The sequence below is a fragment of the Pseudomonas sp. WP18 genome, from assembly GCF_036689585.1.
Taxonomy (GTDB): domain Bacteria; phylum Pseudomonadota; class Gammaproteobacteria; order Pseudomonadales; family Pseudomonadaceae; genus Aquipseudomonas; species Aquipseudomonas chlororaphis_E.
On record NZ_CP144758.1, the window covers coordinates 1020687 to 1133846 of the forward strand.

At 62.0% G+C, this 113160-nt stretch carries 108 protein-coding genes, 1 other RNA gene and 1 pseudogene (2 of these 110 running past the window's edge); 73 read left to right on the top strand and 37 right to left on the bottom strand.

Annotation, left to right across the window (positions count from 1 at the left end; genetic code table 11):
• The 8 genes from mlaD to hisC all read left to right on the top strand — a co-directional run.
• Positions 1-370, top strand: partial view of an outer membrane lipid asymmetry maintenance protein MlaD gene (gene mlaD / locus V5F23_RS04350; RefSeq protein ID WP_042729876.1) — the 3' portion only. Its footprint begins 98 nt before the window's first position; only the last 370 of its 468 coding nucleotides appear in the window; its start codon lies off the left edge, out of view; the stop codon is at positions 368-370.
• A gap of 11 nt (positions 371-381) precedes the next feature.
• Positions 382-1035, top strand: coding sequence for an ABC transporter substrate-binding protein (locus V5F23_RS04355; RefSeq protein WP_042729875.1), 654 nt, complete (start codon positions 382-384; stop codon positions 1033-1035).
• 8 nt (positions 1036-1043) lie between these two features.
• Positions 1044-1349, top strand: coding sequence for an STAS domain-containing protein (locus V5F23_RS04360; protein WP_042729893.1), 306 nt, complete (start codon positions 1044-1046; stop codon positions 1347-1349).
• A 113-nt stretch (positions 1350-1462) separates the two neighbouring features.
• Entirely contained in the window at positions 1463-1702 is a 240-nt protein-coding gene (locus tag V5F23_RS04365; RefSeq protein ID WP_042729874.1) for a BolA family protein, read from the top strand.
• A 22-nt stretch (positions 1703-1724) separates the two neighbouring features.
• Positions 1725-2990, top strand: a complete 1266-nt coding sequence (gene murA, locus V5F23_RS04370) for a UDP-N-acetylglucosamine 1-carboxyvinyltransferase (RefSeq protein WP_042729873.1) — start codon at positions 1725-1727, stop codon at positions 2988-2990.
• 146 nt (positions 2991-3136) lie between these two features.
• Positions 3137-3772 (top strand): ATP phosphoribosyltransferase, encoded by a 636-nt coding sequence (gene hisG / locus V5F23_RS04375; protein WP_042729872.1) that lies wholly within the window; start codon positions 3137-3139, stop codon positions 3770-3772.
• Positions 3773-3894: 122 nt separating this feature from the next.
• Positions 3895-5238, top strand: a complete 1344-nt coding sequence (gene hisD, locus V5F23_RS04380) for a histidinol dehydrogenase (protein WP_042729871.1) — start codon at positions 3895-3897, stop codon at positions 5236-5238.
• Positions 5235-6287 carry a histidinol-phosphate transaminase gene (hisC, locus tag V5F23_RS04385; RefSeq protein WP_212803417.1) on the top strand — a complete coding sequence of 351 codons (1053 nt, stop codon included), beginning with the start codon at positions 5235-5237 and terminating at the stop codon, positions 6285-6287. The genes hisD and hisC overlap by 4 nt, the downstream gene beginning before the upstream one ends.
• Before the next feature lie 59 nt (positions 6288-6346).
• Here hisC and V5F23_RS04390 read toward each other — a convergent pair whose 3' ends face one another.
• The 3 genes from V5F23_RS04390 to algW all read right to left on the bottom strand — a co-directional run bounded on the left by V5F23_RS04390 (position 6347) and on the right by algW (position 10599).
• Entirely contained in the window at positions 6347-7066 is a 720-nt protein-coding gene (locus V5F23_RS04390) for a DUF4198 domain-containing protein (protein WP_042732521.1), read from the bottom strand.
• Between the two features lie 12 nt (positions 7067-7078).
• Positions 7079-9184, bottom strand: coding sequence for a TonB-dependent siderophore receptor (locus V5F23_RS04395; protein ID WP_042732520.1), 2106 nt, complete (start codon positions 9182-9184; stop codon positions 7079-7081).
• 254 nt (positions 9185-9438) lie between these two features.
• Positions 9439-10599, bottom strand: coding sequence for a Do family serine endopeptidase AlgW (algW, locus tag V5F23_RS04400; protein WP_042732519.1), 1161 nt, complete (start codon positions 10597-10599; stop codon positions 9439-9441).
• Between the two features lie 104 nt (positions 10600-10703).
• On the opposite strand from algW, the gene V5F23_RS04405 reads away from it, so the two are divergent.
• The 4 genes from V5F23_RS04405 (at position 10704) to cysN (ending at position 15045) form a co-directional block, all read left to right on the top strand.
• Positions 10704-11462, top strand: a complete 759-nt coding sequence (locus V5F23_RS04405; RefSeq protein WP_042732518.1) for a Nif3-like dinuclear metal center hexameric protein — start codon at positions 10704-10706, stop codon at positions 11460-11462.
• 267 nt (positions 11463-11729) lie between these two features.
• Positions 11730-12647: a sulfate adenylyltransferase subunit CysD gene (cysD, locus tag V5F23_RS04410; RefSeq protein WP_338497667.1), complete on the top strand. Its 918-nt coding sequence runs from the start codon at positions 11730-11732 to the stop codon at positions 12645-12647.
• 104 nt (positions 12648-12751) lie between these two features.
• A complete protein-coding gene (locus V5F23_RS04415) occupies positions 12752-13093 on the top strand; it encodes a four helix bundle protein (RefSeq protein ID WP_042732315.1) in 342 nt (113 codons plus the stop codon).
• Positions 13094-13146: 53 nt separating this feature from the next.
• On the top strand, positions 13147-15045 hold the full coding sequence (gene cysN / locus V5F23_RS04420; protein ID WP_123578219.1) for a sulfate adenylyltransferase subunit CysN: 1899 nt from the start codon (positions 13147-13149) through the stop codon (positions 15043-15045).
• A 182-nt stretch (positions 15046-15227) separates the two neighbouring features.
• Here the strand turns inward: cysN and V5F23_RS04425 are convergent, their stop codons facing one another.
• The 3 genes from V5F23_RS04425 to V5F23_RS04435 all read right to left on the bottom strand — a co-directional run bounded on the left by V5F23_RS04425 (position 15228) and on the right by V5F23_RS04435 (position 18636).
• Positions 15228-16136 carry an acyltransferase gene (locus V5F23_RS04425; RefSeq protein WP_338497671.1) on the bottom strand — a complete coding sequence of 303 codons (909 nt, stop codon included), beginning with the start codon at positions 16134-16136 and terminating at the stop codon, positions 15228-15230.
• Positions 16137-18236: a phosphate acetyltransferase gene (gene pta / locus V5F23_RS04430; protein ID WP_047738280.1), complete on the bottom strand. Its 2100-nt coding sequence runs from the start codon at positions 18234-18236 to the stop codon at positions 16137-16139.
• 61 nt (positions 18237-18297) lie between these two features.
• Positions 18298-18636, bottom strand: a complete 339-nt coding sequence (locus V5F23_RS04435) for a DUF3565 domain-containing protein (protein WP_080964411.1) — start codon at positions 18634-18636, stop codon at positions 18298-18300.
• Between V5F23_RS04435 and V5F23_RS04440 the strand changes: the two genes are divergently transcribed.
• From V5F23_RS04440 to V5F23_RS04450, 3 genes are all read left to right on the top strand, one after another.
• Entirely contained in the window at positions 18605-19090 is a 486-nt protein-coding gene (locus V5F23_RS04440; protein WP_047738276.1) for a peptidylprolyl isomerase, read from the top strand. The two genes, V5F23_RS04435 and V5F23_RS04440, sit on opposite strands and share 32 nt — an antisense overlap.
• Positions 19091-19205: 115 nt before the next feature.
• Entirely contained in the window at positions 19206-19688 is a 483-nt protein-coding gene (locus V5F23_RS04445; protein ID WP_047738275.1) for a glutathione peroxidase, read from the top strand.
• 241 nt (positions 19689-19929) lie between these two features.
• On the top strand, positions 19930-21033 hold the full coding sequence (locus V5F23_RS04450) for an NADH:flavin oxidoreductase (protein WP_042729394.1): 1104 nt from the start codon (positions 19930-19932) through the stop codon (positions 21031-21033).
• 131 nt (positions 21034-21164) lie between these two features.
• Here V5F23_RS04450 and V5F23_RS04455 read toward each other — a convergent pair whose 3' ends face one another.
• Positions 21165-22364 carry a glycosyltransferase family 1 protein gene (locus V5F23_RS04455; protein ID WP_042729393.1) on the bottom strand — a complete coding sequence of 400 codons (1200 nt, stop codon included), beginning with the start codon at positions 22362-22364 and terminating at the stop codon, positions 21165-21167.
• 37 nt (positions 22365-22401) lie between these two features.
• Positions 22402-23160: a sulfate transporter CysZ gene (cysZ, locus tag V5F23_RS04460; protein WP_042729392.1), complete on the bottom strand. Its 759-nt coding sequence runs from the start codon at positions 23158-23160 to the stop codon at positions 22402-22404.
• A 309-nt stretch (positions 23161-23469) separates the two neighbouring features.
• Here cysZ and trxB point away from each other — a divergent pair, with 309 nt between their 5' ends.
• Entirely contained in the window at positions 23470-24432 is a 963-nt protein-coding gene (gene trxB / locus V5F23_RS04465; protein WP_003205459.1) for a thioredoxin-disulfide reductase, read from the top strand.
• Positions 24433-24611: 179 nt separating this feature from the next.
• Here trxB and V5F23_RS04470 read toward each other — a convergent pair whose 3' ends face one another.
• The 5 genes from V5F23_RS04470 to folM all read right to left on the bottom strand — a co-directional run bounded on the left by V5F23_RS04470 (position 24612) and on the right by folM (position 27925).
• A complete protein-coding gene (locus V5F23_RS04470; protein ID WP_042729391.1) occupies positions 24612-25862 on the bottom strand; it encodes an aspartate aminotransferase family protein in 1251 nt (416 codons plus the stop codon).
• Positions 25863-26066: 204 nt separating this feature from the next.
• Positions 26067-26405, bottom strand: a complete 339-nt coding sequence (locus V5F23_RS04475) for a HopJ type III effector protein (protein ID WP_042729390.1) — start codon at positions 26403-26405, stop codon at positions 26067-26069.
• Complete coding sequence (locus tag V5F23_RS04480) at positions 26398-26694, bottom strand: DUF1244 domain-containing protein (protein ID WP_042729389.1); 297 nt, start codon at positions 26692-26694, stop codon at positions 26398-26400. The genes V5F23_RS04475 and V5F23_RS04480 overlap by 8 nt, the downstream gene beginning before the upstream one ends.
• Positions 26695-26783: 89 nt before the next feature.
• Complete coding sequence (gene folX / locus V5F23_RS04485) at positions 26784-27164, bottom strand: dihydroneopterin triphosphate 2'-epimerase (RefSeq protein ID WP_042729388.1); 381 nt, start codon at positions 27162-27164, stop codon at positions 26784-26786.
• A 50-nt stretch (positions 27165-27214) separates the two neighbouring features.
• The gene (folM, locus tag V5F23_RS04490; RefSeq protein WP_042729387.1) at positions 27215-27925 is read right to left on the bottom strand and encodes a dihydromonapterin reductase; all 711 of its coding nucleotides are present in this window, start codon (positions 27923-27925) and stop codon (positions 27215-27217) included.
• A 190-nt stretch (positions 27926-28115) separates the two neighbouring features.
• On the opposite strand from folM, the gene V5F23_RS04495 reads away from it, so the two are divergent.
• Entirely contained in the window at positions 28116-29075 is a 960-nt protein-coding gene (locus V5F23_RS04495) for a MerR family transcriptional regulator (protein ID WP_042729386.1), read from the top strand.
• Here the strand turns inward: V5F23_RS04495 and V5F23_RS04500 are convergent, their stop codons facing one another.
• Both V5F23_RS04500 and V5F23_RS04505 read right to left on the bottom strand, forming a co-directional pair.
• Entirely contained in the window at positions 29076-29681 is a 606-nt protein-coding gene (locus V5F23_RS04500; RefSeq protein ID WP_042729385.1) for a hypothetical protein, read from the bottom strand.
• Between the two features lie 54 nt (positions 29682-29735).
• Positions 29736-30212, bottom strand: a complete 477-nt coding sequence (locus tag V5F23_RS04505) for a PAS domain-containing protein (RefSeq protein WP_042729384.1) — start codon at positions 30210-30212, stop codon at positions 29736-29738.
• Positions 30213-30372: 160 nt separating this feature from the next.
• Here V5F23_RS04505 and V5F23_RS04510 point away from each other — a divergent pair, with 160 nt between their 5' ends.
• The 8 genes from V5F23_RS04510 to V5F23_RS04545 all read left to right on the top strand — a co-directional run bounded on the left by V5F23_RS04510 (position 30373) and on the right by V5F23_RS04545 (position 41199).
• Positions 30373-30828 (top strand): flavodoxin, encoded by a 456-nt coding sequence (locus V5F23_RS04510; protein WP_042729383.1) that lies wholly within the window; start codon positions 30373-30375, stop codon positions 30826-30828.
• Positions 30829-30971: 143 nt separating this feature from the next.
• A complete protein-coding gene (locus V5F23_RS04515; protein WP_042729382.1) occupies positions 30972-31754 on the top strand; it encodes a class II aldolase/adducin family protein in 783 nt (260 codons plus the stop codon).
• A complete protein-coding gene (locus tag V5F23_RS04520) occupies positions 31754-32656 on the top strand; it encodes an alpha/beta hydrolase (protein ID WP_042729381.1) in 903 nt (300 codons plus the stop codon). Before V5F23_RS04515 ends, V5F23_RS04520 begins: the two co-directional genes overlap by 1 nt.
• A 372-nt stretch (positions 32657-33028) precedes the next feature.
• Positions 33029-33940 (top strand): SDR family oxidoreductase, encoded by a 912-nt coding sequence (locus tag V5F23_RS04525; protein WP_042729380.1) that lies wholly within the window; start codon positions 33029-33031, stop codon positions 33938-33940.
• 517 nt (positions 33941-34457) lie between these two features.
• The gene (locus tag V5F23_RS04530) at positions 34458-36251 is read left to right on the top strand and encodes a DUF1302 domain-containing protein (protein ID WP_042729379.1); all 1794 of its coding nucleotides are present in this window, start codon (positions 34458-34460) and stop codon (positions 36249-36251) included.
• 22 nt (positions 36252-36273) lie between these two features.
• Positions 36274-37641 (top strand): DUF1329 domain-containing protein, encoded by a 1368-nt coding sequence (locus V5F23_RS04535; protein WP_042729378.1) that lies wholly within the window; start codon positions 36274-36276, stop codon positions 37639-37641.
• 185 nt (positions 37642-37826) lie between these two features.
• Complete coding sequence (locus V5F23_RS04540; protein WP_338497681.1) at positions 37827-40376, top strand: LuxR C-terminal-related transcriptional regulator; 2550 nt, start codon at positions 37827-37829, stop codon at positions 40374-40376.
• 121 nt (positions 40377-40497) lie between these two features.
• On the top strand, positions 40498-41199 hold the full coding sequence (locus V5F23_RS04545; RefSeq protein WP_338497683.1) for a hypothetical protein: 702 nt from the start codon (positions 40498-40500) through the stop codon (positions 41197-41199).
• Here V5F23_RS04545 and V5F23_RS04550 read toward each other — a convergent pair.
• Positions 41164-41985, bottom strand: coding sequence for an IclR family transcriptional regulator (locus V5F23_RS04550; protein WP_042729376.1), 822 nt, complete (start codon positions 41983-41985; stop codon positions 41164-41166). The genes V5F23_RS04545 and V5F23_RS04550 overlap by 36 nt on opposite strands.
• Before the next feature lie 152 nt (positions 41986-42137).
• On the opposite strand from V5F23_RS04550, the gene hmgA reads away from it, so the two are divergent.
• Genes hmgA through maiA form a run of 3 tightly spaced genes read left to right on the top strand, consistent with a single transcriptional unit; the run spans position 42138 to position 45401 of the window.
• A complete protein-coding gene (gene hmgA, locus V5F23_RS04555) occupies positions 42138-43442 on the top strand; it encodes a homogentisate 1,2-dioxygenase (RefSeq protein ID WP_338497685.1) in 1305 nt (434 codons plus the stop codon).
• A 3-nt stretch (positions 43443-43445) separates the two neighbouring features.
• Positions 43446-44750 (top strand): fumarylacetoacetase, encoded by a 1305-nt coding sequence (fahA, locus tag V5F23_RS04560; protein ID WP_042729374.1) that lies wholly within the window; start codon positions 43446-43448, stop codon positions 44748-44750.
• A gap of 9 nt (positions 44751-44759) precedes the next feature.
• Positions 44760-45401: a maleylacetoacetate isomerase gene (gene maiA, locus V5F23_RS04565; RefSeq protein WP_047738255.1), complete on the top strand. Its 642-nt coding sequence runs from the start codon at positions 44760-44762 to the stop codon at positions 45399-45401.
• A gap of 34 nt (positions 45402-45435) precedes the next feature.
• On the opposite strand, the gene V5F23_RS04570 is transcribed toward maiA, so the two are convergent.
• A complete protein-coding gene (locus V5F23_RS04570; protein ID WP_042728237.1) occupies positions 45436-46239 on the bottom strand; it encodes a tetratricopeptide repeat protein in 804 nt (267 codons plus the stop codon).
• A 185-nt stretch (positions 46240-46424) separates the two neighbouring features.
• Between V5F23_RS04570 and V5F23_RS04575 the strand changes: the two genes are divergently transcribed.
• The 3 genes from V5F23_RS04575 to V5F23_RS04585 all read left to right on the top strand — a co-directional run bounded on the left by V5F23_RS04575 (position 46425) and on the right by V5F23_RS04585 (position 50588).
• Positions 46425-47444 (top strand): Glu/Leu/Phe/Val dehydrogenase dimerization domain-containing protein, encoded by a 1020-nt coding sequence (locus tag V5F23_RS04575; RefSeq protein ID WP_042728238.1) that lies wholly within the window; start codon positions 46425-46427, stop codon positions 47442-47444.
• 475 nt (positions 47445-47919) lie between these two features.
• The gene (locus V5F23_RS04580; RefSeq protein WP_123578210.1) at positions 47920-48795 is read left to right on the top strand and encodes an AraC family transcriptional regulator; all 876 of its coding nucleotides are present in this window, start codon (positions 47920-47922) and stop codon (positions 48793-48795) included.
• A gap of 161 nt (positions 48796-48956) precedes the next feature.
• On the top strand, positions 48957-50588 hold the full coding sequence (locus V5F23_RS04585; protein ID WP_338497688.1) for a methyl-accepting chemotaxis protein: 1632 nt from the start codon (positions 48957-48959) through the stop codon (positions 50586-50588).
• A 351-nt stretch (positions 50589-50939) separates the two neighbouring features.
• Here the strand turns inward: V5F23_RS04585 and V5F23_RS04590 are convergent, their stop codons facing one another.
• Positions 50940-51206, bottom strand: coding sequence for a YebG family protein (locus V5F23_RS04590; RefSeq protein WP_123578208.1), 267 nt, complete (start codon positions 51204-51206; stop codon positions 50940-50942).
• 450 nt (positions 51207-51656) lie between these two features.
• On the opposite strand from V5F23_RS04590, the gene V5F23_RS04595 reads away from it, so the two are divergent.
• Positions 51657-52157 (top strand): phosphate-starvation-inducible PsiE family protein, encoded by a 501-nt coding sequence (locus V5F23_RS04595; protein WP_042728243.1) that lies wholly within the window; start codon positions 51657-51659, stop codon positions 52155-52157.
• Here V5F23_RS04595 and V5F23_RS04600 read toward each other — a convergent pair.
• Positions 52154-52471, bottom strand: coding sequence for a DUF3509 domain-containing protein (locus tag V5F23_RS04600; protein WP_042728244.1), 318 nt, complete (start codon positions 52469-52471; stop codon positions 52154-52156). The genes V5F23_RS04595 and V5F23_RS04600 overlap by 4 nt on opposite strands.
• 495 nt (positions 52472-52966) lie before the next feature.
• Between V5F23_RS04600 and V5F23_RS04605 the strand changes: the two genes are divergently transcribed.
• Positions 52967-53377, top strand: coding sequence for an HPF/RaiA family ribosome-associated protein (locus V5F23_RS04605; RefSeq protein WP_212803423.1), 411 nt, complete (start codon positions 52967-52969; stop codon positions 53375-53377).
• Positions 53378-53454: 77 nt separating this feature from the next.
• On the opposite strand, the gene V5F23_RS04610 is transcribed toward V5F23_RS04605, so the two are convergent.
• Positions 53455-54333: an AraC family transcriptional regulator gene (locus V5F23_RS04610; RefSeq protein WP_212803424.1), complete on the bottom strand. Its 879-nt coding sequence runs from the start codon at positions 54331-54333 to the stop codon at positions 53455-53457.
• Between the two features lie 139 nt (positions 54334-54472).
• On the opposite strand from V5F23_RS04610, the gene V5F23_RS04615 reads away from it, so the two are divergent.
• Entirely contained in the window at positions 54473-55375 is a 903-nt protein-coding gene (locus tag V5F23_RS04615) for a DMT family transporter (RefSeq protein WP_338474261.1), read from the top strand.
• 89 nt (positions 55376-55464) lie between these two features.
• Here the strand turns inward: V5F23_RS04615 and V5F23_RS04620 are convergent, their stop codons facing one another.
• From V5F23_RS04620 to norR, 5 genes are all read right to left on the bottom strand, one after another.
• Positions 55465-56436 (bottom strand): D-glycerate dehydrogenase, encoded by a 972-nt coding sequence (locus V5F23_RS04620; protein WP_042728248.1) that lies wholly within the window; start codon positions 56434-56436, stop codon positions 55465-55467.
• A gap of 195 nt (positions 56437-56631) precedes the next feature.
• Positions 56632-57381 carry a YkgJ family cysteine cluster protein gene (locus V5F23_RS04625; protein ID WP_042728249.1) on the bottom strand — a complete coding sequence of 250 codons (750 nt, stop codon included), beginning with the start codon at positions 57379-57381 and terminating at the stop codon, positions 56632-56634.
• 80 nt (positions 57382-57461) lie between these two features.
• On the bottom strand, positions 57462-57788 hold the full coding sequence (locus V5F23_RS04630) for a hypothetical protein (RefSeq protein ID WP_047738248.1): 327 nt from the start codon (positions 57786-57788) through the stop codon (positions 57462-57464).
• A 105-nt stretch (positions 57789-57893) separates the two neighbouring features.
• Positions 57894-58796, bottom strand: coding sequence for a chemotaxis protein (locus tag V5F23_RS04635; protein ID WP_042728251.1), 903 nt, complete (start codon positions 58794-58796; stop codon positions 57894-57896).
• Positions 58797-58943: 147 nt separating this feature from the next.
• Complete coding sequence (gene norR / locus V5F23_RS04640) at positions 58944-60500, bottom strand: nitric oxide reductase transcriptional regulator NorR (protein ID WP_212803426.1); 1557 nt, start codon at positions 60498-60500, stop codon at positions 58944-58946.
• Positions 60501-60644: 144 nt separating this feature from the next.
• On the opposite strand from norR, the gene hmpA reads away from it, so the two are divergent.
• The 7 genes from hmpA (at position 60645) to cyoE (ending at position 68256) form a co-directional block, all read left to right on the top strand.
• On the top strand, positions 60645-61826 hold the full coding sequence (gene hmpA, locus V5F23_RS04645) for an NO-inducible flavohemoprotein (protein WP_042728253.1): 1182 nt from the start codon (positions 60645-60647) through the stop codon (positions 61824-61826).
• A gap of 296 nt (positions 61827-62122) precedes the next feature.
• Complete coding sequence (locus V5F23_RS04650) at positions 62123-62632, top strand: disulfide bond formation protein B (RefSeq protein WP_042728254.1); 510 nt, start codon at positions 62123-62125, stop codon at positions 62630-62632.
• 777 nt (positions 62633-63409) lie between these two features.
• A complete protein-coding gene (gene cyoA, locus V5F23_RS04655) occupies positions 63410-64357 on the top strand; it encodes a ubiquinol oxidase subunit II (protein WP_042728255.1) in 948 nt (315 codons plus the stop codon).
• 3 nt (positions 64358-64360) lie between these two features.
• A complete protein-coding gene (gene cyoB, locus V5F23_RS04660) occupies positions 64361-66391 on the top strand; it encodes a cytochrome o ubiquinol oxidase subunit I (protein WP_042728256.1) in 2031 nt (676 codons plus the stop codon).
• Between the two features lie 3 nt (positions 66392-66394).
• Entirely contained in the window at positions 66395-67021 is a 627-nt protein-coding gene (locus tag V5F23_RS04665; RefSeq protein WP_042728257.1) for a cytochrome o ubiquinol oxidase subunit III, read from the top strand.
• Positions 67022-67357: a cytochrome o ubiquinol oxidase subunit IV gene (gene cyoD, locus V5F23_RS04670; RefSeq protein WP_025211927.1), complete on the top strand. Its 336-nt coding sequence runs from the start codon at positions 67022-67024 to the stop codon at positions 67355-67357.
• An 11-nt stretch (positions 67358-67368) separates the two neighbouring features.
• On the top strand, positions 67369-68256 hold the full coding sequence (gene cyoE, locus V5F23_RS04675) for a heme o synthase (RefSeq protein WP_025211928.1): 888 nt from the start codon (positions 67369-67371) through the stop codon (positions 68254-68256).
• Positions 68257-68459: 203 nt separating this feature from the next.
• Here the strand turns inward: cyoE and V5F23_RS04680 are convergent, their stop codons facing one another.
• The 4 genes from V5F23_RS04680 to V5F23_RS04695 all read right to left on the bottom strand — a co-directional run bounded on the left by V5F23_RS04680 (position 68460) and on the right by V5F23_RS04695 (position 72158).
• Entirely contained in the window at positions 68460-69164 is a 705-nt protein-coding gene (locus V5F23_RS04680) for a hypothetical protein (protein WP_042728260.1), read from the bottom strand.
• 138 nt (positions 69165-69302) lie between these two features.
• On the bottom strand, positions 69303-70046 hold the full coding sequence (locus V5F23_RS04685; RefSeq protein WP_338497695.1) for a DUF72 domain-containing protein: 744 nt from the start codon (positions 70044-70046) through the stop codon (positions 69303-69305).
• Positions 70047-70112: 66 nt separating this feature from the next.
• Positions 70113-71126 (bottom strand): sensor domain-containing diguanylate cyclase, encoded by a 1014-nt coding sequence (locus V5F23_RS04690; protein ID WP_042728271.1) that lies wholly within the window; start codon positions 71124-71126, stop codon positions 70113-70115.
• 114 nt (positions 71127-71240) lie between these two features.
• The gene (locus V5F23_RS04695) at positions 71241-72158 is read right to left on the bottom strand and encodes a LysR family transcriptional regulator (protein WP_212803427.1); all 918 of its coding nucleotides are present in this window, start codon (positions 72156-72158) and stop codon (positions 71241-71243) included.
• Between the two features lie 98 nt (positions 72159-72256).
• Here V5F23_RS04695 and V5F23_RS04700 point away from each other — a divergent pair, with 98 nt between their 5' ends.
• Positions 72257-73432 (top strand): aspartate aminotransferase family protein, encoded by a 1176-nt coding sequence (locus tag V5F23_RS04700; protein ID WP_042728263.1) that lies wholly within the window; start codon positions 72257-72259, stop codon positions 73430-73432.
• 241 nt (positions 73433-73673) lie between these two features.
• Positions 73674-74408 (top strand): OmpA family lipoprotein, encoded by a 735-nt coding sequence (locus V5F23_RS04705; RefSeq protein WP_018604257.1) that lies wholly within the window; start codon positions 73674-73676, stop codon positions 74406-74408.
• Between the two features lie 228 nt (positions 74409-74636).
• On the opposite strand, the gene V5F23_RS04710 is transcribed toward V5F23_RS04705, so the two are convergent.
• Positions 74637-75074 (bottom strand): DUF1043 family protein, encoded by a 438-nt coding sequence (locus V5F23_RS04710; protein ID WP_042728264.1) that lies wholly within the window; start codon positions 75072-75074, stop codon positions 74637-74639.
• Positions 75075-75221: 147 nt separating this feature from the next.
• Here V5F23_RS04710 and V5F23_RS04715 point away from each other — a divergent pair, with 147 nt between their 5' ends.
• The 3 genes from V5F23_RS04715 (at position 75222) to zapE (ending at position 78427) form a co-directional block, all read left to right on the top strand.
• Entirely contained in the window at positions 75222-75851 is a 630-nt protein-coding gene (locus tag V5F23_RS04715; protein WP_042728265.1) for an alpha/beta fold hydrolase, read from the top strand.
• Between the two features lie 24 nt (positions 75852-75875).
• Positions 75876-77231, top strand: a complete 1356-nt coding sequence (locus V5F23_RS04720; RefSeq protein ID WP_042728266.1) for a tryptophan--tRNA ligase — start codon at positions 75876-75878, stop codon at positions 77229-77231.
• Positions 77232-77332: 101 nt separating this feature from the next.
• Positions 77333-78427, top strand: coding sequence for a cell division protein ZapE (gene zapE, locus V5F23_RS04725; protein WP_042728267.1), 1095 nt, complete (start codon positions 77333-77335; stop codon positions 78425-78427).
• Between the two features lie 190 nt (positions 78428-78617).
• Here zapE and V5F23_RS04730 read toward each other — a convergent pair whose 3' ends face one another.
• Positions 78618-79514, bottom strand: a complete 897-nt coding sequence (locus V5F23_RS04730; RefSeq protein WP_172679749.1) for a GlxA family transcriptional regulator — start codon at positions 79512-79514, stop codon at positions 78618-78620.
• A 244-nt stretch (positions 79515-79758) separates the two neighbouring features.
• Between V5F23_RS04730 and V5F23_RS04735 the strand changes: the two genes are divergently transcribed.
• Positions 79759-80895 (top strand): acyl-CoA dehydrogenase family protein, encoded by a 1137-nt coding sequence (locus V5F23_RS04735; protein ID WP_047738234.1) that lies wholly within the window; start codon positions 79759-79761, stop codon positions 80893-80895.
• 131 nt (positions 80896-81026) lie between these two features.
• On the opposite strand, the gene V5F23_RS04740 is transcribed toward V5F23_RS04735, so the two are convergent.
• A complete protein-coding gene (locus V5F23_RS04740) occupies positions 81027-82067 on the bottom strand; it encodes an NADP(H)-dependent aldo-keto reductase (protein WP_338497697.1) in 1041 nt (346 codons plus the stop codon).
• A gap of 245 nt (positions 82068-82312) precedes the next feature.
• On the opposite strand from V5F23_RS04740, the gene rplM reads away from it, so the two are divergent.
• The 8 genes from rplM (at position 82313) to V5F23_RS04780 (ending at position 88019) form a co-directional block, all read left to right on the top strand.
• Positions 82313-82741, top strand: coding sequence for a 50S ribosomal protein L13 (gene rplM / locus V5F23_RS04745; protein ID WP_003205365.1), 429 nt, complete (start codon positions 82313-82315; stop codon positions 82739-82741).
• 14 nt (positions 82742-82755) lie between these two features.
• Positions 82756-83148, top strand: a complete 393-nt coding sequence (rpsI, locus tag V5F23_RS04750; RefSeq protein WP_003228056.1) for a 30S ribosomal protein S9 — start codon at positions 82756-82758, stop codon at positions 83146-83148.
• A 256-nt stretch (positions 83149-83404) separates the two neighbouring features.
• The gene (gene petA, locus V5F23_RS04755) at positions 83405-83998 is read left to right on the top strand and encodes a ubiquinol-cytochrome c reductase iron-sulfur subunit (RefSeq protein ID WP_003205363.1); all 594 of its coding nucleotides are present in this window, start codon (positions 83405-83407) and stop codon (positions 83996-83998) included.
• Positions 83998-85209: a cytochrome bc complex cytochrome b subunit gene (locus tag V5F23_RS04760; protein WP_042732149.1), complete on the top strand. Its 1212-nt coding sequence runs from the start codon at positions 83998-84000 to the stop codon at positions 85207-85209. The genes petA and V5F23_RS04760 overlap by 1 nt, the downstream gene beginning before the upstream one ends.
• Entirely contained in the window at positions 85209-85991 is a 783-nt protein-coding gene (locus tag V5F23_RS04765; protein ID WP_042732148.1) for a cytochrome c1, read from the top strand. Before V5F23_RS04760 ends, V5F23_RS04765 begins: the two co-directional genes overlap by 1 nt.
• Positions 85992-86149: 158 nt before the next feature.
• Positions 86150-86767 carry a glutathione S-transferase N-terminal domain-containing protein gene (locus V5F23_RS04770; RefSeq protein WP_042732147.1) on the top strand — a complete coding sequence of 206 codons (618 nt, stop codon included), beginning with the start codon at positions 86150-86152 and terminating at the stop codon, positions 86765-86767.
• 16 nt (positions 86768-86783) lie between these two features.
• Entirely contained in the window at positions 86784-87194 is a 411-nt protein-coding gene (locus tag V5F23_RS04775) for a ClpXP protease specificity-enhancing factor (protein ID WP_042732146.1), read from the top strand.
• A gap of 474 nt (positions 87195-87668) precedes the next feature.
• Positions 87669-88019: a hypothetical protein gene (locus V5F23_RS04780; protein ID WP_338497698.1), complete on the top strand. Its 351-nt coding sequence runs from the start codon at positions 87669-87671 to the stop codon at positions 88017-88019.
• A 598-nt stretch (positions 88020-88617) separates the two neighbouring features.
• Here V5F23_RS04780 and V5F23_RS04785 read toward each other — a convergent pair.
• The 4 genes from V5F23_RS04785 to V5F23_RS04800 form a co-directional block, all read right to left on the bottom strand.
• Positions 88618-89196, bottom strand: a complete 579-nt coding sequence (locus tag V5F23_RS04785; RefSeq protein WP_042729546.1) for a BON domain-containing protein — start codon at positions 89194-89196, stop codon at positions 88618-88620.
• Positions 89193-89786, bottom strand: coding sequence for a phosphoheptose isomerase (locus tag V5F23_RS04790; RefSeq protein WP_042729547.1), 594 nt, complete (start codon positions 89784-89786; stop codon positions 89193-89195). Before V5F23_RS04790 ends, V5F23_RS04785 begins: the two co-directional genes overlap by 4 nt.
• Positions 89787-89899: 113 nt before the next feature.
• Complete coding sequence (locus V5F23_RS04795) at positions 89900-90262, bottom strand: YraN family protein (protein ID WP_042729548.1); 363 nt, start codon at positions 90260-90262, stop codon at positions 89900-89902.
• Positions 90262-92073, bottom strand: a complete 1812-nt coding sequence (locus V5F23_RS04800; protein ID WP_212803428.1) for a penicillin-binding protein activator — start codon at positions 92071-92073, stop codon at positions 90262-90264. The genes V5F23_RS04795 and V5F23_RS04800 overlap by 1 nt, the downstream gene beginning before the upstream one ends.
• Positions 92074-92281: 208 nt before the next feature.
• On the opposite strand from V5F23_RS04800, the gene rsmI reads away from it, so the two are divergent.
• From rsmI to lpxC, 18 genes are all read left to right on the top strand, one after another.
• On the top strand, positions 92282-93187 hold the full coding sequence (rsmI, locus tag V5F23_RS04805) for a 16S rRNA (cytidine(1402)-2'-O)-methyltransferase (RefSeq protein WP_042729550.1): 906 nt from the start codon (positions 92282-92284) through the stop codon (positions 93185-93187).
• A 74-nt stretch (positions 93188-93261) separates the two neighbouring features.
• Positions 93262-93615: RNase P RNA component class A (rnpB, locus tag V5F23_RS04810), an RNA gene on the top strand.
• Positions 93616-93923: 308 nt separating this feature from the next.
• Entirely contained in the window at positions 93924-94379 is a 456-nt protein-coding gene (gene mraZ, locus V5F23_RS04815; protein WP_003205355.1) for a division/cell wall cluster transcriptional repressor MraZ, read from the top strand.
• Positions 94376-95323 (top strand): 16S rRNA (cytosine(1402)-N(4))-methyltransferase RsmH, encoded by a 948-nt coding sequence (gene rsmH, locus V5F23_RS04820; RefSeq protein WP_047738223.1) that lies wholly within the window; start codon positions 94376-94378, stop codon positions 95321-95323. Before mraZ ends, rsmH begins: the two co-directional genes overlap by 4 nt.
• A complete protein-coding gene (ftsL, locus tag V5F23_RS04825) occupies positions 95320-95613 on the top strand; it encodes a cell division protein FtsL (RefSeq protein WP_018930128.1) in 294 nt (97 codons plus the stop codon). Before rsmH ends, ftsL begins: the two co-directional genes overlap by 4 nt.
• Complete coding sequence (locus tag V5F23_RS04830; RefSeq protein ID WP_172679750.1) at positions 95613-97352, top strand: penicillin-binding protein 2; 1740 nt, start codon at positions 95613-95615, stop codon at positions 97350-97352. The genes ftsL and V5F23_RS04830 overlap by 1 nt, the downstream gene beginning before the upstream one ends.
• The gene (locus V5F23_RS04835; RefSeq protein ID WP_047738220.1) at positions 97352-98815 is read left to right on the top strand and encodes a UDP-N-acetylmuramoyl-L-alanyl-D-glutamate--2,6-diaminopimelate ligase; all 1464 of its coding nucleotides are present in this window, start codon (positions 97352-97354) and stop codon (positions 98813-98815) included. The genes V5F23_RS04830 and V5F23_RS04835 overlap by 1 nt, the downstream gene beginning before the upstream one ends.
• The gene (gene murF, locus V5F23_RS04840; protein WP_338497702.1) at positions 98808-100175 is read left to right on the top strand and encodes a UDP-N-acetylmuramoyl-tripeptide--D-alanyl-D-alanine ligase; all 1368 of its coding nucleotides are present in this window, start codon (positions 98808-98810) and stop codon (positions 100173-100175) included. The genes V5F23_RS04835 and murF overlap by 8 nt, the downstream gene beginning before the upstream one ends.
• Positions 100175-101257 (top strand): phospho-N-acetylmuramoyl-pentapeptide-transferase, encoded by a 1083-nt coding sequence (gene mraY / locus V5F23_RS04845; protein ID WP_042729555.1) that lies wholly within the window; start codon positions 100175-100177, stop codon positions 101255-101257. Before murF ends, mraY begins: the two co-directional genes overlap by 1 nt.
• A 5-nt stretch (positions 101258-101262) precedes the next feature.
• Complete coding sequence (gene murD / locus V5F23_RS04850; RefSeq protein WP_042729556.1) at positions 101263-102609, top strand: UDP-N-acetylmuramoyl-L-alanine--D-glutamate ligase; 1347 nt, start codon at positions 101263-101265, stop codon at positions 102607-102609.
• 2 nt (positions 102610-102611) lie between these two features.
• The gene (gene ftsW, locus V5F23_RS04855) at positions 102612-103823 is read left to right on the top strand and encodes a putative lipid II flippase FtsW (protein WP_172679751.1); all 1212 of its coding nucleotides are present in this window, start codon (positions 102612-102614) and stop codon (positions 103821-103823) included.
• Positions 103813-104883, top strand: a complete 1071-nt coding sequence (gene murG / locus V5F23_RS04860; RefSeq protein WP_042729558.1) for an undecaprenyldiphospho-muramoylpentapeptide beta-N-acetylglucosaminyltransferase — start codon at positions 103813-103815, stop codon at positions 104881-104883. The genes ftsW and murG overlap by 11 nt, the downstream gene beginning before the upstream one ends.
• Positions 104876-106336, top strand: a complete 1461-nt coding sequence (gene murC, locus V5F23_RS04865; protein WP_042729559.1) for a UDP-N-acetylmuramate--L-alanine ligase — start codon at positions 104876-104878, stop codon at positions 106334-106336. The genes murG and murC overlap by 8 nt, the downstream gene beginning before the upstream one ends.
• Positions 106333-107298, top strand: a complete 966-nt coding sequence (locus V5F23_RS04870; RefSeq protein ID WP_042729560.1) for a D-alanine--D-alanine ligase — start codon at positions 106333-106335, stop codon at positions 107296-107298. The genes murC and V5F23_RS04870 overlap by 4 nt, the downstream gene beginning before the upstream one ends.
• Before the next feature lie 3 nt (positions 107299-107301).
• Positions 107302-108168, top strand: a complete 867-nt coding sequence (locus tag V5F23_RS04875; protein ID WP_042729561.1) for a cell division protein FtsQ/DivIB — start codon at positions 107302-107304, stop codon at positions 108166-108168.
• Positions 108169-108183: 15 nt separating this feature from the next.
• The gene (gene ftsA / locus V5F23_RS04880) at positions 108184-109443 is read left to right on the top strand and encodes a cell division protein FtsA (protein ID WP_042729562.1); all 1260 of its coding nucleotides are present in this window, start codon (positions 108184-108186) and stop codon (positions 109441-109443) included.
• Positions 109444-109543: 100 nt separating this feature from the next.
• Complete coding sequence (ftsZ, locus tag V5F23_RS04885; protein ID WP_042729563.1) at positions 109544-110737, top strand: cell division protein FtsZ; 1194 nt, start codon at positions 109544-109546, stop codon at positions 110735-110737.
• A 112-nt stretch (positions 110738-110849) separates the two neighbouring features.
• On the top strand, positions 110850-111761 hold the full coding sequence (gene lpxC, locus V5F23_RS04890; protein ID WP_030139673.1) for a UDP-3-O-acyl-N-acetylglucosamine deacetylase: 912 nt from the start codon (positions 110850-110852) through the stop codon (positions 111759-111761).
• 647 nt (positions 111762-112408) lie between these two features.
• On the opposite strand, the pseudogene V5F23_RS04895 reads toward lpxC, so the two are convergent.
• A pseudogene (locus V5F23_RS04895) lies at positions 112409-113160 on the bottom strand (sensor domain-containing diguanylate cyclase) (it continues 731 nt past the right edge of the window).

Consider the following 113160-nt stretch of genomic DNA (forward strand, 5'->3'; position numbering starts at 1 on the left):
GACGGCAAGCACCGACACTTATAAACTTTATGCTTATTTCGACAATATCGCCGGTTTGACTGTCAGAGCCAAGGTGACCATGGCCGGTGTGACCATCGGCAAGGTCACGGCAATCGATCTGAACCGAGAGGATTTCACCGGTCGGGTGACGCTGCAGCTGGAAAAGCGCGTGGACAACCTGCCGACTGACACCACGGCATCTATCCTCACGGCTGGGCTGCTGGGCGAGAAGTACATTGGCCTCAGCGTAGGCGGGGAAGAAACCGTGCTCAAGGACGGCGGAACCATCCACGATACGCAGTCGTCCCTGGTGCTCGAAGACCTGATCGGTAAATTCCTGCTCAATACCGTTAGCAAAGACGCCAAATGAGGAGCTTTTGAATGATCTCTATCTTGCGACGTGGCCTGTTGGTGTTGCTCGCGGCGCTGCCGCTGATGGGCAACGCCGTGGCCGCGCCTTCGGCTCACGACATCATCCAGGACACCACCACCCGGTTGCTGGCAGACCTTGCCGCCAACAAAGAGAAATACAAGCAAGACCCGAGCGCGTTCTATGACGCGCTCAACGGTATCGTCGGCCCGGTCGTGGACGCCGACGGCATTTCCAAGAGCATCATGACCGTCAAGTACTCGCGCAAGGCTTCCCCTGCGCAGATGGCCCGCTTCCAGGAAAACTTCAAGCGCAGCCTGATGCAGTTCTACGGCAACGCGTTGCTCGAGTACAACAACCAGGGCATCACCGTCTCGCCGGCGAAGGATGAGAGCGGCACCCGCACCAGCGTCGACATGCAGGTCAAGGGCAACAACGGCGCGGTCTACCCGGTTTCCTACACGCTCGAGAAGATCAACGACGAGTGGAAAGTGCGCAACGTGATCATCAACGGCATCAACATTGGCAAACTGTTCCGTGACCAGTTCGCCGACGCGATGCAGCGCAATGGCAACAACCTGGACAAGACCATCGACGGTTGGGCTGGCGAAGTCGCCAAGGCCAAGGAAGTGACCGAAGAAGCCAAAGAGAAGCAGGAACAATGATCGAGCCGGTGAGTGAGTCGGCCGTTCGTCCGGGCCAGGCCGGCGAGCTGATGCTCAGTGGTGTGCTGGACTATCGCACCGGCCCGGCCTTGCGCAAGCAGGGCCAGGCGCTGATTAAGTCCTCCGGTGCCGCCGAAGTGGTCATTGACTGCTCGGCGGTGCAGAAGTCCAGCAGTGTCGGCTTGTCGCTGCTGCTGTGCTTCATCCGGGACGCCAAGGCGGCCGGCAAGACGTGGAGCATCCGCGCGATGCCCGAAGACATGCGCGAAATAGCCCAGGTCAGCGAATTGACCGAGCTGTTGGCGCACCCCTGACCCACATCCGCGAGAAGCCCCCTGTCAGAGTCCTGCTATGCGGGGTTCGCAGGCGCGGGGCTTTTTTGTATGATGTGCGACCCGCGCGCACTGGGCGCCGATTGAGGTTGAGCATGCAGGCTGTAGAAGTTAAGAGCTTCCTTGAAGCAAAACTGCCAGGTACGCAGGTGGAAGTTGAAGGCGAAGGCTGCAACTTTCAGTTGAACGTGATCAGCGATGAACTGGCGGCATTGAGCCCGGTGAAGCGTCAGCAGCAGGTCTATGCCCATTTGAACCCATGGATCACCGATGGCAGCATCCACGCGGTCACTATGAAATTTTTCAGCAGCGCGGCCTGGGCCGAGCGCACCTGAGCCCAAGGGCGTCGAGATTCTTATGGATAAACTGATTATTACCGGCGGCGTTCGTCTTGATGGCGAAATCCGTATTTCCGGGGCAAAGAACTCCGCTCTGCCGATTCTGGCCGCGACCCTGCTGTGCGATGGCCCGGTGACCGTGGCCAACCTGCCGCACCTGCACGACATCACCACGATGATCGAGCTGTTCGGCCGCATGGGCATCGAGCCGGTGATCGACGAGAAACTCGCCGTCGAGATCGACCCGCGCACCATCAAGACCCTGGTCGCACCGTATGAACTGGTCAAGACCATGCGTGCGTCGATCCTGGTCCTGGGCCCGATGGTCGCCCGCTTCGGCGAAGCCGAAGTCGCCTTGCCTGGCGGTTGCGCCATCGGTTCGCGTCCGGTGGACCTGCACATCCGCGGCCTGGAAGCCATGGGCGCGGTGATCGACGTCGAAGGCGGCTACATCAAGGCCAAGGCACCTGAAGGCGGCCTGCGTGGCGCGCATTTCTTCTTCGATACCGTCAGCGTGACCGGGACCGAGAACATCATGATGGCCGCGGCGTTGGCCAAGGGCCGCAGCGTGTTGCAGAACGCCGCGCGCGAGCCTGAAGTGGTGGACCTGGCGAACTTCCTGATCGCCATGGGTGCCAAGATCAGCGGTGCCGGCACCGACACCATCACCATCGACGGCGTCGAGCGCTTGCATTCGGCCACCTACAAGGTGATGCCGGACCGGATCGAAACCGGCACCTACCTGGTGGCTGCTGCCGTCACCGGTGGCCGCGTCAAGGTCAAGGACACCGATCCGACCATCCTCGAAGCGGTTTTGGAAAAACTCAAGGAAGCCGGCGCCGAAGTCACCTGTGGCGAAGACTGGATCGAAGTGAACATGCACGGCAAGCGGCCAAAGGCCGTTAACGTGCGGACCGCTCCGTACCCGGCGTTCCCGACCGACATGCAAGCCCAGTTCATCTCCCTCAACGCGATTGCCGAAGGCACGGGCGCGGTGATCGAGACGATCTTCGAAAACCGTTTCATGCACGTGTACGAGCTGCATCGCATGGGCGCCAAGATCCAGGTCGAAGGCAACACCGCCATCGTCACCGGCAACGAGAAGCTCAAGGGCGCGCCAGTGATGGCCACCGACCTGCGGGCCTCGGCCAGCCTGGTGATCTCGGCCCTGATTGCCGAAGGCGACACCCTGATCGACCGCATCTACCACATAGACCGTGGCTACGAGTGCATCGAAGAGAAACTGCAGATGCTCGGCGCCAAGATCCGCCGCGTACCGGGCTAGTTGGAAAGGCGCTGCTCAGGCACTTTCCGTGGGCGCAAGGACGCGTCCTTTGATTCGTTTCAAATCGAGGGTGTTTGCACCCTCGATGTGTGTCCGGCGCCGTTTGCGTCCGGGCACGAGTACCTTGATAAGGACTGACGCTTTCCATGTTGACCATCGCACTGTCCAAGGGCCGTATCCTTGACGACACCCTGCCGCTTCTGGCTGAAGCGGGCATTGTGCCGACCGAGAATCCGGACAAGAGCCGCAAGCTGATCATCCCCACGACTCAGGCCGACGTGCGCTTGCTGATCGTGCGTGCCACTGATGTGCCAACCTACGTTGAACATGGCGCGGCCGACCTGGGCGTTGCCGGCAAGGACGTGCTGATGGAATACGGCGGCCAGGGCCTGTACGAGCCCCTGGACCTGCAAATCGCCCGTTGCAAGCTGATGACCGCCGGTAAAGTCGGCGCGCCGCAGCCCAAGGGGCGTCTGCGGGTGGCGACCAAATTCGTCAACATTGCCAAACGCTATTACGCCGAGCAAGGGCGCCAGGTCGATATCATCAAGCTGTACGGTTCAATGGAACTGGCGCCGCTGATCGGCCTTGCGGACAAGATCATCGACGTGGTCGACACCGGTAATACCCTGCGGGCCAACGGCCTGGAGCCCCAGGATTTCATCGCGGACATCAGCTCCCGGCTGATCGTCAACAAGGCTTCGATGAAAATGCAGCACGCCCGTATCCAGGCTTTGATCGATACCCTGCGCAAGGCAGTGGAATCGCGACACCGCGGCTGATACACCTGCGCGACTTCGGTCGCGCCCGTCTATCCGTGTCATAGCCAATTTTCTCAGGTGCCCACGCGAATGGACTGGTAGCTTAGGGCGCCTGAGCATTTGCCATTAATGAGGCCCTCGCTATGACCGCTCCCACTTCGATTCGCCGACTCAACGCTGCCGATCCGGATTTCGCACATCATCTGGATCATCTGCTGAGCTGGGAAAGTGTGTCAGACGACTCGGTCAACCAGCGGGTGCTGGACATCATCAAGGCGGTGCGCGAGCGTGGCGATGCCGCGTTGGTGGAGTTCACCCAGAAGTTCGACGGCCTGCAAGCGGCGTCCATGGCTGACCTGATCCTGCCGCGCGAGCGCCTGGAGCTGGCCCTGACCCGGATCACCGTGGCCCAGCGCGAAGCCCTGGAAAAAGCCGCCTCCCGGGTACGCGACTATCACGAACGGCAAAAGCAGGACTCCTGGACCTACACCGAGGCCGATGGCACGGTGCTGGGCCAGAAGGTCACGCCGCTGGACCGTGCCGGCCTGTACGTACCGGGTGGCAAGGCGTCCTATCCATCGTCGGTGCTGATGAACGCCATCCCGGCCAAGGTCGCGGGCGTGGCCGAAGTGGTGATGGTGGTGCCGACCCCGCGCGGTGAACTCAACGAGCTGGTGTTGGCGGCTGCTTGCATCGCCGGGGTGGACCGGGTGTTCACCATCGGCGGCGCCCAGGCCGTGGCTGCGTTGGCCTATGGCACCGAAAGCGTGCCGCGGGTCGACAAGGTGGTCGGGCCGGGCAACATCTATGTCGCCACTGCCAAGCGCCACGTGTTCGGCCAGGTGGGCATCGACATGATCGCCGGTCCTTCGGAGATCCTCGTGGTGTGCGACGGCCAGACCGACCCGGACTGGATCGCCATGGACCTGTTCTCCCAGGCCGAGCACGACGAAGACGCCCAGGCGATCCTGGTCAGCCCCGACGCCGGGTTCCTCGACAAGGTCGCCGCCAGCATCGACAAGCTGCTGCCGACCATGGACCGCGCCGAGATCATCAACACCTCGATCAACGGCCGTGGCGCGCTGATCAAGGTCGATGACATGGAGCAGGCCATCGAGGTCGCCAACCGCATCGCTCCGGAACACCTGGAGTTGTCGGTCGCTGATCCGCAGGCCTGGTTGCCGAAGATCCGTCACGCCGGCGCGATCTTCATGGGCCGCCACACCAGCGAAGCCTTGGGCGACTACTGCGCAGGGCCCAACCACGTACTGCCGACGTCCGGTACCGCACGCTTCTCGTCGCCGCTGGGGGTGTATGACTTCCAGAAGCGTTCGTCGATCATTTTCTGCTCCGAGCAGGGTGCGTCCGAGCTGGGCAAGACGGCTTCCGTGCTGGCCCGTGGCGAATCGCTGAGCGCCCACGCCCGCAGCGCCGAGTACCGCATTGTCGATGAGCTTTCCAGTGAAGGGCAGGGGAAACTGAAATGAGCAAATTCTGGAGCCCGTTCGTCAAGGACCTGGTGCCCTACGTGCCGGGCGAGCAACCGAAGCTGACCCGACTGGTCAAGCTCAACACCAACGAGAACCCGTTCGGGCCGTCGCCCAAGGCACTCGCGGCGATGCAGGCCGAGTTGAACGACAACCTGCGCTTGTACCCCGACCCCAACAGTGACCAGTTGAAGAGTGCCGTGGCCCGCTACTACGGGGTACAGGGGAACCAGGTGTTCCTTGGCAACGGTTCGGACGAAGTGTTGGCGCACATCTTTCACGGCTTGCTGCAGCACGACCAGCCGATCCTGTTCCCGGACATCAGCTACAGCTTCTATCCGGTGTACTGCGGGCTGTACGGCATTTCGTTCGACGCGGTGCCGCTGGACGCGCAGTTCCGGATCGACCCGGCGGACTATGCCAAGCCGAACGGCGGGATCATCTTCCCAAACCCGAACGCCCCGACTGGCTGCCTGCTGGCACTGGACGCGGTGGAGCAGATCCTCAAGGCCAACCCGGCGTCGGTGGTGGTGGTCGATGAGGCCTACATCGACTTCGGTGGCGAAACGGCCATCCGCCTGGTGGACCGTTACCCGAACCTGCTGGTCACCCAGACCCTGTCCAAGTCCCGCTCGTTGGCGGGGTTGCGGGTGGGCCTGGCGGTGGGCCATCCGGACCTGATCGAAGCGTTGGAGCGGATCAAGAACAGCTTCAACTCCTACCCGCTGGATCGGCTGGCGAATGTCGGCGGCGCAGCGGCGTTCGACGACCGCGAGTATTTCGAGCAGACCTGCCGCCTGGTCATCGAGCACCGCGAATGGGTGGTGGCGCAGCTGCAGGCCAAGGGTTTTGAAGTGCTGCCGTCGGCGGCCAACTTCATCTTCGCTCGCCACCCTCGGCATGATGCGGCGGGTCTGGCGGCCAAACTGCGGGAGCAGGGCGTCATCGTGCGGCACTTCAAGCAGGAGCGGATCGCCCAGTTCCTGCGGATCAGCATCGGTACCCCGGAGCAGAACCAGGCGCTGATCGACGGCTTGGGCGAACTCTAAAGCCCCAGGTCGGCCTTGTGGGAGCAGGCTTGCTCCCACAGGTTGGGTACATCAAGGCCTCATTCGTGATGGGGCTCGCCGAGAAAGGTCAGTGAGGTGAAAACACCACGGGTGGCAGCGTCCTGGTCGTCCGTGAGCGGGACCTCCATCTGGGCGGCGATGACATTCAACCCTTCGTTACGCACCAGTACCGTAGCCCGGCCGTCGGCGTCTGTTTCGGTGGATACGGTGTTCGGCGCGTTGCGGTAATCGCCCACCAGCTTCACCCCGGCCGCCGGTTTCCCATCCAGCCACACCTGCACCGGTAGCGACTGGCCGGGGCCGACCGTCAGCGGATCGACTTGGGGCCGGATCAGGAACTTGATCGACTCCAGCTTCGGCAGCTTTGCCCCCGGTTGGTAGATGGCCAGGCTGTACTTGAAGGTGTGGGTCGACGCGATTGCCCCCGGTACTTTGCTGCGTCCTTCATTGACCCAGCGCTGGTCGGCCGTCTGCGACCACGGGCCGTTGTCCAGTGCCACCGCCAGCACCGCCGGCGGCTTGAGCGGTTGCAGGCGGGCGTGGTCGGGTAGGCGTTGCACCGTGACGGGGATCATTTTGCCGGCGAGGTCATAAGCCCAGGCACCGCTGATTTTCTGGGCCTTGAACGTGTTGTCCTCGGCGCCATGGCCGTAGACCACTTCGATGTTGCCGCGCCGTTGTTCGGTCCACAAACCATGGGCCGAAGCCTGTGTTGCCAGGAGCAGGCCGAGTAGGGCGATTGTCTTGGGGTGTTTCATGCGGGGGTTCCTTTACAGGTCGAGGGTGAGGCTGACGGTGAAGTTGCGCGGCTCGCCGGGGTTGACCCAATAGTTGCTGTAGGCGCGTTCGTAGTATTTTTCGTCGAAGACGTTGTTCAGGTTCAGACCCACGGTGACGGTCTCGCTGGCCTTGTAATGCGCCAGCAGGTCCACGGTGTGGTAGGCCGGCAATTGGAAGTCGCCGCCGGCTTCGCCTGAGCGATCGCCGACGTAGGTGAACGCCGCACCGACGTCCGAGCCCCGCAGTCGCCCATCCTGGAATTCATACACCCCCAGCAGGCTGCCGCTGCGCTTGGCAACGCCGAGGATCCGGCTGCCGGTGGGAATGGTTTCGTCACCTCGGGTCACTTCGGCATCGATGTAGGCGAAGGCGCCGATCACCCGGATGGCGTCGGTCAACTGCCCGGTAACTTGCAGATCGATGCCCTGACTGCGGGCCTTGCCCATGGCACGGCTGGTGTCGGTGCCCGGGTCGAGGGCCAGGACGTTTTCCTTTTCGATATGGAACGCCGCCAGGGTGGTGCTCAGGCGACCTTCGAACAACTCGCTCTTGAGCCCGACTTCATAGCCGGTGCCTTCCTCGGGGTTGAAAGATTTTCCCTGGGCATCCAGGCCGTTGTTGGGCTTGAACGAAGTGGATGCATTGGCGAACAACCCGACTTCAGGTGTCAGTTGGTACAACAGGCCGGCCCGTTGCGTCAGGGCGTCGTGGCGTTGGCGCCGGGTGACGCGCGTGGTGTGATCGTCGATGTGCTGTTCGAAGTGTTCGTAGCGCATGCCGATCATGCCCCGCAACCGGTCGGTGAAGACGATCTGGTCCTGGAGGCTCAGCGCGCGGCTTTGCACGCGTTCGAAGAAGTCCGTGCCGGTGCGCAGCCCGTTGGGTTTTGGCTGACCGTAGACGGGGTGGTAGAGGTCGATGGGGTAAGCGCCCCCGTTGACGGTGGTGACGCGTTCGTTCTTGCGATAATCCTCGTACTCGCCGCCGATCAGCAGTTCATGCTGCCAGGGCCCGAGGTCGAACAGGCCGCGCAGTTCCAACTGGGTGATGCTGTCATGCCAGTCGTTGTCCCGCTCGCGGTAGCGGCGATTGACGGTGTGGCCGTCGGCATTCAGCGGGCGTGCTTCGGAGGCAAAGCCCCAGAGTTCGCCTTGCTTGTAATGACTGGCCAGGCGCACTTGCCACGCGTCGTTGAGCTGATGTTCGAGGGCGGCCTGGAGCATGTTGTTGTGGTTGTCGATGTCACCGTCGTTGGGTTCGCCCAGGAAAGTCGAGCGCGAAACGCCACTCCAGCGATTGTCCGGGGCGACGATGCCGCGGTCGAAGGTCGAACGGTGGCGCACGATTTCACTTTCCAGCAGCAAGCGGGTGTCGGGGTTCAGTTGCCAACTGAGCGTGGGGGCGACGAACACCCGCTGGCCGTCGACGTGGTCGCGAAAGCTGTGGTTGTCCTCGATCGCCAGATTGACCCGCGACAACAGGTTGCCCTCGGCATCCAGCGGTTTGTTGACGTCCAGCGCGGTGCGGTAGCGATCCCAACTGCCGGCGCTGGCTTGCAGGGTGGTGAAGGCGTCTGGCTGGGGCTTTTTGGTGACGATGTTCACCGTGCCGCCGGGATCGCCGCGTCCATACAGGCTCGCCGCCGGGCCTTTGAGCACTTCGATGCGTTCGATGTTGGCCGTGTCTGGTGTGCTTGGGTAACCCCGGTTGGCGCTGAAGCCGTCCTTGTAGAACTCCGAGGTGGTGAAGCCGCGCACGCTGTATTCGTAGAGCGTCAGGCCACCGAAGTTGTTCTGTTTCGACACGCCCCCCGCATATTCCAACGCCCGCTCCACCTGGGTGCTGCCCAGGTCCTTGAGCACGCTGGCGGGAATCACACTGATCGATTGGGGGATGTCGCGCAGGGCCGTGTCGGTTTTGGTGGCGCTGGCCGAGCGAGTGGCACGATAGCCCTTGACGGGGCCGGAGGGCGATTCGTAATCGGACGTGACGGTGATGGCGTCCAGTTCCAGGGGCTGGGGTTCTTCAGCGAGGGCTGGATCGCCCAACAGGCCGAAGGCCAGGCTGACGAAAGAAATCCGTTTTAAAGATGACATGTTATGTTGTTCCAATTTCCTTAATTGAAACAATATAACACTACTAATGAGAATTTATGCTATCCATGATTTAACACGAAATCGCAAGCTGCCAGGTTCTTCGTGGCGAGGGAGCTTGCTCCCGTTGGGCTGCGAAGCAGCCCGGGAGGCCATACGATCAGTTTGAGGGTTCAAGGGGGCTGCTGCGCAGCCCAACGGGGATGAATCCCCTCGCCACAGATAAATCCCCTCGCCACAAAGGGGATTTGAGCGGGCTACTGCTCTTCTTTGACGGCCACTGGCGCGGGCGGTGGGCGCAGGCCGATTTCGGCGGTGAGCTTGAGCTCCTTGCCGTTGCGCATCACCTGGATGGTGACTTTGTCGGTGGGCTTGATCCGCGCCACCTGGTTCATCGAGCGGCGGCCGTCGCCGGCTGGTTCGCCGTCGATGCTCAGGATCACGTCACCCAGTTGCAAGCCGGCCTTCTGCGCCGGGCCGTCGCGGAAAATCCCCGCGACCACGATGCCTGGCCGTCCCGACAAGCCGAAGGACTCCGCCAATTCCTGGGTCAGTGGCTGGACTTCGATGCCCAGCCAGCCGCGAATCACCTGGCCGTGTTCGATGATGGACTTCATCACTTCCATCGCCAGTTTCACCGGGATCGCGAAGCCAATGCCCTGGCTGCCGCCGGACTTGGAGAAGATCGCCGTGTTGATCCCCGTGAGGTTGCCGTTGGCGTCCACCAGCGCGCCGCCGGAGTTGCCGGGGTTGATGGCGGCGTCGGTCTGGATGAAGTCTTCGTAGTTGTTCAGGCCCAGCTGGTTGCGGCCGGTGGCGCTGATGATGCCCATGGTCACGGTCTGGCCGACCCCGAACGGGTTGCCGATGGCCAGGGCGACGTCGCCGATGCGGATGCTGTCGGAACGGCCGATGGTGATGGCCGGCAGGTTCTTCAGGTCGATCTTCAGCACCGCGAGATCGGTTTCCGGGTCGCTGCCGATCACGCGGGCCAGGGTTTCGCGGCCATCCTTGAGGGCGACCACGATCTGGTCGGCGCCGCTGGTCACGTGGTTGTTGGTCAGCAGGTAGCCTTCGGGGCTCATGATCACGCCCGAGCCCAGGCTCGACTCCATGCGCTTCTGCTTGGGCGAGTTATCACCGAAGAAGCGCCGGAACTGCGGGTCCTCGAACAGCGGGTGGCTGGGCTTGTTGATGACCTTGGTGGTGTACAGGTTGACCACCGCCGGCGCCGCGGTGGTGACGGCGTCTGCATAGGACACCGGGCCCTGCAACAGGGTCTTGGGTTGCGGCGCCTGCTGCAGGTTGACATCGAGGCTCGGCAGGCCGACCCATTCCGGGTAGCGCTGGATAATCAATAGAGCGACAAGCACGCCGGCCAACAGCGGCCAGCCGGAAAAACGCAGCGCCTTGAGCATTAAGCATGTCCTACAAAGGTTGCAGGCGGTATGGGACCGCCCATAATGTCGCGCATTATACGAGGCCGCGCGCGCCTCTGAACGGGATATTTAGGAGTCTTTTCATGGCCGTCGCCCTGAGCACCCTGGTCGAAGAAGCGGACCGCTACCTGGCAAGCAACAGGATTGCCGATTATTGCCCCAACGGCCTGCAGGTTGAAGGCGCGCCCCAGGTGATGCGCATTGTCAGCGGTGTCACGGCCAGCCAGGCGTTGCTCGAGGCGGCCGTGGAAGCCAGCGCCGACCTGGTGCTGGTGCACCACGGTTACTTCTGGAAGGGCGAGAACCCCTGCGTCACGGGCATGAAGCAGCGTCGCTTGAAAACCCTGCTCAAGCACGACATCAGCCTGCTGGCCTATCACTTGCCCCTGGACCTGCACCCGGAGGTCGGCAACAACGTGCAACTGGCTCGCCAACTGGATATCACGGTCGAGGGGCCGCTGGACCCGGACAACCCCAAGGTCGTCGGCCTGGTGGGCTCCCTGGCCGAGCCCATGACCGCCCGGGATTTCGCCCGCAAGGTCCAGGAGGCCATGGGCCGCGAACCCCTGCTGATCGAAGGTGAGTCGATGATCCGGCGAGTCGGCTGGTGCACCGGTGGTGGCCAGGGCTATATCGATCAGGCGGTGCTGGCCGGGGTTGACCTGTACCTCAGCGGCGAAGCCTCGGAGCAGACCTTCCACAGCGCCCGGGAAAACGGCATCAGCTTCATCGCCGCCGGCCATCATGCGACCGAGCGCTACGGCGTCCAGGCCTTGGGCGACTACCTGGCGCGCCGGTTTGCCCTGGAGCACATCTTCGTAGATTGCCCGAATCCGATCTGACAGTTTGTAACCCCTGTTGAAGCGCGCTTGTGTGGGAGCGGGCTTGCTCGCGAAGTCGCTATACCAGTCAACACTTCAGGCAACTGATCCACCGCCTTCGCGAGCAAGCCCGCTCCCACAAAGGTTCATGCAACACCCGAACAGCCAGGCATATCCATATGCTGTTTCGATCTAGTTGGCGCCCTGATTAGAAGAGGTCGCTGTGCTAGGATTCCCCGCTCGAACACGGCCCGCTGGCCGTTCATAAGATAGTTTTCGTGAGTAGCCATGGTCGACAAACTGACGCACCTGAAACAGCTGGAGGCGGAAAGCATCCACATCATCCGCGAGGTGGCCGCCGAGTTCGATAACCCGGTGATGCTGTACTCCATCGGCAAAGACTCCGCCGTAATGCTGCACCTGGCACGCAAGGCGTTTTTCCCTGGCAAGCTGCCGTTTCCGGTGATGCACGTCGATACCCGCTGGAAATTCCAGGAGATGTACAAGTTCCGCGATCGCATGGTCGAGGAAATGGGCCTGGACCTGATCACCCATGTGAACCCCGAGGGCGTGGCACAGGGCATCAACCCATTTACCCACGGCAGCGCCAAGCACACCGACATCATGAAGACCCAGGGCCTCAAGCAGGCGCTGGACAAGCATGGTTTCGACGCCGCGTTCGGCGGTGCCCGTCGCGACGAAGAGAAATCCCGCGCCAAGGAGCGCGTCTACTCGTTCCGTGACAGCAAGCACCGCTGGGACCCGAAGAACCAGCGCCCGGAGCTGTGGAACGTCTACAACAGCAAGGTCAACAAAGGCGAGTCGATCCGCGTGTTCCCGCTGTCGAACTGGACCGAGCTGGACATCTGGCAGTACATCTACCTCGAAGGCATCCCGATCGTGCCGCTGTACTTCGCCGCCGAGCGTGAAGTGATCGAGAAGAACGGCACCCTGATCATGATCGACGACGAGCGCATCCTCGAGCACCTTTCCGACGAGGACAAAGCCCGTATCGTCAAGAAGAAAGTGCGTTTCCGTACCCTTGGCTGCTACCCGTTGACGGGCGCGGTGGAGTCCGAGGCCGAAAGCCTGACGGACATCATTCAGGAAATGCTCCTGACGCGAACTTCCGAGCGCCAGGGCCGGGTCATCGACCACGATGGCGCAGGCTCGATGGAAGATAAGAAACGTCAGGGGTACTTTTAAGCTTCGAGTTACAAGCGGCAAGCTGCAAGTTAGAGGCGGTATGCGTAACTTCGCAGCTTGGTGCTTGCAGCCGGTTGTTGCGAGCCGCGATTGGGTGACTCGTAATGGATTTCGAGAAGTTGATTGTCTGGCAGCGAAGCAAATGTTTGGCGGTGGGGATTTATCGAGAGTTTGCGCGATGCGGGGATTTTGGATTCAAGGACCAAATCACCCGTTCTGCACTTTCAGTGCCTTCCAATGTTGCTGAAGGCATGGAGCGTCGGAGTTCCAAGGAAAAGATCCACTTTCTCTGGATGGCGAAGGCTTCTTGTGGAGAGTTGCGCACCCAGATCCTGATAGCCCGAGATATTGCTTATATTGCAGAACCACTGGCTGAAAATTGGATTAAAGAAACCCGTGAGCTCTCTAGGATGCTAGGCGGGTTGATCAATAAAATTTCTGACTAGCTGTACGCCGACAAGCTTGCCGCTTGAAGCTTACAGCTCGGAGCTTGAATGCAATGAGCCATCAATCTGATTTGATCAGCGAGGACATCCTCGCCTACCTGGGCCAGCACGAGCGCAAGGAATTGCTGCGCTTTCTGACCTGCGGCAACGTCGACGACGGCAAGAGCACCCTGATCGGGCGTCTGCTGCACGACTCCAAGATGATCTACGAAGATCACCTGGAAGCCATTACCCGCGATTCGAAGAAAGTCGGCACCACCGGCGACGACATCGACCTGGCGTTGCTGGTCGACGGCTTGCAGGCCGAGCGTGAGCAAGGCATCACCATCGACGTCGCGTACCGTTATTTCTCCACCGCCAAGCGTAAGTTCATCATCGCCGACACCCCCGGCCATGAGCAGTACACCCGCAACATGGCCACCGGTGCGTCCACCTGTGACCTGGCGATCATCCTGGTGGACGCGCGCTACGGCGTGCAGACCCAGACCCGTCGCCACAGCTTCATCGCCTCGTTGCTGGGCATCAAGCATATCGTCGTGGCCATCAACAAGATGGACCTCAAGGACTTCGACCAGGGCGTGTTCGAGTCGATCAAGGCCGACTACCTGCAGTTCGCCGAAGGCTTGAAGATGAAGCCCTCGAGCATGCATTTCGTACCGATGTCGGCCCTCAAGGGCGACAACGTGGTGAACAAGTCCGAGCGCTCGCCGTGGTACACCGGCCAGTCGCTGATGGAAATCCTCGAGACCGTGGAAGTGGCGGGCGACCGTAACTTCACCGACCTGCGCTTCCCGGTGCAATACGTCAACCGTCCGAACCTGAACTTCCGCGGTTTCGCCGGCACCCTGGCCAGCGGCATCGTGCACAAGGGCGACGAAGTGGTGGTGTTGCCTTCGGGCAAGAGCAGCCGGGTCAAGTCCATCGTCACCTTCGAAGGTGAGCTGGAGCAGGCCGGCCCAGGCCAGGCGGTGACGCTGACCATGGAAGACGAGATCGACATCTCCCGCGGCGACCTGCTGGTGCATGCCGACAATGTGCCGCCAGTCACCGACAGCTTCGAAGCGATGCTGGTGTGGATGGCTGAAGAACCGATGTTGCCGGGCAAGAAATACGACATCAAGCGGGCCACCAGCTACGTGCCGGGCTCGATTGCCAGCATCGTCAACAAGGTGGACGTGAACACCCTGGAAGAGGGGCCGGCCAGCGCGTTGCAGCTCAACGAAATCGGCAAGGTGAAGATCGCCCTGGATGCACCGATCGCCCTGGACGGCTACGAGAGCAACCGCACCACCGGCGCGTTCATCGTCATTGATCGCCTGACCAACGGCACCGTCGGTGCCGGCATGATCGTGGCCCAGCCATTGGCCCACGGCAGCAGCACCCATCACGGCAAGCTGGCCCACGTGTCGGTGGAAGAGCGCGCCCAGCGTTTCGGCCAGAAGCCGGCCACCGTCCTGTTCAGTGGCCTGTCGGGCGCTGGCAAGAGCACGCTGGCCTATGCCGTGGAGCGCAAGCTGTTCGACTCGGGACGCGCGGTGTTCGTGCTCGACGGCCAGAACCTGCGTCACGACCTGAACAAGGGCCTGCCGCAAGACCGCGCCGGACGCACCGAGAATTGGCGTCGTGCGGCCCACGTCGCCCGTCAGTTCAACGAAGCCGGCCTGTTGACCCTGGCGGCGTTCGTGGCGCCGAGTGCCGAAGGGCGTGAGCAGGCCAAGGACCTGATCGGCAAGGAGCGTCTGCTGACGGTCTACGTCCAGGCCTCGCCGAGCGTGTGTGCCCAGCGCGACCCGCAAGGGCTGTATGCCGCCGCCGGCGACAACATCCCGGGCGAGTCCTTCCCGTATGACGTGCCGCTGGATGCCGACCTAGTGATCGACACCCAGGCACTGACCCTGGAAGAGAGCGTCAAGCAAGTGCTGGACCTGCTGCGCAGCCGCGGCGCGATCTAAGCGTCAGCGGCAAACGAAAAGCCCGCCGATGAGCGATCATCGGCGGGCTTTTTTTGTTGTCTGGAGGGGTGCTATCGCGAGCAAGCTCGCTCCCACAGGGGATTGTCAGTGAATATAGAGTCGGCGTTCACACCGATCCCTGTGGGAGCGAGCTTGCTCGCGATGAGGCCAGTGCAGCCACCTCAAGACTTGGCGGGATGTTCCCGATGCATCTGTTCCAGCAACGCATCCTTGTCCTGCCACAACTGGTTGATCCAGCCTTGGAACTCCAGGCGATACACGCCGTCCAGGTCGTAGCTCTTGCCGATGAACTGGGGTGGTATCTTCAGTTCCTGTAAGTGCACGACCACCTCGGCAACGTTGCCGCACAGCAGGTCCCAATACCCCGGGCGACCGCCGGGGTAGTGGATGGTCACGTTGATGATCGACTCCAGTTGCTCACCCATGGCATCCAGCACGAACGCGATGCCGCCGGCCTTGGGCTTGAGCAGGTAGCGAAACGGTGACTGCTGCTGGGCATGCTTGCCTTCGGTGAAACGCGTGCCTTCGACAAAATTGAAAATACCCACCGGATTGTCGCGAAACTTCGCGCAGGTCTTGCGGGTGGTTTCCAGGTCCTTGCCTTTCTTTTCCGGGTACTTCTCCAGATAAGCCTTGGAGTAGCGCTTCATGAACGGAAACCCCAGCGCCCACCAGGCCAGACCGATCACTGGCACCCAGATCAGCTCCTGCTTGAGGAAGAACTTCAACGGACGCACACGACGGTTCAGCACGTACTGCAAGACCATGATGTCGACCCAGCTCTGGTGGTTGCTGGTGATCAGGTACGAGTGCTGGTAGTCCAAGCCCTCCAGGCCACTGAGGTGCCAGCGGGTGCGGCGCAGCAGGTTCATCCAGGCCTTGTTGTTGCTGATCCAGGCTTCATGGATATGGCTCATCAACCAGTCGGTGAAGCGCTGGGCGGCGGGGAAGGGCAGCAGCAACTTGAAGATCGCCACGATGAACAGCGGTGTGCAGCAGACAATGGTATTGAGGGCCAGCAGCAGCGAGGCGATGACGCCGCGTACCGGGGCAGGCAGGAAATCCAGCATTTAAATGTCCATGGGTCGGTTGGCGGCTTGGATCGCGGTCAGAGCGATGGTGTACACGATGTCGTCGACCTGGGCACCGCGCGGCAAGTCGTTCACCGGCTTGCGCAGGCCTTGCAGCATCGGGCCGAGGCTGACGCAGTCGGCGCTGCGCTGTACGGCCTTGTGGGTGGTGTTGCCGGTGTTCAAGTCCGGGAAGATGAACACCGTCGCCCGGCCGGCCACCTGGCTATTGGGCGCCAGTTGCCGCGCCACGGTTTCGTTGGCGGCGGCGTCGTACTGCAGCGGGCCGTCGATCAGCAGGCCATGTTGCGCCTCGTGGGCCAACAGCGTGGCTTCGCGGACTTTCTCGACTTCCTCGCCACTGGCCGATTCGCCGCTGGAGTAACTGAGCATCGCCACCCGTGGCGTGATGCCGAACGCGGCGGCCGAGTCGGCGCTCTGCAGGGCGATCTCCGCCAGTTCCGCGGCACTGGGGTGCGGGTTCATCACGCAGTCGCCATAGACCAGCACTTCCTCGGGAAACAGCATGAAGAACACCGAGGACACCAGGGAGCAACCCGGCGCGGTCTTGATCAATTGCAGCGCCGGGCGGATGGTGTTGGCGGTGGAGTGGATGACGCCGGACACCAGCCCGTCCACTTCATCGAGCGCCAGCATCATGGTGCCGATCACCACGGTGTCTTCCAGTTGCTGCTCGGCCATTGGCGCGTTCAGGCTCTTGCTCTTGCGCAGTCGCACCATGGGCTCGACATAGCGCTCGCGGATCGAGTCCGGGTCGAGAATCTCCAGCCCCGGCGGCAGTTCGATGCCTTGGGCACGGGCCACGGCCTCGACGTCGGCCGGCTTGGCCAGTAGCACGCAGCGGGCGATGCCCCGGGCCTGGCAAATGGCGGCGGCCTGGACGGTCAGCGGCTCGCTGCCTTCGGGCAGGACGATGCGCTTGTTGGCGGCCTGGGCGCGCTGGATCAATTGGTAGCGGAACACGGCAGGCGACAGGCGCATCTCCCGTGGCGTGCCGCAGCGCTGGTGCAGCCAGTTGGCGTCCAGGTGGCTGGCGACGAAGTCGGTGATGATCTCGGCGCGCTCGCGGTCGTCGATCGGGATTTCCTTGTTCAGGCCGTTGAGCAGGTTGGCGGTGTCGTAGGAGCCGGTGCTCACCGACAGCACCGGCAGGCCGGCCTGCAAGGCGCCGCGACACAAGTCCATGATGCGTGGGTCGGGCAGGGTGTCGCTGGTCAGCAACAGGCCGGCCAGCGGCACGCCGTTGATGGCGGCCAGGCTCACCGCCAGGATGATGTCGTCGCGATCGCCGGGGGTGACCACCAGCACGCCGGGCTTGAGCAGTTCCACGGTGTTGCGCATGGTCCGGGCGCAAATGATGATGTTGCTCATGCGCCGGCTTTCGTAGTCGCCGGCATTGAGCACCTGCGCGCCCATCAGGTCGGCCACGTCGCGGGTACGCGGCGCATTGAGTTCCGGACGAAACGGGATGCAGCCCAGCAGGCGGAAATCGCCGCTGCGCAGCAGGGGAGAGTGTTCCTTGAGGCGGGCGGAGAAGGCGTCCATGCTTTCCTCGGTGCGGACCTTGTTCAGGATCACGCCGAGCACTTTCGGGTCTTTCGGCCCGCCGAACAATTGCGCCTGCAACTCAACCCGGCCGGACAGCTCGGTCAGCACTTCGTTTTCCGGCGCCGATACCAGGATGACTTCGGCGTCCAGGCTCTTGGCCAGGTGCAGGTTGACCCGGGCGGCGTAGCTGGCGTTGCGGGTCGGGACCATGCCTTCGACCACCAGCACGTCCTTGCCGATGGCGGCCTGCTGGTACAGGGTGATGATTTCTTCCAGCAGCTCATCGAGCTGGCCGTCGCCAAGCATGCGTTCGACGTGGGCCAGGCCCAGGGGTTGTGGCGGTTTCAGACCATGGGTGCGCGCCACCAGTTCGGTCGAGCGCTCCGGCCCGGTGTCGCCGGGGTGCGGCTGGGCAATGGGTTTGAAAAAGCCGACTTTCAACCCGGCCCGTTCGAGGGTACGCACCAGCCCGAGGCTGATGGAGGTCAGACCCACGCCAAAATCGGTGGGCGCGATAAAAAAAGTTTGCATGCGGGTTCTCTAAGGGTGCATGGCAAGGGCGAGGCCTATGTCTGGCCGTCTGCCGTGAAATTCAGTCGCCAAGGTTATCGCTAACGGGGGCCTGCGCGCACCAGCCGCAATCAAAGGGCTGGCCTATTTTTTCAATACGTTGCGCCGGGTCCAGGACCCAGGCCCGGGATTGCCAGGGCGGCTGGTGGCGCAGATGCTGGGTATGCCCGCAGGACAGCTCGGCCACCCAGTGCCCGTCCTCGTCCTGGTGGAAACCGCTGACCGTCGGTCTGGCCGCGCAGGTCCGTTTGTCCGGGTTCCGTTCGCTTTCGGGCAAATCCTTGTTTAGACTTGTCCGTTCTTCATTCTTATGCAAAAGGTCTCGCCCCATGCTGATCGCCGCCAATAAGGCTGTCTCCATCGACTATACCCTGACCAACGACGCTGGTGAGGTCATCGACAGCTCTGCCGGCGGCGCACCGCTGGTCTACCTGCACGGTGCAGGCAACATCATCCAGGGCCTGGAAAAAGCCCTGGAAGGTAAAACCACCGGTGACGAGCTGAACGTGACCGTCGAGCCGGAAGATGCCTATGGCGAGTACTCCGCCGAACTGGTCAGCACCCTGAGCCGCAGCATGTTCGAAGGCGTCGACGAGCTGGAAGTGGGCATGCAGTTCCACGCATCGGCCCCCGATGGCCAGATGCAGATCGTCACCATTCGCGATCTGGAAGGCGACGACGTGACTGTCGACGGCAACCACCCGCTGGCCGGCCAGCGCCTGAACTTCAAGGTCAAGGTCGTCGACATCCGTGACGCCAGCCAGGAAGAAGTGGCCCATGGTCACGTCCATGGCGAAGGTGGTCATCACCACTGATTTTCTGCGCTACGCTCAGAGAACTGAAAAGGCGCCGTGAGGCGCCTTTTTTGGTCGGTTGCTGTTAGCATCGACCGTGGCTGTTTCGAAAAGACCTGCAAACCTGGAGTTCGTCATGAGTGCTTTCCACGACCTTAAACTGAAAGCTCTGGATGGTCAGGAGCTTCCTCTGGCGCCGTTCAAGGGGCAAGTCGTGCTGGTGGTCAACGTCGCCTCCAAATGTGGCCTGACGCCTCAGTACGCCGCGTTGGAAAACCTCCACCAGCAATTCAAGGACCGGGGCTTCAGCGTACTGGGGCTGCCCTGCAACCAGTTCGCCGGGCAAGAACCCGGGACCGAGCAGGAGATCCAGGACTTCTGCAGCCTTAACTATGGCGTCACATTCCCGTTGTCCAGCAAGCTGGAAGTGAACGGTCATGACCGCCATCAGTTGTATCGCCTGCTGGCGGGCGAGGGTGCCGAGTTTCCCGGCGACATCACCTGGAACTTCGAGAAATTCCTGCTGGGTAAGGACGGCCGCGTGCTGGCCCGCTTCTCGCCGCGCACGGCGCCGGATGACCCCGCGGTGATCCAGGCCATCGAAAAAGCATTGGGTTGAAGCCCGGCCCCTGTGGCGAGGGAGCTTGCTCCCGCTCGGTTGCGCGGCAACCGCCAAAAAACGGGCGGCTACGCAGCCCAGCGGGAGCAAGCTCCCTCACCACGGGGTTCATGATTGAGTAAACCTCAGTGCTCCCTTCTGATCCTTAATCACTCCAATCAATAGTGCTACCCAGCCAGCGCCACGCTGCATATTATCCCCGTCATATTGACCTGCGACCTTGTCCCCGTGGAGTGCCCCCATGCCTGTAAAAGCCCTGTTCAAACCTTTCCACCTCGGCGCATTGGAGCTGCCGACCCGGGTCGTGATGGCGCCGATGACCCGTTCCTTCTCGCCGGGCGGGGTGCCGAATGCCAAGGTGGTCGAGTACTACCGCCGCCGCGCAGCCGCCGGCGTCGGCCTGATCATCACCGAGGGCACCACGGTCGGGCACAAGGCTTCCAACGGTTATCCCCACGTGCCGCATTTCTACGGTGACGCCGCGCTGGCCGGTTGGAAGCAGGTGGTCGACGCGGTACATGCCGAAGGTGGCAAGATCGTTCCGCAACTGTGGCATGTGGGCAGTGTGCGCCGCATCGGGACCGAGCCGGATGCCAGCGTGCCGGGCTACGGGCCGACCGAAAAACTCAAGGACGGCCAGGTGGTGGTCCATGGCATGACCCAGGCGGACATCGACGAGGTCGTTGCCGCATTCGCTCAGGCCGCGAAGGATGCCCAGGCCATCGGCATGGACGGTGTGGAGATCCACGGAGCCCATGGCTACCTGGTGGACCAGTTCTTCTGGGAGGGCAGCAACCAGCGTACCGACGGTTACGGTGGCAGCCTGGCCAACCGTTCGCGCTTCGCGATCGAGCTGATCCGTGCCGTGCGCGCGGCGGTGGGCGAGGGCTTCCCGATCATCTTCCGTTTTTCCCAATGGAAACAGCAGGACTACACCGCCCGCCTGGTGCAGACGCCGCAGGCGTTGGGCGAATTCCTCAAGCCGTTGTCCGACGCCGGCGTGGACATTTTCCACTGCTCGACGCGGCGTTTCTGGGAACCGGAATTCGAAGGCTCCGAGCTGAACCTGGCCGGCTGGACCCGCAAGCTCACCGGCAAGCCGACCATTACCGTGGGCAGCGTCGGCCTGGATGGCGAGTTCCTGCAGTTCATGGTCAACACCGACAAGGTCGCCCAGCCCGCCAGCCTGGAGAAGTTGCTGGAGCGCCTGAACAACGATGAGTTCGACCTGGTGGCGGTGGGGCGTGCGTTGCTGGTGGATCCGGACTGGGCGCAAAAAGTTCGCGACGGCCGCGAGCAGGAGATCCTGCCGTTCAGCCGCGACGCGTTGATGACCTTGGTTTAAGTACTGACTGAACTGACGCTATCGCGAGCAAGCTCGCTCCCACACTGATCTCTGGCGGACACCTACCTTGTCCGCGACCAGGATCCCTTGTGGGAGCGAGCTCGCGATGGCGATCTGCACGGCACCTGGGACTAACGCATTGTCGAGGCGGCAGGTATCGCCTGCTCAGTCATGCAAGCCCCGCGCAATTGCGCCTCGAACTGCTCGATCACGGCCGTCCAACCCTGGCGGCTGGCATGCTGGCGTGCATTGAGCCTCACGCAACGCAAGTTCTCGCGGGCCTCCAGCAGCCAACAGGCGGCGTCGCAGAACGCCTCTTCATCCCCTGGCATCGCCAGCACGCCGTTATAGCCGTGACGAATGTGCTGGGCCGCCGCGGCCTGGTCATAGGCCACCACGCCCAACCCGGACGCCAGCGCTTCGAGCACCACGTTGCCGAAGGTTTCGGTCAGGCTCGGGAAGACAAACAGGTCTCCCGAGGCATAGTGGCTGGCCAGCGTTTCGCCACGTTGCGAACCGCAGAAAATCGCCTCGGGCAGTGCCTGTTCCAGTTCGGCGCGTTGCGGGCCATCGCCGATCACCACCAGCTTCATCCGCCGCTCCGGGAATGTACTGCGCAGCCTGTCGAAACTGCGCTTGAGCAAGCCGAGGTTCTTCTCCGGCGCCAGGCGTCCGACATGAATCACTGCCATGTCGTCATCGCCCAGGCCCCAGGCCTCGCGCAGGCTGGCCGAGCGCTTTATCGGGTGAAACAGCTGGCTGTCCACACCCCGCGACAACAATGCCACGCGTTCGAAGTGCCGCCGTTCCAGCTCCAGGCGCTGGCTGAGGCTGGGGACGAGGGTCAGGTGGGAGCGATTATGAAACCAGCGCAGGTAATGCGTGAGTACGCGGCTCAACAGCCCGAGCCCGTATTGCTGGGTGTACTGCTGGAAATTGGTGTGGAAACCACTGACCACCGCGATCCCCAGGCGCCGCGCCGCCCGCAACGCGGCTAGCCCAAGCGGGCCTTCGGTGGCGATGTACAGCACGTCGGGACGGTGACGTTTCCAGCGCCGCAGCAGCTTGTGCATCGACGCCTGGCCCCACTGCAGGCCCGGATAACCCGGCAACGGCCAGCCCCGGCACAACAGCAATTGCTCGTCACTGGCCTGGCGCTGGTCGTCGCCCTGGCGGGGACGGATCAGCTCGACCCGGTGCCCTCGGGCGCACAAACCGTCGTACAGACGGCCCAGGGTATTGGCCACACCATTGATTTCCGGCGGGAAGGTTTCAGTGATGAGGGTGATGTGCAGGTGTGTGGTCATGACCCCAGTGTCGACCGGGGCCATGTCGTCATTGTGACGTCAGGATGATGGATTTGTGACCTTAAGGGACCTGCCGCGCCAACGCGGTTTCGGCCCCTTGCTCGCGCACCCAGAACAAGGTCGCCCCGGCCACGGCCGCCGGCATCATCAGGATGTTGACCACGGGGATCAGCAGCGCCAGGTAAACGCTGCCGCCAAAGCCCAGGCTCTGCCAGCGCTTCTGCCGCAGCCAGGCGAGCATTTCGTTCCAGCCCAGCTTGTGGTTGTCCGCCGGGTAGTCGATGTACTGGATCGCCATCATCCACACCCCGAACAGCAGCCACAGCGGGGCGGCTACCAGGTTGACCACCGGAATGAACGACAGCACGAACAGCCCCAGGGCGCGGGGCAGGAAATAGCCGAGCTTGCGCGCCTCCCGGGCGAAGGTGCGAGGAACCATTGCGATCAGCTCACCCCAGCTGAATGCCGGGAAGTCGTCGGTGCCACGGATGACCACCTCGACCTTTTCCGCGAGAAAACCGTTGAACGGCGCGGCGATGATGTTGGCGAGCAGGGTGAAGGTGAAGAACACCATCAGCACCACCAGTACCACGAACAACGGCCAGAGAATGTAGCTGAGGAAGCCCAGCCACTCCGGCAGCGAGGGCATCAGGGTGTCGACCCACAGGCTGAACTGGTGGCCGGCCAGGTAGATCAGCCCGACGAACAGCACCAGGTTGATGGCCAACGGCAACAGGACGAACAGGCGCAGGCCCGGGCTCAAGACCAGCTTGAGGCCTTCTTGCAGGTATTGCGGGCCGGACAGGACAGGGGCGGGCATGAGGAGCTCCGAACGAAGTTGATCGCGCCGACCTTACCGACTTTGTCTGGCGCGCGAAAGCGGCGACATGGCGTGTAACAACGTTTCAGGCCACAACCGCTGCTATTGGAGCGACCATTGGGGATAGAGCTCACCTATGAGCTGGATTGTTAAACCGTATTTCCTTAATCTTCGCTCCCTCGATACGCTGCACCCATTCTTTTTCAGGACCGTCGAACCCAGCCTTCCCCAAGTGCGTCAACGGTCTTTTTTATTCACGCCGCTCACCCGGCGTTCCGGGCCGCAGGGTCCGGTCAACAGGAGCAGGTCATGTCTGAAGTCCGTCATTCGCGAGTGATTATCCTCGGTTCCGGCCCTGCCGGTTACAGCGCTGCTGTCTATGCCGCCCGTGCCAACCTCAAGCCGCTGCTGATCACCGGCATGCAGGCCGGCGGTCAATTGACCACCACCACCGAAGTCGACAACTGGCCGGGCGATGTCCACGGCCTGACCGGCCCGGCCCTGATGGAGCGCATGAAAGAACACGCCGAGCGCTTCGAAACCGAGATCGTTTTCGATCACATCAACGCCGTGGACTTTGCCGCCAAGCCCTACACCCTGACCGGTGACAGCGCGACCTACACGTGCGATGCCCTGATCATCGCCACCGGTGCCAGCGCGCGCTACCTGGGCCTGCCATCGGAAGAAGCCTTCATGGGCAAGGGTGTTTCCGCCTGCGCCACCTGCGACGGTTTCTTCTATCGCAACAAACCCGTGGCAGTGGTCGGCGGCGGCAACACCGCTGTCGAGGAAGCCTTGTACCTGGCCAACATCGCCAGCACGGTCACCCTGATCCACCGTCGTGAAACCTTCCGCGCCGAGAAGATCCTGATCGACAAGCTCAACGCCCGCGTTGCCGAAGGCAAGATCATCCTCAAGCTCAACGCGACCCTGGACGAAGTGCTGGGCGACAACATGGGCGTGACCGGCGCACGCCTGAAGAACAACGATGGCAGTTTCGACGAGATCAAGGTCGACGGTGTGTTCATCGCCATCGGCCACACGCCGAACACTTCGCTGTTCGAAGGCCAGCTGGAGCTCAAGGACGGCTACCTGGTCGTCAAGGGTGGCCGTGACGGCAATGCCACCGCCACCAGCGTCGAAGGCATCTTCGCGGCCGGCGACGTGGCCGACCACGTCTACCGCCAGGCCATCACCTCGGCCGGCGCCGGCTGCATGGCGGCCCTGGACACCGAGCGTTACCTGGACGGCCTGCAGAACGCTTCGTTCTGATTCATCGGGCACAAAAAAACCGGCTTCGGCCGGTTTTTTCATGTGGGTGACATTCCTCGAACCCCTGTTTGAGCGGGCTTGCTCGCGAATGCGGTATGTCAGTCAAACCTATGCTGGCTGACCCACCGCATTCGCGAGCAAGCCCGCTCCCACAAGTTATCCATGGCTTGTAGATCGTATCAGGACAACTTCGCCAGGCACGCTTCGAGAATATCCAGGCCTTCCTCCAACACTGCCGGCTCGGTCGTCAACGGTGCCAGCAGGCGGATGATGTGTCGCGACTTGCCACTGGGCATCAACAGCAGACCCGCTTCCCGTGCCAGGGCCAGCAACTGGGTCAGTTGTGCCGGTGCTGGCGTGCCGTCGGCATGGGCCAGTTCGAGGCCGCGCATCGCGCCGACGCCGGTCAGGCGGCCGAGGTACGGCGTCACCCTACGATGGCGCCAGGCTTCGTAGCGGCTGACAATCGCAGCTTCCTGTTGCGTGCCCCAGGTGTGCAGGTGGGTGTCGGTCATCTCGTCCAGGGTTGCCAATGCGGCGGCGCAGGCGATGGGGTTGCCTGAATAGGTACCGCCCAGCCCACCCTTGGGCAGGTTGTCCAGCAACGCCTTGCGTCCCACCACCGCGCCCAGTGGCACGCCGCCGGCGATGCTCTTGCCCAGCAGGATCAGGTCCGGCTCGATGCCCAGGCGCGAAAATGCGAAGCGCTGGCCGGTGCGACCGAAGCCGGACTGGATCTCATCGACGATCAGCACGATTCCCTGCTTATCGCAGAACTGCCGCAGGGCCTGGGCAAAGGGTATGTCCAAGGCCAGGAAACCGGCTTCGCCCTGCACCGGTTCGATGATGAAACAGGCCACGTCGTTCACATCGATCTCGACGCTGAACAGCCGCTCCATGGCCTTGAGCGCCTCGGCGCACGTGATGCCGTTGTCCTGGCTCGGATACGGCAGGTGATAGACCGGCCCGGGCAGCACGCCGACCTTCTGTTTGTACGGCGCGACCTTGCCGTTGAGGTTGAGCGTGGCCAGGGTGCGGCCATGGAACGCGCCGTCAAACGCCACGACGGCGGTGCGGCCGGTGGCGCCGCGCACGATCTTCAAGGCGTTCTCCGCCGCTTCGGCACCGCTGTTGGTGAGCATGCCACTGACCGGGTAGTCCACCGGTATGAACGCGCTCAGGCGTTCCATCAGTTCAATGTAGGGCACATGCGGTGCAGCGTTGAATGCGTAGTGGGTCAGCCGGGTCGCCTGTGTGCGAATCGCCTCGACAATGCGTGGATGGCAATGGCCGAGGTTCAACACGCCGATGCCACCGACGAAATCGATGTAGCGCTTGCCATCGGTGTCCCAGACTTCGGCGTTCCTGCCGTGGCTGAGGCTGACGGGGTGCACGATGGAAATCGACTGGCTGATGGTTTCGCTGCTCATGAATGACCGCTCGCAAGGGAAGATGGCGTGCGCTATTCAAGCGGTGAGCGAAGGGCGTGGGCAAACGAAATAAAGTTGCCGGGTCAATCTTAAAAGTCGGGATGTGGAACAGGCGCACTGTGTGCGTGACGACGAAGCTTTCGTGGCGAGGGAGCAAGTGCTTTCGCCACGAAAGCCGATTTCGACATGGCGGCGGTTTTGGGATCAGCGACGCTGCAGCGGCTGCGCCTCGAATTTCACACCGGCCAACCCATGCGCCATCAGCGCGCGGATATTGCCGTGATCGCTGCCTTCGGGCGTGGCCAGCACCGAACGGTAATGCTCGCCGAATGCCAGGAGCGCTTCTTCGTCGCTCAAGCCTTCGAGCAAGGCCAGGCCCAGGGTCTTGCACGAGCCTTCGTTCTGCCCGGCGGCGTTGGTCACGCCGCCATTGGTGAAGGCCTGGGGTTGATAGTCGTAGCCGGCGGCGATGAAGGCCAGGGTGTCGGCGAACAGGTGTTCACCGCTCTTGAGGCGGGTGCGCAGGGTATCGAGATCAGGCATCGGGTTTTCCTTTGGCGAACGCCGCTTGCTGTTCGGCGCTGGCTTCTTTCTGGTATTGGGCTTTCCACTCGGCGTACGGCATGCCGTAGATCACTTCGCGGGCTTCGTCGAGGCTGACCTCGATCTGGCGTTCATCGGCGGCGGCCTTGTACCACTTGGACAGGCAGTTGCGGCAGAAGCCGGACAGGTTCATCAGGTCGATGTTCTGCACATCCTTGCGGCTGTCCAGGTGGGCAACCAGCCGGCGGAAAGCGGCGGCTTCGAGTTCGAGGCGTTGTTGCTCGTTCATGGTGGTCTCTGCAAGACAGCTTCAAGGGCTAGCTTCAAGCTGCACGTTGGGGATCAGGCCTGAAGCTTACAGCTTGAAGCCGGCAGCGGCTATTGGGTCGCCCGGCTGGCCGCCAGGGTGATCGACACCGACTCGGCAAAGCGCAAGGCATGGGGCTTGTCGACCTCGACTTCGGCGTACAGCACCGACTCGTTGGCCATGATCAGGTCCAAAAGCTCCTGGGTCAGGCGTTCGAGCAGGGCGAAGCGATTGCCCTCCACGTGGGCGATCACCGCCTTGGTGATGGTGCGGTAGTTCAAGGCGTGGTCGATGTCATTGTCGCGCACCGCCTCCTGGGCGGCGTAGAGGATGGTCAGGTTGATCAACACATCCTGTTTGTTGAGGATCTCGTCCTCGTTGATGCCGATGAAGGTGCGCAGGCGCAGGTCCTTGACCTTGATGCGTGCCATGGCGGGCTGAAGTTGTGACATTTACGGGCTCCGTCGAATCAATTGCAGAAACTCATGAAGGCAACGCCGGGCTACTTGACGTGCCGCCCGCCGTTGACGGACAGCGTCGTGCCGGTGACATAAGGGTTGTCCAGCAGGTAGCGCAGGCTCTGGTAGATCACCTCGCTGCCGGGCTCGATACCCAGTGCGGACTTGGCCAGGGCCTTGGCCCGGTAGGCCGCGTCGTCTTCGGGATTGAACATTAGCAGGGCCGGGGCGATGCCGTTGACCTTGATGGCCGGTGCGTATTTTGCCGCGAATGACAAGGTCAGGCTTTCGAGGCCGGCCTTGGTGGCGCAGTAGGCGATGTGTCGGGTGCTGCCCTTGCGCGTCACGTCATCGCTGATGTGCACGATGTCGGCCGGGTTCGAACGCTGCAGCAAGCCGGCGCAGTGCAGGTTGATCAGGTACGGCGCCAGCATGTGCACGCCGAACATGGCGCCGAATGCCTGCGCTTCGTTGCCGGGGTCTTCGGCCAGCCAGGCCGACGCGTTGTGCACGATGGCCCGCAGGCGATCAGTGTGCTGCTGAAGCCGCTCGATAAAGGCCAGGATCCCGGCTTCGCTGGAGAAATCAGCAAACAGCACAGTGGCTCCAAGGTCCCGCAGTACCTGTACGCCCGGGCGTTCGGTGCGATAGGTCGCGATCACCGGCTGGCCGTCTTCCAGGCAGCGGCGGGCACAATGCAGGCCGACGCGTTGAGCGGCGCCGGTGATCAGGATCGGAGCGGGGGCGCTGGGCATAAGGGGCTCGGTTCGCGACTGGAGTAAAAACTATAACAGCGACAGGGGGCGTCTCCTACGTGGGCCGGTGATATTCCAGATCGCGCACAAAACAACAAAACCGCGCAGCGGCGACGTTTTGTTCTTGTCATGACATCTGCCGGAAGGAGTAGACTGGGATCCAATTCGCCAGCCGGATGGGTCTGCCAACATGAGCGTAATCACTGAGGACAATTTCATCTTCAAGGCGCCAGGGGCCTGGGCGCGCGAAGACTTGTTCCCCATCCGTGAAGTCGCGCGCCTGACCGGTGTGAACCCTGTGACGCTGCGCGCCTGGGAGCGTCGCTACGGCCTGATCCAGCCCACTCGCACCGACAGCGGACACCGCCTGTATTCGTTGGGCGACATTGAAAAGGTACGCAGCATCCTGGCCTGGATCGAGCGTGGCGTGGCGGTCAGCAAGGTGGGCAAGATCCTGGCGAAGACCGAGTCGGTGCAGTCGGTCTGCGCGTTGATTCCCTCGGACCTGGTCAGGGCCGACTACGCCCAATGGCAGCAGCAGGTGGCGGATGCGGTGGGTCAGTTCGACGACGTGGAACTGGACCGCATCTATGGCCAGATCTTTTCCACCTACGCGGTGCCCGTCGTCTTCCAGGACATCCTGATGCCGCTCTGGCGGCAGTTGCTGCAACGCCAGCAAGTGTTCGGGCAAACCAGCGAATGGGTGTTCTTCGACGGTTTCCTGCGTTCACGCATCATCCAGCGGTTGCTGCTCAAGCGCGAAGGCGTGTCGCGACGGGTGCTGGTCTGCGCCATCGCCGGCCAGTGTCGCGAGCTGGAGCTGCTGGTCACGGCGCTGTTCCTGTCCAAGGCGGATGTGGGGGTCAGGGTGCTGGCGACCGGTTTGCCTTTCGATGAGCTGACCCTGGTGTGCCAGAAGATCCAGCCGCTCGCGCTGGTGGTGGTGTCCCATCATGCGCCGGCCCCCGAATTGCCCAAGCGCCTGGGCAAGTTGGCCATGAGCCTGGATTGCCCGTTGTTGCTGGCCGGCGATGCGTCTGACCTGGCGCAGGACGCCCTGGCCGGTTCGTCGATCGGCTGCCTGGGTAACGAAGGGACCGTGATGCGCCAGCGCCTGCGTCAATTTCTGGCAGGCAACCTGGACACCTGATCAGAGATGCATCGTCGGATGGGTCAGGCGATGTTGCTGCAGGATGTACTGGCGCAGGCGTTCGGTCTCGTCCTGGTCATCCTGGCTCAGATGGTAGGCGTACAAGCCCTGGGCGGTTTCCCGTTCGAAGGTGCCGCGCAATGAAATCCGTTCATAGCCCGAGGGGCTGAACCACAAGGCGAATTGCTTGAGTGGCTTGGTACGACTGCGGCTTTCCACCAGGACGCCCTTGCACGAGACCTCGTGCACCCAGAGCGAGCCCGGCTGGCCCTTGATGTTTTCCAGTGCCACGGGCTCTTCGAGGGTCAGGCGCCAGGGACGTACCTTCGGGCCGTCTTCGTAGATGCTCGGCACGCCCAGGCGCAGGTGCATGGCATGGAATTCGTCTTCCACCAGGTGCAAGGGGAACGTCATCTGCTGGTTTTCGAAGTTGGCTTGTAGCGTCACCTGCTCGTTCGCCGCCAGGCGCGTCAGCAGGTCACGGATCTGCGAGCCACCGTTTACCAGCAAGCTCGACGTGACATCCCGCTCATTGAGTTGCGGGTTGTGCTGCATGGTCCGGATGAAATCCAGTTCATCCTGCGTCAGGAGGGCATCGCGCGGCATGATGGGCTCGAAGAGGTGATGTGCATTTTCACTGGTGATTGTAGTGACTGACCGTTAATTCGCTATTTTGTTTGCGCCGTTCGTCGCTTCGAGCCGGGCAATCGTTTCCCGCGCTTCGGCCAGTTCCTTTTCCAACTGGGCCGTGCGCTGTTGAGCCTTGACCTGGGCCGTGACGTCCTTTTGCACGCCGACGAAGTACGTACGCCCATCGGCTTCGTTTCTGACCGTGGAGAGCGACAACTCATTCCAGAACGGCGTGCCGTCCTTGCGGTAGTTACGCAGCACCTCACGGCAGGCACCGCCTTGTTCCAAGGTCTGGCGAATGTGCTTCAGGGCGGGCTGGTCGCGATCACCCGACTGGAGGAAACGACAATCCTGATAGAGGATTTCCTCGCGGCTGTAGCCGGTCAGGCGTTCGAAGGCCGGGTTCACATAGATCAGGATATTGTCCTCGTCACCTTCTTTTTCGGCGATGACAATCCCGTCGTTGGTCGCGTTGATGACCAGTTGCATCAAATGAGCGTTGATCATGGCGCAGCTCCCGTTGAAACGTCCTTGTTTAGAGCCAGCATTCTAGAAGAATTCAACAGGCTGTCTACTGGCCATCAGCTCCCATTGAGAGCCATTCGCAGCTTGGCGGGTGCAGCTGTTACTATCCCCGGCTCTTTTATTCAGGTTCAGGATCAGATTGATGAAAGTCGCCATCCTTTCCGGCTCGGTCTATGGCACCGCCGAAGAAGTCGCCCGGCACGCCGCCAAACTGCTCGAAGCGGCGGGTTTCGAGGCGTGGCACAACCCGCGCGCCACCCTGGCGGATATCCAGGCGTTCGCTCCGCAGGCGATGCTAGCGGTGACCTCGACGACGGGCATGGGGGAGTTGCCGGACAACCTGATGCCGTTGTATTCGACCCTGCGCGACCAGTTGCCGGCATTCCTTCGTGGGTTGCCTGGGGGTGTGATCGGCTTGGGCGATGCCAGCTACGGGGACACCTTCTGCGCTGGTGGTGAGCAGATGAGCGAGTTGTTCGCCGAACTGGGCGTGCGAGAGGTGCTGCCCATGCTGCGCCTGGACGCCAGCGAGAGCGTCACGCCTGAAAGCGACGCCGAGCCGTGGCTACAGGCCTTGATCGAAGCCTTGCGTACTTGATGCACTCGCGATGACTCGCTCGGCCAGTAAGCTGGCTGCCAATGCAACTAGCGGCCCGGGGAGAGCTGGCTAGACTCATTTTTCTTGCGTATGAAGTTTGAAAAACGCGATTCATATAATAAGAAAACAAAGGGGTCAGAGCCGTGAGCGTAGCGCCCATCCAAACGACACTCGGTATCAAGGAACAGGTCAGTGCGGCTGAATGGCAAACCCGGGTGGACCTGGCCGCCTGTTACCGCCTGGTTGCGATGCATGGCTGGGATGACCTGATCTTCACCCACATTTCCGCGAAGGTCCCCGGCACCGAGGATTTCCTGATCAACCCGTACGGGCTGATGTTCCACGAGATCACCGCCTCCAGCCTGGTCAAGGTCGACCAGGCCGGCAACAAGCTGATGGACAGCCCCTACGACATCAACCCGGCCGGCTATACCATCCACAGCGCCGTGCATGAGGTGCGCCACGACGTGACGTGCGTGCTGCACACCCACACCGCCGCCGGCGTGGCGGTGTCGGCGCAGAAGCAAGGGGTGCTGCCGATCAGCCAGCAGTCGTTGTTCGTGCTGTCGAGCCTGGCTTATCACGCCTACGAAGGCGTGGCCTTGAACCACGAAGAGAAGGCGCGCCTGCAGGCGGACCTGGGTGACAGCAACTTCCTGATGCTGCACAACCATGGCTTGCTGACCTGTGGCTCCAGCATCGCCGATACGTTCTTGATGATGTTCATTTTCCAGCGCGCCTGTGACATTCAGGTCCTGGCGCAGAACGGTGGCGCCGAGCTGATCGGCATCGAACCGCAGATCCTGGCCGGCGCCCGGGCTATGATCGCCGGGGTGACCAGAAGTGCCCAAGGCATGGGCGGCGCGCTGGCCTGGCCGGCGTTGTTGCGCAAGCTCGACCAACAGGACAGCGGGTATAAAAGCTGATGCCCCTGGCCCAGATTCCCTTGCGTATCTGGCGCCAGCGCAGCCAGATCTTCCTGTTCCGCGGCCATGCCATCCGTTACTGGGTGGCGGGGCAGGGCGAGCCGCTGCTGCTGATCCACGGCTTTCCTACTGCCAGTTGGGACTGGCATTACCTGTGGCAGCCGTTGGCGCAGCGCTACCGGGTGATCACCTGTGACATGCTCGGTTTCGGCGACTCCGCCAAGCCGGCGGACCACACCTACAGCCTGCTGGAACAGGCCGATCTGCAACAGGCCTTGCTGGCGCACCTGAACGTGCGGCAAGGGGTGCATGTGCTGGCCCACGACTACGGTGACAGTGTGGCCCAGGAACTCATCGCCCGGCACTACGAAGCGCGCCTCAACGTTGCCAGTTGCGTCTTTCTCAATGGCGGCCTGTTCCCCGAAACCCACCGGCCGGTGCTGGCCCAGAAACTGTTGCTCAGCCCGCTGGGCTGGCTGCTGGGGCGGGCGTTTTCGCGGCAAAGCCTGGTCAAGAGCTTCCGGCAGATCTTCGGCCCCCGCACCGGCCCCACCGAAAGCGTGCTGGATGATTTCTGGAGCCTGATAGAAGCGCATCACGGGCCGCGGATCATGCACAAGCTCATCGCCTACATTCCCGAGCGGCGAGTACAGCGTGATCGCTGGGTGCAGGCGATGCAGCGTGACGACGTGCCCTTGCGGGTGATCGACGGGGCGCTCGATCCGATTTCCGGCGAGCACATGGTGGCGCGCTACGAATCGCTGATCCCCAATCCGGATACGGTGCTGCTGTCCGAGATCGGCCACTACCCCCACACCGAGGCCCCGGTGCAGGTGCTCAAGCATTACCTGGCGTTTCGCGAAAACATCGCGCCACGGTGCAGAAAGGTGGCCTACTCCTGACACAACCCTGTGTGGGCCGGCCGGATGTGCTGCCCGACTCAATCCCTTGTGGGAGCGGGCTTGCCCGCGAAAGCGGCGTGTCAGGCAGCGCATTTCTGACTGAAGGACCGCCTTCGCGAGCAAGCCCGCTCCCACAATGTTTCTGGGTGTTCCCGGATGTGATGCCCGGCTCGATTTCCTGTGGGAGCGGGCTTGCCCGCGAAAGCGGCACCGCGGTCTCACTTCTGGATGAACAGAGTGATCTCACCTCTGGCATCGCATCATCCCCCCACCTTATCGCCCACTATTCACTCCCAGCCCATTTCATTGTGACCGGCCGACGAGTGCCGGACACTCGGCCTCAATGTCCTATAGGCCTGCTGGAGTTCTGCCATGAATGAGTCTGTGCGCTTCGAAGATAAAGTCGTGATCGTCACCGGGGCCGGCGGTGGCCTGGGGCGGGCCCATGCCCTGCTGTTCGCCAGGCACGGCGCGAAGGTACTGGTCAACGACTTGGGCGGTTCGGCCCAGGGGGAAGGGGCCAATGCCTCGGCGGCAGACCGGGTGGTGGCTGAAATCCGCGCGGCGGGCGGCATTGCCGAGGCCAACCACGATTCGGTCACCGATGGCGACAAGCTCGTGCAGAACGCCCTCGACGCGTTCGGCCGGGTCGACGTGGTGGTCAACAACGCCGGGATCCTGCGGGACAAGACTTTCCACAAGATGGACGACGCCGACTGGGACCTGGTCTACCACGTCCACGTCGAAGGGGCCTACAAGGTGACCCGCGCCGCCTGGCCGCACCTGCGTGAGCAGAATTATGGACGGGTGATTTTCACCGCCTCGACCTCGGGTATCTACGGCAACTTCGGCCAATCCAACTACGGCATGGCCAAGCTCGGGCTGTATGGGCTGACGCGTACCCTGGCCATCGAGGGGCGCAAGAACAACATCCTGGTCAATGCCATTGCCCCCACCGGCGGCACCCGCATGACCGAGGGCCTGATTCCGCCGCAGGTGTTCGAGCAACTCAAGCCTGAACTCGTCAGCCCGCTGGTGGTGTACCTGGCCAGTGAAGCCTGCCAGGAAACCAGCGGCCTGTTCGAAGTGGGCGGCGGCTGGATGGGCAAGGTGCGTTGGGAACGCAGCCTGGGTGCAGGCTTCGACCCGCGCACAGGTTTTTCACCCGAAGACGTCGCCGCCCATTGGCAGCAGATCTGCGACTTCGAGGATGCGGTGCACCCCAATGACAATCTGGAAGCCTTGAAGGAGATGATGGCGAACCTGCAACGCTACGCCGTTTAACCCCGCGTCCTCGACCCGTGGCAACCCGTCTCGGGTAATCCGTGGCGAGCCTCTCGCCATCCTCTGTGCGCTTCCCATAAAAAAGGCCGCTGCAAAAAGCAGCGGCCTAAGCGTGACGTTGCAAAGGAGCTACAAATCAACGTCGGTACACACGGGACGATGGATCGAATGCGCCAATCCATCCGAATGACGGTGCGCCAGGCATGAGGGATGCCATGGCGGCTTGCGCTTGCAGGCCCGTTGCGCTGCAAGCCCGGCCAGCATAGGGATCCAGAGTGCCTGGAAACAGCCCGGATCCGGACATGCACTGTTGCAGGGCACGCAACAGTGAGGCCGGCCGCTGAAACATGCGCCTGGCTGATAACCCATCATCCAGTGCGTCGATGCCCTGCGCGAAGGCCCGCCTGGTATGGGGGGTAATCCTTTCGGGGTACAGCGCGAATACCTCCTTGGTGCGCTTATCGCCCCTGGCGTGCGGCAGTAGGGTGAAGCCTCTGTCACTCACCGGGGAAGACGCATGACAACAATAACAATGCGCGCCATCTTCAAGCCGCAGGCACTCGCCGCCGCGGTGGCCTTGGGTTGCTGTGCCCAGGCGCAGGCCGTTTCATTCAACATTGGTGAAATCGAAGGTCAGTTCGACTCTTCGTTGTCCGTGGGCGCGAGCTGGGGCATGCGCGATGCGGACAAGGATTTCGTCGGCACCGTCAACGGCGGTCGGGGGCAATCGTCCACCGGGGATGACGGGCGACTGAACTTCAAGAAAGGCGAGACGTTTTCCAAGATCTTCAAAGGCCTGCACGACCTCGAACTCAAGTACGGCGACACCGGTGTGTTCGTGCGCGGCAAGTACTGGTACGACTTCGAACTCAAGGACGAAAACCGTGAGTTCAAGGACATCAGCGACAGCAACCGCAAGGAAGGCGCGAAGTCGTCGGGGGCGGAGATCCTCGACGCGTTCGTCTACCACAACTATTCCATCGCCGATTTGCCGGGCACGGTGCGTGCCGGCAAGCAGGTGGTCAGCTGGGGTGAAAGTACCTTCATCGGCAACTCCATCAACAGCATCAACCCGATCGACGTGTCGGCGTTCCGTCGCCCGGGTGCGGAGATCAAGGAAGGCCTGATCCCGGTGAACATGCTGTTCGCCTCCCAGGGCCTGACCGACAAGCTCACCCTCGAAGGTTTCTATCAGTTGGAATGGGACCAGACAGTCGTCGATAACTGCGGCACCTTCTTCGGCAACGACGTGGTGGCCGACGGCTGCACCACCGGCTACACCGTGGGCAGCCCGGCCATTGCGCCGTTCCAGCCGTTGACCGCACTGTTTGGCCAGGGCATCCAGGTGTCGCGCGAAGGGGTGATCATCCCCCGTGGTGGCGACCGCGATGCCCGTGACTCCGGCCAGTGGGGCACGGCATTGCGCTGGCTCGGCGATGACACCGAGTACGGCCTGTACTTCATGAACTACCACAGCCGCACACCCACTGTCGGCACCACCACGGCGGGTGCGTCCACCCTCGCGGCCCTGCCGGGAATGGTCGCGATCGCCAATGGCCTGGCCCCCGGCAGTGGTTCGGGCCTGGCCCAGAGCGTGATGCTGGGACGCGGGCAGTACTACCTTGAGTACCCTGAAGATATTCGCCTGTATGGCGCCAGCTTCTCCACCACGCTGCCCACCGGCACCGCGTGGACCGGTGAAATCAGCTACCGGCCCAATGCGCCGGTGCAACTGAGCACCAACGACCTGACCCTGGCCCTGGTTAATCCGATTGCCGGCGGTGCGGCGTCGCCCATCGCCACCAGGCCGGGGGCGGACAACACCGGTTACCGGCGCAAGGAAATCACCCAGGTCCAGAGCACCCTGACGCACTTTGTCGATCAGGTGTGGGGCGCCGATCGCCTGACCCTGGTGGGCGAGGCCGCGGTGGTGCATGTCGGCGGGCTGGAATCCAGGGACAAGTTGCGCTACGGCCGCGACTCGGTCTTCGGCCAGTACGGCTTCAATGGCGACACCGACGGTTTCGTCACGTCCACGTCCTGGGGCTACCGCGCCCGGGCGATTCTCGACTACTCCAACGTCATCGGCGGGGTGAACTTCAAGCCCAACGTGTCCTGGTCCCACGACGTGGCCGGCTACGGTCCCAACGGCCTGTTCAACGAAGGCGCCAAGGCCGTCAGCCTGGGTGTCGATGCCGACTACCGCAACACCTACACCGCCAGCCTGAGCTACACCGACTTTTTTGGCGGCGACTACAACGTTCTCAAAGACCGCGACTTCCTCGCGTTGAGCTTCGGCGTGAACTTCTGATCTGGCTGACAAGGAAAACCCAATGCGCAAGATGATCCTGCAATGCGGTGCCCTGGCCTTGAGCCTGCTGGCCGCGAACGTGATGGCGGCGGTTTCGCCGGAGGAAGCCAACAAGCTGGGCACCACCCTGACGCCGCTGGGCGCGGAAAAGGCCGGCAACGCCGATGGTTCGATCCCGGCCTGGACCGGTGGTATCCCGAAAAATGCCGGTGCCGTGGACAGCAAGGGCTTTCTGGCCGACCCGTTCGCCAATGAAAAACCGCTGTTCACCATCACCGCCGCGACCGTGGACAAGTACAAGGACAAGCTGTCCGAAGGCCAGGTCGCGATGTTCAAGCGCTACCCCGAGACCTACAAGATCCCGGTCTACCCGACCCATCGCAGCGTTGCGCTGCCGCCGGAAATCTACGAGTCGGCCAAGCGCAGTGCGCTGAACGTAACGTCCATCAACGACGGTAACGGCCTGGCCAACTTCACCGGTAACCGTTACTACGCGTTCCCGATCCCCAAGAACGGCGTGGAGGTGCTGTGGAACCACATCACCCGCTATCACGGCGGCAACCTGCGCCGCATCATTACCCAGGCGACGCCGCAGACCAACGGCAGCTTCACGCCGATCCGCTTCGAAGAAGAAGTGGCCGTGCCGTTCCTGATCAAGGACGCCGACCCGGAAAAGGCCAGCAACGTGCTGACCTATTTCAAGCAGGAGGTCACCGCCCCGGCGCGCCTGGCCGGCAACGTACTGCTGGTGCATGAAACCCTCGACCAGGTGAAGGAGCCGCGCCTGGCGTGGATCTACAACGCCGGTCAACGCCGCGTGCGCCGCGCCCCGCAAGTGGCCTACGACGGTCCGGGCACCGCGGCCGATGGCCTGCGCACCTCCGACAACTTCGACCTGTTTTCCGGCGCCCCGGATCGCTACGACTGGAAGCTGGTCGGCAAGAAGGAAATGTACATCCCGTACAACAGCTACAAGCTCGATTCGCCGACCCTCAAGTACGACGATGTGATCAAGGCCGGCCACATCAACCAGGACCTGACCCGCTATGAGCTGCACCGGGTCTGGGAAGTGGTGGGCACGGTCAAGCCCAGCGAGCGCCACATCTACGCCAAGCGCCACATGTACATCGACGAGGACAGCTGGCAAGCCGCGGTGGTGGATCACTACGACGGTCGCGGCCAACTGTGGCGCGTGGCCGAAGGTCATGCCCAGTTCTACTACGACCACCAGAACCCGGGCTACACCCTCGAAGCGCTCTACGACATCATCGCCGGCCGCTACATCGCCCTGGGGATGAAGAACGAGGAGAAGCACAGCTACGAGTACGGCTTCGAAGCGCGGGCGGCGGACTACACGCCGGCGGCGCTGCGGTCCTCGGGCGTGCGTTAAAGGTGTGGCGAGGGAGCGAGCTCCCTCGCCACAGAGTGGTGTCTGCGCAAGGGCATCGTGAACGACCGGCAGTTGCCTCTGCCGGTCGTTTTTTTATGGGCGCCAATCAGCGTGCTGAATACTTCTCCAAAGGTCAGCGACACAGGACTAGGGTGATGAAACAACAATAAACAGGACCTTCGTACATGACTGCCATGACCCCGTGTCCGGACCGTCCAGGATTGCTGCCCCGCCTGTCCTCGACGCATGTACCGCGGCGGTCCTTGAGCGAGCCGTTGCTGACTTCCGAGGCACGGGTAAAACTGCTGTGCGCGCCCGCGGGGAGTGGCAAGAGTGCGCTGTTCGCCGAGTGTTTTCTCAAGGCCCCCGCCGACTGCCGACTGCATTGGTTGCCGCTGGGTGGCGTTGCGTTGACCCCCGCGCAGATGGGCGAGCGACTGGCGCAGACCCTGGGCCTGCCAGTGATGGACGAAGCGGGGCTGCTGGCCCACCTGGCGCGCCTGCAAACACCCACCTGGCTGTTCCTGGATGATTACTGCCGGGTGCCGAATCCCGAGCTGGACCAATGGCTCGACCGCCTGTTGAACACCAGCAGCCCGGCCTTGCACCTGTGGCTGAACGGCCGTCGCCGGCCGCACTGCAATTGGCCGCGGCTGTTGCTCGACGATGAGCTGCACGAATTCGACACGCAGGCGCTGGTATTCAGCCCTGGCGATGTCCAGCAACTGCTGCGTCATCTGCCTGGCCCCCAGGCGGCCCGCACCGCGCGCGAGGTGATACAGCGCAGCGGCGGCTGGTGCGCCGGGGTGCGCATCAGCTTGCTCGAACGTTGTGAATGGGCGCGCAGCCATGCCACGCCGGGGCGGCCCGGAACCCTGGCGGACTACCTGGAGTACGAGCTGTTCAGCGCCCTGAGCCCGGACCTGGCGCAAGCCTGGCGCGTGCTCGCCCACTTGCCACGTTTCAATGCCCGGCTTTGCGAGCATCTGTTCGGCGACACGGTGGGCGTTGAATGCCTCCCGCTGCTGAAGGACCTAGGCTGTTTCATCGAGCCGTGGGAACACTCCTCGGACTGGTTGCAGATCTTCCCGGCCCTGGCCCGACTGGTTCGCGAGGAACCCTGGCCCCAGGGCCGTTCCTGGCATCGCCGGGCCTGCCAGTGGTTTGCCGCCGAACAGGATTGGCCCATGGCATTCGAGCAGGCGATGTTGGCCCACGAGTTCGAGACGGCCGTGAGTGTCTTGCAGCATCTGAGCTTCGAACACCTCTTGCAGGGCCGCAACGTCGTGTTGCTGCTGAACTTGCATGACCAGCAGGGCGAGGCGCTGTCCCTTGGCACGCCGCAATCGGTAGGGTTGGTCACCGCAGCGCTGTTGTTTGCCGGTCGCTTCGACCAGGCCGCAGTGTGCATCGAGCAACTCACGCGGTTCGCACCCCAGCCGCGGGCCTGCCAGCAGCGCCAGTTGATCGCACGCTGGCAGGTCCTGCGGGGCTGGCTGCTGCACCTGTCGGGCGACGGAGATCCGGCCCGCGAACATTTCCTCCAGGCCCAGGCTCATCTGGATCCGCAGGCCTGGGCCTCGCGCCTGTTGTGTCAGTCGGGATTGACCCAGCAGGCGTTGCTCAAGGGCGACCTGGCCTCGGCGCAGTGGATCAACCGCCAGGCGCTGTGCCTGGCCCGTGCCGAAGGCTCGCTGGTGTTCGAAGGGCTGCTGGAACTGGATCACGCACAAGTGCTGGAGCAACGCGGTGCGCCGCATCGGGCCGACGAATTGCTGGGCGATGTCCAGGCGCGGCTCGACAAGCCCGGCCAGGATTTTTCCCCGCTGCTGGGCCGTATCGCCTTGCGGCGTGGACGCCTGGCGCTGCGCATGGGTTTTGAAGAGCGCGCCGCCGAGCAGTTCCAGGCCGGGTTGGAAATCGGCCTGCGCAGCCAGGATAAACAGGTACTTTACGGCTTTCTCGGCAAGGCCAGCCTGGCGGCCAACCAGGGCGACTATGGCGAGGCCTTCATGCAACTGCGCGACGCCGAGCGGATCATGCAGCAGCGGCACATTCCCGACACCGTTTACCGCGGTGTATTGCTGCAGATCAGTTGTCAGTTCTGGTTGCAGCAGGGGCGCGCCGAACTGGCCCACGAAGCCTTGACCCGCGTGCTGCGGCATTTTCGCGGGCCCCATGCCAAGCACGCACCGCCCGCGACCCTGGAGTTGATTCCTCGGCTTGAATACCTGTTGCTGTTGACCGAGGTGCACCTGCACCGCGCGCAAGACCCGATGGCACGCCTGGAGGCCATGATCGCCCAGGCCCGTTACGCGGAAATGCACGGCCTGGAAACCGAGCTGCACCTGGCGCTGGCGGAGGTGGCCTGGTTGACCGCCGACCGCTCGCAGGCCCGCGTGCTTGTCCAGGAAGGCCTGGAGCGCGTGGCCTGTTGGCGCGCCCAGCAAGCCTTGTGCGAACTGCGCCTGCGCCAGCCCGAACTGTTGCACTGGGCGCAATCGTCAGGCCCGATCGAACCGCCGGCGGCCCCCGAGGACGCCTTGCTCAGTCATCGCGAACTGGAAGTGCTGGAACTGATCGCCCAAGGTTATTCCAACCAACAGATTGCCGAACAGCTGTTCATCTCGTTGCACACGGTAAAAACCCATTCACGGCGCATACACAGCAAGTTGGGCGTCCAGCGGCGTACCCAGGCAGTGGCGAAGGCCAAGGTCATGGGGATGATGGGATAGTGCGCACTGCAAGCCTTACGCGTGCTTACAGTTGCGCTTTTACCCCCGGAGGGGGAGTTGGGTTATAACGGCGATGCCGGTTCGAACAGGACGTTCGGGCCATGAAATGACAAGGATGTTCATGAACACTCAAGCGTTTTCTACGTATTCCGAAAGACTGCTTGCCCTCAAGCTCACTCGCGTCGATTTTGCCGTGCAAGTGCTGTTGGGCGATCACCTGGAGGCACTGGGCCTCAACCCGCATAACCTGTATCTGAATACCGTGGCCGGGTTTCCCGACCCCCAGGTTGAAACGTCCAGGACATTGTTCGATGAAACACTGGCCTGCGTTCAGAAACAGACCTTGGCGCATTACACCCAAGGCATCACCAATATCTTCAGCAAGCGGTATTCCTTTGCCGTCGAAGATCGGGTCAAGGCGCTGGACTTGATCACCTTCGAGAAAATCGTGGCGGACATCGTGACGGGCCTGGCTGAAAAGCCCGGGATGGATTTGTCCGAGCGGCCCATCCTGCCGTTGAGCGCCGAAGCGCTTCATGGCGCGTTGAAAGTCCATCTGCCCGGCGTCGATCTGGAGAAAGTCTTCATCACCAGCTTCGTCAACCATGACGTTGCAAACCCGGTGGTGTTTTCTTCCGAACCCCTGGTTGAGTACTTGCTGGCGCACCTACGCAACAACGATATTCCCTACCATGCCAAGGGCGATCCCCAGGCCATCTACCTGGTCCCCTTCAGCGGCGAAGAGCGTCACCTGCATCCGCGCCTGACGCCTGCCCACCTCAATGACCTACTGATCAGGATCGTCCCCGACTTCCTGGGCTGATCTTCCATCGGTTTCATACCCCATCCGCCAACTCACGGCCCGGGTCGCGGCGAGCAATCGTTGCGCCGCCGGGCCGTTTTCGTCGGCGTGGAACAGCGAGGTCGGGCCGACGATGGTCATCACCGCCGTCACCTGGCCGACCGCATTGAACACCGGGGCGGACAAGGCATCCACGCCGGGCATCAGCAGGCCGTGCACGTGGTGCAGGCCGCGGTTGCGGATCTGTTCGCACAAGGTGGCATAGGCCTGGTCGTCGGCCAGGGCATGCCGCTCGGATCCTTGCACTTCCTGTTCGCGCAAGCCGATCGTCTCGCGCTCGGGCAGGTACGCGCTGAACACCAGCCCGGTGGACGAACTGAGCAGGGGCAGCACCGAGCCCAGTTGCGTCACGACCGTCACGGCGCGCACGGCAGGTTCGATGCGCACCACGGTGGCGCCGTGGTTGCCCCACACCGCCAGGAAGCAGGTTTCGTTCAGGTCATCGCGCAACTCGGCCAGGGGCATGGCGGCCACTTGCAGCACGTCCATGCCGTTCAATGCCGCCAGCCCGACGCGCAGCGCTTCGCGGCCCAGGCCGTAGTGGTTGGTGGCGGTGTTCTGCTCGGCGAATCCGCTGGCAATCAACGCCTGCAAGTAGCGATGCACCTTGCTTGCCGGCATTTGCACGTGCTCGGCCAGGCGCGACAGCGACGTGGACGGCGACAGCTCGGCCAAGGCCTTGAGAATGTCAGTGCCGACTTCGGCCGAGCGGACTTTCTGTTTACCGTTATTGAGCGGGGTTTGCATGGCGGCGCGGGGTCCAGAGGCGAATGGGCGTCTTTATAGCTTGACGGTCGTTGTCGAGCAAATTACGTTATGCGTAATTGAATTACGATAAAAATAACCCGGTGCGCCTGACACTCACCCCATGAGTCACGGGCCGCATCCCTGGAGGCTCCATGAACCTCGATTCCCCAGCGTCGGACCTGGCTTATCAATCAGGCTTCGGCAATGAGTTCGCCAGCGAAGCCTTGCCCGACGCTTTGCCCGTCGGCCAGAACTCTCCGCAAAAAGCCCCTTACGGGCTGTACGCCGAATTGTTCTCCGGCACCGCGTTCACCATGGCCCGCAGCGAGGCTCGGCGAACCTGGATGTACCGCATCCGGCCGTCGGCCAACCACCCGGCCTTCACCCCATTGGAGCGGCAACTGGTCGGCGGCCCGCTGGGCGAGGTCACGCCCAATCGGTTGCGCTGGAACCCGCTGGAGAATCCCGCGCAGCCCACCGATTTCCTCGATGGCCTGGTGCGCATGGCCGCCAATGCCGGCATGGACAAGCCGGCCGGCATCAGCATTTTTCACTATTGCGCCAACCGCTCCATGGAGCGGGTGTTCTTCAATGCCGACGGTGAATGGCTGATCGTGCCGCAGTTGGGCCGGTTGCGGATCATCACCGAACTGGGCGTGCTGGAACTGGCGCCGCTGGAAATCGCCGTGCTGCCCCGGGGCTTGAAGTTTCGCGTTGAACTGCTGGATGCGCAGGCCCGCGGTTACCTCGCCGAAAACCATGGCGCGCCGCTGCGTCTGCCGGACCTCGGGCCCATCGGCAGCAATGGCCTGGCCAACCCGCGGGACTTCCTGACACCGGTCGCCCATTACGAGAACCTCGCCCAGCCCACCACCCTGGTGCAGAAGTTCCTCGGCCAGTTGTGGGCTTGCGAGCTGGGGCACTCGCCCTTCGACGTGGTCGCCTGGCACGGCAACAACGTGCCGTACAAATATGATCTGCGGCGGTTCAACACCATCGGCACCGTCAGCTTCGACCACCCGGACCCGTCGATTTTCACCGTGTTGACCTCGCCCACCAGCGTCCACGGCCTGGCCAACCTGGATTTCGTCATTTTCCCACCCCGCTGGATGGTGGCCGAGAAGACCTTCCGTCCACCCTGGTTCCATCGCAACCTGATGAACGAATTCATGGGCCTGATCCAGGGCGCCTACGATGCCAAGGCCGAGGGCTTCGTGCCCGGCGGGGCGTCGTTGCACAGCTGCATGAGCGCCCATGGCCCGGACGGCGAAACCTGCACCAAGGCGATCAACGCCGAACTTCAGCCGGCGAAAATCGACAACACCATGGCCTTCATGTTCGAGACCAGCCAAGTGCTGCGTCCGAGCCGTTTCGCCATGGACTGCCCGCAACTGCAAACCGACTACGATGGGTGCTGGGCTTCGCTGCCTGTCACCTTCGACCCGACCCGGAGATAACCCATGACTCAACTTTCCCCCGTCCGTAGCTGGGTGGCCTCTGCCAACGGTCATGCCGATTTCCCGCTGCAGAACCTGCCACTGGGCATCTTCAGCCACCAGGGCGGCACCCGACGCGGCGGCGTGGCCATCGGCGAGCAGATTCTCGATCTGTCGGCCGCGTTGCAGGCCGGCCTGTTCGACGGCGCGGCGCGAGCAGCGGTCGAAGCCATGGTGGGCGGTGAGCTCAATGGGTTTTTCGAGCTGGGCCGTGGCGCCCGTGTCGCCTTGCGTGAGCGGCTGCTGGAGCTGCTGCGCGAGGACAGCCCTCAGCGTGCCCAGCTCGAAGCCCAGCAGTCCCAATGGCTGTTCCCCGCGGCCGATTGCCAGTTGCACCTGCCGGCCAGGATCAATGACTACACCGATTTCTACGTAGGGATCGAGCACGCACAGAATGTCGGCAAGCTGTTCCGCCCCGACAACCCGCTGTTGCCCAACTACAAGTACGTGCCCATCGGTTATCACGGCCGTGCCTCGACCATCCGTCCCTCCGGCACCGACGTGCGCCGTCCCAAGGGGCAGACGCTGCCGGCCGGTCAGGCCGAACCCACCTTCGGTCCGTGCGCACGGCTGGACTATGAATTGGAGCTGGGGATCTGGATCGGCCAGGGCAATGCATTGGGCGAACCCATCGCCATTGGTGACGCCGCCGAGCACATTGGCGGTTTCTGCCTGCTCAACGACTGGTCGGCCCGGGATATCCAGGCGTGGGAATACCAGCCGCTGGGGCCCTTCCTGTCGAAGAGTTTCCTCACCAGCATTTCGCCGTGGGTCGTGACGGCCGAGGCGCTCGAACCGTTTCGTCGTGCCCAACCCGCGCGTCCGCAGGGCGATCCGCAACCGCTGCCGTATCTGCTGGATGCGCGCGACCAGGCCGGTGGTGCCTTCGACATCGAACTGGAAGTGCTGCTGCTGACCGACGCCATGCGCGAGCAGAACCTGCCGGCGCATCGCCTGACCTTGAGTAACACCCAGTACATGTACTGGACCGTGGCGCAGATGGTGGCGCACCACAGCGTCAATGGTTGCCAGTTGCAGGCCGGTGACCTGTTTGGTTCGGGCACCTTGTCGGGCCCGCAGAATGGTCAGTTTGGCAGCCTGCTGGAAATCACCGAGGGTGGTAAGAAGCCGATCGAGCTGGCGTCTGGCGAAGTGCGCAGGTTCCTCGAGGACGGTGACGAAATCATCCTGCGGGCCCGTTGCCGCCGCGAGGGCTTTGCCTCCATCGGGTTTGGCGAGTGCCGTGGCAAGATCCTGCCGGCGCGTTGAGGGGCGAGCATGGAACTCTATACCTACTACCGCTCCACTTCGTCGTACCGGGTGCGCATCGCCCTGGCGCTCAAGGGCCTGGACTATCAGGCCCTGCCCATCAACCTGATCGCCCCGCCGGGAGGCGAGCATCGCCAGCCGGCCTACCTGGCGATCAATCCCCAGGGGCGAGTGCCCGCGTTGAGGACCGATGAGGGGGATGTGCTGGTGCAATCTCCCGCGATCATCGAGTACCTGGAAGAACGGTATCCGCAGGTGCCGTTGCTCAACGCGGACTTGGCCATTCGAGCCCACGAGCGGGGCGTCGCGGCCTTGATCGGTTGCGATATTCACCCGCTGCACAACGTCAGCGTGCTCAACAAACTGCGCCAATGGGGGCATGACGAGGGGCAGGTGACGGAGTGGATCGGACACTGGATCAGCCAGGGGTTGGCGGCGGTGGAGCGGTTGATCGGCGATGAGGGTTTTTGCTTCGGCGCGACGCCGGGACTGGCGGATGTCTACTTGATTCCGCAGTTGTACGCGGCTGAGCGGTTCAATGTCTCGTTGCAGGCGTACCCGCGGATCTGTCGAGTGGCGGGGCTGGCGGCCGGGCATGCGGCGTTCCAGCGGGCGCATCCTGCGAATCAGCCCGATACGCCTGCCGGATAGGGCCGTGGTCAACAGGGGCCCGCTTCATCCTGTCTCAATGCACAATCGAGTTCGGTGGCAGGTGCCCCAGCCGCTCCGTCAGCCGGAGCCGCTGGATCGGGTCTTCGCTGAGCATCAGCGCATGCTCCAGGTCGAATCGCTCGGCGTTGGGGCAATCGAGTCGCTGGTACAGGCTGGCGCGGGCCAGGTAGTCGGCGGCGCTGGCGTTACCCAGTTCCAGCACCCGTTCGGCGTCGATCAGCGCGGCAATGTAGTCGTCGTTCGCCAGGTGCAACTGGCGCAGGTTGCGTGACAGTCGCTGGAGCATCTGCAGCGGCTCGGCGTTGACCAGGTGTTCAGCCTTGAGCGGCATGTTCGCGCCATATTGACGGTGCAGCAGGTCCCGGCAGTCATGGGGGTACAACCGGCGTCCGCCGCACGGATCGAGCAAATGGTCGGCCCCAGGCACCTTCAGCAGGAAGTGGCCAGGGAAATTGACGCCGACCATCGGGATCTCCAGGCCGCGCGCCAGTTCCAGGGCAATCAGGCCGAGGGCCAGCGGCTGCCCGCGCTTGCCCACCAGGACCTTGTCGAGCAATGCCGCCCGCGGGCGCAGCGGTGTGGCGTCGTCCTGGGCGAACCCCAGGTCGTTGAGCTGACGTAACAAAGGTTGGGCCAACTCGCTCACCGGCAGCATCGGCAGGTCATGGCTGACCCGTTGTTGCAGATCCCTGAAGTCGCGCAGCAGGGCCGGCACGTCGACGTCGCGATCATGTTCGGCGGCGATCCACAGCGCAGCTTCGAACAGCGCCGGGGGCGAGCGGTGCAGGCAGGCAAAAAAGGCTTGGCGCGGTTTCATCACACTCTCCGGGCTATGTCCCCGTTGTAGCTCTGCCATGGATTTTCGTCCAGTCCCGGGCCGGCGCAGTCGGCGGTTATACCGAAAAGGCTGGCGGCCCACCGGCCTTATGCCGGTGTGTTTCAGCAAATTTCGAGCGCGCGCCTATACTGGCGAAACGAACAAAGTGATTCGGGAGCCTGTCGATGTTCGCTCTCATGCAAAGCTCCCGCCTTGAATCGCTGCACTTAAGCGTAGACCCGATGACCGGGTTGAAGGCGGTGATTGCCATTCATTGCAGCCGTCCCGGGCCCGCCCTGGGTGGCTGTCGTTATCTTGCCTACCCCGACGACGAAAGTGCCGTGGCGGACGCCGTGCGCCTGGCCCAGGGCATGAGCTACAAGGCTGCCCTCGCCGGCTTGCCCGTGGGAGGCGGGGTGGCGGTGATCATGCGTCCGGCCCATGTCGAAAGCCGGGCCGCGTTGTTCGAAGCCTTTGGCCGGTGCATTGAACAGTTGGACGGACGCTACATCACCGCCATCGACAGCGGCACGTCGGTGGCCGACATGGATTGCATTGCCCAGCAGACCCGCCACGTCACCAGCACCACGGCCTCGGGAGACCCCGCGCCCCATGCGGCGATGGGCGTGTTCGCCGGCATCCGGGCCACCGCCATGGCTCGCCTGGGCAGCGATAACCTGGAAAGCCTGCGCGTGGCGATCCAGGGCCTGGGCAATGTCGGTTATGCCCTGGCCGAACAACTGCACGCCGCTGGCGCCGAACTGCTGGTCAGCGACATCGACCCCGGCAAGGTACAGCTGGCGATGGAGCAACTGGGCGCGCACCCCATCGCCAATGACGCACTGCTCAGCACCCCTTGCGACATCCTCGCCCCCTGTGGCCTGGGCGGCGTGCTCAACAGCCACAGCGTGGCGCAACTGCGTTGCTCGGCCGTGGCCGGTTCGGCCCATAACCAATTGAGCAACCTGCAAGTGGCCGATCAACTGGAGCGGCGCGGGATCCTCTACGCGCCCGACTACGTGATCAACTCCGGCGGCCTGATCTACGTCGCCCTCAAGCACCGCGGCGAAGAACTGCCGAGCATCACCGCACACCTGTCGAAGATCGGCGCGCGCCTGACCGAAATCTTTGCCCATGCCCAGGCGGAGAAACGCTCACCGGCCCGGGTGGCCGATGAACTGGCAGAGCGCTTGTTGTATCGCTAGGGCCAGCACTTGTATGTTGAATGCAGATGGGGTGGATTGTTCAGGTTTTGAGGGCTGGGTGATTCGCACTGACGCATTTAATCAAAACATTGAGGAGGCACTTTGAATTAAGTAGTGCAGGGTGAAAATGAGCGGTTATTGCGGGTGGTTAGTTGCAATCTTTTGAATATTGACCCTTTGGACAGTCGGCGTTCTTTTGTGGGGAGTGTGGGTGCTGAAAACGGCTCCGGGTAGCCAGGCTTGGCTGTGGCGTTATAGACTGGCACTTGCCTGTCGGTAGTTTTCTGATCAATTGATCAGAAAACCTCTCAGGGTGAAAGATTTGAAAGTTTGATCATCAGGGTGTGAGGTAGGTTTGCAGAGTGTTTCTCTAGCGTTCGCCAGAGCGCTCATCAACTCGATATCAAATTTCGACAAAAGAACTTTACTCAGGCTTGAAAACTACGTCTTGTCTCATGGGGTTGAACAAGTTCCCATGAGTGAGTTGTCTCAATTATTCGAACTCGCCATACGCCACAGTGGCAATGAGGATTTAGGTCTGCTGGCTTATAAAAGTGCCCACCCTGGTCACTTAGGTGTTTTAGGGTATGCGGTGATGTCTAGCTCGACCCTCGGCGAAGCGATGGCTCGAATGGTTGATCATCACTCCATCATCGGCACGGGTTTTTGTATGTTTTTTGAGGGTGATGAAACCACGGTCAGGATTGCGGGCTTGTCGGGTAATGCACAAGGTGAAGTGCTGCCCAGGGCGTTTATCGATGCCGTGGCGGCTATTACCCTGGGCCTCTTGCGCTGGCTTGTACCGACTGTTTGTATTACTCCTGTAAGGGCAGAGTTTGCCTATGAAAGACCGCGAGACACTCGCCAGTTGGAGCAGATCTTTGGTCATGATCTGAGATTTTCCTGTGCCGCCAATGCCATGGTGTTTCAAAAGTCGGACATGGATATCGCTATCGCAACGTCCGACGCATCGCTGCAACAAATTCATGATCAATACCTTAAACGCCGCCTGGATGAGATGCGCTCGGAAAATATTGCAGCAGCGACGAAGAAAGTGATCCTGCAGCACCTGGTTCAAGCCAGATCCCTGGCCATGGGCGATATTGTAATCACTTTGGGCATGTCGACCCATCAGTTGATCAGAGCCTTGGAAAAAGAGAATAAAAGCTTTCAGTCATTGGTTGATCAGGTTAAGAAGCAGCATTGCTATCACTTGCTGGTTAACACAAGGCTCACGCTCAAGCAGGTGTCTTACAGTTTGGGGTTCAGGCATTCCAGCGCTTTGAATAAGGCTTGCGAAAGATGGTTTGGTATGGCGCCAGGCGCTTGTCGTTCCCGCGAGAAGATGTAGGCGTTTGCGAGTAGGTGTCTCGGCACGGTTCAAAGTGATCTGTTTTTAACGCTTATCCTCAGGCGGGTTTCAGTTACCCCGAGCGTGCAACGCTATCTTAATTTTCCGGGATTAAGGAGAGAATTCGAAGTCGATATTTCTTCGATAGGACGAGTAAGTCAATGCAGCTAAGACGCCTGAAGTTTGCGGCACGGATCCGATTTTGTTTCGTTTTGGTGATTGCCGCTTTAATAGGCGTAAGCGCCTTTGCTACGTATAAGGCTAGGGAAATAAGGCAGGCGAGCCTGGTGGTTGAGCAGGACGCTCTCCCAGGGATTGCCTTGGGAGACGATATAATCTTGGCCTTTAGCAAGACTCGATTCAGTGTATTTCGTCTGCTGGTGTCCACCGATGATTTGAAACTTGCCAATAACTACAATTTGCTTGTTGCTGATATCCGCGAATTTGAAGCGGCTCAGGCGGCTTATCTTCCCATCATCAGTACGGATCAGGAGCGAGGCCTGTTCACCACAATAGGCAAGCTCTTCGAGAGTTATCGTACTTCGGCGCTCCATGTCCACGATCTCATCAAGCGTGGCTCGACGGGCGAAGCCACTGCTTTGGTCGAAGGGGAGATGTCCAGCATCGCTCAAAACATGGTCAAGGTGCTAGGTGAGCTGGAGAAGCTTAATGATCAAGCACAACAATCGGCTAGCGCAGCCGGACAAAACGCCTATGAGACGTCAATACGAGTGACACTGACCGCGATTATGTTGGTGGCGCTAGGGGCAATATTTCTTGCGCATAGGCTGACCGTTAGCATTTCCAGGCCCATTGCACAGGCGTTGGAATGTGCCAACGCCATTGCCCGAGGCGATCTGCGTGAACCGGCGCAGGACGCCAGTGGGAACGATGAAGCGGCGCTGTTGCTGCGGGCCGTTATGATCATGCGGAAAAACTTGAGCGATACCTTGATCGACGTTTATCAAGCGGCAGGCCAGCTTTCCAACGCGGCAGAAGAGTTAAGCGTCTTGGTCGGTAGCAGCAACAACGACCTCCAGGCGCAAAACAGCGAGCTGGAACAAGCCGCCACTGCAATTACTGAAATGAGTCAGGCCGTTGATGAAGTCGCGCACAATGCCATTAGTACTTCCGATGAGTCGCGCGCTTCCTTGCACTTGGCTCGCGATGGTCAACGGGAGCTTGATTCGACGCTCAACGCGATCGCGCGCTTGGACGGCAGCGTTAACGATGCCTCACAGCGTGCAGATATTTTGGCGTCCAATACCGTAGAGATCAGCAAGGTACTTGAAGTGATCCGATCGGTTGCCGAACAGACTAATTTGCTGGCGCTCAATGCGGCGATCGAGGCAGCGCGGGCGGGCGAGGCCGGTCGGGGATTTGCCGTGGTTGCCGATGAGGTTCGTTCCCTGGCGCACCGTACGAGCACTTCGACCATGGATATTGAACGTATGATCAGTCATATCCAAAACGGCACTCAGGAAACGGTAAGCGCCCTGAACGACAGCGCTGTACAGGCCGCACAGACTCGCGAACAAGCGGCTTCAGCGAACAAGGCGCTGCAAGGCATTACCACCACCGTCAGCAGCATCGATGAGCGTAATACCATGATCGCAACCGCTTGTGAGGAGCAGGCGCTGGTGGCCAAGGACGTGGACCGCAGCATCATTCGTATTCGTGATCTTTCAAATCTGTCGGCAGTGCGTTCCGATCAGACGATGGCCGCGAGTGAAGAGCTCGCGCACATTACGACGAAGCTCAAGGAGCGGCTTGATGGCTTTAATTTTGGATAAGCACGTGAAAATGGACGTGAAGTCAGTTGTTAAGAGTGTGCCTGGAGGCAGAGATGGATCCAGTCAATGAACTGTGCAACGACCTTATGGATCTGCTCGAAGAAATTGCCAGCAGTAGAAACAAGCTGGATGTCCAGGGGCAAAAAATCTTGCTCGACGCCTTGAGAAGCCTTCTTCTCTCTACGGAACGTCTCAGTGAGCAAATGCGAACCTTGGTGAGTTTACAGGTTCGTTCAGGGCATCAGCGGCCCAGGCTATACGTTGTGGAGTAGCTCTGCGAGAGTCGCATCGCGCTCCTGCTCGCTTTTCGAGCAGGAGCACACAGGATGATCTGCCCTATGCTGGCCGAACCTAGCCTTCAGAACCTGTTGGGGCAGAGAGCTCAGTCAGCGCCGTTGCATTATTTTTGAAGGCCGCTGCAAAGATAGCGCGATTTTTCGCCATGTAGATGCTTGCATCTTCGGCGTGCTTCTCTGAGAGACCGGCAACGTTTTTCATCAGCACCTCCGTGAGGAGCTCTGCCAGCTCAAGCATCTGGTCGTGTGCATCGGCGAGTTTTCGGTCCACGAACGTAGTCTCCAAATCGCGGGTACTGCGGTAAAGGGTTTCAACAGCCATTTTTTGGCCTCGTCATAGTGTGCGGTGCGAATTGAGTGAACATGCGCTCAGCGCTGCATGCGGGTCAGTCAGTGATACGAGATTCATTCCCTGATCGTTCTCAGGGCCAGCTGGGCGATGCTGGAGAAGAAACCCAGGCACAGCCTTGCGAAAGTTTCGGTCAAACCGAGTCGCATCTTCGGTCCATCTGTACGATTTGAAGTGCGCGACTACTGTATTTATGTACAGGTCGAAGAATAAGCGAATCCCTTCACTTTGGGTAGTGGCTTTTTAATGTAGACCGATTTCGGTGTTTGTCGTCCAAGGCCATCAAAGCTGATTTGCGCGTCAGACGTGCCGGATGCCAGCTTATCGCCATCTCATCCCCAGCCGCTGGCCTTCTTTCTGCATGCAGAAACCGTCACGTCCAACCCGCATCATCCGGTCGAGTCGACCTAAGGAACCTACATCGTGAAAATCAACTGGGCCGAGAACCTGCGCCAGAACGTGCATCAACTGGCCGAATCGTTGGGAAACCTGTTCGTCGAGACCTTCCACTACCTGGCGTTGTTCGCCATCGGTGCGGTGACCGCGTGGGCGGCGGTGATGGAGTTCCTGCAGATGATCGAGGCGGGGCACATCAAGATCGATGACATCCTGCTGTTGTTCATCTACCTGGAGTTGGGGGCGATGGTCGGGATTTATTTCAAGACCAACCACATGCCGGTGCGCTTCCTGATCTACGTGGCCATCACAGCGCTGACGCGTCTGTTGATCTCCAACGTGTCCCACCACAGCCCGCCGGACCTGGGCATCATCTACCTGTGCGGCGGCATCCTGCTGCTGGCGTTCGCGATCCTGGTGGTGCGCTACGCCTCGTCGCAGTTTCCTTCGGTGAAGATCGAAAACCCGCACCGCAAGGTGGGTGCGGGTTCCAGTGAGCATGCCGAGGTGGAAAAAGGCGAGATCTAGAGACCGGCCGCAGAAGATGTCGCGCCTTGCGCGTGCGGTGGGGGCAGCTTGATGTTGTCCCCGCCGGTCATGGCTTCGAGGATGGCCACGGCGCTGTGGCCCTGTTCGATGGCAATGCCGAACTGAATGCTCTGCACCAGGCGCCGCAGGCGTTCCGGGTCGTTGCGCTGCTGGGCGCTGATCATGCGCTTGGCGACGATCCGCCCGCTTTTGGACAGGGTCAGCATGATGCTGCCGTCCAGGCCCTGGATGCTCAGGTTGATTTGATAGTGCGGCGCAAAAGCGTCGGTAATGATCTGAAAAGGGTTGTCCATGATGCGTCACCGCCTGATTGAACGTGCAGTTGTTGACCGGCCTTGATCGGGATTAGTTCGCAACACCGGACCATCGGCCATTCCATGATCGTGTTCATCGGGTGTTTCCAGGGGCCGCACGGCTGACAACCCGAAAAGGGGCTAGACCGGTGGCGGCTCTCTCATGGGGTAGCAAGGGGCATGCCGGAAAAATCGTCGGACAATGTTCGCGGGGCATCGGGCTGCAATGGATGGAAATGAGGCGGCAACGCTTGCCCGTTTCAGGGCGCCATGTGCGTCGACGGTGCAGCGAGGATGGTTTTCTGAAGAATGGTGTAGCGAGGAAACTCCCGACATTAACAGCGCTTTTGCCCGTTGTCCGGCTTTATTTGCAAATGGATATTTTTCTTTTTTCAGGGGTTGAATTGTTCCTCCGCCAGCCCGACTCTGTACTCAAGGGGCCGTTGCACCCACGTCGATGGCCCCCGGCGAGCTAGCTGAAATAAGGGATGAACTATGCAAATCCAAGTCAACAGCGATAACCATATTCAAAGCAGCATCCGACTGGAGGAGTGGGTACGTACTACCATCGAAAGCACGCTCGAACGTTATGAAGAAGATCTGACACGGGTTGAAGTTCATTTGCGGGACGAGAACGGCGACAAGCCGGGTCCCCATGACCTGCGTTGCCAGCTTGAGGCACGGCCAAAAGGCCATCAGCCGGTTTCCGTGACGCACAAGGCCGATTCGCTGGAGCTGGCGATCGAAGGTGCGGCGACCAAGCTTGAGCACGCCCTGGAGCACCTGTTCGGCAAATTGCGCGGCAAGCGCGCAGCCAGTGCGGCGCCGAGCGAATCGGTCGCATTGGCCGATGCGCTGCTGGAAGAAGAATTCCTGGAGAACGAACGGGCTGCGCTTCACGGCTGATACCCGGTTCAATTCAAACCCATCGGAAACGGAAAAAAGGGCCTGCATTGCAGGCCCTTTTCATTTCAGCGTCACTATTACCTGGCCAGGAACGCCTGCCGATACTCTCCCGGCGTTGCGCCCAGCGCCTGGCGGAAACGGTTGGTGAAGTGGCTGGCGCTGGCAAATCCACAGGCCAATGCCACGTCGCCCAGCGGTTGCGAGGTACTGCGCAACAGCTGCCGTGCCCGTGCCAGGCGCCTTGCCAGCAGGTATTGGTGAGGGGGGAGCTCGAAGCTTTCGCGAAACATCCGCGCGAAGTGGTAGTGCGACAGTGCACACAGCGCCGCCAGATGACCGAGGCTGATGGCGTCGGCCAGGTGGCTGTCGATGTACTCCACCAGCAAGCGCCGCTGGTGCGCGGCCAGGCCACCCTTGAGGCGCAGCCCTTGGCGCTGGCCGACCTGGCTGAGCAGCAGGTGGTCGAGCAGGTCGTGGGCCAGGCTGGACGTCAGCAGCCGTTCGCCGGGCTCGTCCCAGTTCAAGGCGATCAACTGGCGAAAACGCCTGGCCTGCTGCGGGTCGTCGAGAAATGTCGCCTCGTGCAGTTGCACCTGGCGGGGCTCGCGGTCCAGCAGCGTGACGCACCCGAGGGCGAATTGTTCCGGGCTGAAGTACAAGTGGGCAAGGCGAATATCGCCGTTGATGACCCAGGCTGACTCATGCCCGGCCGGCAGGATGCAGAGTTTGCCGGGGCCGCCGGTGGTGGCAGGCCGCTCGCGGCGAAACGTGCCGGTGCCACCCGCGATGTAGCACGACAGCGTGTGGTGGGTCGGAGCCTCATAGTCCCGGGCGTCATGATGATTGCTCCACAGGGCGGCTGCCATGCCGTCGCCAAGCTCGGCACTGTGCTCCAGGCGAGCATTGGGCGAACTGGCGAGGGCTTGGAAAACTTGCAGGGTTTGCAGTGTGGGCATGATCGGTTCTCTCCAACGCCTTGCATCCTACTCTGTCGGCTGGCGCCTGCCAGCCTGGTCGCCGACAAAACCGCAAGTTTATGCAAGTGCCGGTTGGATGGCGTCGTGATACTGGAGGTCATTGTCAGGAGTTGTCGCCATGAACCTCTCGTTGTACCTGCTCACCGTGCTCATCTGGGGCACGACCTGGATCGCGCTGAAACTGCAACTGGGCGTCGTTGCCATCCCGGTGTCGATTGTCTACCGCTTCGGTCTCGCCGCGTTGATCCTGTTCGCGCTGCTGCTGCTCAGCCGGCGGCTGCAAGTGATGAACCGGCGCGGTCACCTGATTTGCGTGGCCCAGGGCCTGTGCCTGTTTTGCATCAACTTCATGTGCTTTCTCACCGCCAGCCAGTGGATCCCCAGTGGCTTGGTCGCCGTGGTGTTTTCCACCGCCACGCTCTGGAACGCCCTCAATGCCCGGGTGTTCTTCGGTCAGCGGATTGCCCGAAACGTGCTGTTGGGGGGCGCGCTGGGGTTGTCGGGGTTGGCGTTGCTGTTCTGGCCGGAGTTGGCCGGCCACCACGCCAGCCCGCAAACGCTGCTCGGGTTGGCATTGGCGCTGCTGGGCACCTTGTGTTTCTCGGCGGGCAACATGCTCTCGAGCCTGCAACAGAAGGCCGGTCTCAAGCCCTTGACCACCAACGCCTGGGGCATGGCCTATGGCGCGATGATGCTGGCGGCCTGGTGTGCCTTCAAGGGCATTGCCTTCGACATGGAGTGGAACTCGCGCTACATCGGTTCGCTGTTGTACCTGGTGATTCCGGGCTCGGTGATCGGCTTTACTGCCTACCTGACTTTGGTCGGACGCATGGGGCCGGAGCGGGCGGCGTATTGCACGGTGCTGTTCCCGGTGGTGGCGTTGAATGTCTCGGCAGTTGCCGAAGGCTACCAGTGGACGGCGCCGGCGTTGGTTGGGCTGGTATTGGTGATGCTGGGGAACGTGCTGGTGTTTCGCAAGCCTCGGCCAGTGGCGACGAATGTCGCCTTGGGCGCACGCTGACCTATAACGTCCAGAGATAAACCTGTGGCGAGGGAGCAAGCTCCCTCGCCACAGGTTTGCGTCCCTTGGCCGCCGATCTGCCGGGTGGCTTATTTCCAGACTTGTGGGTTGACCAGGTTCTGCGGTCGCTCGCCCATCAAGGCACTGCGCAAGTTATCCACAGCCAGGTCGGCCATGGCGGCACGGGTCTCGAAGGTGGCCGAGCCGATGTGGGGCAGGGTGACGGCATTCTTCAACTGGAACAACGGCGATTCAGCCAGCGGTTCTTTTTCGTACACGTCCAGGCCGGCGCCGCGGATGCGGTTGCTCTGCAAGGCCTCGATCAGCGCCGGCTCATCCACCACCGGGCCGCGGGAAATGTTGACCAGGATGGCACTGGACTTCATCAGGCCCAGCTCGCGCTGCCCGATCAGGTGGCGGGTCTTCTCGCTCAATGGCACGACCAGGCACACGAAGTCCGCTTCGGCCAACAACTGATCCAGCTCGCGAAATTGTGCGCCCAACTGGCTTTCCAGCTCGGGCTTGCGGCTGTTGCCACTGTAGAGAATCGGCATGTTGAACCCGAACCGGCCACGGCGGGCGATGGCGGCGCCGATGTTGCCCATGCCGACGATGCCCAGGGTCTTGCCGTGCACGTCGGTGCCAAACAATTGTGGCCCCACCGTGGCTTGCCACTGCCCGGCCTTGGTCCAGGCATCCAGCTCCGCCACGCGACGGGCGCTGCTCATCAGCAAGGCGAAGGCCAGGTCGGCGGTGCTTTCGGTGAGCACGTCGGGGGTGTTGGTCAGCAGGATCCCGCGCTCATTGAAGTAGGCCAGGTCGTAGTTGTCGAAGCCGACCGAGATGCTGGACACCACTTGCAGGTTCGCAGCGTTTTGCAGTTGCTCGCGTCCCAACTTGCGCCCGACCCCGATCAGGCCGTGGGCGTGGGGCAGGGCTTCGTTGAACTGGGCATTGATGTCGCCGTTCGACGGGTTGGGCACGATCACGTCGAAGTCCTGTTGCAGGCGCTCGACCACTTGGGGCGTGATACGGCTGAAGGCAAGTACGGTTTTTTTCATCGTGCGAGGCTCGTCTTGGAGGCAATACCAAGCACGCTAACATTCTCGGCGAGGGTTAGGCGAGAGGGGGCTTGATGGAGCGCCCATAAATTTCCCTTGTGGAAGCGGGCTTGCTCGCGAAGACGTCGGGTCAGCTTGCATCAATGTTCAATGCAAGCCCGCTCCCATAGGGGATGACGTTGCCGTCCCGCAGGTCTAGGCGGCCCGCAGCGAAATAAACGCATAATCCGAGGCCGCCTCGGTGACGACCCGCGCCCCACAGGCCATGACATCGCGGGCTACGTCATCCCCGGACAGATGGAACAGCCATTCACCGGTTGCCTGCTCCGTTGGCTGCAATTGCACCTGGTCGAGCACGCTGGCGAATGCGGCCATGTCTGGCAGGTACGCGGTGAAGCCGTCGCCTTTCAGCGCGGTGGTGCGAATACCCAGGGCGGCGCAGATGCGGTCCTTGGTCGTGATGTCTTCGCGATCGGCCTGGCGCGAGCGTTCGATCAGCGTGGCCAGTTCCTCATCGACCAACGTGCCGCCGACGATCAGTTGCGGACCGGTTTCCCAGGATTGTGGCGGGCAGTCCTTGGCCGCTGGATTGAGAGGGATGTGCGGGTTGATTTCCATCGGATAGATGCGGCACACCAAGGGGCGGCGTTCGTAAATGCCGCACCGATTGTCTGCGTCAAGATTGCGGCAGGGGCCGGCGTTGTAGGCGGCGAACGTGATCGCCACGCGGGCCTCGGCAGTGCCGCTGCGGACCACCGCCGAGCGCCGCTCGGCATGCTCGCGTTGCGTCGTTGGCAGGCCGAGCCCGTTGGACAGGAAGGCTTCCACCAGGACAATGACCTGGCCGCCGTCCTCGGCCCACATCCGAGCCTCCGAAAGGGTCAGGGGGACGTGGTGGTCGGAGCAGCATTTGCCGCACCCTACGCAGGAAAACCTTGTGCTCATTGAACGCCCGTTCGCAAATGGCTGGAAAGCGGCGACAGAAAAACGCCGTGATGCGCCGGGCGAAGCAAGTTATGCGCCACTCACCGATCGGCGGAGGCGGGGCGGATCGAGTCCCACTCGGTCACATGGGCGGTCTTGGTCTTCTTGCGGTAGAGGCACAACTCGGTACCGGTCGCCCCTTTCATGTGTTTCTGTGGGTACTGGCCTTGCAGCAACAGTGCGGTGTAGCCGACCCGATCGTCGAATTGCGCAGCGCTGCCCACCGGTTCGACGTTCTTCAGGCCACTGGCCTTGACGCAGCTGGCCAGCACGGCTTTATCGTAGGCAGCCCAGGCGTCCGGGCTGGAGGCATGGGCCTGGGCGGCCAGGGCGGTGAAACCAAGGAAAATCAATGTGCGGGTTTTCATCGAAGGGCCTCGTTCCGGGATGGCAGGGCACGAGTATGCCTGAGGTTGCCGGACGGCGATGGCCCCCGCGTTGGAACGCAGGCGCCACAGCCGGGCCGATAGGTTTCAGTGACCTTGTTCGGCCACGGCCTTGGCGGCGGTGATCAGGCACTTGGTCAGTTCCGGCGAGGAGAACTTGGTCAGCACGCCATTGGCGCCGGCCAGGCGGGCCTTTTCGGCGTTCATGGCGCTGTCCAGGGAGGTGTGCAGCAACACGTAGAGGTGGGCGAAGTCCGGTGTTTCGCGCAGGGTCCGGGTGAGGGCGTAGCCGTCCATCTCGGACATCTCGATGTCAGAGACGATCAGGTTGATCTGCCCTGCGGTGCCTTGCAGGTCCAACAGGCATTCGATGGCTTCCTTGGCGCTGCGGGCGGTGTGGCATTGCAGGCCCAGGTTGCGCAACGTGTGCACCGATTGTTGCAGCGCGACCTGGCTGTCATCGACCACCAGGATCCGGGCGTTGCCCAGCACCTCGGCGTCTTCCATGCTCAGCTCGGTGGGCGCGGTTTCGATTTGTGCCGGCGCGATGCCGTGGATGACCTTCTCGATATCCAGCACTTGCACCAGGGTGCCATCCACCGAGGTCACGCCGGTGATGAACGCCCGCACGCCGCCGGAACCGTAGGGCGGCGGTTTGATGTCGGTGGTCAGGCAGTGGACGATCTTGCTCACGGCCTGCACATGCAGGCCCTGCTTGGAACGGCTGACATCGGTGACGATCAGGCAGCCGCCGTCCGGATCTTCCAAGGGGCGCTCGCCGATGGCGCGGCTCAGGTCAATCACCGACAGCGAGGTCCCGCGCAGGGTGGCGATGCCTTTGACGTGCGGGTGCGACTCCGGCAGCTTGGTCAGCGGCGGGCAGGGAATGATTTCGCTGACCTTGAGTAGGTTGATCGCCATCAGCTTGCCGCTGCGCAAGGTAAACAGCAGAAGCGAAAGTGAATCTGCGCGGGCTTTGTTGGAAGACATAAAAACCTTCTGTGGAAAAAGGTGGGGCGAGCGTGAAGAACGCCAAAACAGCTTGTGATAACGGGTTATCGACCCGTTGGGGGCAGGCTTTAGGGGGAAACCTGTCGACAGCGGGATCGTCTTGAGCAGACGCCCTCGTCACAAAAACTATTTAAGCCCTAACCGCCGCGCCATCCGCCCCAGGTTCGCCCGGTCCAGGCCCAGCTCACGGGCGGCGCTGGCCCAATTGTGCTGGTGGCGTTCCAGGGCCGTGCCGATGAGGCTGCGTTGGAACTGATCGACGGCTTCGCGCAGATCCCCGGTGAACCCGGTCATGTTGGGCTGCGGATTGACGGCCGAGGGCGCGGCGTTATCCACAGCGACTTGCGGCAGGTCCAGGTCCTGGGCGCCGAGGCTGAGGATTTTCGGTCGCACCGGGCAACGGCCCAGGGCCTTCAGGGCGCTGCGGCCGATCAGGTGCTCCAGCTCGCGCACATTGCCCGGCCAGTCGTAGGCCAACAGAGCCGCCTGGGCATCGCTGCTCAGGCGCAAGCTGCCCAGGCCCATGCGCGAACGGTTCTGCTCCAGGAAGAAGCCGCTGAGCAACAGCACGTCCCGGCCGCGATCGCGAAGCGCCGGAACCTGCAGCGGATACACACTCAAGCGATGATAGAAGTCGGCCCGGTAACGGCCGTTGCGCACTTCTTCGGCGAGGTCGCGATTGGTGGCCGCGATCAGCCGTACATCGACCCGGTGCTCCTTGTCCGAGCCCAGCCGTTGCAACTGGCCGCTTTGCAGCACGCGCAACAGCTTGGCCTGGACGGTCAGCGACAGCTCGCCCACTTCGTCGAGGAACAACGTCCCGCCGTCGGCCAGTTCGAATTTGCCGCGCCGGTCACTGGTGGCGCCGGTGAAGGCCCCTCGTACATGGCCGAAGAGCTCGCTTTCCACCAGCGTGTCCGGCAGCGCGGCGCAGTTGAGGCTGATCAGCGGCTGTTCGGCGCGTTTCGAGGCGCCATGGATGGCCTGGGCCACCAGTTCCTTGCCGACCCCGGTTTCGCCTGTGATCAGCACGGTCAGGTCGCTGCCGCCCACCAGGTTGATTTCTTCCACCAGGCGCTTGTGGGCCTTGCTCTGGCCGACCATGTCGCGGTGCTGTTGGCCGCTGGCCTGGCGATAGACCTCGGCGCGACGGTGTTCGTCTTCGGCCTTCAAGGCCAGGCGCTCAATGCGTTCGGCAGCGCTGACCGTTGCGGCGGCGAGGCTGGCGAAGGCTTGCAGGGCACCGAGATCGATCGGTTCGAAGCGCCCCGGGTCCAGCGCGTCGAGGGTCAACAGGCCCCAGGGGCGCTCATCGACGAACAGCGGGCAGCCCATGCAGTCATGGACTTCAAGGTGTTCGTCCAGGCCTTCGACCAAGCCGTCGTAGGGGTCGGGCAGGGCGCTGTCGGCGGCGAAGCGGGTAGGCTCCGGGTTGGCCAGCAGGGCCTCGAAGCGCGGGTGTTCGCTCACCCGGAAGCGCCGACCCAGTGTGTCGGCGCTCAACCCATCCACCGCCAGGGGCACCAGGCAGTCTCCGTCAAGGCGCAACAAGGCGGCCGCATCGCAGGGCAACAACGCGCGCAAGGCGCCGAGCAGGCGGCGATAGCGTTCGCCTTCAGGCAATTCGCGAGACAGGTCGGCCACCAGCGGCAGCAGGGAGGTGAGTAGGGAGGTTGCGGTCATAATGACTCCATGTAGTCACAAGGACTATAAAGCGGTCTGTGTCTTTATGACTACTTTATTTATAACTAATTGATAAATAAGGATAAAAATATTGGCATGGAAACTGATAAGAGAGGGTATTCGTACACATCAGGAGTCACCTTAATGCTCAGTCAAGAACAACGCGCCATTATTCGTGCCACCGTTCCATTGCTGGAAAGCGGCGGCGAGGCACTGATCACCCATTTCTACCGCATGATGCTGTCCGAATACCCTCAGGTACGCCCGCTGTTCAACCAGGCGCACCAGGCCAGTGGCGATCAGCCCCGGGCATTGGCCAATGGCGTGTTGATGTATGCCCGCCACATCGACCAGCTCGACCAGTTGGGAGACCTGGTGGCGAAGATCGTCAACAAGCACGTCGCCTTGCAGATCCTGCCGGAGCATTATCCGATTGTCGGTTCCTGCCTGCTGCGGGCGATTGCCGAGGTGCTGGGCGAAGAGATCGCTACCCCCGAAGTGATTTCCGCATGGGCGGCGGCCTACAACCAATTGGCCGATATCCTGATCGGTGCCGAGTCTGGCCTGTATGAGCAGAAAGCCGCGGCGCCGGGTGGCTGGCGTGGCGAGCGGACGTTCGTGCTGACGGCCAAGGTGCAGGAGAGCTCGGAGATCACGTCGTTCTACTTCGAGCCAGCGGACAAGGGGCCGATCCTGCTCGCCGAGCCCGGCCAGTACATCGGTATGAAGCTGATCCTGGACGGCGAGGAAGTGCGTCGCAACTATTCGCTGTCGGCCCTGGCGGACAACGGCCAATACCGGATCAGCGTCAAGCGCGAGCCAGGCGGGCGGGTGTCCAACCACCTGCATCATCATGTCCAGATCGGCGACAGCATCCAGCTGTTCCCGCCGTCCGGGGATTTCTACCTGACGGCCAGCGACAAGCCGCTGGTGCTGATCAGTGGCGGCGTTGGCATCACCCCGACCCTGGCGATGTTGCAAGCGGCCTTGCAAACCGAGCGCCCGGTGCATTTCATCCACTGCGCCCGCAACGGCCGGGCCCATGCGTTCCGTGACTGGATCGACGACCTGGCCAAACGGCACCCGCAACTCAAGCGTTTCTACTGCTACGACGAAGACGACGGCGTGAGCCCGCCGGCCGACAAGGTCGGGTTGTTGAGCGAGGCGCAACTGGCGCACTGGCTGCCGGAACAGCGTGACCTGGACGCTTACTTCCTCGGGCCGAAGGGCTTCATGGGCGCCGTCAAGCGCCACCTCAAGGCCCTGGGCGTGCCGGATGGGCAGAGCCGCTACGAATTCTTCGGGCCGGCGGCGGCGCTGGAGTAAACAGCCTGGCAGGCCCGCTCCCACAACGTTTTGGCGTGAACACAGCCCGTGAACACCCCGAAAAAACCAGTGGGAGCGAGCTTGCTCGCGAAGGGGCCAGCATGCCCAACCCCATTCCCAAAGCCTTTGCACCCACGCAAATTAATCCGCCCTTAACGCTTTTCCTGTCTATTGCCTGCAAAGTTGCCGGCGGCCGCTCGTTCACTGTCATGGTCAGCGTGTAGACTTCGGCCATCCGATGGCGCGCCGAGTGTTGCAAGGCCGCGCGTTGATCCATGTAGACAAAGGGAAACGCAATGAATGAGGAAATGACGCGGTTAGGTCGTGAGCGGCGCTATCTGGTGTTGCTGGGGCTGATCTGCCTGGCGTTGATCGGCGGCGCGCTGTACATGCAGGTGGCCCTCGGCGAGGCGCCGTGCCCGCTGTGCATCCTGCAGCGCTATGCGCTATTGCTGATCGCAATCTTCGCCTTTATTGGTGCGGCCATGCGCACCCGTCGCAGCGTGACGATTTTCGAAGGGCTGGTGGTGCTCAGTGCCCTGGCCGGCGCAGGGGTGGCGGGGCATCACGTGTACACCCAGTTCTTCCCGGCCGTCAGCTGCGGCGTTGATGTGTTGCAGCCGATTGTCGACGGCCTGCCACTGGCGAAGATCTTCCCGCTGGGGTTCCAGGTCGATGGCTTCTGCTCCACCCCCTACCCGCCGATCCTCGGCCTGTCCCTGGCGCAATGGGCCCTGGTGGCCTTCGTCCTGACGGTGGTGCTGGTGCCCTTGCTGGTGTCGCGCAACCGCAAGCAATTGCGCTGAATCCCCCTTGCTGAACGCCCCGGTTTCTCTCCAGCAGAGCCGGGGCGTTTTTCGTTTCAGCCTTGTGGCGGGTCGTCCTTGATCCGAGGCAAGAATGGCCTGCGACAATGTGCGACATGTTGTCACATATTTGGAGTCCTACCGCCTTTGCGGGGGTGAATAAACACCCACTCCTGTAACAAAAGTTCGGCGGATTTCGTAAAACCCTCTTCCCGGCCAGCAGGCATTTTTAACAGCGAAGCGACGGGCGGCCCAACCCCCGTAAAACAGGCGCTTTGCGCGAAAAAATCTTCACCGTGAATACGCCAGGCTGTCTAAATCGGGCGTAGTAGCCTTACCTTTTTTGGGGTTCTTGTTGAGAATCAATTTCGATAACATGCTGGCCTGTTGCAATTTCGGTGAAGGATTATTGCCGGATCGGAGAAAAATTATTTCGGGATGAAACATGGTCTACAGCGCCTCAGCTCACTACAATCGCCCGCACCGATTTTCCGACCCGGCTCAGGCTTTGAGCACGAGGGTGGTCGAAGGGCGCCAGCGCCCCATGCGACCCCAGGTGTCGGAGCCTCCAATACCCGCACCAAATGGAATTGGGCTTGAACTAGGCCTTTTGACCAACGAATAAGAACTCACTGCTGGCCCAGGATGTGTCGAACAGCGTCTGACGTTCGACGGGCAGCCCTTATTCAATCCAAGAAAAATGCCAACCCTTGGCAGGGTTAAGTGTTGGCGATCAAAACCCAACTGCATTGCGCAAGCTGCTTTAGAGGTCGTGAGATGAGTAAAAACAGGTACCCCCGATTACTAGGCTTGTTGCCGTTGCTCGGCACGTTGCTGCTGGGAGGCTGCAACATGACCTTGCTCGATCCCAAGGGCCAGGTCGGCCTGGATGAGCGCAACCTGATCATCACCGCCACGCTGCTGATGCTGCTGGTGGTCGTGCCGGTTATCGTCATGACCTTCCTGTTCGCCTGGAAATACCGCGCGTCCAACACCAAGGCCGTGTACACGCCGAAGTGGTCGCACTCGACCAAGATCGAAGTCGCGGTGTGGACGATTCCAGTCCTGATCATCATTGCCCTGGGTTATGTCACCTACAAGTCGACCCACGCCCTGGACCCGTACCGTCCGCTGGATTCGGACGTCAAGCCGGTCACCATCGAAGTCGTCTCGATGGACTGGAAGTGGCTGTTCATCTACCCGGAACAAGGCATCGCCACCGTCAACAAGATCGTGTTCCCGGCCCACACGCCGATCAACTTCAAGGTCACCTCCGACACCGTGATGAACTCGTTCTTCATCCCGGGCCTGGGCGGCCAGATCTACGCGATGGCGGGCATGCAGACCAAGCTGCACCTGATTGCCAACCAGAACGCTGAACTCGACGGTATCTCCGCCAACTACAGCGGTGCAGGTTTTACCGGCATGAAGTTCAAGGCAATCGCCACGACCCAGGAAGATTTCGACGCCTGGGTCAACGAAGTGAAAAAGGCACCTAAACAGCTTGAAAAAGCTGAATACGAAGCCCTTTCCAAGCCGAGCCAGAACAACCCAGTCGAACTCTACTCCTCGGTCACGCCGAACCTGTTCCAGACCATCATCGACAAGTATGAAGGGATGAACCCGGGCAAGCCGATGCACCACGAGAAGAAAGAGAAGGAAGTGGCTCACAACATGGAAGGGATGGACATGAGTTCGCATTCAGCTGCCGGGGCAGAGGAGTAAACGATGTTTGGTAAATTAAGTTGGGAAGCGATCCCGTTCCACGAGCCGATTGTCATGGTGACCCTCGCCATCATCGCGCTCGGTGGCCTGGCGCTGTTTGCGGGTATCACTTACTTCAAGAAGTGGACCTACCTGTGGACCGAGTGGCTGACCTCGGTCGACCACAAGAAAATCGGCGTGATGTACATCATCGTCGCCATGGTCATGCTGCTGCGTGGTTTTGCCGACGCCATCATGATGCGTACCCAGTTGGCCATGGCCACCGAGGGTTCGCCTGGCTACCTGCCGCCTGAACACTATGACCAGATCTTCACCGCCCACGGTGTGATCATGATCATCTTCATGGCGATGCCTTTCTTCACCGGCCTGATGAACCTTGCAGTGCCGCTGCAGATCGGCGCGCGTGACGTTGCCTTCCCGTTCCTGAACTCCCTGAGCTTCTGGCTGCTGGTGTCCGGCGTGGTGCTGATCAACCTGTCCCTGGGCGTTGGCGAATTCGCCAAGACCGGTTGGGTGGCCTATCCGCCGCTGTCGGGCTTGCAATACAGTCCGGGCGTGGGGATGGATTACTACATCTGGGCGCTACAGCTATCCGGGTTGGGTACGACGCTGACGGGGGTCAACTTCCTCGCCACCGTGCTGAAAATGCGTACCCCTGGCATGAAGTTGATGGACATGCCGATCTTCACCTGGACCTGCACCTGGGCCAACGTGCTGATCGTCGCTTCGTTCCCGATCCTGACCGCTACCCTGGCTCTGCTGACGCTTGACCGCTACATGGATTTCCACATTTTCACCAATGAACTGGGTGGGAATCCGATGATGTACGTGAACCTGTTCTGGGCCTGGGGTCACCCCGAGGTGTACATCCTGATCCTGCCGGCCTTCGGGATTTTCTCCGAAGTCATCTCGACGTTCTCCGGCAAGAAACTGTTCGGCCACCACTCGATGATCTACGCCAGCGGCGCGATCTCGGTGCTGGGCTTCATGGTCTGGCTGCACCACTTCTTCACCATGGGTTCGGGTGCGAGCGTCAACGCCTTCTTCGGCCTGGCGACGATGCTGATTTCGATCCCGACCGGGGTGAAGCTGTTCAACTGGCTGTTCACGATCTATCAGGGCCGTCTGCGCTTCACCAGCCACGTGATGTGGACCCTGGGTTTCATGGTGACCTTCGCCATTGGCGGCATGACCGGCGTATTGCTGGCCATCCCGGGTGCTGACTTCGTGCTGCACAACAGCCTGTTCGTGATCGCGCACTTCCACAACGTGATCATCGGCGGTGCGGTGTTCGGCTATATCGCCGGCTTCGCCTTCTACTTCCCGAAAGCGTTCGGCTTCAAGCTGCACGAAGGCTGGGGCAAGGCAGCGTTCTGGTTCTGGATCACCGGCTTCTTCGTCGCGTTCATGCCGCTCTATGTACTGGGCTTCATGGGCATGACCCGTCGTCTGAACACCACCACCAACCCTGAGTGGGTGCCGTACCTGTACGTCGCCATGTTCGGTGCGGTGATGATCGCTGTGGGTATCGCCTGCCAGCTGATCCAGCTGTATGTCAGCGTGCGCGACCGCAACAAGCCAGAGAACATGTGCGAACACGGCGACCCGTGGAATGCCCATACCCTGGAATGGTCGACCTCGTCGCCACCGCCGTTCTACAACTTCGCCGTGCTGCCGAAAGCAGACGTCATCGACCCGTTCACCGAAGCCAAGGAAAACGGTACCGCGTACCAGGTTCCGGCCAAGTACGAGCCGATCCACATGCCAAACAACACCGCCACCGGTGTGGTCATGGGCGGCCTGTTGACGGTGTTCGGTTTCGCGATGATCTGGCACATCTGGTGGCTGGCCATCGCAAGCCTGGTCGGCACCGTGGCGTATTTCGTGATTCATGCTGCCCGTGACGATCAGGGCTACATGGTGCCGGTGGATGTCATCGAGCGCACCGAAGCCGAGCAGCACAAACGTCTGGTCGCGGCCGGGAAGATCCCAGCCTCCGCCACCCGTGTTGAAACCTCGTTGGAACAGGCTTAAACCATGTCGAACTTAGTGACCAATGTTGGACACGCCCATGGTCATGACCATGGGCACGATGACCATCACCACGACTCGGGCGAGATGACCGTATTCGGTTTCTGGCTCTACCTGATGACCGACTGCATTCTGTTTGCGTCGATCTTCGCGGCGTACGCGGTGCTGGTAAACAACGTCGCCGGTGGCCCGTCGGGCCACGACATCTTCGAGCTGCCGTACGTACTGGGCGAAACCGCCTTGCTGCTGTTCAGCTCGATCACCTACGGCTTCGCCATGCTGGCGTTGTTCAAGGGCAAGAAGAACCAGGTCCTGGGCTGGCTGGCCATGACCTTCCTGTTCGGTGCCGGCTTCATCGGCATGGAGATCAACGAGTTCCACATGCTGATCTCCGAAGGCTACGGTCCGAACCGCAGCGGCTTCCTGTCGGGCTTCTTCACCCTGGTCGGCACCCACGGCCTGCACGTGACCAGCGGCCTGATCTGGATGGCGATCATGATGTACCAGGTCCAGAAAAACGGCCTGACCGCTACCAACAAGACGCGCCTGAGCTGCCTGAGCCTGTTCTGGCACTTCCTGGACGTGGTGTGGATCTGCGTATTCACCGTTGTTTATCTGATGGGGACCCTGTAAATGGCTAACGCACATTCCCACGATGGCCACGACGCCGGCCACGGCAGCGTCAAGTCCTACGCCATCGGTTTCATCCTGTCGGTGATCCTGACCGTCATTCCATTCGGCCTGGTGATGTACCCGACGCTGCCCAAGAGCCTGACCCTGTGGATCATCCTGATCTTCGCCGTGGTCCAGGTACTGGTGCACCTGGTGTACTTCCTGCACCTGGACCGCTCCGCCGCCCAACGCAACAACGTGGTCGCGTTTGTCTTTGCCGCGATCGTGATTGTCCTGCTGGTCGGCCTGTCGTTGTGGATCATGTTCAGCATCCACACCAACATGATGGCGCACTGAGGAAAGTCCGGATGTCCTTAAAGCACTTTATCCAAATCACCAAGCCGGGGATCATTTTCGGTAACGTGCTTTCTGTGGCAGGCGGGTTTTTCCTGGCCTCGAAAGGGCATGTCGATCTGGCCATCTTCCTGGCGGCGATGATCGGCACGTCCTTGGTGGTCGCGTCGGGTTGCGTGTTCAACAACTGCATTGACCGCGACATCGACATCAAGATGGAGCGCACCAAGAACCGAGCCCTGGTCCAGGGCCTGATCCCGGTGCAACTGGCCCTGGCGTTCGCCACGGTGCTGGGCGTGGCCGGGGTGGCGCTGCTGTATCGGGTGGCCAACCCGTTGGCGGCGTTGTTCGCGGTGATCGGCTTTGTGATCTACGTCGGCCTCTATAGCCTGTACCTCAAGCGCAAGTCGGTCCACGGCACGCTGGTGGGCAGCCTGTCGGGGGCGATGCCGCCGGTGATCGGCTACGTCGCGGTGAGCAACAGCTTCGACATGGCCGCGCTGACGCTGCTGGTGATGTTCAGCCTGTGGCAGATGCCGCATTCCTATGCCATCGCGATCTTCCGCTTCAACGACTACCTGGCGGCTTCGATTCCGGTGTTGCCGGTCAAGCGCGGTATCCGGGTGGCCAAGAAGCACATCCTGCTCTATATCCTGGCCTTCCTCGTGGCGACCTTGATGCTGACATTCAGCGGCTACGCCGGCATGAGCTACCTCGCCGTCGCCGCCGCCATGGGCATGTACTGGCTGTACATGGCCTGGACCGGCTACAAGGCCGTGGATGACACGGTCTGGGCACGCAAGCTGTTCGTGTTCTCGATCTTCACCATCACCGCCCTGAGCGTCATGATGTCCCTGGACTTCAAGGTGCCCAGTGAGCTGCTGCTGACGTACGCACCCTAAGCTTCAGACGCTGTACAAAAAGCCCCGCCTTCGAGAGAAGCGCGGGGCTTTTTTGCGACGGTGTCTGGGGCAGTGAACGCCGTTGAACCCTTGTGGGAGCGGGCTTGCTCGCGAATGCGGTGGCGCAGTTGACGGTGATGTTGGCTGACACGACGTCTTCGCGAGCAAGCCCGCTCCCACAAAAAATGGCTTCGGGTGACAGGTTATTGCTGGGCGATGCTGTAGCCGTCGAATGCCTTTTGCTGTTGCAGGGCGGTGACGATGCTTTTGCGGGTGACCGGTTGTTCGGTGCCGTCATTGTCCAGGAAGGTTTCGCTTTCCAACTCGGCGTCATCGCCTTCGCCGACAAAGTTGAAGCCCAGGAACTCGAAGGCTTCGCGGTCGACGTTCGGCTTGGAGCGCGGGGTGCGCAAGGGCAGGGTGACGCTGATGCCGTCCTTGCTGATGACAAAGACTTCGGCGTCCTTCTTGGCGCGCGAGGCCTTGCCTTTGCCGCCGCTCGGGTTGCTGATGGCCTGGTGGGTCTGGTTCAGGACCTTCAAGGCCAGGCCATAGACCAGTTCCTGAAATGCCGGGTCATCCTTGTAGCTGGAAAGTATGCGGCTGATGGGGAAGCGGCTGCTCAAGTCCTCCAGTGCCGCGAAGTCGGCGGCTTCGGCGTCCTTGAGTTGCTTGAGCTGGCCCATCAGTTCGTAGGCCTTGTCATCGTCGAACGCATCGTGGGCCTGGCGGATGGCGGTGCGCAGTTCGCGGATCTGATCGCTTTCGCGGTTCGACTGGAAGGCATCCAGGACCATCTCGCTGATGCTCTTGGCCTGGGGCAGATGCTGTGAAAGATTGATGGAGTTTTCGTATTCCGCTTTGGACGAGAGGGTGACTACGGATTCAGCGGTGTTGGAATCGGACATTGAAATTTCACTACTTCTGTTAGCGGGATGAGGCGAGAAAGGCGTTGAGCTTTTTCCGGCCGACTAATCTATTGGACGCGGGCAACGTTGTCACGGTCGGACCGTTGGCCGGTGCGCATTTGTTGGCGGGCTCGGTGTTCAGTCGCGCAACAGCTTCACCAGCCGCAAGGCGTCGGCTGTCGCGGCGCCGCTGGCGGTGTTGTCGAAGATGCACCAGGTCGGCGTGTGCGGATCGGCCTTCAATTGTTCGGCCAGGTGCGCCAGCCAGGCGTCTTCGTAGGGCGAGTAGTAGATCCGTGGCGAACCGTGCAGGCGGTAGTAACGAATGCCCGGCCAGCCGGCGGGCTGGTCGCCGTCGGGCAAGGGCGATGGGTCGGCTGCGACACGGCCGATGCGCTCGGCCTGCAACAGCGCCATGGCCTGCGGCGCAAGCCAGCTCGGGTGTCGCGGCTCCAGCACGGTCGGGCCTTGGTATCGGTCACGCAGGGCCGTGAAGAACGCCCGGGCGACGGCGTCATCGAAAGCCAGCGATGGCGGCAATTGAACCAACAGGCACCCGAGTTTTTCGCCCAACTGCGAACACTGCCCCAGGAACTCGTCCACCCATCCTTCGCAATCGATCAGGCGCCGTTCATGGGTGATCTGCCTGGGTACCTTGACCGAGAACCGGAAACCGGGGGCAACGCTGTCAGCCCACTTGGCGTAGGTGGCGGGGCGATGCGCGCGGTAGAACGAGCTGTTGATCTCGACGGCGCTGAATCGAGCACTGTAGCGCTGCAGATGAGTCCCTTCGACGGGAAACGCAGGCCACTGCTCCCGGGGCAGCGACCAGCCGGCGCAGCCCAGGTAAACGCGAGACGGTGAAGTGGATTGAGTCGGCAAGGTCGAAAACCGGGTGACAGGGGATTCCCTTGTGACCGTTTCACGAGCCTCGAAGCTGCATTCTTTTTACTCGCAGATCACGTTTTTGCCCGCCATCTTGGAGCGATACAGCGCCTGGTCCGCCCGGTCCAGCAGCGCCGCCTGCTGTTCATCGTCGAGGCGCTGCACCACGCCGAAGCTCATGGTGATCTGGAAGTCGCCCACCGGCAGCAGGTCGGACAGGCCACGGCGAATGGTTTCGGCCACCAGCCGGGCGTCAGCCAGGGTGGTGTTGGGCAAGATCAGAATGAATTCATCGCCGCCCCAGCGCGCCAGCAAGTCGCCGTCACGCTCGCTGCGCTGGACACTCTGCACCACTTGCACCAGGGCCGCGTCGCCGAACGCGTGGCCGTAGCGATCGTTGATGTCCTTGAAGTCATCGACATCCATGGCGATCAGGCACAACGGCTCGCGAAAGCGCTGGGCGCGCTCGCACGCCAGCGGCAGGGCCTGCTCCAGGCGATAGCGATTGGCAACCCGCGTCAGCGCGTCGGTTTCGGCCAGCCTGCGGTTTTCATCGAGCTGGACCTGCAACTGCTGGTTGACCCGGGACAGCTCGCGGGTGCGCTCTTCGATGGCCGCTTCCAATGACGAATTGCGCCGCTCCAGTTGTTCGAACAGGCGCTTCTTGTCGTCGATGCTGCGGTGGGCGCCGAGCATGCGCGCCACCGTGCCGTCGGCGTTACGGGCAATGATGTAGCCGCGGTCTTCGATCCAGAGCCAGCCGCCGTCGCGCATGCGGCAGCGGTACTCGGCCTGGTAGCCGGTGGAGCGCTGCTCCAGGTAATCGTCGAACAACGCCATCACCCGCGGGTAGTCCTCGGGATGGATCACGTTTTCCCAGGTCAGCACGGTGTTGTTGAGGGAATGCGGCGGGTAACCCAGCATCGTGTACCAGCCGGGGTTGCGGTAGACGAAACCGGTATTGGCGTTCCAGTCCCAGATGCCGTCGCTGACCAGCTCCAGGATGGTGTGCAGCACGCCTTCGTCCAGGTCCGACAAGTCGAACCGCAACGCATCCATGTTCGAGGCATTTCCCATCATGCGTCCCTCAATCAACCTTGATATCAAAATGCTCGTTCGCGGTTGCAGAGTAGCCGATGGGGCGGTGCGCCACTAGCGCCGCACGGCGTCCGGGCGAGCCTCGTCATGCGCTCATTCGGCCGCTGTTCGAGGTTTACCCCAACGCTGCAGGGCGAACTCGACAAAACTGCGCAGCTTCGGCAAACGGTAGCGATCCTGCGCGTACATCAGGCTCATGGGCCGATGGGGCAATTGGTAATCCTGCAGCAGCGCCACCAGATGTCCTTCCTTCAGGTCCTGGGCCACCAACGCGTCGGGCAGCATCACCACGCCCATGCCGGCCAGCGCGGCACGGTGCAGGCCGGAAGAGCTGTTGATCAGCATGGGGCCGTTCACCGGCACCTTGATTTCGCCCTCTGGCCCGTTGATCGGCCAGTGGTCCTGGGCGAAGCGCCACTCGTCTCCCGCCGAGTAGGCGAACGACAGGCAGTCATGCTGTTGCAGGTCGGCGGGTTGCCTTGGTGTGCCTCGTCGAGCCAGGTAAGCCTTGGACGCACAGACGGTGAGGGTGTAGTCCATCAACGGCCGGGCGATCATCTTCGGATCGGGATGACCCAAGCGGATGGCGGCATCGAACCCGTGGTCGAGCAGGTCCAGGCGCTGGTTGGTCAGCACCACGTCGAGCTTGACCTGGGGAAAGCGCTGGTTGAAATCCGCCAGTGCCGGGGCCAGGCGTTCGGTGCCGAAGGTCAGCGGTGCGGTGATGCGCAGGGTGCCGGTGGGTTCGCCTTGCGTCTGTTCGGCCAGGCGTTCGGAGTCGGCCACCAGCCCCAGCACTTCCAGGCAGCGCTGATAGTAGGTCGAGCCGAATTCGGTCAGGCGCTGGCGTCGGGTCGTCCGGTTGATCAGGCGCACACCCAGGCGCTGTTCCAGCGCGCGAAGATGATTGCCCACCATGGTGGTGGACATTTCGCACGCCTGGGCCGCAGCGGTCAGGCTGCCGGTTTCCACCACTTTCACGTAGACGGTCATTGCCTGGAACAGGTCCATTATCAAGCTCGGCTTTTAAATGATTGAAGTAAAGCGGCGTTTATCCAGCAAGGGTGGCTAACCATACTGGAAAAAACCACCCGATGGAGCTTGATGTCATGACCGCAGCCTGCCTGATGTCCACTTACCAACCCCTGGCGCTGAGCTTCACTCGCGGCTTGGGCACGCGCCTGTGGGACCAGGACGGTCGCGAATACCTTGATGCGGTGGCGGGCGTGGCGGTGACCAACGTTGGCCATTCCCACCCCAGGTTGGTGGCGGCGATCAGTGAACAGGCCGGCCTGTTGCTGCACACGTCCAACCTGTACAGCATCGACTGGCAGCAACGCCTGGCGCACAAGCTCACCGAACTGTCCGGGCTTACGCGGGTGTTCTTCAACAATTCGGGGGCCGAGGCCAACGAGACCGCGCTGAAACTGGCGCGGCTCTATGGTTGGCACAGGGGCGTGGAGCAGCCGCTGGTGGTGGTCATGGACAACGCGTTCCACGGTCGTACCCTGGGCACGATGTCTGCCAGCGATGGCCCGTCGGTGCGCCTGGGTTTCAACCGCCTGCCGGGGGATTTCATCAAGGTGCCGTTTGGCGACCTCGCCGCGCTGGAGGACGTCCAGCGGGCTCATGCCGATCGCATCGTCGCGGTACTGGTCGAGCCGATCCAGGGCGAAAGCGGAGTGCAACTCGCGCCGCCCGGTTACCTCAAGGCCTTGCGTCAACTGTGCAGCCGCCGGGCCTGGCTGCTGATGCTCGACGAGATCCAGACGGGCATCGGTCGCACGGGCCAGTGGTTCGCGTTCCAGCACGAGGGCATCGTGCCGGACGTCATGACCCTCGCCAAGGGTCTGGGCAACGGTGTGCCCATCGGCGCATGCCTGGCCCGGGGCAAGGCCGCCGAGCTGTTCACGCCCGGCAGCCACGGCAGCACCTTTGGCGGTAACCCCTTGGCTTGTCGGGCCGGTTGCACGGTACTGGCGATTATCGAGGAGCAAGGGCTGGTGGATAACGCCCGGCGTCAGGGTGAGCAATTGCTCAGCCGGCTGCGGGCCGAGTTGGCGGACAACCCGAATGTGCTGGCGATCCGTGGCCAGGGCCTGATGATCGGCATCGAACTCAAGCAACCGGTGCGCGACCTGGCCCTGCGCGCGGCCCGGGATCACGGTCTGCTGATCAACGTCACCCGCGGCAAGATCATCCGCGTGCTGCCGCCACTGACCCTGGACGGGCGGGAAGTGGAGATGATCGTCAGGGGCGTGGCCCGCAGCCTCGTCGAGGGCTGAGCTCGCCAATAGACCAGGGGGGGGGGCGCTGATCAGGGCCCCCACCCATCGGCTTTGCACATCGGGCCGCACGACGGCCATCGGCACCGGGTGACCAAGCCCTGAGCCGCGGCCCTTGCACAAGGCAGCGCAGCCAGGCGAAACGCAGCGGGACGGAATTTTTGCCGATTGGCGCGTTCAAACGCCAGCCAGAGTCGGTTGCCTACGCCCTGGCACTCCAGACTCAAACCAGGAGCATTCCATGTTCACCTCGCGTCGCTTGATCGTCGTCGCAACCGCTGTGGCCTTGTTGTCCGGTTGCGCATCGCCTAACCCTTATGACAACCAGGGCCAGGCCTCCACGGAATCTTCCGGCATGAGCAAGACCGCCAAGTACGGCGGCCTCGGCGCCCTGGCCGGGGCATTGGCCGGCGCGGCCATCGGCCACGATAACCGTGGCAAAGGCGCGTTGATCGGTGCGGCGGTGGTCGGGGCGTCCGCGGCCGGCTACGGCTACTACGCCGACCAGCAGGAAAAGAAACTGCGCGCGAGCATGGCCAATACCGGCGTTGAAGTGCAGCGCCAGGGTGACCAGATCAAGTTGATCATGCCAGGCAACATCACCTTCGCCACCGACTCGGCGAACATCGCGTCCAGCTTCTACCAGCCGCTGAACAACCTGGCGAATTCCCTCAAGGAGTTCAACCAGAACCAGATCGAGATCGTCGGTTACACCGACAGCACCGGCAGTCGCCAGCACAACATGGACCTGTCCCAGCGTCGTGCACAAAGCGTGGCGACCTACCTGACGTCCCAGGGCGTGAGCGGCGCCAACCTGAGCGCCCGTGGCGCCGGCCCGGACAACCCCGTGGCCAGCAACGCCGACGTCAATGGTCGCGCCCAGAACCGCCGCGTCGAAGTCAACCTCAAGGCCATCCCCGGCCAGCAGTACCAGGCGCCACAGCAGCAGGGGCAGACTTACCAGCAGTACCCATAACGGCTGTGCGGTAAATGAAACGGGGGCCATGCAGACATGGCCCCCGTTTTTTGTGGCTGGCGCCACCCCCTGTGGGAGCGAGCTTGCTCGCGATAGCGGTCTGCCTGAACCGGTGATGTGGGATGTGCCGCCGTCATCGCGAGCAAGCTCGCTCCCACAGGAATTTTCTTGGGCTAAAAAAGCCCGCCCGATCAAGTGATCGGGCGGGCTTTTTATTGGTGGCCGGCGTTACTTCTTCAAGCCGTAATGCTCATCGAGCATGCCCGGCGAATTGGGGGCTTTGGGCGCGTAGTCCCGGGGCGGTTCCTGGACCTCTCTTGGCGGGGTCAGGCGTTCCCGTGGCGCCTGGCCTGCGTCGGCGTGCAGGGCCGCGAGCAAGCGTTGGCGAGTCTGTTCGTCCAGGGCCAGGCGGTTGGCGCCTTCGGACAGATGATCCTGTACGTCCTGGTAGCTCTGGGTGAGTTTTTTCACCAGCGAAGCGGTGCTGTTGAAGTGGGTGACCACTTCATTCTGATAACTGTCGAAACGTTCCTGAATGTCGTCCAGCTGACGTTGGGTGCTGTTGGGCACCGCGTTGGGCAGCAGTCGGGCAAGCAGGAATCCAATGGCGACACCCGCGACCAGGGCAAGAGTCGGCAACAACCAAACTAAGAGCGAGTGTTCCACGAGTCCTTCCTCTATAAACGGCTTTGCTTTACGTTAACGGCTCGGACCTGCGCTGTATACCGCGACGAACATCGCAATCATGCCAGGCACAGACTTTTAGCTAGACGAGTTGACCCTATTCGAGGTCACGGAGTTCTTTCCTTGCTTATGCGCGAAACCCCTGTATTCATCGACGGCCCGGTGGGCCAACTGGAAGCCCTGTACCTGGACAGCGAGACCCCGCGTGGCCTGGCGCTGATCTGTCACCCGAACCCGGTGCAGGGCGGGACCATGCTCAACAAAGTGGTTTCGACCCTGCAGCGCACTGCCCGGGATGCCGGCCTGGTGACTTTGCGTTTCAATTATCGTGGCGTCGGTGCCAGCGCTGGCAGCCATGACATGGGCACCGGTGAGGTGGACGACGCCCAGGCCGCGGCGGCGTGGCTGCGGGAAAAATACCCGCAACTGCCACTGACGCTCTTCGGTTTCTCGTTCGGCGGATTCGTGGCGGCCAGCCTTGGCGGGCGCCTGGAAGCCCTCGGGCAACCGCTCAAGCACTTGTTCATGGTGGCCCCGGCGGTGATGCGTTTGGACGCGCAATCGCCCTTGCCTGTGGGCGGCGAACTGACCGTGATCCAGCCGGAAACCGACGAAGTCGTCGACCCCCAACTCGTCTACGAATGGTCCGACGCGCTCCAACGCCCCCATGAGCTGCTGAAAGTGGCAGAATGCGGACACTTTTTTCATGGCAAGCTGACCGATCTCAAGGATCTGATCCTGCCGCGCCTCTCGAATTGACAGCAGTCTGACAAGCGATAACCCATGACGACTCGTACCCGTATCCTGACCGGCATCACCACCACCGGCACCCCGCACCTGGGCAACTACGCCGGCGCCATCCGTCCGGCGATCGTCGCCAGCCGCGACAGCAATGCCGACTCGTTCTACTTCCTGGCCGACTACCACGCCCTGATCAAGTGCGATGACCCGCTGCGCATCCAGCGCTCGCGCCTGGAAATCGCCGCGACCTGGCTGGCCGGTGGCCTGGATGTGGACCGCGTGACGTTCTATCGCCAGTCCGACATTCCCGAGATCCCCGAGCTGACCTGGCTGTTGACCTGCGTCGCCGCCAAGGGCCTGCTCAACCGTGCGCACGCCTACAAGGCCTCGGTGGACAAGAACGTCGAGACCGGCGAAGACCCGGATGCCGGCATCACCATGGGCCTGTACAGCTACCCGGTGTTGATGGCCGCCGACATCCTGATGTTCAACGCCCACAAGGTGCCGGTCGGTCGCGACCAGATCCAGCACGTGGAAATGGCCCGCGACATCGGCCAGCGCTTCAATCACCTGTTCGGCCAGGGCAAGGAGTTCTTCACCATGCCTGAGGCGCTGATCGAAGAAAGCGTCGCCACGCTGCCGGGGCTCGACGGGCGCAAGATGTCCAAGAGCTATGACAACACCATTCCGTTGTTCAGCAGCGCCAAGGACATGAAGGATGCGATCTCGCGGATCGTCACCGACTCCCGCGCACCGGGCGAAGCCAAGGACCCGGACAACGCGCACCTGTTCACCCTGTTCCAGGCCTTCGCCACGCCCGACCAGGCGGCTGGGTTCCGCAGTGAACTGCTGCAGGGCCTGGGTTGGGGCGAGGCGAAGAATCGCCTGTTCCAGTTGCTCGACAGCGAGCTGGGCGAGGCCCGCGAGCGTTATCACCAACTCATCGAGCGTCCGTCGGACCTCGAGGACATCCTGCAACTGGGCGCGAAGAAAGCCCGCGCCGTGGCGACGCCGTTCCTCAATGAGCTGCGTGAGGCCGTTGGCCTGCGTTCGTTCGTCAGCCAGGTCCAGGTGGCAGCCGGCACGAAGAAAAAGGCTGCCAAGGCGGCACGCTTCGTCAGTTTCCGCGAAGACGACGGCAGCTTCCGTTTCCGTCTGTTGGCGGCCGACGGTGAACAACTGTTGCTGTCCCGTCATTTTGCCGATGGCAAGGCGGCCGGCCAGGCCACCAAGCAGTTGCAGGCCGGCCAGCCGCTGGATGTGCGCAACACCGAGCTGGGCTTCAGTGTGTGGCTGGACGACGACTGTGTGGCGCACAGCCCGGAGTTTTCCGACAGCACCGCCCGGGATGCCGCCATCGATGCATTGCGCGTCGCCCTGACGCCCGCTCAAGACTGATCCAGCGGACCACCCGACCATCGGCCCGAATACGGGCCGATTGCCATTCCCTTGGGCCATCGCTACAGTGACGGCCCGTTTTTGTTGCCTTGCTAACGAATATGACGCCCCTAGAACGATACCAAGCTGATCTGAAACGCCCGGAGTTCTTCCACGACGCAGCCCAGGAAACGGCGGTGCGCCATTTGCAGCGCCTGTACGATGACCTGATCGCCGCGTCGAACAACAAGCCAGGCTTGTTGGGCAAACTGTTCGGCAAAAAAGACCAGGCACCGGTCAAGGGCCTGTATTTCTGGGGCGGCGTGGGCCGTGGCAAGACCTATCTGGTGGACACCTTCTTCGAAGCGCTGCCCTTCAAGGAAAAGACTCGCACGCACTTTCACCGTTTCATGAAGCGCGTGCACGAGGAAATGAAGACCCTGGGTGGCGAGAAGAACCCGCTGACCATCATCGCCAAGCGCTTTGCCCAGGAAACCCGGGTGATCTGCTTCGATGAGTTCTTCGTGTCCGACATCACCGACGCGATGATCCTCGGCACCCTGATGGAAGAGCTGTTCAAGAACGGCGTGACCCTGGTCGCCACCTCGAACATCGTCCCGGACGGCCTGTACAAGGACGGCCTGCAACGCGCACGCTTCCTGCCGGCCATTGCGCTGATCAAGGAACACACCGAGATCGTCAACGTCGACAGCGGCGTCGACTACCGCCTGCGTCACCTTGAGCAAGCCGAGCTGTTCCACTTCCCGCTGGATGCCGCCGCCGAAGAAAGCCTGCGCAAGAGCTTCCGCGCCCTGACGCCGGAATGCACCCAGGCCATCGAAAATGACGTGCTGATCATCGAGAACCGTGAGATTCGCGCCATCCGCACCTGCGACGACGTCGCCTGGTTCGACTTCCGCGAACTGTGCGACGGCCCGCGCAGTCAGAACGACTACATCGAACTGGGCAAGATCTTCCACGCCGTGCTGCTCAGTGGCGTTGAACAGATGAGCGTCACCACCGACGACATCGCCCGTCGCTTCATCAACATGGTCGACGAGTTCTACGACCGTAACGTGAAGCTGATCATCTCGGCGGAAGTCGAACTCAAGGACCTCTACACCGGCGGTCGCCTGACCTTCGAATTCCAGCGCACCCTCAGTCGCCTGCTGGAAATGCAATCCCACGAATTCCTGTCGCGGGCGCACAAGCCGTAGGGCGTTCGCATAAAAAAGGGCCTGCGATTGCAGGCCTTTTTTGTGCGCGGGAGATTTAGCCGTTCACTGCATAACCCTGTGGGAGCGAGCTTGCTCGCGATGGCGTCGTGTCAGTCAGTATCAGTGCTGCTGAACCGCCGCCTTCGCGAGCAAGCCCGCTCCCACAGTGGATCGTTGCCAAGCCTCCGGGCTACGCCGCCTGCTGGAACTGCTGCCGATACTGGTTCGGTGACAGGTCGGTGTGTTGACGGAACAGGCGGGCGAAAAAGCTCGCGTCGTCGTAGCCCACTTCGTAGCTGATGGTCTTGATGCTCTTGCGACTGCCGGAGAGCAGGCCCTTGGCCGTTTCGATGCGCAGCCGTTGCAGGTAATGCAGTGGCTTGTCTCCGGTGGCGGTCTGGAAGCGGCGCATGAAGTTGCGGATGCTCATGCCATGCTCGCGGGCAACGTCCTCGAAGCGGAACTTGTCGGCGAAGTGTTCTTCGAGCCAGTGCTGGATCTGCAGGATGATCACGTCCTGGTGCAGCTTCTGCCCGCCGAAGCCGATCCGCCCGGGTGAGTAGCTGCGCTGCACTTCATACAGAATATCCCGCGCCACCGCCTGGGCCACGTTGGCGCCGCAGAAGCGTTCGATGAGATAGATGTACAGGTCGCACGCCGATGTCGTGCCGCCGGCGCAGAACAGGTTGTCGGCGTCGGTCAGGTGCTTGTCCTGGTTGAGGTGGACCTGGGGAAAACGCTCCTTGAACGCGTTGAAGAAGCGCCAGTAGGTGGTCGCCTCCTTGCCATCGAGCAGCCCGGCTTCGGCCAGCCAGAACACCCCGGTGGCTTCGCCGCAGAGCACCGCGCCGCGAGCGTGCTGCTCGCGCAGCCAGGGCAGGATCTGCGGATAGCGCTGGCACAGCGCCTGGAAGTCATCCCAGAACGCCGGAAGGATGATGACGTCAGTGTCTTCCAGGCCGCCGTCCACCGGCATGATCACGTCGCTGAAACTGTTGACCGGTTTGCCGTCCGGGCTGACCAGGCGGATTTCGAACGCCGGTGTCAGGCCCAGGCCCAGCTGTTTGCCGTAGCGCAGGCTGGCCAGGTAGAAGAAGTCCTTGGCTTGCATGAGGGTGAAGGCGAAGACCCGGTCGATGGCCAGGATACTGACGCGCCGCAAGGGCGTGGAGACGTGCATGGACATAATTCATCTTTATTTTTATAGGGGAAAGTGGTCACCAAACGGCTGGATCGTCTTATTTTTTGTCGGATGTGTCCAGTGTCCTGTCATTCTTCGCCGGCTTAGGCTCTGTTGGATAACCACGTCGAACAATAACGAAAGGTGCCCCATGATCCCGAGAACCCTGTTCAGCCCCGAGCACGAATTGTTTCGTGACAGCGTACGAACCTTCCTTGAAAAAGAAGCCGTGCCGTACCACAGCCAGTGGGAAAAGCAGGGGCATGTGGACCGCCAGCTCTGGAACAAGGCAGGGGAGGCGGGCATGCTGTGCTCCCACCTGCCCGAGGCATACGGCGGGCTTGAGGCCGATTTTCTCTACAGCACGGTGGTGATCGAGGAAATCGGCCGCCTGGGCCTGACCGGGATCGGCTTCTCATTGCACTCCGACATCGTCGCGCCCTACATCCTGCATTACGGCAGCGAAGCGCTGAAGCACAAGTACCTGCCGAAGCTGGTGTCTGGCGAGATGGTCACGGCCATTGCCATGACCGAGCCTGGCGCCGGCTCCGACCTGCAGGGCGTGAAGACCACCGCGGTGCTGGAGGGCGACGAATACGTCATCAACGGTTCCAAGACCTTCATCACCAATGGCTTCCTGGCGGACCTGGTGATTGTCGTCGCCAAGACCGATCCGAAGGCCGGTGCGAAGGGCACCAGCCTGTTCCTGGTGGAGGCGGGGACGCCGGGCTTCGAGAAGGGCAAGCGCCTGGAAAAAGTCGGCATGAAGGCCCAGGACACGTCGGAACTGTTCTTCCAGGATGTCCGCATCCCAAAGGAAAACCTGCTCGGGCAAGCCGGGATGGGTTTTGCCTACTTGATGCAGGAACTGCCCCAGGAGCGCCTGACCGTCGCCATCGGCGGCCTGGCCTCGGCCGAAGCGGCCCTGCAATGGACCCTTGACTACACCCGTGACCGCAAGGCGTTTGGCAAATCCATCGCGGACTTCCAGAACACCCGCTTCAAGTTGGCGGAAATGGCCACCGAGATTCAGATTGGCCGGGTCTTCGTCGATCGCTGCCTGGAGTTGCACCTGCAGGGCAAGCTCGATGTGCCGACGGCGGCGATGGCCAAGTACTGGGGCACTGACCTGCAATGCAAGGTGCTCGACGAATGCGTGCAGTTGCACGGCGGTTACGGCTTCATGTGGGAGTACCCGATTGCCCGGGCGTGGGCCGATGCGCGGGTGCAGCGGATCTATGCCGGGACGAACGAGATCATGAAGGAGATCATTGCGCGGTCGCTTTGATTTTCGGTGAGTTCGGGATCGCTTTCGCGAGCAAGCCCGCTCCCACAGGAGTCCTGCGTCGATCACGAAAGAGTGTTCAGACACAAAACCCTGTGGGAGCGGGCTTGCTCGCGAAGGCTTTTACCGGGTGATCAAGGCGCCGGGTTCGGATGATCCTTGTGGATCGCCTCGATCCCTGCCAGGACTTCCTTCGAGAGCTTCAGGTCGGCGCTGGCGATGTTGCTGTCCAGTTGTTCCAGCGTGGTGGCGCCAATGATGTTGCTGGTTACGAACGGCTGCTGGGTGACGAACGCCAGCGCCATCTGCGCCGGGTCCAGGTCGTGCTCCCGGGCCAGCGCCACATAACGGCTGCACGCCGCTTCCGATTGCGGGTTGAAGTAGCGCGTGAAGCGGCTGTACAAGCTCAGGCGGCCCTTGGCGGGTCGTGCGCCTCCTTCGTACTTGCCCGACAGGAAGCCGAACGCCAAGGGCGAGTAGGCCAGCAGCCCGCACTGTTCGCGGATGGCGATTTCCGCCAGGCCGACCTCGAAGCTGCGGTTGAGCAGGTTGTAGGGGTTCTGGATCGACACGGCGCGCGGCCAGCCCCGGGCTTCGGCCAGGGCGAGGAACTTCATCGTGCCCCAGGGCGTTTCGTTGGACAGGCCGATGTGGCGGATCTTGCCCGCGCGCACCTGTTCGTCCAGGGCTTCGAGGGTTTCCTCCAGCGGGGTGAAGTCCTCGTCGGCCTTGTGCTGGTAGCCCAGTTGGCCGAAGAAATTGGTGCTGCGTTCCGGCCAGTGCAGTTGGTAGAGGTCGATCCAGTCGGTTTGCAGGCGCTTGAGGCTGGCGTCCACGGCCTCGACGATGTGCCGGCGGTTATGCTTGAGCTGCTTGTCGCGGATGTAGTCGATGGTGTTGCCCGGGCCGGCGATCTTGCTCGCCAGGATCCAGTCGGCGCGGTCGCCGCGGCTCTTGAAATAATTGCCGATGTAGCGCTCGGTGGTGGCATAGGTCTCGGCCTTCGGCGGGACCGGGTACATCTCGGCGGTGTCCATGAAATTGATGCCGGCGCCCTTGGCGCGCTCGATCTGGGCGAAGGCCTCGGCCTCGCTGTTCTGCTCACCCCAGGTCATGGTGCCGAGGCACAGGGCGCTCACGTTCAGATCGGTACGGCCTAGCTGGCGATAGTCCATCGGGACCTCCTTGGGCAAAACAATCATAAAAGCAGGTTGAAAAAGTTTTCGCAATCTGCATAATTGCGCACCTCTTTCTGCAGTGGAAGTGATGCCCCGCCGCCGAAGAATCTTGCCGTTGAACGGACGCGCCGACCCGAGCCCCCGAAAGCGTCTGTATCCGGCTGCCTTTGACTTGTCAAAGTACGCACTATTCAGTAAGATCCGCCGTCTAATTTACAGGGCGGCCCCTGAGGCTATAAAGAATGAAAACTTTTACTGCTAAACCGGAAACAGTAAAGCGCGACTGGTTCGTCGTCGACGCTGCTGGTCAGACCCTGGGTCGTCTGGCCACCGAAATCGCGAGCCGTCTGCGTGGCAAGCACAAGCCTGAGTACACCCCTCACGTTGACACCGGCGACTACATCGTCGTGATCAACGCTGAGCAAGTACGTGTTACTGGCGCTAAAACCACTGACAAAATGTACTACTCCCACTCCGGTTTTCCTGGCGGCATCAAGTCGATCAACTTTGAAAAGCTGATCGCCAAGGCCCCTGAGCGCGTGATCGAGACCGCGGTTAAAGGCATGCTGCCTAAGAACCCGCTGGGTCGCGACATGTATCGTAAGCTGAAGGTTTATGCGGGCGCTGCTCACCCTCATACTGCTCAGCAGCCCCAAGAACTGAAGTTTTAACGGAATAGTTCATTATGTCGGCGACTCAAAATTACGGCACTGGCCGTCGCAAGACTGCAACCGCACGCGTTTTCCTGCGTCCGGGCACTGGTAATATCTCCATCAACAACCGCTCCCTGGATAATTTCTTCGGCCGCGAAACTGCCCGCATGGTAGTTCGTCAGCCGCTGGAACTGACCGAGACCGTCGAAAAATTCGACATCTACGTCACCGTTATCGGTGGTGGTGTAAGTGGCCAGGCTGGCGCAATCCGCCACGGCATCACTCGCGCCCTGATGGACTACGACGAAACCCTGCGTAGCGCCCTGCGCAAAGCCGGCTTCGTGACTCGCGATGCTCGTGAAGTTGAACGTAAGAAAGTCGGTCTGCGTAAAGCGCGTAAGCGTCCGCAGTACTCGAAGCGTTAATTTCGCTTCCGCTTTCAAAAGGCGCCCAGTTCCTCACGGAGCTGGGCGTTTTTTTATGCGTGAAAGAATTGCTCTGTGACAACTTGCCACATTCGTAGAACCCCTATACTACAAGGCTTAGCGGTTTGGCCGCTTGGTAATTACCTTGTCAGAATTGGGGCTTTTCATTACCATTCGGCAAAATTTTTATAAGTTCAGATTTTTACTTAGTAGACGCCTGATCTAACAGGCCACAAAGCTGATGGGAGAGGACTGAATGAGCAATGACGGCGTGAATGCAGGCCGGCGTCGCTTCCTGGTAGCAGCCACATCCGTGGTGGGTGCTGCAGGAGCGGTGGGGGCTGCGGTCCCGTTCGTGGGGTCATGGTTTCCCAGTGCCAAGGCGAAAGCTGCAGGTGCACCGGTGAAAGTGAATGTCAGCAAGATCGAGCCAGGCCAGCAGATGATTGCTGAGTGGCGCGGCCAGCCGGTGTTCATCGTCCGCCGTACAGAGGAAATCCTGGGGAATCTGAAAAAGATCGAGGGTCAGCTGTCCGACCCATCCTCCAAGAACTCGGTCCAACCGGAATACGTCAATCCTGAAACGCGTTCGATCAAGCCGGAAGTCCTGCTACTGATCGGGATCTGCACGCACCTGGGTTGCTCGCCAACGTTCCGTCCCGAAGTGGCCCCGGCCGACCTGGGCAAGGATTGGGTCGGTGGCTATTTCTGCCCTTGCCACGGCTCCCACTATGACCTGGCCGGTCGCGTCTACAAGTCGCAGCCTGCACCGTTGAACCTGCCAGTTCCCCCGCATTCCTATGAGACCGACGACATCATTGTCATCGGCGTCGATACGGAGAAAGCGTGATGAGCAAGCTAATGGATTGGGTTGATGCGCGCTTTCCCGCGACCAAGATGTGGGAAGACCATCTCAGCAAGTACTACGCTCCAAAAAACTTCAACTTCTTCTACTTCTTTGGCTCCCTGGCGCTGCTCGTTCTGGTCAACCAGATCGTCACCGGTGTCTGGCTGACCATGAGCTACACCCCGTCGGCGGAAGAAGCATTCGCTTCTGTCGAATACATCATGCGCGACGTCGAGTACGGTTCGATCCTGCGTCTGCTGCACTCCACCGGCGCCTCGGCGTTCTTCATCGTGGTCTATCTGCACATGTTCCGTGGCCTGCTCTACGGTTCGTACCAGAAACCGCGTGAGCTGGTGTGGGTCTTCGGCATGCTGATCTACCTGGCGCTGATGGCCGAGGCCTTCATGGGCTACCTGCTACCGTGGGGCCAGATGTCCTACTGGGGCGCCCAGGTGATCATCTCGCTGTTCGGTGCGATCCCGGTCATCGGCAACGACCTGACCCAGTGGATTCGTGGTGACTACCTGATCTCCGGCATCACCCTGAACCGCTTCTTCGCCCTGCACGTGGTCGCCCTGCCGATCGTGATCCTTGGCCTGGTGGTGCTGCACATCCTGGCGCTGCACGAAGTCGGCTCGAACAACCCGGACGGCGTGGACATCAAGAAACACAAGGACGAAAACGGCGTACCGCTGGACGGCATCGCCTTCCACCCGTACTACACCGTGAAGGACATCGTTGGTGTGGTGGTCTTCCTGTTCATCTTCTGCTCCATCGTGTTCTTCTTCCCGGAGATGGGTGGGTATTTCCTCGAGAAGCCGAACTTCGAACAGGCGAACGCCTTCAAGACCCCTGAGCACATTGCCCCGGTCTGGTACTTCACGCCGTTCTACGCGATCTTGCGGGCGATTCCGGACAAGCTGCTGGGTGTTATCGCCATGGGCGCGGCCATCGCCGTGCTGTTCGTCCTGCCGTGGCTGGACCGCAGTCCGGTCAAGTCGATGCGCTACAAAGGCTGGCTGAGCAAAATCTGGCTGGTGGTGTTCTGCATCTCGTTCGTGATCCTGGGTGTGCTGGGCGTACTGGCACCGACACCGGAACGTACGCTGCTTTCGCAGGTGTGCACCTTCCTGTACTTCGCCTACTTCATTCTGATGCCGTTCTATACCAGGCTCGAGAAGACCAAACCGGTTCCGGAAAGGGTGACTGGCTGATGAAAAAGCTATTTGCTGTACTGATTCTTGCTGCCATGCCTGTACTGTCCTTCGCGGCTGAACACGGTGGTCCTGAGCTGGAAAAAGTCGACATCGACGTTTCCGACAAAGCCGCCATGCAGGACGGCGCGCGTACGTTCGCCAACTACTGCATGGGCTGCCACAGCGCCAAGTTCCAACGTTACGAGCGTGTGGCCGATGACTTGGGCATTCCCCACGAAGTGATGCTGGAGAAGCTGGTGTTCACCGGTGCCAAGCTGGGCGATCACATGACCGTCGGCATGCAGCCTTCGGATGCCAAGACCTGGTTCGGCGCGGCGCCGCCCGACCTGACCCTGGTGGCGCGAGTGCGTGGCACCGACTGGCTCTACGGCTACCTGCGGTCGTTCTACGAAGATCCTGCGCGTCCATGGGGCGTGAACAACAAGGTCTTCCCGAACGTCGGCATGCCTAACGTCCTGGTCGGCCTGCAGGGTCGCCAAGTGGTAGGCTGCAAACAGGTGCAGATCGTCGAGAACGGCAAGAAGCAATTCGACCCGTTGACCGGCACCGCCTTGACTCACGAAGCCTGCGATCAGTTGACCATCGTGCCGAACAGCGGCACCTTGACCCCTGAGCAGTTCGACGAGAAGGTCAAGAACCTGGTGACCTTCCTGGCCTACTCGGCCAACCCGGTGAAGCTGGAGCATCAGCGCATCGGTACGTATGTATTGCTGTACCTGGCGTTCTTCTTCGTATTCGCTTACCTGCTCAAGCGTGAATACTGGAAAGACGTGCATTGATAAAGCTGTAAGCTGTAAGCCGTTGCTGTTAATCGTGCGCGCCCAAGGGCGTCTCTGAAAGTGTAACGAGCCTGGTCGGCCAGGCGTTACGGGAGGCGCCCTCTGGGCGCGCTCGTTTTTCCGTTTTTCGAAAATTTCTACAAGCGAGGAGGATCGCCATGGGCGTGACCAATCGGTTGGCCTGCTACTCCGACCCCGCCGACCACTATTCCCACCGGGTACGCATCGTACTGGCCGAGAAGGGTGTCAGCGCCGAGATCATCTACGTCGAAGCGGGCCGTCAGCCGCCAAAACTGATCGAGGTGAACCCTTACGGCAGCCTGCCTACGCTGGTCGATCGCGACCTGGCGTTGTGGGAGTCGACCGTGGTGATGGAATACCTGGATGAGCGTTATCCGCATCCGCCTTTGCTGCCGGTGTACCCTGTCGCGCGTGCCAACAGTCGTTTGCTGATGCATCGCATCCAGCGAGACTGGTGCGGGTTGGTGGACCAGATCCTGGACCCACGGACCAAGGAGCCTGCGCGGGTCGTGGCTCGTAAAGAGTTGCGTGAAAGCCTGACGGGCGTATCGCCGCTGTTCATCGACAAGCCGTTCTTTCTCAGTGAGGAACAAAGTCTGGTGGATTGCTGCCTATTACCCATACTCTGGCGATTGCCTGTCCTGGGTATCGAACTGCCGCGGCCTGCCAAGCCGCTGCTTGATTATATGGAGCGCCAATTCGCGCGTGAGGCTTTCCAGGCGAGTCTGTCTGGCGTCGAACGCGACATGCGCTAAGGCTTAAGGAGCCGCTATGAACTCCAGTCGACCTTATCTGGTCCGCGCGCTCTACGAGTGGATTGTGGACAATGACTGTACCCCGCACATGCTGGTCAACGCCGAGTATCCATCGGTGCAGGTGCCACAGGGGTTTGCCAATGACGGGCAGATTGTCCTGAACGTTTCGCCGGCTGCCGTGCGCCATCTGCACATGGACAACGACGCCGTGAGTTTCGAAGGGCGCTTTGGGGGCGTGCCGCACACGCTGTTCGTGCCTATCGCCGCGATCCTGGGGATTTATGCTCGGGAGAACGGCCAGGGCATGGTGTTCGAGCTCGAAACGCCGCTGGACGGCGAGGAGGCCTTCGAGGCCGACGAGGACTTGCCGCCGGATGATGAGCCGCCACGGCCTAGTGGGCGGCCTAGTCTTAAGGTGGTGAAGTAAGGATTGGTATACATATCCGTTTCTTTGGTAATGGCTGCTTGTGGTTCCGCCCTTACGGCGGGTCACTTTTGGATAAGGCGCCAAAAGTAACCAAAAGCGCCTTGCCCACCACTGGGCACCTCGCCAAGGCTCGGTGTTCCCTCACTCCGGCATTGCTCCGTGGGCCCGCCGCGAAGGGTCATCCATGACCCAGCGCGGCTATCCCGGCATCCATGCCGGGATGCCCACTACGCAATGCCTGCGTTCGGCCCTTGTGGTTAATGGGGCGTCTAAGATCAAAAGCCAGAGCCAGAGCCAGAGCCAGAGCCAGAGCCAAAGCCAAAGCCAAAGCCAAAGCTAAGCCAAAGCGAGGCGGCCTAACGGTCGGTCTGACTTTTCCGGCCGTAGCTGAATCCTGTGGGAGCGAGCTTGCTCGCGAAGACGGTCTGACAGCCACCCAATCTCTCAAGGTGTATTTCCGGTAAATCGAATGCCATGGTCAAGCACAGCCCTGGATTGCGACACCCACCCCCTGTGGCGAGGGCTGTGCCTTCCTCGCCGTCCGCAAAATCCAAAGCCAAGCAGCAAGACGAAACCACCCAACGCGTGCTTGATCGCTACTTGCTGCCGAAGTTGGATAAGTCCCAAGACGAACCAAAACCGGGCCAGGTATTCACCGTCGTGAAAGGCCTCGATAACGAATGCTTGCTCGCCAATCTGAGCGAAACCCTGTCCTCGGCGGACGCCATGGCCAACGAACTCGCATTCGACCTGGAAGGCTCGCGGCGTCATTTGGCGCTTGGTATTCAGCGTAGCCCTCTGTGGGAGCGAGCTTGCTCGCGATAGCGTCAGGTCAGCAGCATTGATGTTGGCTGACACACTGCAATCGCGAGCAAGCTCGCTCCCACAGTTGGACTTAGGTACAGCCGGGAGAGATAGGTCGGCTGTGAGGCCGTCTTCGCGAGCAAGCCCGCTCCCACAGTTGGATTGAGGTGCAGCCGGAAAGTCAGGTCAGCCATTAGGCCGCCTCGCTCCTGCTCTGGCTTTTGCTTTTGCTTTGGCTTTTGATCTTAGGCGCCCCATTAACCACAAGGGCCGAACGCAGGCATTGCGCAGTGGGCATCCCGGCATGGATGCCGGGATAGCCGCGCTGGGCCATGGATGGCCCTTCGCGGCGGGCCCACGGAGCAATGCCGGAGTGAGGGAACACCGAGCCTAGGCGAGGTGCCCAGTGGTGGGGCAAAGCGCTTTTGGTTACTTTTGGCTGGCCGGCACTCCGGGCTCTTCCAAAAGTGACCCGCCGTAACGGCGGAACCCCAAGCAGCCGTTACCGAAGAAACGGATATTCACACAAACCACTCCCTCAAAAAAAACGGCGCCCCCCTATAAAGAAGCACCGTTTTTCCAGTCAAACCAAGCGCAGCATCAAGAACCGCCTCTCCCCTCAGTCAATATACTCAAACAACTTCACAATCTTCTGCACCCCAGACACCCCCTGAACCAGATTGGTCGCCTGAGCGGCCTCCTGCTTGGTCAGCAACCCCAGCAGATAAACGATGCCATTCTCAGTCACAACCTTGATCCGCGAGCCAGGAATGCTGGCGTCGGTGAGCATCTGGGTCTTGATCTTGGTGGTCAGCCAGGCATCGTTCTGGCGGGCCAGCAGCGAAGACGGTTGCAGGACCTGCAGTTCGTTGTGCACGGTCTTGACCCGCTGCACCGAGCTGGCGGCCTGTTCGGCCTTGGCCTTGAGGTCGGCGCGCGGGGTCTGGCCGGCCAGCAGCACAACGCCGTTGAAGCTGGTCACGACGATGTGCGAGTTGTTGTCCAGGTCCGGGTCGGCCTTGGCGATGTTCACGCCGGCCTTGGTTTCGATCAGCGAGTCGTCGATCTTGCTGCCGAAGGTACGGGTACCACGGTCGTCCTCGATCGGCTTCTCCCGGCTGGCATTAACCACCGAGGTGCAGCCGCTGATGCCGAGGCACAGGGTCAGGGCCAGAAGGCCCAGGCGATTAGGGGTCATTCTTCACTCCCGAATATTTGGCTGTCGATCAGGTCGCAGAGACAGTGGATCGCCAGCAGATGGACTTCCTGGATACGTGCGGTGACTTTGGCCGGTACGCGGATCTCGACATCTTCAGGCAGCAGCAGTGAAGCCATGCCGCCGCCGTCGCGCCCGGTCAATGCTACGACAATCATTTCGCGATCATGTGCGGCCTGGATCGCTTGAATAATGTTGGCGGAGTTGCCGCTGGTGGAAATAGCCAGCAGCACATCGCCAGGTTGGCCCAAGGCGCGGATCTGTTTGGAGAAGACTTCGTTGTAGCTGTAGTCGTTGGCGATCGAGGTGATCGTCGAGCTGTCGGTCGTCAGCGCGATGGCTGGCAGGCTCGGGCGCTCGCGTTCGAAGCGGTTGAGCAGTTCGGACGAGAAGTGCTGGGCGTCGCCGGCCGAGCCGCCGTTGCCGCACGACAGCATCTTGCCCTCGTTGAGCAGGGCGTTGACCATCACCTGGCTGGCTTGCTCGATGTGTGGTGCAAGTACGTCCATCGCCTGTTGCTTGGTGTCGATACTGGCCTGAAAAAGCTGGCGAATTCGCGATTGCATGTCCATCTGTGTGACCTTAAGTAGCGCGGCTTATCGGCACAAACATGTGCGGCCCGCAAAGCAAAGAGCAATAAGTTGAGTGAAGGTTTCCGGCTCGGCTGGTCATGGGCGTCGACCGTTCAACTGTCGAAAGCGTTCTGCAGCCAGTTCAGCTGATCGGCGTTGCTGTCGATGGCAACCACGTCGAAGCGGCAGGGGTGATCGGCCCAGCGAGATTCGCGTTGCAGGAAATACTGTGCAGCGAAGACCAGCTTCTGGCGCTTGCGCGCGTCGATGCTGTCGAGCGCGCCACCCCATTGGGTATTTTTTCTGTAGCGAACTTCAACGAATACTACTGTATCGCCGTCAAGCATGACCAGATCAAGCTCGCCGCGTTTGCACAACCAGTTCTGCGCGACCAGCCGCAGGCCCTGTTGCTGGAGATGCGCGAGGGCCTGGCCCTCGGCATCCCGTCCGCTTTGCTGGCGTGATCGGTCGGGCATCAGCGCTGGGTGTCCGGCAAGCGCTGTACCTGGCCGTTGACGAACTGGGCCCACGGCAACTGGCGTTGAATGCGTTGGGACGGGGACACGGCCAGGCTGCCCGACAGGCCTTCGATGCGGCTGTCCGGCAGTGCCTTGAGCTGGCCCAGGCGAGGTGCCAGGCGGTAGGCGTCCACACCCATCGCGTACAGGCGGCCCAGGCTGCCACCGGCCTGCGGCCACTGGGCGGTGACCTGCTTGCGCAGCGGATCGTTGGCGTCGAGCAACCATGGCGTCTCGCAGAAGCGAATGCCGTTCATGTCGTTGTACTGGTTCTGGTCGCCGCTGGCGCTGAACACCTGGGACGTCGCGTAGACCGGCACGTCACCGGCGTATTGGAAGTTCAGGGTCGGCTTGATCTGCTGGGCCTGCTGCGGCGTCGACGCCAGGAAGATGAACTCGATGTCCTGGCGGCGGGACGGCTGGGCGGCAACGTTGGTGCCCACGGTGTTCTGCAGGCTCTTGGCGCGACCTTCGCTCTGGCGCAGTTGGAACATGTCGGCGATCTGCTGGGCCAGTTGCACCGGTTGGTCAACGCGTTCAGTGGCGATGATGGTGCCGCCGTTGCCCTGCCAGTCCTGGCTGAAGGCTTTCAGGACGCGGTCGCCCCATTCACCCTTCGGCACCATGACGGCGGCGCGGTGCAGACCGTCGGCGCGAGCGCGACGGGCCACTTCGCGGGCTTCATCCTCAGGCGCCAGGCCGAACTGGAACAGTTGGGCGGGACCTTGCTCGCCTTCGCTGTAGTTCAGCGCCAGGGTAGTGATCGGCAATTGCGCGCGGGCGCTGATCTGCTTGACCAAGGGTTTCTCCAGCGGGCCGACCACCAATTGCACGCCGTCGGCCTGGGCCTTGCGGTAGAACTCGTCCATGGAGGTCAGGCTGGAGCTGTCATACAGCTGGATGCCCGGCGGGTTCTGCCCGGCTTGTTGGGCCTGATAATGGGCGGCCAGGAAGCCCTCGCGCAGCGCCTTGGCGACCGAGGCCAGCGGGCCGTTCTGCGGCAGCAGCAGGGCGATCTTGCTCAGCGGCTGGCTCGCCAGCGCCTTGAGCTTGACCAGTGGCGTCGGCAGTTGAAGGGCGGCGGGGTGCTTTGGATTCTGTTCGCGCCAGTGATCGATGGCCGCCTGCTGCTGTTCCAGGGTGCCGGCAGTCTTCACCGCCTGGGCCAGGCTCAGCCAGCCACCCAGGTCATCGTTGGAGATCGGTTGCAGTTGGTCGGTGGGCAGCGAGGCGATCAGCGACCAGATGGCTTCGTGGTTCTTTGCCGCTGCGTCGTTCTCCAGCAGGGGCGCGATGAAGATGCGTTCCTTGGCGGCGGCCAGGGTCTGGCCGTCGGCCTCCAGGGCGCGGGCACGTACGGTGCCGGTGCGGACCTGTTGCTCCACCGGCATTTCGCTCAGGTGTTGCAGGCTAGGATGGCTCAGTGCCGTCAGGGCGGCCTTGGGCTGGTTGCGGGTCATCGCCAGTTCGGCCGACAGCGTGCTGGCGAAAATCTGCTGGCCGGGCTTGAGTTGTTCCATCGGTACTTGTTGCAGGATCTGCGCGGACTGGCCGGCATTGCCCTGGCGGTAGGCCAGGTCGGCGGCGCTCAGGCGCAGCAGCGCGGCTTTTTCCGGCGTTTTGCTTTGGGCGGCCTGTTCGAGCAACTGCTCGATACTGGCATCCGGGGTCCGTGGAAGTTCGCCAAGGCTGGAGGAGGGCGAGCTGGCGCAGGCCGCCAGGAGGGCAGCGAGGCAGAGGGCGGAGAACAGCCGCAGGCAAGCGATCATGTAAGTGTTCCTGATACGAGATCAAATTAGCGTCGAATTGTACCCAAGCACTGGCCGGGGCGCGATGTTAGTGGCGTGAATCGGTCAATTTAGGTATTTCAAAGAGTGCGGTGCAGCACAAAAGACAGGTATTGCCCTGTGGTGCGGGAACAAGCTCCCTCGCCACAACGCCTAATGTGAGCAACTGAGACGTCCTGCACACGCTACAATGGCGGCTTTTACCGATCATGAGGTGTGCGTTTTGACTGCTCCAGGTGCTTTGAATTCCGCTGCCGGCTCGCTTTATGTGGTGGCGACGCCCATCGGCAACCTGGACGATATCAGCGCCCGGGCGCTGAAAATCCTGCAGGACGTGGCCCTCATCGCCGCCGAAGACACGCGCCATTCCCAGCGCCTGCTGCAGCATTTCGGCATCTCCACGCCGTTGGCGGCCTGCCATGAGCACAACGAGCGAGACGAAGGCAGCCGTTTCATTACCCGGCTGTTGGCCGGTGACAACGTCGCGCTGATCTCCGACGCGGGCACACCGCTGATTTCCGACCCAGGCTATCACCTGGTGCGCCAGGCGCGCGCCGCCGGCATCAACGTGGTGCCGGTGCCGGGGGCGTGCGCCTTGATCGCGGCATTGTCGGCGGCGGGCCTGCCGTCGGATCGTTTCATCTTCGAAGGCTTTCTGCCGGCCAAGGCGGTGGGGCGTCGGGCGCGCCTGGAGGCTATAAAGGAAGAGCCGCGCACACTGATCTTCTATGAAGCGCCGCACCGCATCCTCGAATGCCTGCAGGACATGGAGCTGGTATTCGGTGCCGAGCGGCCGGCGTTGCTGGCCCGCGAATTGACCAAGACCTTCGAGACACTCAAAGGCTTACCCCTGGCGCAGTTGCGCGCCTTCGTCGAAAGCGACAGCAACCAGCAGCGCGGTGAGTGCGTCGTGCTGGTGGCGGGCTGGACGCCGCCGGACAGTGAAGATGCGGTCAGCAGCGAAGCGATGCGCATCCTCGACCTGCTGCTGGAGGAAATGCCGCTCAAGCGCGCCGCTGCCCTCGCGGCGCAGATTACCGGCGAGCGCAAGAACGTGTTGTACCAGGTCGCGCTGGATAAACAGAAGGGGCAATGAAACCGGGGCGCCGGGCTGGCCAAAGGCTTTTAGCGCTTGTTCTTCGGGCGCTCTACCGTTAACCTTCGCGGCGGAGAGTCGATCGGACAGTCGCTGCCCTCTATGAGAATTAGAGGGGGGAGGAAAGTCCGGGCTCCATAGGGCGAAGTGCCAGGTAATGCCTGGGAGGCGTGAGCCTACGGAAAGTGCCACAGAAAATAACCGCCTAAGCGTTTCGGCGCCGGTAAGGGTGAAAAGGTGCGGTAAGAGCGCACCGCACGGCTGGCAACAGTTCGTGGCTAGGTAAACCCCACTTGGAGCAAGACCAAATAGGGTCCCAAGGCGTGGCCCGCGCTGGGACCGGGTAGGTTGCTAAAGATGTCCAGTGATGGCCATCGTAGACGAATGACTGTTCAAGACAGAACCCGGCTTACAGATCGACTCTCCACCTTTTCCCTTCCTGCCTGAATCACTGGCAGACGCAATTCCTAAGACCAAAAAAATCTTACTCTTAATAAATCACTTTAACTTGTGCGCGCAGCTTCCTGTGCCTGCTCGGGTTGGGGTGAAAATTCCTACGTCAGATTCCCGTTAACCCTTCTGAAACGCTCCTAAATCTCCGATCTATAAGGCTTTTCCTGCAATCCGTGCCTTGACGGTGCGGTGGGCGCATTCCTATAGTGTGCGCAAGTGGCGGAAAGTGGCATGAAGTGGGTTTTTTTGAAGGTAAAACGCCAAAAAGTGGAGAAACGCTGACGTGTTTCGCGGAGCCAACGCTATCAGTCTCGATGCAAAAGGCCGTCTCGCCATGCCGAGCCGGTATCGTGACGAGCTCGTTTCGCGAAGTTCGGGACAATTAATCGTCACGATCGACGCCGTTGACCCATGTCTGTGCGTTTACCCTCTGGATGAGTGGGAAATCATCGAAACCAAACTGCGCGCACTGCCTTCGCTGCGTGAAGAAAACCGCCGGCTGCAGCGTTTGCTGATCGGTAATGCCGTCGATCTCGAGCTCGACGGCAGCGGTCGTTTCCTGGTTCCACCGCGTCTGCGCGAATACGCCAAGTTGGACAAGCGCGCGATGCTGGTCGGCCAGTTGAACAAGTTCCAGCTATGGGACGAAGATGCCTGGAATGCGGTTTCTGCCGCTGACCTTGCTGCTATTCAACAACCGGGCGCCATGCCTGACGAACTGCGTGATTTGATCCTGTGACTACTGATAGCGGCTTTAACCACATCACCGTACTGCTTGACGAGGCCGTCGAGGCGCTCGCGGTACGTCCTGATGGCTGCTATCTGGACGGCACGTTCGGTCGCGGCGGGCACAGCCGGTTGATCCTCAGCCAGCTGGGGCCGGGTGGTCGCCTGCTGGGATTCGACAAAGATCCTCAAGCGATTGCCACCGGGCAAGCGCTGGCGGCCGAAGACGGCCGCTTTGTCGTTGTGCAGCGCAGCTTTGCCGAGCTGGGCGCGGAGGTCGCTGGGCGCGGCCTGGCCGGCAAGGTCAGTGGCGTGTTGCTCGACCTGGGCGTGTCTTCGCCGCAGTTGGACGACCCGGAGCGCGGTTTCAGTTTCCTCAACGACGGCCCGCTGGATATGCGCATGGACCCGTCCCGGGGCATCAGCGCCGCCGAATTCGTCAACACCGCCTCGGTAGAAGAAATCGCCCGCGTCTTCAAGGAATACGGTGAAGAGCGTTTCTCCGGGCGCATGGCTCGTGCCGTGGTCGAGCGCCGCGACATCAAGCCTTTCGAACGCACTGGCGATCTGGCCGAGGTGCTCAAGGTTGCCAACCCGGCCTGGGAGAAGGGCAAGAACCCGGCGACCCGGGCTTTCCAGGGTTTGCGCATTCACGTCAATAATGAACTGGGCGACCTCGAGGCCGGCCTCGAAGCGGCGCTCGACGCCCTGGAAGTCGGCGGCCGGCTGGTGGTGATCAGCTTCCACTCCCTGGAAGATCGCATCGTCAAGCTGTTCATGCGCAAGCTCACCAAGGGCGAGGCCGATAATCTGCCACGCAACCTGCCGGTGCGTTTCGAAGCCTTTGTGCCGAAAATCAAGATCCACGGCAAGGCGCAGTTCGCCTCCGAAGCCGAACTCAAGGCCAACCCGCGTGCCCGCAGTGCGGTCATGCGTGTCGCGGAGAAGTTGCGGTGAGCAAGCTCTTCGCCAAGCCCCTGCCAGGCGGCAGCTTTTTCATGCTGCTGCTGTTCATCGGCGTGCTCGTGTCGGCCATCGGCGTGTCCTATAGCGCACATTGGAACCGGCAGTTGCTCAATACCCTCTACAACGAACTCAGCGTGCGCGACAAGGCGCAGGCCGAGTGGGGGCGATTGATCCTGGAGCAGAGCACCTGGACCGCCCATAGCCGCATCGAAGTACTGGCCACCGAACAACTGAAAATGCGCATTCCCGGCGCTGCCGAAGTGCAGATGGTGGCGCCATGATGAAGCTCGAAGGGGCATTGTTCCCGTGGCGGTTCCGCCTGGTCCTGGGGTTGCTCGGGATCATGGTGGCGGCGATTTCCTGGCGCATCATCGACCTGCAGGTCGTCGACCGTGACTTCCTCAAGGGGCAGGGCGACGCCCGCAGCGTGCGGCACATTCCGATCCCGGCCCACCGTGGCCTGATCACCGACCGCAATGGCGAGCCGTTGGCGGTGAGTACGCCTGTGACCACTTTGTGGGCCAACGCCAAGGAAATGCAGTTGGCCAAGGAGAAGTGGCCAGCGCTGGCAGCCGCCCTCGGGCAGGACCCCAAGGCCCTGGCGGAACGTCTTGAAGCCCAGGCCAATAAAGAATTCATCTACCTGGTGCGCGGGCTGACGCCTGAGCAAGGCCAGAGCGTGCTCGACCTGAAAGTGCCGGGCGTCTATGGCATCGAAGAGTTCCGGCGGTTCTACCCGGCCGGTGAAGTCACGGCCCACATGGTCGGCTTTACCGACATCGATGACCGCGGCCGCGAAGGGGTCGAGCTGGCCTACGATGAATGGCTCGCTGGCGTCGCCGGCAAGCGCCAGGTCATCAAGGATCGGCGCGGCAGGCTGATCAAGGATGTCCAGGTCACCAAAAACGCCAAGGCCGGCAAGCCCTTGGCGTTGTCCATTGACCTGCGCCTGCAATACCTGGCCAACCGCGAACTGCGCAATGCCATCGTCGAGAACGGTGCCAAGGCCGGCAGCCTGGTGATCATGGACGTGAAGACCGGCGAGATCCTGGCCATGGTCAACCAGCCGACCTACAACCCGAACAACCGTCGCAACCTGCAGCCGGCGATGATGCGCAACCGCGCGATGATCGACGTATTCGAGCCGGGTTCGACCATGAAGGCCGTGTCGATGGCCGCCGCCCTGGAAACCGGTCGCTGGAAGCCGAGCGATACCGTCGAGGTGTACCCAGGCACTTTGCAGATCGGCAAATACACCATTCGTGACGTGTCCAAGACCGAAGGCCCGGTGCTCGACCTGACCGGCATCCTGATCAACTCCAGTAACGTGGGCATGAGCAAGATCGCCTTCGACATTGGCGGCGAGACCATCTACCGCCTGGCGCAGAAGATCGGCCTCGGCCAGGACACCGGCCTGGGCTTCCCGGGCGAACGGGTCGGCAACCTGCCCAACTACCGCGACTGGCGCAAGGCCGAGACGGCCACGCTGTCCTACGGCTACGGCGTTTCGGTGACAGCGATCCAGTTGGTCCACGCGTTTTCCGCGCTGGCGAACAACGGGCGCATCGCGCCGCTGACCCTGATCAAGACCGACAAGGCCCCGCAGACCACCCAGGTGATCCCGGAGAACGTCGCGAAGACCATGCAGGGCATGCTGCAACAGGTGATCGAGGCGCCCCGGGGCGTCTTCCGTGCCCAGGTGCCGGCGTACCATGTCGCCGGTAAATCCGGTACGGCCCGCAAGACTTCCGTGGGCACCAAGGGCTATGCCGAGAACTCCTACCGTTCGTTGTTTGCCGGCTTCGGTCCGATGAGCGATCCGCGCTACGCCATCGTCGTGGTCATCGACGAACCGAGCAAGGCTGGTTACTTCGGTGGCCTGGTTTCGGCGCCGGTGTTCAGCAAAGTGATGTCCGGCACCCTGCGCCTGATGAACATCACGCCGGATAACCTGCCGCCGACGCAGCAAGCCAGTACCGCACCGGTCGTTCCCTTGAAAGCCGAAGGAGGGCGCGGCTGATGTCCCTGAGCCTGAACAAGATTTTTGCCCATGCCGGGCACGACCTGCTGATTCGCGAGCTGGCCCTGGACAGTCGTAATGTGCGTGCCGGCGATCTGTTCCTGGCGGTGCCGGGCGCCCGTTTCGATGGCCGTGCCCATATCGCCGACGCCCTCCAGCGTGGCGCGGCGGCCGTGGCCTATGAAGTGCAGGGCGCGACGGTGTTGCCGATCACCGACGTCCCGCTGATTCCGGTCAAGGGCCTGGCGGCCCAACTGTCGGACATCGCCGGGCGCTTCTATGGCGACCCGAGCCGCCACCTGAACCTGATTGGCGTGACCGGCACCAACGGCAAGACCAGCGTGACCCAACTGGTGGCCCAGGCCCTGGACCTGCTCGGCCAGCACTGCGGCATTGTCGGAACCCTGGGCAGCGGGTTCCATGGCGCCTTGGCCAGCGGCCTGCACACCACGCCGAACCCGATCGCCGTGCAAGCGACCCTGGCCGACCTGAAGAAGGCCGGTGCCAAGGCCGTCGCGATGGAAGTGTCCTCCCATGGCCTGGATCAGGGACGCGTGACCGCGCTGGCGTTCGATGTCGCCGTGCTGACCAACCTGTCCCGCGATCACCTGGACTACCACGGCACCATGCAGGCCTACGGCGAAGCCAAGGCCAAGCTCTTCGCCTGGAATGACCTGAAATGCCGGGTCATCAACATCGACGACGCGTTCGGCCGGCAACTGGCCGCCGACTCGCACGAGTCCCGGCTGATCACCTACAGCCTGGAAGACGCGGGTGCCTACCTCTATGTACGCCAGGCCCAGTTCGATGACGAGGGCGTGCGCGCCACGTTGGTCACGCCCCAGGGCGAACACCATTTGCGCAGCACCTTGCTCGGTCGCTTCAACCTGAGCAACGTACTGGCCGCCATCGGCGCCTTGCTGGGCCTGGACTACGCGCTGGACGAAATCCTCAAGGTCCTGCCCAAGCTCGAAGGCCCGGCCGGGCGCATGCAGCGCCTGGGTGGCGGCACGCAACCGCTGGTGGTGGTCGACTACGCCCATACGCCCGATGCGCTGGAAAAAGTTTTGATGGCCCTGCGGCCCCATGCCAAGGGCAAGTTGCTGTGCCTGTTCGGCTGCGGCGGCGATCGCGATCGCGGCAAGCGCCCGCTGATGGCCGAAGTGGTCGAGCGGCTGGCCGACGGCGTGCTGGTCACCGATGACAACCCACGGACCGAAAACCCGTTGCAGATTTTCGACGACATCCGTGCCGGATTCTCGGTGGCGGATAACGTCACCTTCGTGGCCGGTCGCGGCCAGGCCATCGCCCAGTTGATCGCCGGCGCTTCGGCGGACGACGTGATCGTGCTGGCCGGCAAGGGCCACGAGGACTACCAGGAAATCAACGGCGTGCGCCATGCCTTCTCCGACCTGGTGGAAGCGGATCACGCCCTGACCGCGTGGGAGGTGGCCCATGCTTAAGGCCCTGACGCTCAGCGAATTGACCAGCGCCCTGAATGCGCGCCTCATCGCCGCGGACGCCACCTTCAACGGCGTCAGCATCGACAGCCGGGCCATTGCGCCGGGCCAGTTGTTCGTCGCCCTGACCGGCCCGCGCTTCGACGGCCACGATTACCTGAACGACGTAGCGACCAAAGGTGCAGTCGCGGCGCTGGTCGAGCGCGAAGTGACCAATAGCGCGCTGCCACAGTTGCTGGTCGACGACACGCGCCAGGCCCTGGGCCAACTCGGTGCGCTGAATCGCGCGGCGTATGGCAACCCGGTCGCGGCCATCACCGGCTCCAGCGGCAAGACCACGGTCAAGGAAATGCTGGCCAGCATCCTGCGCACCCGTGGGCCGGTGCTGGCGACCCGGGGCAACCTGAACAACGACCTCGGCGTGCCACTGACCCTGCTGGAGCTGGCACCGGAGCACACGGCCGCGGTCATCGAGCTGGGCGCTTCGCGGCTCGGCGAAATCGCCTACACAGTGGGCCTGACCCAGCCGCACGTGGCGGTGCTGAACAATGCCGGGACCGCCCACATCGGCGAGTTCGGCGGGCCGGACAAGATCGTCGAGGCCAAGGGTGAGATCATCGAAGGGCTGCAAGCCGATGGCATCGCCGTGCTGAACCTGGACGACAAGGCCTTCGAAATCTGGAAGACCCGGGCGGGCGAACGCAAGGTGCTGACCTTTGCCTTGAGCAACCTCGCCGCCAATTTCTACGCCAGCGACCTGGACCGTGACGCACGCGGCTGCCCGGCGTTCAACCTGCACAGCCCCGACGGGGCCGAGCGGGTGCAGTTGAACCTGCTCGGCACCCATAACATTGCCAACGTCCTGGCCGCAGCGGCGGCGGCCCATGCCCTGGGCGTGTCTCTGCCAGGCATCGTCGCCGGGCTGAACGCGGTGCAACCGGTCAAGGGCCGTTGCGTCGCGCAGTTGGCCAGCAACGGCATGCGGGTCATCGACGACACCTACAACGCCAACCCGACGTCCATGTGCGCGGCGGTGGATATCCTCGCCGGTTTTACCGGTCGCACCGTGCTGGTACTGGGAGATATCGGCGAGTTGGGCGATTGGGCCCAGCAGGGCCACCACGATGTGGGGGCCTATGCCCGCGGCAAGGTCGACGCGTTGTACGCCGTCGGCCCGATGATGGCCCACGCGGTCGCCGCCTTTGGCGAGAACGCCCGGCACTTCACCACCCAGGCCGAGCTGATCCAGGCGCTGGGCGCGGAGCAGGATCCGAACACCACCTTATTGATCAAGGGCTCGCGTAGCGCTGCGATGGAAAACATCGTCGCGGCGCTGTGCGGCACCCGTATGGAGAAACATTAATGCTGCTGCTGCTAGCGGAGTACCTGCAACAGTTCTACAAAGGCTTCGCGGTCTTCCAGTACCTGACCCTGCGCGGGATCCTGGGTGTGCTGACCGCGCTGTCGTTGTCGCTGTTCCTGGGCCCGTGGATGATCCGCACCTTGCAGAACCTGCAGATCGGCCAGTCGGTGCGTAACGACGGCCCGCAATCGCACCTGTCCAAATCCGGCACCCCAACCATGGGCGGCGCGCTGATCCTGTCGTCCATTGGCATCAGTACCCTGCTCTGGGCCGACCTGGCGAACCGCTATGTCTGGGTCGTGCTGCTGGTGACCCTGTTTTTCGGTGCCATCGGCTGGGTCGATGACTACCGCAAGGTCATCGAGAAGAACTCCCGTGGGCTGCCCAGTCGCTGGAAGTATTTCTGGCAATCGGTGTTTGGCCTCGGCGCGGCGATCTTCCTTTATATGACCGCTGCTTCGCCGGTGGAAACCACCCTGATCCTGCCGATGCTCAAGGACTACAGCATTCCACTGGGCGCCGGCTTCATCGTGCTGACCTACCTGGTCATCGTCGGTTCGAGCAACGCGGTCAACCTCACCGATGGCCTCGACGGCCTGGCGATCATGCCGACGGTGATGGTCGGCGGCGCGCTGGGGATCTTCTGCTACCTGTCGGGTAACGTGAAATTCGCCGAATACCTGTTGATCCCTTACGTACCGGGGGCGGGCGAGCTGATCGTGTTCTGCGGCGCACTGATCGGTGCCGGCCTGGGCTTCCTGTGGTTCAACACCTACCCGGCACAAGTCTTCATGGGCGACGTCGGCGCGCTGGCGCTGGGCGCGGCCCTGGGCACCATCGCCGTCATCGTCCGCCAGGAAATCGTCCTGTTCATCATGGGCGGCGTGTTCGTGATGGAAACCCTGTCAGTCGTCATTCAGGTTGCGTCGTTTAAATTGACCGGCCGCCGCGTATTCCGCATGGCGCCGATCCACCACCACTTTGAACTCAAGGGCTGGCCCGAGCCGCGCGTGATCGTCCGTTTCTGGATCATCACCGTGATTCTGGTGCTGATCGGCCTTGCCACCCTGAAACTGAGGTAGAACGAGTGTCCCTGATCGCTTCCGACCATTTCCGCATCGTTGTCGGCCTCGGCAAGAGCGGCATGTCCCTGGTTCGCTTCCTGGCGAACCGGGGCGTGTCGTTTGCCGTCGCCGACACGCGGGAAAATCCGCCTGAGCTGGCCACGCTGCGGCGTGACTATCCGCAGGTGGACGTGCGTTGTGGCGACCTGGACGTCGAGTTCCTGTGCCGCGCCGACGAGCTCTACGTGAGCCCCGGCCTGGCCCTGGCGACCCCGGCCCTGCAAGCGGCTGCGGCCCGTGGGGTGAAGCTGTCCGGCGACATCGAACTATTCGCGCGCAACGCCAAGGCGCCCATCATCGCCATCAGCGGTTCCAATGCGAAAAGCACCGTCACCACCCTGGTGGGCGAGATGGCGGCCGCGGCCGGCAAGCGGGTCGCCGTGGGCGGCAACCTCGGTACACCGGCGCTGGATCTGCTCAGTGACGACGTCGAGCTGTACGTGATGGAGCTGTCCAGCTTCCAGCTCGAAACCACCGACCACCTGGGCGCTGAAGTGGCCACCGTGCTGAACATCAGCGAAGACCACATGGACCGCTACAGCGGCCTGCCGGCTTACCACCTGGCCAAGCACCGGATCTTCCGCGGCGCCCGGCAGGTGGTGTTCAACCGCCAGGATGCCCTGACCCGTCCGCTGCTGGGCGAGGGCTTGCCGTGCTGGTCGTTCGGCCTGGGCGTGCCGGATTTCAAGGGGTTCGGGTTGCGGGAAGAGAACGGCGAGAAATACCTGGCCTTCGAATTCCAGAACCTGATGCCGGTGCGCGAACTGAAGATCCGTGGCGCCCACAACCAGGCCAACGCATTGGCCGCCCTGGCCCTCGGGCACGCCGTCGGCCTGCCGTTCGACGCCATGCTCTCGGCGCTGCGCACTTTCGCCGGCCTCGAGCACCGCTGCCAGTGGGTGCGCGACCTCGATGGCGTGGCCTGGTACAACGACTCCAAGGCCACCAACGTCGGCGCCGCCCTGGCGGCGATCGAAGGGCTGGGTGCGGACATCGAAGGCAAGCTCGTGCTGATCGCCGGTGGCGACGGCAAGGGTGCCGACTTCAAGGACCTGCGTGACCCGGTGGCGGCCAACTGCCGCGCCGTGGTGCTGATGGGCCGTGACCGCGAATTGATCGCCCAGGCGCTCGGCGACGCCGTGCCGCTGGTTCGCGTCGCCTCCCTCGACGAAGCGGTGCAGCAATGCCGCGCCCTGGCTCAACCCGGCGATGCCGTCCTGTTGTCGCCGGCCTGCGCCAGTTTCGACATGTTCAAGAATTACGAAGAACGCGGACAGCTGTTCGCCCGGGCCGCGGAGGACTTGGCATGAGCCTGATGAATGTCATCAAGCCATACCCGTCGCCGCTGATCACCGGGCGTGGCATCGACCTGGATTTCCCGATGCTCGCCGGTTGCCTGGCCCTGCTGGGCCTGGGCCTGGTGATGATCACCTCGGCGTCCTCGGAAGTGGCCGCGGTGCAATCGGGCAACACGCTCTATCACATGATCCGCCACCTGATTTACCTGGTGATCGGCCTCGGTGCCTGCGTGGTCACCATGATGGTGCCGATCGCCACGTGGCAGCGCCTGGGCTGGATGATGCTGCTCGGCGCCTTCGGCCTGTTGGTGATGGTGCTGGTGCCGGGCATCGGCCGCGAGGTCAACGGTTCGATGCGCTGGATCGGCTTCAGCTTCTTCAACGTACAGCCCTCGGAAATCGCCAAGGTCTTCGTGGTGATCTTCCTGGCCGGTTACCTGGTGCGGCGCCAGAAAGAAGTGCGCGAAAGCTGGATGGGTTTCTTCAAGCCGTTCATCGTGTTGTTGCCGATGGCTGGCCTGCTGCTGATGGAGCCGGACTTCGGCGCCACGGTGGTGATGATGGGCGCGGCCGCGGCGATGCTGTTCCTCGGTGGCGTCGGGCTGTTCCGCTTCATCCTGATGGTGGCGCTGGCGGTGGCGGCCGTGACCGTGCTGGTGCAGGCGCAGCCCTATCGGATGGCGCGACTGATTACCTTCACCGATCCGTGGGCCGACCAGTTCGGTTCCGGCTACCAGTTGACCCAGGCACTGATTGCCTTCGGGCGTGGCGAATGGCTGGGCGTGGGCCTGGGCAACAGCGTGCAGAAGCAGTTCTACCTGCCGGAAGCCCACACCGACTTCGTGTTCTCGGTGCTGGCCGAAGAGCTGGGTGTGGTGGGTTCGCTGTGCACCGTGGCGCTGTTCGTGTTCGTTTGCGTGCGCGGCATGTACATCGGCTTGTGGGCCGAGAAAGCCAAGCAGTTTTTTGCCGCCTACGTGGCGTATGGGCTGTCTTTCCTGTGGATCGGCCAGTTCCTGATCAACATCGGCGTGAACGTCGGCCTGCTGCCGACCAAGGGTCTGACGCTGCCGTTCCTCAGTTATGGCGGCAGCTCCCTGGTGATCTGCTGTGCCTGCCTCGGCTTGTTGCTGCGCATCGAATGGGAAAGTCGAACCCACCTGGGCAGCGAAGAGATGGAATTCCACGAGAGCGACTTCGCCGAGGAGCCGACTCATGGGCGCTAACGTGCTGATCATGGCCGGCGGAACCGGCGGGCATGTCTTCCCGGCGCTGGCCTGTGCCCGGGAGTTCCAAGCGCGCGGCTACACCGTGCACTGGCTGGGTACGCCGCGGGGTATCGAAAACGAGCTGGTGCCTGGCGCCGGCCTGGAGCTGCACCGGATCAACGCCAGCGGTCTGCGGGGCAAGGGCAAGCTGTCGCTGCTCAAGGCACCGCTGATGCTGCTCAAGTCGGTCTGGCAGGCGCGGGCGATCATCCGTCGGTTGCGGCCGGTCTGCGTGGTCGGGTTTGGCGGTTATGTGACCGGCCCGGGTGGCCTCGCGGCCAAACTGGCCGGCGTGCCGGTGATCGTTCACGAGCAGAACGCCGTGGCCGGTACCGCCAATCGGTTACTGGTGCCGTTGGCCGCCCGGGTCTGTGAAGCGTTTCCCGACACCTTTACCCTGTCGGGCAGCCGCCGCACCACCGGTAATCCGGTGCGTACCGAGCTGTTTCTCGATACACCGCGCCCAGCCCTGGCTGGACGCAAGGCGCGCTTGCTGGTCCTGGGCGGAAGCCTGGGGGCAGAGCCGTTGAACAAACTGCTGCCCGAAGCCCTCTCGCAGGTCGCCCCCGACCTGCGCCCGGAAGTGTTTCACCAGGCCGGCAAAAACCACGATGAAGTGACTGCCGAGCGCTATCGCGCCGCTGGCGTCGAGGCGCAGGTGCAGCCGTTCATCAAAGACATGGCCCAAGCCTATGGCTGGGCCGACCTGGTGATCTGCCGCGCAGGCGCGTTGACCATCAGCGAACTGGCTGCCGCCGGTCTGCCCTCGATGCTGGTGCCTTTGCCCCACGCCATCGACGACCACCAGACCCGCAATGCCGATTATTTGGCCCGTGAAGGCGCTGCCTTCCTGATGCCGCAAAGAACGACTGGCGCCGCGGATCTTGCCGCCCGCCTGACAGAGGTTTTGATGCAGCCGCAACGACTTGAAGACATGGCCCGCGCCGCGCGCCGCCTGGCCAAACCCGATGCTACGGCCCAAGTGGTCGACACCTGCCTGGAGGTGGCCCATGGTTGAGAATCGCAAAGCCATGCCGCAGCCGGAAATGCGCCGCATCCGCCGTATCCACTTCGTCGGTATCGGCGGCGTGGGCATGTGCGGGATTGCCGAGGTGTTGCTGAACCTGGGCTACCAGGTCTCGGGTTCCGACCTGAAGGCGTCCCCGGTCACCGAGCGCCTGGAAACCTTCGGCGCCCAGATTTTCATCGGCCACCGCGCCGAGAACGCCGCCAATGCCGACGTGCTGGTGGTGTCCAGCGCCGTGAACACGTCCAACCCGGAAGTCGCCACCGCCCTGGAACGACGCATCCCTGTGGTGCCGCGTGCCGAGATGCTGGCCGAGCTGATGCGCTACCGCCACGGCATCGCCGTCGCCGGGACCCACGGCAAGACCACCACCACCAGCCTGATCGCCTCGGTGTTCGCCGCCGGTGGCCTGGACCCGACCTTCGTGATCGGTGGTCGCCTCAATGCCGCGGGCACCAATGCCCAGCTGGGCACCAGCCGCTACCTGATCGCCGAAGCCGATGAAAGCGATGCCAGCTTCCTGCATCTGCAACCGCTGGTGGCCGTGGTCACCAACATTGACGCCGACCACATGGCGACCTACGACGGCGACTTCAACAAGTTGAAGAAAACCTTCGTCGAATTCCTGCACAACCTGCCGTTTTATGGGTTGGCGGTGGTGTGCCTGGACGATCCGGTGGTGCGCGAGATCCTGCCGTTGATCAAGCGTCCGACCGTCACCTACGGATTCAGCGAAGAAGCCGACGTACGTGCCATCAACGTGCGCCAGCAAGGCATGCAGACCTTCTTCACCGTGCTGCGCCCCGACCGTGAGCCGCTGGACGTGTCGGTGAACATGCCGGGCAACCACAACGTGCTCAACTCGCTGGCCACCATTTGCATTGCCACCGATGAAGGCGTCAGCGATGAAGCCATCGTCCAGGGCCTGTCCGGGTTCCAGGGCGTGGGCCGGCGCTTCCAGGTCTACGGCGAGCTGCCGGTGGACGGCGGCAACGTGATGCTGGTGGACGACTACGGCCATCACCCAACCGAAGTCGCGGCGGTGATCAAGGCCGTGCGCGGTGGTTGGCCGGAGCGGCGCCTGGTGATGGTCTATCAGCCGCACCGCTACAGCCGTACGCGGGACCTGTACGACGATTTCGTCCAGGTGCTGACCGACGCCAACGTGCTGCTGTTGATGGAAGTCTATCCGGCCGGCGAAGAGCCGATCCCCGGTGCCGACAGCCGCCAGCTGTGCCACAGCATCCGCCAGCGCGGCCAACTGGACCCGATCTACATCGAGCGTGGCGTGGACCTCGCGCCGCTGGTCAAGCCGCTGCTGCGTGCCGGCGACATCCTGCTGTGCCAGGGCGCCGGTGACATCGGCGGGCTGGCCCCGAAACTGTTGAAAAGTCCGTTATTCGCCGGTGCCATCGTGGCCTCCAGCGAGGGGAAACTGAAATGACTGCTGCCTACGCCAACCTGGTCTCGACCCTCGACCCGAAAGCCTTCGGCCGCGTTGCCGTGCTGTTCGGTGGCAAGAGCGCCGAGCGCGAGGTATCCCTCAAATCTGGCAACGCCGTGCTGCAAGCCCTGCAAAGCGGCGGTGTCGACGCGTTCGGCATCGACGTGGGCGATGACTTTCTGCAACGCCTGCTGAGCGAAAAGATCGACCGCGCGTTCATCATTCTCCACGGTCGCGGCGGTGAAGACGGCAGCATGCAAGGCCTGCTCGAGTGCCTGGGCATCCCCTACACCGGCAGCGGCATCCTGGCTTCGGCCCTGGCGATGGACAAACTGCGCACCAAGCAGGTCTGGCACAGCCTCGGCATTCCGACGCCACGTCACGCGGTGCTGGCGAGCGAGGCCGATTGTATTTCTGCGGCCACGGAACTGGGCTTCCCGCTGATCGTCAAACCGGCTCATGAAGGTTCAAGTATCGGCATGGCGAAAGTGAATTCGCTGCCTGAGTTGACCACGGCATGGAAAGACGCCAGCGCCTACGATTCGCAAGTGTTGGTCGAGCAGTGGATCGCCGGTCCCGAGTTCACCATCGCCACCCTGCGTGACCAGGTGTTGCCGCCAATTGCGCTGGGCACGCCGCACACGTTCTACGACTACGACGCCAAGTACGTCGCCAACGATACCCAGTACCGCATTCCCTGCGGACTGGACAGCGCCAAGGAAAAAGAACTGATGGACCTCACGGCCAAGGCCTGTGAGGCGCTGGGTATCGCCGGTTGGGGCCGGGCGGACGTGATGCAGGACGCCAATGGGCAATTCTGGTTCCTGGAAGTCAACACCGCCCCCGGCATGACCGATCACAGCCTGGTGCCGATGGCGGCGCGTGCCGCCGGCCTGGATTTCCAGCAACTGGTGCTGTCGATCCTGGCGGCCAGTGTCGGCCCGCAAGAGCCAAGAGGTTAAGCCATGCAAGGCGCATCGCTTCGTCATCAGCCATCCGCACCCGGTCGCAAACCGGTGCCGCGGGGTGCCAGCCGAATGGTGGCCAAGGAGCCGATGTCGGCGCGCTTGCCGAAAGCCAACTTTGGTTTTCTCAAGAGCCTGTTCTGGCCGGTACTGCTGGTGGCGTTGGGGTTCGGTACGTACGAAGGGGCCCAGCGGCTGCTGCCTTATGCCGACCGGCCGATCGCCCGGATCAACGTGCAGGGCGACCTGAGTTACATCAGCCAGCAGGCGGTGCAGCAGCGGATCGCGCCATTCGTGGCGTCGAGCTTCTTCACCATCGACCTGGCGGGCATGCGCACGGAACTGGAGCAGATGCCCTGGATCGCCCATGCCGAGGTCCGGCGCGTGTGGCCCGACCAGGTGTCGATCCGCCTGGAAGAGCAGCTTCCGGTGGCCCGTTGGGGCGACGAGTCGCTGTTGAACAACCAGGGCCAGGCGTTCACGCCTCGGGAACTGGCCAATTATGAACATTTGCCACAACTGTTCGGTCCACAGCGGGCCCAACAGCAAGTGATGCAGCAGTACCAGGTGTTGAGCCAGATGTTGCGGCCCTTGGGCTTCTCCATCGCGCGCCTGGAGTTGCGTGAGCGCGGCAGTTGGTTCCTGACCACTGGCGCGGGCAGCTCGGGGCCGGGCATCGAGCTGCTGCTCGGTCGCGGCAACCTGGTGGAAAAGATGCGCCGCTTCATTGCCATCTATGACAAGACGCTCAAAGAACAGATTACGAACATTGCGCGCATCGATCTGCGCTACGCCAACGGCCTGGCTGTTGGCTGGCGGGAACCTGTAGCGCCGACGACGGCCGAACCCGCCGTCGCGAAGAATTAAGAAGAGGCAGGACCCATGGCAAACGTGCAAAGCGGAAAAATGATCGTCGGTCTGGATATCGGCACTTCCAAGGTGGTAGCGCTGGTAGGCGAGGTCGCGGACGACGGCACGCTGGTCATCGTCGGGATCGGTACCCATCCGTCCCGTGGCTTGAAGAAAGGCGTGGTGGTGAACATCGAGTCCACCGTGCAATCGATCCAGCGCGCCATCGAAGAAGCGCAGCTGATGGCCGGTTGCCGGATCCACTCGGCGTTCGTCGGCGTGGCGGGCAATCACATCCGCAGCCTGAACTCCCACGGCATCGTCGCGATTCGTGATCGCGAAGTCAGCTCCGCGGACCTTGAGCGCGTGCTCGATGCGGCCCAGGCCGTGGCGATCCCGGCCGACCAGCGGGTGCTGCACACCCTGCCGCAGGACTACGTGATCGACAACCAGGAAGGCGTCCGCGAGCCCCTGGGCATGTCCGGCGTGCGCCTGGAAGCCAAGGTCCACGTGGTCACTTGCGCCGTGAACGCCGCGCAGAACATCGAGAAGTGCGTGCGCCGCTGCGGCCTGGAAATCGACGACATCATCCTCGAACAACTGGCCTCGGCCTACTCGGTGCTGACCGACGACGAGAAAGAGCTGGGCGTGTGCCTGGTGGACATCGGCGGCGGCACTACCGACATCGCGATCTTCACCGAAGGCGCCATCCGCCACACCGCCGTGATCCCGATTGCCGGCGACCAGGTGACCAACGACATCGCCATGGCGTTGCGCACTCCGACCCAGTACGCCGAGGAAATCAAGATTCGCTACGCCTGCGCCCTGGCGAAACTGGCCGGCGCCGGTGAAACCATCAAGGTGCCAAGCGTCGGCGACCGTCCGCCGCGCGAGCTGTCCCGCCAGGCCCTGGCCGAAGTGGTCGAGCCGCGTTACGACGAACTGTTCACCCTGATCCAGGCCGAACTGCGTCGCAGCGGCTACGAGGACCTGATCCCGGCCGGCATCGTGCTGACCGGCGGCACCTCGAAGATGGAAGGCGCGGTCGAGCTGGCCGAGGAAATTTTCCACATGCCGGTGCGCCTGGGCGTGCCCCATGGCGTCAAGGGCCTGGATGACGTGGTGCGCAACCCGATCTATTCCACCGGCGTGGGTCTGTTGATGTACGGCCTGCAGAAGCAGTCCGACGGCATCTCGTTCTCAGGCATCGGCAGCCGCGACAGCTACAACAGCGAAGAGGCCAAGGCGCCGCTGCTGGAGCGGTTGCAGGCTTGGGTCAAAGGCAATTTCTGATACAGGTTTCAAGCTTCAGGCGACGAGTTTCAGGCTTGGCGCCGGAAGACGGCAGCAAACGCAGTAGGCGAAAAAACTAGAGAATGAAAGGAGAGGGAAAATGTTCGAACTCGTAGACAACATCCCCGCTAGCCCGGTTATCAAGGTAATCGGTGTCGGCGGTGGCGGCGGCAACGCTGTCAACCACATGGTCAAGAGCAACATCGAGGGCGTCGAGTTCATCTGCGCCAACACCGATGCTCAAGCGCTGAAAAACATCGGCGCGCGGACCATCCTGCAACTGGGTACCGGCGTGACCAAGGGCCTGGGTGCTGGCGCGAATCCCGAGGTTGGCCGTCAGGCTGCCCTGGAAGACCGCGAGCGCATCGCTGAAGTCCTGGCTGGCACCAATATGGTGTTCATCACCACGGGCATGGGCGGCGGTACCGGTACCGGTGCAGCGCCGATCATTGCCGAAGTGGCCAAGGAGATGGGTATCCTCACCGTTGCCGTGGTGACCCGTCCGTTCCCGTTCGAAGGCCGCAAGCGCATGCAGATCGCCGATGAAGGCATCCGCGCGCTGAGCGAAAGTGTCGACTCGTTGATCACCATCCCCAACGAGAAGCTGCTGACCATCCTGGGTAAGGACGCCAGCCTGCTGTCGGCTTTCGCCAAGGCCGATGACGTACTGGCCGGTGCCGTTCGCGGTATCTCCGACATCATCAAGCGTCCGGGCATGATCAACGTCGACTTCGCCGACGTGCGCACCGTGATGTCCGAAATGGGCATGGCGATGATGGGCACTGGCTGCGCCAGCGGTCCGAACCGTGCGCGCGAAGCGACCGAAGCGGCCATCCGCAACCCGTTGCTCGAAGACGTCAACCTGCAGGGCGCTCGCGGCATCCTGGTGAACATCACCGCAGGTCCCGACCTGTCCCTGGGCGAGTACTCCGACGTGGGTAGCATCATCGAAGCCTTCGCCTCCGACCACGCCATGGTCAAGGTCGGCACCGTGATCGACCCCGACATGCGCGACGAGCTGCACGTGACCGTGGTTGCCACCGGCCTGGGCGCGAAAATCGAGAAGCCGATGAAGGTGATCGACAACACCGTACAGACCGCCATGGCCTCCCAGCCACAGCAACAGGCCCCCGTTCGTCAGGAACAGCCTGCGGTGAACTACCGTGACCTGGACCGTCCGACCGTCATGCGCAACCAGGCCCAGGCCGGTGCTGCGACTGCCGCGAAGATGAATCCGCAAGACGATCTGGATTACCTGGACATCCCGGCATTCCTGCGTCGTCAGGCCGATTGATGAAATGTATCAGGGGGATACGGGTGATTGGTGTTCAGCAAAGGTCTGGTCTGCTATCATCGCCAGCCTTTGTTGATACCAGTTCGCAATTTGCGCTGAAGCGGCCCATGCCATGATTAAACAACGCACCCTGAAGAATATTATCCGTGCCACAGGTGTCGGTCTGCACTCGGGCGAGAAGGTCTACCTGACCCTCAAGCCCGCGCCTGTCGATACCGGCATCGTGTTTTGTCGTGCCGACCTCGACCCTGTGGTGCAGATTCCTGCTCGCGCGGAAAACGTTGGTGAAACCACCATGTCGACCACCTTGGTCAACGGTGACACCAAAGTGGATACGGTGGAGCATTTGCTCTCGGCCATGGCTGGCCTGGGCATCGATAACGCCTACGTCGAGCTCTCCGCGTCCGAAGTCCCGATCATGGATGGCAGTGCCGGACCCTTCGTATTCCTGATTCAATCGGCTGGCCTGGAAGAACAGGACGCGGCCAAGAAGTTCATCCGCATCCTGCGGGAAGTGACCGTGGAAGATGGCGACAAGCGCGCCACTTTCGTTCCTTTCGAAGGTTTCAAGGTGAGCTTCGAGATCGATTTCGATCACCCGGTTTTCCGGGACCGCACCCAGAGTGCAAGCGTGGACTTTTCCAGCACTTCGTTCGTAAAAGAAGTCAGCCGCGCCCGTACCTTTGGCTTCATGAGTGACATCGAGTACCTGCGCAAGCACAACCTCGCACTCGGCGGCAGCGTGGAAAACGCGATCGTGGTCGATTCCGATGGCGTGTTGAACGAAGACGGCCTTCGTTATGAAGACGAGTTCGTCAAACACAAGATCCTCGATGCAATCGGCGACCTCTACCTGCTGGGCAATAGCCTGATTGGTGAGTTCAAGGGCTTCAAGTCCGGCCACGCACTGAACAACCAGCTGCTGCGCAAGTTGATTGAGCAGAAAGATGCTTGGGAAGTCGTGACGTTCGAAGACGCCAGCACCGCACCAATCTCTTACATGCGCCCTGTCGCGGCCGTGTAAGCAAAAAACCTCTCTAGTTTTTAAAGGCTGCCTTAGGGTGGCCTTTTTTTATGCCGGTTGTTTATCAAGGGACCGTTTCGGATAAACCCCATCGCACAGAGGTTCAGTGTGAGCCACTTTCCGTGGCGAGGGAGCTTGCTCCCGCTGGGCTGCGAAGCGGCCCTCTCTGGAGCAGGCGCCTGGGTGTATCAGGCATCTCGCATTGATCTTTTTTGGGCCTGCTGCGCAGTCCAGCGGGAGCAAGCTCCCTCGCCACGGTTGTGTGGTTGCCCATTATGCAAGTGAGGGACTGTGGCGAGCGCTTTTGTGGCGAGGGGATTTATCCCCGATGGGCTGCGAAGCGGCCCCCCTGGAACTGGCACCTGGGTGTATCAGGCTCACCGCATTGATCTTTTTGGGCCTGCTGCGCAGTCCAACGGGAGCAAGCTCCCTCGCCACGGTTGTGTGGTTGCCCATTATGCAAGTGAGGGACTGTGGCGAGCGCTTTTGTGGCGAGGGGATTTATCCCCGCTGGGCTGCGAAGCGGCCCCTGGAGCAGGCGCCTGGGTGTATCAGGTATATCGCATTGATCCTTTATGGGCCTGCTGCGCAGTCCAGCGGGAGCAAGCTCCCTGGCCACGCTTGTCCAGATGTAGAGAGGGCGGGGATTACATGGCGCACACGACGCGGTTGCGGCCGCTGGCCTTGGCTTGGTACAGCGCCTTGTCGGCGGCGACCAGGAGTTGTTCGAGGTCGCTGTACGGTCCTTTGGCCCAGGTGGCGATGCCGATGCTGACGGTCATCGGGGCTTCTCCCGGGACGGGAGGCGGCAGTTGTTCCACGGCCTGGCGGATATTCTGGGCCATGGTGAAGGCGCCGGCGGTGGTGGTTTCCGGAACCACCACCGCGAACTCTTCACCCCCATAGCGCGCGGCGAGGTCGGCGGGGCGACGGACGTGTTCGTCGATGAGCTGGGCGAGGCTTCGCAGGGCTTCGTCCCCGCCTTGGTGGCTAGGCCTTGAAGTGGTCGGCATCGATCATCATGACCGACAGCGGTTGCCCCGAGCGCTGGGAACGCAGCCACTCCTGATGCAGTTTCACATCCAGGGTCCGGCGGTTGGCCAGGCCGGTCAGGGCGTCGATCGACGCCAGTTGTGCCAGGTTCCGCTCGGCCCGATGGCGGCGGCGCAATTCGCGACGTAGCAGCCAGGTGAGCCAGAGCAAGGCGATGCACAGCGCGCCGGTCGCGCCGCTGACCATCAACGCCGTGCGTTTCCACGAGGCGAACACTTCCTGGGACGACAACGCCACCACGACAATCAACGGCAGGTTGCCCACCTGGGAAAAGGTGTACAGGCGCGTGCTCTGGTCGACGCTGGACACGCTGGTAAAACTGCCATTGCCTTCCTTCAGGATGCGC

Excerpts from the sequence above, each read along its gene's own strand:
- V5F23_RS04535 (WP_042729378.1), top strand. The coding sequence starts at position 36,274 with ATGCGCAAGATGATCCTGCAATGCGGTGCCCTGGCCTTGAGCCTGCTG.
- murF (WP_338497702.1), top strand. The coding sequence starts at position 98,808 with ATGCTTAAGGCCCTGACGCTCAGCGAATTGACCAGCGCCCTGAATGCG.
- V5F23_RS04715 (WP_042728265.1), top strand. The coding sequence starts at position 75,222 with ATGCGCGAAACCCCTGTATTCATCGACGGCCCGGTGGGCCAACTGGAA.
- V5F23_RS04575 (WP_042728238.1), top strand. The coding sequence starts at position 46,425 with ATGTTCGCTCTCATGCAAAGCTCCCGCCTTGAATCGCTGCACTTAAGC.
- V5F23_RS04355 (WP_042729875.1), top strand. The coding sequence starts at position 382 with ATGATCTCTATCTTGCGACGTGGCCTGTTGGTGTTGCTCGCGGCGCTG.
- V5F23_RS04525 (WP_042729380.1), top strand. The coding sequence starts at position 33,029 with ATGAATGAGTCTGTGCGCTTCGAAGATAAAGTCGTGATCGTCACCGGG.
- V5F23_RS04450 (WP_042729394.1), top strand. The coding sequence starts at position 19,930 with ATGCCTGTAAAAGCCCTGTTCAAACCTTTCCACCTCGGCGCATTGGAG.
- lpxC (WP_030139673.1), top strand. The coding sequence starts at position 110,850 with ATGATTAAACAACGCACCCTGAAGAATATTATCCGTGCCACAGGTGTC.
- V5F23_RS04795 (WP_042729548.1), bottom strand. The coding sequence starts at position 90,262 with ATGCCCGACCGATCACGCCAGCAAAGCGGACGGGATGCCGAGGGCCAG.
- V5F23_RS04615 (WP_338474261.1), top strand. The coding sequence starts at position 54,473 with ATGAACCTCTCGTTGTACCTGCTCACCGTGCTCATCTGGGGCACGACC.
- V5F23_RS04580 (WP_123578210.1), top strand. The coding sequence starts at position 47,920 with ATGAGTGAGTTGTCTCAATTATTCGAACTCGCCATACGCCACAGTGGC.
- V5F23_RS04765 (WP_042732148.1), top strand. The coding sequence starts at position 85,209 with ATGAAAAAGCTATTTGCTGTACTGATTCTTGCTGCCATGCCTGTACTG.
- V5F23_RS04520 (WP_042729381.1), top strand. The coding sequence starts at position 31,754 with ATGCCCCTGGCCCAGATTCCCTTGCGTATCTGGCGCCAGCGCAGCCAG.
- V5F23_RS04610 (WP_212803424.1), bottom strand. The coding sequence starts at position 54,333 with ATGCCCACACTGCAAACCCTGCAAGTTTTCCAAGCCCTCGCCAGTTCG.
- rplM (WP_003205365.1), top strand. The coding sequence starts at position 82,313 with ATGAAAACTTTTACTGCTAAACCGGAAACAGTAAAGCGCGACTGGTTC.
- V5F23_RS04540 (WP_338497681.1), top strand. The coding sequence starts at position 37,827 with ATGACTGCCATGACCCCGTGTCCGGACCGTCCAGGATTGCTGCCCCGC.
- V5F23_RS04775 (WP_042732146.1), top strand. The coding sequence starts at position 86,784 with ATGAACTCCAGTCGACCTTATCTGGTCCGCGCGCTCTACGAGTGGATT.
- maiA (WP_047738255.1), top strand. The coding sequence starts at position 44,760 with ATGGAACTCTATACCTACTACCGCTCCACTTCGTCGTACCGGGTGCGC.
- V5F23_RS04440 (WP_047738276.1), top strand. The coding sequence starts at position 18,605 with ATGCTGATCGCCGCCAATAAGGCTGTCTCCATCGACTATACCCTGACC.
- hmpA (WP_042728253.1), top strand. The coding sequence starts at position 60,645 with ATGCTCAGTCAAGAACAACGCGCCATTATTCGTGCCACCGTTCCATTG.
- petA (WP_003205363.1), top strand. The coding sequence starts at position 83,405 with ATGAGCAATGACGGCGTGAATGCAGGCCGGCGTCGCTTCCTGGTAGCA.
- V5F23_RS04590 (WP_123578208.1), bottom strand. The coding sequence starts at position 51,206 with ATGGCTGTTGAAACCCTTTACCGCAGTACCCGCGATTTGGAGACTACG.
- V5F23_RS04505 (WP_042729384.1), bottom strand. The coding sequence starts at position 30,212 with ATGATCAACGCTCATTTGATGCAACTGGTCATCAACGCGACCAACGAC.
- V5F23_RS04530 (WP_042729379.1), top strand. The coding sequence starts at position 34,458 with ATGACAACAATAACAATGCGCGCCATCTTCAAGCCGCAGGCACTCGCC.
- V5F23_RS04740 (WP_338497697.1), bottom strand. The coding sequence starts at position 82,067 with ATGGACTATCGCCAGCTAGGCCGTACCGATCTGAACGTGAGCGCCCTG.
- norR (WP_212803426.1), bottom strand. The coding sequence starts at position 60,500 with ATGACCGCAACCTCCCTACTCACCTCCCTGCTGCCGCTGGTGGCCGAC.
- V5F23_RS04495 (WP_042729386.1), top strand. The coding sequence starts at position 28,116 with ATGAGCGTAATCACTGAGGACAATTTCATCTTCAAGGCGCCAGGGGCC.
- V5F23_RS04695 (WP_212803427.1), bottom strand. The coding sequence starts at position 72,158 with ATGGACCTGTTCCAGGCAATGACCGTCTACGTGAAAGTGGTGGAAACC.
- V5F23_RS04425 (WP_338497671.1), bottom strand. The coding sequence starts at position 16,136 with ATGCTGGATTTCCTGCCTGCCCCGGTACGCGGCGTCATCGCCTCGCTG.
- V5F23_RS04570 (WP_042728237.1), bottom strand. The coding sequence starts at position 46,239 with ATGAAACCGCGCCAAGCCTTTTTTGCCTGCCTGCACCGCTCGCCCCCG.
- V5F23_RS04770 (WP_042732147.1), top strand. The coding sequence starts at position 86,150 with ATGGGCGTGACCAATCGGTTGGCCTGCTACTCCGACCCCGCCGACCAC.
- rsmI (WP_042729550.1), top strand. The coding sequence starts at position 92,282 with ATGGCGGCTTTTACCGATCATGAGGTGTGCGTTTTGACTGCTCCAGGT.
- V5F23_RS04620 (WP_042728248.1), bottom strand. The coding sequence starts at position 56,436 with ATGAAAAAAACCGTACTTGCCTTCAGCCGTATCACGCCCCAAGTGGTC.
- algW (WP_042732519.1), bottom strand. The coding sequence starts at position 10,599 with ATGCTCAAGGCGCTGCGTTTTTCCGGCTGGCCGCTGTTGGCCGGCGTG.
- V5F23_RS04435 (WP_080964411.1), bottom strand. The coding sequence starts at position 18,636 with ATGGAGACAGCCTTATTGGCGGCGATCAGCATGGGGCGAGACCTTTTG.
- V5F23_RS04445 (WP_047738275.1), top strand. The coding sequence starts at position 19,206 with ATGAGTGCTTTCCACGACCTTAAACTGAAAGCTCTGGATGGTCAGGAG.
- V5F23_RS04365 (WP_042729874.1), top strand. The coding sequence starts at position 1,463 with ATGCAGGCTGTAGAAGTTAAGAGCTTCCTTGAAGCAAAACTGCCAGGT.
- V5F23_RS04700 (WP_042728263.1), top strand. The coding sequence starts at position 72,257 with ATGACCGCAGCCTGCCTGATGTCCACTTACCAACCCCTGGCGCTGAGC.
- hisG (WP_042729872.1), top strand. The coding sequence starts at position 3,137 with ATGTTGACCATCGCACTGTCCAAGGGCCGTATCCTTGACGACACCCTG.
- V5F23_RS04650 (WP_042728254.1), top strand. The coding sequence starts at position 62,123 with ATGAATGAGGAAATGACGCGGTTAGGTCGTGAGCGGCGCTATCTGGTG.
- V5F23_RS04875 (WP_042729561.1), top strand. The coding sequence starts at position 107,302 with ATGCAAGGCGCATCGCTTCGTCATCAGCCATCCGCACCCGGTCGCAAA.
- murC (WP_042729559.1), top strand. The coding sequence starts at position 104,876 with ATGGTTGAGAATCGCAAAGCCATGCCGCAGCCGGAAATGCGCCGCATC.
- cysN (WP_123578219.1), top strand. The coding sequence starts at position 13,147 with ATGAGCCATCAATCTGATTTGATCAGCGAGGACATCCTCGCCTACCTG.
- hisD (WP_042729871.1), top strand. The coding sequence starts at position 3,895 with ATGACCGCTCCCACTTCGATTCGCCGACTCAACGCTGCCGATCCGGAT.
- V5F23_RS04665 (WP_042728257.1), top strand. The coding sequence starts at position 66,395 with ATGTCGAACTTAGTGACCAATGTTGGACACGCCCATGGTCATGACCAT.
- V5F23_RS04475 (WP_042729390.1), bottom strand. The coding sequence starts at position 26,405 with ATGCCTGATCTCGATACCCTGCGCACCCGCCTCAAGAGCGGTGAACAC.
- V5F23_RS04585 (WP_338497688.1), top strand. The coding sequence starts at position 48,957 with ATGCAGCTAAGACGCCTGAAGTTTGCGGCACGGATCCGATTTTGTTTC.
- V5F23_RS04600 (WP_042728244.1), bottom strand. The coding sequence starts at position 52,471 with ATGGACAACCCTTTTCAGATCATTACCGACGCTTTTGCGCCGCACTAT.
- V5F23_RS04800 (WP_212803428.1), bottom strand. The coding sequence starts at position 92,073 with ATGATCGCTTGCCTGCGGCTGTTCTCCGCCCTCTGCCTCGCTGCCCTC.
- folX (WP_042729388.1), bottom strand. The coding sequence starts at position 27,164 with ATGTCACAACTTCAGCCCGCCATGGCACGCATCAAGGTCAAGGACCTG.
- cysZ (WP_042729392.1), bottom strand. The coding sequence starts at position 23,160 with ATGCCCGCCCCTGTCCTGTCCGGCCCGCAATACCTGCAAGAAGGCCTC.
- V5F23_RS04395 (WP_042732520.1), bottom strand. The coding sequence starts at position 9,184 with ATGTCATCTTTAAAACGGATTTCTTTCGTCAGCCTGGCCTTCGGCCTG.
- V5F23_RS04790 (WP_042729547.1), bottom strand. The coding sequence starts at position 89,786 with ATGGACATGCAATCGCGAATTCGCCAGCTTTTTCAGGCCAGTATCGAC.
- V5F23_RS04690 (WP_042728271.1), bottom strand. The coding sequence starts at position 71,126 with ATGGGAAATGCCTCGAACATGGATGCGTTGCGGTTCGACTTGTCGGAC.
- V5F23_RS04680 (WP_042728260.1), bottom strand. The coding sequence starts at position 69,164 with ATGTCCGATTCCAACACCGCTGAATCCGTAGTCACCCTCTCGTCCAAA.
- zapE (WP_042728267.1), top strand. The coding sequence starts at position 77,333 with ATGACGCCCCTAGAACGATACCAAGCTGATCTGAAACGCCCGGAGTTC.
- cyoA (WP_042728255.1), top strand. The coding sequence starts at position 63,410 with ATGAGTAAAAACAGGTACCCCCGATTACTAGGCTTGTTGCCGTTGCTC.
- V5F23_RS04415 (WP_042732315.1), top strand. The coding sequence starts at position 12,752 with ATGGATTTCGAGAAGTTGATTGTCTGGCAGCGAAGCAAATGTTTGGCG.
- V5F23_RS04480 (WP_042729389.1), bottom strand. The coding sequence starts at position 26,694 with ATGAACGAGCAACAACGCCTCGAACTCGAAGCCGCCGCTTTCCGCCGG.
- hmgA (WP_338497685.1), top strand. The coding sequence starts at position 42,138 with ATGAACCTCGATTCCCCAGCGTCGGACCTGGCTTATCAATCAGGCTTC.
- V5F23_RS04835 (WP_047738220.1), top strand. The coding sequence starts at position 97,352 with ATGTCCCTGAGCCTGAACAAGATTTTTGCCCATGCCGGGCACGACCTG.
- ftsZ (WP_042729563.1), top strand. The coding sequence starts at position 109,544 with ATGTTCGAACTCGTAGACAACATCCCCGCTAGCCCGGTTATCAAGGTA.
- rpsI (WP_003228056.1), top strand. The coding sequence starts at position 82,756 with ATGTCGGCGACTCAAAATTACGGCACTGGCCGTCGCAAGACTGCAACC.
- V5F23_RS04605 (WP_212803423.1), top strand. The coding sequence starts at position 52,967 with ATGCAAATCCAAGTCAACAGCGATAACCATATTCAAAGCAGCATCCGA.
- V5F23_RS04500 (WP_042729385.1), bottom strand. The coding sequence starts at position 29,681 with ATGCCGCGCGATGCCCTCCTGACGCAGGATGAACTGGATTTCATCCGG.
- trxB (WP_003205459.1), top strand. The coding sequence starts at position 23,470 with ATGTCTGAAGTCCGTCATTCGCGAGTGATTATCCTCGGTTCCGGCCCT.
- hisC (WP_212803417.1), top strand. The coding sequence starts at position 5,235 with ATGAGCAAATTCTGGAGCCCGTTCGTCAAGGACCTGGTGCCCTACGTG.
- V5F23_RS04510 (WP_042729383.1), top strand. The coding sequence starts at position 30,373 with ATGAAAGTCGCCATCCTTTCCGGCTCGGTCTATGGCACCGCCGAAGAA.
- V5F23_RS04735 (WP_047738234.1), top strand. The coding sequence starts at position 79,759 with ATGATCCCGAGAACCCTGTTCAGCCCCGAGCACGAATTGTTTCGTGAC.
- V5F23_RS04550 (WP_042729376.1), bottom strand. The coding sequence starts at position 41,985 with ATGCAAACCCCGCTCAATAACGGTAAACAGAAAGTCCGCTCGGCCGAA.
- V5F23_RS04720 (WP_042728266.1), top strand. The coding sequence starts at position 75,876 with ATGACGACTCGTACCCGTATCCTGACCGGCATCACCACCACCGGCACC.
- V5F23_RS04760 (WP_042732149.1), top strand. The coding sequence starts at position 83,998 with ATGAGCAAGCTAATGGATTGGGTTGATGCGCGCTTTCCCGCGACCAAG.
- V5F23_RS04455 (WP_042729393.1), bottom strand. The coding sequence starts at position 22,364 with ATGGCCCCGGTCGACACTGGGGTCATGACCACACACCTGCACATCACC.
- V5F23_RS04780 (WP_338497698.1), top strand. The coding sequence starts at position 87,669 with ATGGTCAAGCACAGCCCTGGATTGCGACACCCACCCCCTGTGGCGAGG.
- V5F23_RS04870 (WP_042729560.1), top strand. The coding sequence starts at position 106,333 with ATGACTGCTGCCTACGCCAACCTGGTCTCGACCCTCGACCCGAAAGCC.
- murA (WP_042729873.1), top strand. The coding sequence starts at position 1,725 with ATGGATAAACTGATTATTACCGGCGGCGTTCGTCTTGATGGCGAAATC.
- mraY (WP_042729555.1), top strand. The coding sequence starts at position 100,175 with ATGCTGCTGCTGCTAGCGGAGTACCTGCAACAGTTCTACAAAGGCTTC.
- V5F23_RS04470 (WP_042729391.1), bottom strand. The coding sequence starts at position 25,862 with ATGAGCAGCGAAACCATCAGCCAGTCGATTTCCATCGTGCACCCCGTC.
- cyoB (WP_042728256.1), top strand. The coding sequence starts at position 64,361 with ATGTTTGGTAAATTAAGTTGGGAAGCGATCCCGTTCCACGAGCCGATT.
- V5F23_RS04545 (WP_338497683.1), top strand. The coding sequence starts at position 40,498 with ATGAACACTCAAGCGTTTTCTACGTATTCCGAAAGACTGCTTGCCCTC.
- V5F23_RS04625 (WP_042728249.1), bottom strand. The coding sequence starts at position 57,381 with ATGAGCACAAGGTTTTCCTGCGTAGGGTGCGGCAAATGCTGCTCCGAC.
- V5F23_RS04405 (WP_042732518.1), top strand. The coding sequence starts at position 10,704 with ATGGCCGTCGCCCTGAGCACCCTGGTCGAAGAAGCGGACCGCTACCTG.
- V5F23_RS04630 (WP_047738248.1), bottom strand. The coding sequence starts at position 57,788 with ATGAAAACCCGCACATTGATTTTCCTTGGTTTCACCGCCCTGGCCGCC.
- murG (WP_042729558.1), top strand. The coding sequence starts at position 103,813 with ATGGGCGCTAACGTGCTGATCATGGCCGGCGGAACCGGCGGGCATGTC.
- cyoE (WP_025211928.1), top strand. The coding sequence starts at position 67,369 with ATGTCCTTAAAGCACTTTATCCAAATCACCAAGCCGGGGATCATTTTC.
- cysD (WP_338497667.1), top strand. The coding sequence starts at position 11,730 with ATGGTCGACAAACTGACGCACCTGAAACAGCTGGAGGCGGAAAGCATC.
- ftsA (WP_042729562.1), top strand. The coding sequence starts at position 108,184 with ATGGCAAACGTGCAAAGCGGAAAAATGATCGTCGGTCTGGATATCGGC.
- pta (WP_047738280.1), bottom strand. The coding sequence starts at position 18,236 with ATGCAAACTTTTTTTATCGCGCCCACCGATTTTGGCGTGGGTCTGACC.
- cyoD (WP_025211927.1), top strand. The coding sequence starts at position 67,022 with ATGGCTAACGCACATTCCCACGATGGCCACGACGCCGGCCACGGCAGC.
- fahA (WP_042729374.1), top strand. The coding sequence starts at position 43,446 with ATGACTCAACTTTCCCCCGTCCGTAGCTGGGTGGCCTCTGCCAACGGT.
- folM (WP_042729387.1), bottom strand. The coding sequence starts at position 27,925 with ATGCCCAGCGCCCCCGCTCCGATCCTGATCACCGGCGCCGCTCAACGC.
- V5F23_RS04635 (WP_042728251.1), bottom strand. The coding sequence starts at position 58,796 with ATGTCTTCCAACAAAGCCCGCGCAGATTCACTTTCGCTTCTGCTGTTT.
- V5F23_RS04705 (WP_018604257.1), top strand. The coding sequence starts at position 73,674 with ATGTTCACCTCGCGTCGCTTGATCGTCGTCGCAACCGCTGTGGCCTTG.
- V5F23_RS04830 (WP_172679750.1), top strand. The coding sequence starts at position 95,613 with ATGAAGCTCGAAGGGGCATTGTTCCCGTGGCGGTTCCGCCTGGTCCTG.
- V5F23_RS04785 (WP_042729546.1), bottom strand. The coding sequence starts at position 89,196 with ATGACCCCTAATCGCCTGGGCCTTCTGGCCCTGACCCTGTGCCTCGGC.
- V5F23_RS04390 (WP_042732521.1), bottom strand. The coding sequence starts at position 7,066 with ATGAAACACCCCAAGACAATCGCCCTACTCGGCCTGCTCCTGGCAACA.